At 71.5% G+C, this 112,463-nt stretch carries 106 protein-coding genes (2 of these 106 cut by a window edge); 55 read left to right on the forward strand and 51 right to left on the reverse strand.

Going from position 1 to position 112,463, the window contains the following annotated elements; all coding sequences use genetic code 11:
• Positions 1-3: the start of a glycerate kinase gene (locus tag CSIV_RS17110; RefSeq protein ID WP_077052503.1), read on the reverse strand. The gene continues 1,107 nt to the left of window position 1, outside the view; the window shows 3 of its 1,110 coding nt (coding positions 1-3); it begins with the start codon at positions 1-3; its stop codon lies beyond the left edge, outside the window.
• 491 nt (positions 4-494) lie between these two features.
• Positions 495-1,496, reverse strand: a complete 1,002-nt coding sequence (locus CSIV_RS17115; RefSeq protein WP_077052504.1) for a LacI family DNA-binding transcriptional regulator — start codon at positions 1,494-1,496, stop codon at positions 495-497.
• A 173-nt stretch (positions 1,497-1,669) separates the two neighbouring features.
• Between CSIV_RS17115 and CSIV_RS17120 the strand changes: the two genes are divergently transcribed.
• The 5 genes from CSIV_RS17120 to CSIV_RS17140 all read left to right on the forward strand — a co-directional run bounded on the left by CSIV_RS17120 (position 1,670) and on the right by CSIV_RS17140 (position 8,882).
• Positions 1,670-2,956, forward strand: coding sequence for an extracellular solute-binding protein (locus CSIV_RS17120; RefSeq protein ID WP_077052505.1), 1,287 nt, complete (start codon positions 1,670-1,672; stop codon positions 2,954-2,956).
• A gap of 10 nt (positions 2,957-2,966) precedes the next feature.
• On the forward strand, positions 2,967-3,989 hold the full coding sequence (locus tag CSIV_RS17125) for a carbohydrate ABC transporter permease (RefSeq protein ID WP_077052506.1): 1,023 nt from the start codon (positions 2,967-2,969) through the stop codon (positions 3,987-3,989).
• Entirely contained in the window at positions 3,986-4,867 is an 882-nt protein-coding gene (locus CSIV_RS17130; RefSeq protein ID WP_077052507.1) for a carbohydrate ABC transporter permease, read from the forward strand. Before CSIV_RS17125 ends, CSIV_RS17130 begins: the two co-directional genes overlap by 4 nt.
• A 5-nt stretch (positions 4,868-4,872) precedes the next feature.
• Complete coding sequence (locus CSIV_RS17135; RefSeq protein WP_077052508.1) at positions 4,873-7,206, forward strand: beta-glucosidase family protein; 2,334 nt, start codon at positions 4,873-4,875, stop codon at positions 7,204-7,206.
• Between the two features lie 203 nt (positions 7,207-7,409).
• The gene (locus CSIV_RS17140; RefSeq protein WP_077052509.1) at positions 7,410-8,882 is read left to right on the forward strand and encodes a deoxyguanosinetriphosphate triphosphohydrolase family protein; all 1,473 of its coding nucleotides are present in this window, start codon (positions 7,410-7,412) and stop codon (positions 8,880-8,882) included.
• A 525-nt stretch (positions 8,883-9,407) separates the two neighbouring features.
• Here the strand turns inward: CSIV_RS17140 and araA are convergent.
• Genes araA through CSIV_RS17155 form a run of 3 tightly spaced genes read right to left on the reverse strand, consistent with a single transcriptional unit; the run spans position 9,408 to position 13,224 of the window.
• Entirely contained in the window at positions 9,408-10,919 is a 1,512-nt protein-coding gene (araA, locus tag CSIV_RS17145; RefSeq protein WP_077052510.1) for an L-arabinose isomerase, read from the reverse strand.
• Positions 10,920-10,939: 20 nt separating this feature from the next.
• Positions 10,940-12,511, reverse strand: coding sequence for a xylulokinase (locus CSIV_RS17150; RefSeq protein ID WP_077052511.1), 1,572 nt, complete (start codon positions 12,509-12,511; stop codon positions 10,940-10,942).
• Positions 12,508-13,224 carry an L-ribulose-5-phosphate 4-epimerase gene (locus tag CSIV_RS17155; RefSeq protein ID WP_077052512.1) on the reverse strand — a complete coding sequence of 239 codons (717 nt, stop codon included), beginning with the start codon at positions 13,222-13,224 and terminating at the stop codon, positions 12,508-12,510. Before CSIV_RS17155 ends, CSIV_RS17150 begins: the two co-directional genes overlap by 4 nt.
• A 351-nt stretch (positions 13,225-13,575) precedes the next feature.
• Between CSIV_RS17155 and CSIV_RS17160 the strand changes: the two genes are divergently transcribed.
• The gene (locus CSIV_RS17160) at positions 13,576-14,142 is read left to right on the forward strand and encodes an AAA family ATPase (protein WP_175627639.1); all 567 of its coding nucleotides are present in this window, start codon (positions 13,576-13,578) and stop codon (positions 14,140-14,142) included.
• Positions 14,143-14,309: 167 nt separating this feature from the next.
• Here CSIV_RS17160 and CSIV_RS17165 read toward each other — a convergent pair whose 3' ends face one another.
• Positions 14,310-15,278: a LacI family DNA-binding transcriptional regulator gene (locus tag CSIV_RS17165; RefSeq protein ID WP_077052513.1), complete on the reverse strand. Its 969-nt coding sequence runs from the start codon at positions 15,276-15,278 to the stop codon at positions 14,310-14,312.
• A 139-nt stretch (positions 15,279-15,417) separates the two neighbouring features.
• Between CSIV_RS17165 and CSIV_RS17170 the strand changes: the two genes are divergently transcribed.
• Entirely contained in the window at positions 15,418-16,440 is a 1,023-nt protein-coding gene (locus CSIV_RS17170) for a 6-phosphofructokinase (protein WP_077052514.1), read from the forward strand.
• 59 nt (positions 16,441-16,499) lie between these two features.
• On the opposite strand, the gene CSIV_RS17175 is transcribed toward CSIV_RS17170, so the two are convergent.
• Together CSIV_RS17175 and CSIV_RS17180 are read right to left on the reverse strand one after the other, a co-directional pair.
• The gene (locus tag CSIV_RS17175) at positions 16,500-17,843 is read right to left on the reverse strand and encodes a dihydrolipoamide acetyltransferase family protein (protein WP_077052515.1); all 1,344 of its coding nucleotides are present in this window, start codon (positions 17,841-17,843) and stop codon (positions 16,500-16,502) included.
• Between the two features lie 22 nt (positions 17,844-17,865).
• Complete coding sequence (locus CSIV_RS17180; protein ID WP_077052516.1) at positions 17,866-20,040, reverse strand: alpha-ketoacid dehydrogenase subunit alpha/beta; 2,175 nt, start codon at positions 20,038-20,040, stop codon at positions 17,866-17,868.
• A gap of 225 nt (positions 20,041-20,265) precedes the next feature.
• On the opposite strand from CSIV_RS17180, the gene CSIV_RS17185 reads away from it, so the two are divergent.
• Complete coding sequence (locus CSIV_RS17185; RefSeq protein ID WP_077052744.1) at positions 20,266-21,003, forward strand: GntR family transcriptional regulator; 738 nt, start codon at positions 20,266-20,268, stop codon at positions 21,001-21,003.
• Between the two features lie 53 nt (positions 21,004-21,056).
• Here CSIV_RS17185 and CSIV_RS17190 read toward each other — a convergent pair whose 3' ends face one another.
• From CSIV_RS17190 to CSIV_RS17215, 6 genes are all read right to left on the reverse strand, one after another.
• On the reverse strand, positions 21,057-21,830 hold the full coding sequence (locus tag CSIV_RS17190) for an HAD-IA family hydrolase (protein WP_077052517.1): 774 nt from the start codon (positions 21,828-21,830) through the stop codon (positions 21,057-21,059).
• Positions 21,827-22,699, reverse strand: a complete 873-nt coding sequence (locus CSIV_RS17195; protein WP_077052518.1) for a class II fructose-bisphosphate aldolase — start codon at positions 22,697-22,699, stop codon at positions 21,827-21,829. Before CSIV_RS17195 ends, CSIV_RS17190 begins: the two co-directional genes overlap by 4 nt.
• Before the next feature lie 73 nt (positions 22,700-22,772).
• Positions 22,773-24,155: an iron-containing alcohol dehydrogenase gene (locus CSIV_RS17200; protein ID WP_077052519.1), complete on the reverse strand. Its 1,383-nt coding sequence runs from the start codon at positions 24,153-24,155 to the stop codon at positions 22,773-22,775.
• A gap of 39 nt (positions 24,156-24,194) precedes the next feature.
• Positions 24,195-25,019: an HAD-IIA family hydrolase gene (locus CSIV_RS17205; protein ID WP_077052745.1), complete on the reverse strand. Its 825-nt coding sequence runs from the start codon at positions 25,017-25,019 to the stop codon at positions 24,195-24,197.
• Positions 25,016-26,506 carry an FGGY family carbohydrate kinase gene (locus tag CSIV_RS17210; protein ID WP_077052520.1) on the reverse strand — a complete coding sequence of 497 codons (1,491 nt, stop codon included), beginning with the start codon at positions 26,504-26,506 and terminating at the stop codon, positions 25,016-25,018. The genes CSIV_RS17205 and CSIV_RS17210 overlap by 4 nt, the downstream gene beginning before the upstream one ends.
• A 99-nt stretch (positions 26,507-26,605) precedes the next feature.
• Entirely contained in the window at positions 26,606-28,105 is a 1,500-nt protein-coding gene (locus CSIV_RS17215; RefSeq protein WP_077052521.1) for an FGGY family carbohydrate kinase, read from the reverse strand.
• Positions 28,106-28,309: 204 nt separating this feature from the next.
• Between CSIV_RS17215 and CSIV_RS17220 the strand changes: the two genes are divergently transcribed.
• From CSIV_RS17220 to CSIV_RS17230, 3 genes are read left to right on the forward strand one after another with little or no spacing between them, the layout of a single operon-like run.
• Positions 28,310-29,254 carry a hypothetical protein gene (locus tag CSIV_RS17220; RefSeq protein WP_077052522.1) on the forward strand — a complete coding sequence of 315 codons (945 nt, stop codon included), beginning with the start codon at positions 28,310-28,312 and terminating at the stop codon, positions 29,252-29,254.
• Positions 29,255-29,257: 3 nt separating this feature from the next.
• On the forward strand, positions 29,258-30,088 hold the full coding sequence (locus tag CSIV_RS17225; RefSeq protein ID WP_077052523.1) for an HAD-IIB family hydrolase: 831 nt from the start codon (positions 29,258-29,260) through the stop codon (positions 30,086-30,088).
• A gap of 10 nt (positions 30,089-30,098) precedes the next feature.
• A complete protein-coding gene (locus tag CSIV_RS17230) occupies positions 30,099-31,376 on the forward strand; it encodes a RuBisCO large subunit C-terminal-like domain-containing protein (RefSeq protein WP_083735203.1) in 1,278 nt (425 codons plus the stop codon).
• A gap of 80 nt (positions 31,377-31,456) precedes the next feature.
• On the opposite strand, the gene CSIV_RS17235 is transcribed toward CSIV_RS17230, so the two are convergent.
• Positions 31,457-32,224, reverse strand: coding sequence for a triose-phosphate isomerase family protein (locus CSIV_RS17235; protein WP_077052524.1), 768 nt, complete (start codon positions 32,222-32,224; stop codon positions 31,457-31,459).
• A 117-nt stretch (positions 32,225-32,341) separates the two neighbouring features.
• Here CSIV_RS17235 and CSIV_RS17240 point away from each other — a divergent pair, with 117 nt between their 5' ends.
• Together CSIV_RS17240 and lpdA are read left to right on the forward strand one after the other, a co-directional pair.
• Entirely contained in the window at positions 32,342-34,018 is a 1,677-nt protein-coding gene (locus tag CSIV_RS17240; RefSeq protein ID WP_077052525.1) for a glycerol-3-phosphate dehydrogenase/oxidase, read from the forward strand.
• A gap of 4 nt (positions 34,019-34,022) precedes the next feature.
• Positions 34,023-35,420, forward strand: coding sequence for a dihydrolipoyl dehydrogenase (gene lpdA / locus CSIV_RS17245; RefSeq protein WP_077052526.1), 1,398 nt, complete (start codon positions 34,023-34,025; stop codon positions 35,418-35,420).
• 59 nt (positions 35,421-35,479) lie between these two features.
• On the opposite strand, the gene CSIV_RS17250 is transcribed toward lpdA, so the two are convergent.
• Both CSIV_RS17250 and CSIV_RS17255 read right to left on the reverse strand, forming a co-directional pair.
• A complete protein-coding gene (locus CSIV_RS17250) occupies positions 35,480-36,121 on the reverse strand; it encodes a CYTH domain-containing protein (protein WP_077052527.1) in 642 nt (213 codons plus the stop codon).
• Positions 36,118-36,345, reverse strand: a complete 228-nt coding sequence (locus tag CSIV_RS17255) for a response regulator (protein WP_077052528.1) — start codon at positions 36,343-36,345, stop codon at positions 36,118-36,120. Before CSIV_RS17255 ends, CSIV_RS17250 begins: the two co-directional genes overlap by 4 nt.
• Positions 36,346-36,413: 68 nt before the next feature.
• Here CSIV_RS17255 and CSIV_RS17260 point away from each other — a divergent pair, with 68 nt between their 5' ends.
• Positions 36,414-37,169, forward strand: coding sequence for a glutamine amidotransferase (locus CSIV_RS17260; RefSeq protein WP_077052529.1), 756 nt, complete (start codon positions 36,414-36,416; stop codon positions 37,167-37,169).
• 51 nt (positions 37,170-37,220) lie between these two features.
• Here the strand turns inward: CSIV_RS17260 and CSIV_RS17265 are convergent, their stop codons facing one another.
• From CSIV_RS17265 to CSIV_RS17285, 5 genes are all read right to left on the reverse strand, one after another.
• A complete protein-coding gene (locus tag CSIV_RS17265; protein ID WP_077052530.1) occupies positions 37,221-37,928 on the reverse strand; it encodes an NAD(P)H-hydrate epimerase in 708 nt (235 codons plus the stop codon).
• Between the two features lie 28 nt (positions 37,929-37,956).
• Positions 37,957-38,979, reverse strand: coding sequence for a YhjD/YihY/BrkB family envelope integrity protein (locus CSIV_RS17270; RefSeq protein ID WP_077052531.1), 1,023 nt, complete (start codon positions 38,977-38,979; stop codon positions 37,957-37,959).
• Positions 38,980-39,067: 88 nt separating this feature from the next.
• Entirely contained in the window at positions 39,068-39,520 is a 453-nt protein-coding gene (locus tag CSIV_RS17275; RefSeq protein WP_077052532.1) for a prepilin peptidase, read from the reverse strand.
• Between the two features lie 4 nt (positions 39,521-39,524).
• Positions 39,525-39,821, reverse strand: coding sequence for a DUF1905 domain-containing protein (locus tag CSIV_RS17280; protein ID WP_077052533.1), 297 nt, complete (start codon positions 39,819-39,821; stop codon positions 39,525-39,527).
• A 77-nt stretch (positions 39,822-39,898) separates the two neighbouring features.
• The gene (locus tag CSIV_RS17285; protein ID WP_077052534.1) at positions 39,899-40,468 is read right to left on the reverse strand and encodes a mismatch-specific DNA-glycosylase; all 570 of its coding nucleotides are present in this window, start codon (positions 40,466-40,468) and stop codon (positions 39,899-39,901) included.
• 57 nt (positions 40,469-40,525) lie between these two features.
• On the opposite strand from CSIV_RS17285, the gene CSIV_RS17290 reads away from it, so the two are divergent.
• The gene (locus CSIV_RS17290; RefSeq protein WP_077052535.1) at positions 40,526-41,323 is read left to right on the forward strand and encodes an alpha/beta fold hydrolase; all 798 of its coding nucleotides are present in this window, start codon (positions 40,526-40,528) and stop codon (positions 41,321-41,323) included.
• 27 nt (positions 41,324-41,350) lie between these two features.
• Here the strand turns inward: CSIV_RS17290 and CSIV_RS18735 are convergent, their stop codons facing one another.
• From CSIV_RS18735 to CSIV_RS17305, 3 genes are all read right to left on the reverse strand, one after another.
• On the reverse strand, positions 41,351-43,420 hold the full coding sequence (locus tag CSIV_RS18735) for an ArnT family glycosyltransferase (protein WP_077052536.1): 2,070 nt from the start codon (positions 43,418-43,420) through the stop codon (positions 41,351-41,353).
• An 80-nt stretch (positions 43,421-43,500) separates the two neighbouring features.
• Positions 43,501-45,213 (reverse strand): cellulase family glycosylhydrolase, encoded by a 1,713-nt coding sequence (locus CSIV_RS17300; protein ID WP_077052537.1) that lies wholly within the window; start codon positions 45,211-45,213, stop codon positions 43,501-43,503.
• Between the two features lie 51 nt (positions 45,214-45,264).
• Complete coding sequence (locus CSIV_RS17305) at positions 45,265-46,920, reverse strand: helix-turn-helix domain-containing protein (RefSeq protein WP_077052538.1); 1,656 nt, start codon at positions 46,918-46,920, stop codon at positions 45,265-45,267.
• A 98-nt stretch (positions 46,921-47,018) separates the two neighbouring features.
• Between CSIV_RS17305 and CSIV_RS17310 the strand changes: the two genes are divergently transcribed.
• Genes CSIV_RS17310 through CSIV_RS17320 form a run of 3 tightly spaced genes read left to right on the forward strand, consistent with a single transcriptional unit; the run spans position 47,019 to position 51,315 of the window.
• Positions 47,019-48,506, forward strand: a complete 1,488-nt coding sequence (locus CSIV_RS17310) for a CoA-acylating methylmalonate-semialdehyde dehydrogenase (protein ID WP_077052539.1) — start codon at positions 47,019-47,021, stop codon at positions 48,504-48,506.
• A 26-nt stretch (positions 48,507-48,532) separates the two neighbouring features.
• Entirely contained in the window at positions 48,533-49,894 is a 1,362-nt protein-coding gene (locus tag CSIV_RS17315; RefSeq protein WP_077052540.1) for an aspartate aminotransferase family protein, read from the forward strand.
• Between the two features lie 5 nt (positions 49,895-49,899).
• A complete protein-coding gene (locus tag CSIV_RS17320; RefSeq protein ID WP_202400961.1) occupies positions 49,900-51,315 on the forward strand; it encodes an aminobutyraldehyde dehydrogenase in 1,416 nt (471 codons plus the stop codon).
• A 6-nt stretch (positions 51,316-51,321) separates the two neighbouring features.
• Here CSIV_RS17320 and CSIV_RS17325 read toward each other — a convergent pair whose 3' ends face one another.
• Positions 51,322-52,044 (reverse strand): HEAT repeat domain-containing protein, encoded by a 723-nt coding sequence (locus CSIV_RS17325; RefSeq protein ID WP_077052542.1) that lies wholly within the window; start codon positions 52,042-52,044, stop codon positions 51,322-51,324.
• Between the two features lie 168 nt (positions 52,045-52,212).
• Here CSIV_RS17325 and CSIV_RS17330 point away from each other — a divergent pair, with 168 nt between their 5' ends.
• The 4 genes from CSIV_RS17330 to CSIV_RS17345 all read left to right on the forward strand — a co-directional run bounded on the left by CSIV_RS17330 (position 52,213) and on the right by CSIV_RS17345 (position 56,263).
• Positions 52,213-52,683 carry an Lrp/AsnC family transcriptional regulator gene (locus CSIV_RS17330; protein ID WP_077052543.1) on the forward strand — a complete coding sequence of 157 codons (471 nt, stop codon included), beginning with the start codon at positions 52,213-52,215 and terminating at the stop codon, positions 52,681-52,683.
• On the forward strand, positions 52,680-54,074 hold the full coding sequence (locus CSIV_RS17335) for an aspartate aminotransferase family protein (RefSeq protein WP_077052544.1): 1,395 nt from the start codon (positions 52,680-52,682) through the stop codon (positions 54,072-54,074). The genes CSIV_RS17330 and CSIV_RS17335 overlap by 4 nt, the downstream gene beginning before the upstream one ends.
• A 217-nt stretch (positions 54,075-54,291) precedes the next feature.
• Complete coding sequence (locus tag CSIV_RS17340) at positions 54,292-55,647, forward strand: APC family permease (RefSeq protein ID WP_077052545.1); 1,356 nt, start codon at positions 54,292-54,294, stop codon at positions 55,645-55,647.
• 91 nt (positions 55,648-55,738) lie between these two features.
• A complete protein-coding gene (locus CSIV_RS17345) occupies positions 55,739-56,263 on the forward strand; it encodes a hypothetical protein (protein ID WP_077052546.1) in 525 nt (174 codons plus the stop codon).
• Here CSIV_RS17345 and CSIV_RS17350 read toward each other — a convergent pair.
• From CSIV_RS17350 to CSIV_RS17370, 5 genes are all read right to left on the reverse strand, one after another.
• On the reverse strand, positions 56,244-56,837 hold the full coding sequence (locus tag CSIV_RS17350; protein ID WP_077052547.1) for a helix-turn-helix domain-containing protein: 594 nt from the start codon (positions 56,835-56,837) through the stop codon (positions 56,244-56,246). The genes CSIV_RS17345 and CSIV_RS17350 overlap by 20 nt on opposite strands.
• 142 nt (positions 56,838-56,979) lie before the next feature.
• A complete protein-coding gene (locus CSIV_RS17355; RefSeq protein WP_077052548.1) occupies positions 56,980-58,605 on the reverse strand; it encodes a dipeptide ABC transporter ATP-binding protein in 1,626 nt (541 codons plus the stop codon).
• Positions 58,602-59,573: an ABC transporter permease gene (locus CSIV_RS17360; protein WP_077052549.1), complete on the reverse strand. Its 972-nt coding sequence runs from the start codon at positions 59,571-59,573 to the stop codon at positions 58,602-58,604. The genes CSIV_RS17355 and CSIV_RS17360 overlap by 4 nt, the downstream gene beginning before the upstream one ends.
• A complete protein-coding gene (locus CSIV_RS17365; RefSeq protein ID WP_238592397.1) occupies positions 59,570-60,535 on the reverse strand; it encodes an ABC transporter permease in 966 nt (321 codons plus the stop codon). Before CSIV_RS17365 ends, CSIV_RS17360 begins: the two co-directional genes overlap by 4 nt.
• Before the next feature lie 106 nt (positions 60,536-60,641).
• Positions 60,642-62,201 carry an ABC transporter substrate-binding protein gene (locus tag CSIV_RS17370; RefSeq protein ID WP_237488634.1) on the reverse strand — a complete coding sequence of 520 codons (1,560 nt, stop codon included), beginning with the start codon at positions 62,199-62,201 and terminating at the stop codon, positions 60,642-60,644.
• Between the two features lie 130 nt (positions 62,202-62,331).
• Here CSIV_RS17370 and CSIV_RS17375 point away from each other — a divergent pair, with 130 nt between their 5' ends.
• Genes CSIV_RS17375 through CSIV_RS17390 form a run of 4 tightly spaced genes read left to right on the forward strand, consistent with a single transcriptional unit; the run spans position 62,332 to position 68,581 of the window.
• Positions 62,332-62,985: a DUF1028 domain-containing protein gene (locus CSIV_RS17375; RefSeq protein ID WP_083735204.1), complete on the forward strand. Its 654-nt coding sequence runs from the start codon at positions 62,332-62,334 to the stop codon at positions 62,983-62,985.
• Positions 62,986-63,034: 49 nt separating this feature from the next.
• On the forward strand, positions 63,035-64,510 hold the full coding sequence (locus CSIV_RS17380; RefSeq protein WP_077052551.1) for a DUF3375 domain-containing protein: 1,476 nt from the start codon (positions 63,035-63,037) through the stop codon (positions 64,508-64,510).
• Positions 64,503-65,237 (forward strand): DUF4194 domain-containing protein, encoded by a 735-nt coding sequence (locus CSIV_RS17385; RefSeq protein WP_077052552.1) that lies wholly within the window; start codon positions 64,503-64,505, stop codon positions 65,235-65,237. Before CSIV_RS17380 ends, CSIV_RS17385 begins: the two co-directional genes overlap by 8 nt.
• A complete protein-coding gene (locus tag CSIV_RS17390) occupies positions 65,234-68,581 on the forward strand; it encodes an ATP-binding protein (RefSeq protein WP_077052553.1) in 3,348 nt (1,115 codons plus the stop codon). Before CSIV_RS17385 ends, CSIV_RS17390 begins: the two co-directional genes overlap by 4 nt.
• Positions 68,582-68,711: 130 nt before the next feature.
• Here CSIV_RS17390 and CSIV_RS17395 read toward each other — a convergent pair whose 3' ends face one another.
• Together CSIV_RS17395 and CSIV_RS17400 are read right to left on the reverse strand one after the other, a co-directional pair.
• A complete protein-coding gene (locus tag CSIV_RS17395) occupies positions 68,712-69,026 on the reverse strand; it encodes a hypothetical protein (RefSeq protein WP_077052554.1) in 315 nt (104 codons plus the stop codon).
• Between the two features lie 79 nt (positions 69,027-69,105).
• Positions 69,106-69,777 carry a TetR/AcrR family transcriptional regulator gene (locus CSIV_RS17400; protein WP_077052555.1) on the reverse strand — a complete coding sequence of 224 codons (672 nt, stop codon included), beginning with the start codon at positions 69,775-69,777 and terminating at the stop codon, positions 69,106-69,108.
• A 58-nt stretch (positions 69,778-69,835) separates the two neighbouring features.
• Here CSIV_RS17400 and CSIV_RS17405 point away from each other — a divergent pair, with 58 nt between their 5' ends.
• The 3 genes from CSIV_RS17405 (at position 69,836) to CSIV_RS17415 (ending at position 72,792) form a co-directional block, all read left to right on the forward strand.
• On the forward strand, positions 69,836-70,627 hold the full coding sequence (locus tag CSIV_RS17405; protein ID WP_077052556.1) for an SDR family NAD(P)-dependent oxidoreductase: 792 nt from the start codon (positions 69,836-69,838) through the stop codon (positions 70,625-70,627).
• A 155-nt stretch (positions 70,628-70,782) separates the two neighbouring features.
• Complete coding sequence (locus CSIV_RS17410) at positions 70,783-72,525, forward strand: Na+/H+ antiporter (protein WP_077052557.1); 1,743 nt, start codon at positions 70,783-70,785, stop codon at positions 72,523-72,525.
• Positions 72,526-72,564: 39 nt separating this feature from the next.
• Positions 72,565-72,792: a hypothetical protein gene (locus CSIV_RS17415; RefSeq protein WP_077052558.1), complete on the forward strand. Its 228-nt coding sequence runs from the start codon at positions 72,565-72,567 to the stop codon at positions 72,790-72,792.
• A gap of 25 nt (positions 72,793-72,817) precedes the next feature.
• Here CSIV_RS17415 and CSIV_RS17420 read toward each other — a convergent pair whose 3' ends face one another.
• Entirely contained in the window at positions 72,818-73,264 is a 447-nt protein-coding gene (locus CSIV_RS17420) for a MarR family winged helix-turn-helix transcriptional regulator (RefSeq protein WP_077052559.1), read from the reverse strand.
• Positions 73,265-73,379: 115 nt separating this feature from the next.
• On the opposite strand from CSIV_RS17420, the gene CSIV_RS17425 reads away from it, so the two are divergent.
• The 3 genes from CSIV_RS17425 (at position 73,380) to CSIV_RS17435 (ending at position 76,717) form a co-directional block, all read left to right on the forward strand.
• The gene (locus CSIV_RS17425; protein ID WP_077052560.1) at positions 73,380-74,582 is read left to right on the forward strand and encodes an MFS transporter; all 1,203 of its coding nucleotides are present in this window, start codon (positions 73,380-73,382) and stop codon (positions 74,580-74,582) included.
• Between the two features lie 195 nt (positions 74,583-74,777).
• Positions 74,778-75,734 carry an alpha/beta hydrolase gene (locus tag CSIV_RS17430; protein ID WP_077052561.1) on the forward strand — a complete coding sequence of 319 codons (957 nt, stop codon included), beginning with the start codon at positions 74,778-74,780 and terminating at the stop codon, positions 75,732-75,734.
• A gap of 38 nt (positions 75,735-75,772) precedes the next feature.
• Positions 75,773-76,717: a hypothetical protein gene (locus CSIV_RS17435; protein WP_077052562.1), complete on the forward strand. Its 945-nt coding sequence runs from the start codon at positions 75,773-75,775 to the stop codon at positions 76,715-76,717.
• An 8-nt stretch (positions 76,718-76,725) separates the two neighbouring features.
• On the opposite strand, the gene CSIV_RS17440 is transcribed toward CSIV_RS17435, so the two are convergent.
• Positions 76,726-77,391, reverse strand: a complete 666-nt coding sequence (locus CSIV_RS17440) for a response regulator transcription factor (RefSeq protein ID WP_077052563.1) — start codon at positions 77,389-77,391, stop codon at positions 76,726-76,728.
• Complete coding sequence (locus CSIV_RS17445; protein ID WP_077052564.1) at positions 77,388-78,596, reverse strand: sensor histidine kinase; 1,209 nt, start codon at positions 78,594-78,596, stop codon at positions 77,388-77,390. The genes CSIV_RS17440 and CSIV_RS17445 overlap by 4 nt, the downstream gene beginning before the upstream one ends.
• 131 nt (positions 78,597-78,727) lie before the next feature.
• Here CSIV_RS17445 and CSIV_RS17450 point away from each other — a divergent pair, with 131 nt between their 5' ends.
• The gene (locus CSIV_RS17450) at positions 78,728-79,435 is read left to right on the forward strand and encodes an ABC transporter ATP-binding protein (RefSeq protein ID WP_077052565.1); all 708 of its coding nucleotides are present in this window, start codon (positions 78,728-78,730) and stop codon (positions 79,433-79,435) included.
• The gene (locus CSIV_RS17455) at positions 79,432-80,736 is read left to right on the forward strand and encodes an ABC transporter permease (RefSeq protein ID WP_077052566.1); all 1,305 of its coding nucleotides are present in this window, start codon (positions 79,432-79,434) and stop codon (positions 80,734-80,736) included. Before CSIV_RS17450 ends, CSIV_RS17455 begins: the two co-directional genes overlap by 4 nt.
• A 49-nt stretch (positions 80,737-80,785) precedes the next feature.
• On the opposite strand, the gene CSIV_RS17460 is transcribed toward CSIV_RS17455, so the two are convergent.
• Both CSIV_RS17460 and CSIV_RS17465 read right to left on the reverse strand, forming a co-directional pair.
• Positions 80,786-81,598 carry a shikimate 5-dehydrogenase gene (locus CSIV_RS17460; protein WP_077052567.1) on the reverse strand — a complete coding sequence of 271 codons (813 nt, stop codon included), beginning with the start codon at positions 81,596-81,598 and terminating at the stop codon, positions 80,786-80,788.
• A gap of 66 nt (positions 81,599-81,664) precedes the next feature.
• Positions 81,665-82,441 (reverse strand): helix-turn-helix transcriptional regulator, encoded by a 777-nt coding sequence (locus CSIV_RS17465; protein WP_077052568.1) that lies wholly within the window; start codon positions 82,439-82,441, stop codon positions 81,665-81,667.
• Between the two features lie 49 nt (positions 82,442-82,490).
• On the opposite strand from CSIV_RS17465, the gene CSIV_RS17470 reads away from it, so the two are divergent.
• The 7 genes from CSIV_RS17470 (at position 82,491) to CSIV_RS17500 (ending at position 87,578) form a co-directional block, all read left to right on the forward strand.
• A complete protein-coding gene (locus tag CSIV_RS17470) occupies positions 82,491-82,931 on the forward strand; it encodes a DUF2000 domain-containing protein (RefSeq protein ID WP_077052569.1) in 441 nt (146 codons plus the stop codon).
• Between the two features lie 28 nt (positions 82,932-82,959).
• The gene (locus CSIV_RS17475) at positions 82,960-83,439 is read left to right on the forward strand and encodes a hypothetical protein (protein ID WP_077052570.1); all 480 of its coding nucleotides are present in this window, start codon (positions 82,960-82,962) and stop codon (positions 83,437-83,439) included.
• A gap of 91 nt (positions 83,440-83,530) precedes the next feature.
• Complete coding sequence (locus tag CSIV_RS17480) at positions 83,531-84,520, forward strand: zinc-binding metallopeptidase family protein (RefSeq protein WP_077052571.1); 990 nt, start codon at positions 83,531-83,533, stop codon at positions 84,518-84,520.
• Positions 84,521-84,564: 44 nt separating this feature from the next.
• Positions 84,565-85,023: an acyl-CoA thioesterase gene (locus tag CSIV_RS17485; protein ID WP_077052572.1), complete on the forward strand. Its 459-nt coding sequence runs from the start codon at positions 84,565-84,567 to the stop codon at positions 85,021-85,023.
• A 47-nt stretch (positions 85,024-85,070) separates the two neighbouring features.
• Positions 85,071-85,859: a dienelactone hydrolase family protein gene (locus CSIV_RS17490; RefSeq protein WP_077052573.1), complete on the forward strand. Its 789-nt coding sequence runs from the start codon at positions 85,071-85,073 to the stop codon at positions 85,857-85,859.
• 163 nt (positions 85,860-86,022) lie between these two features.
• Entirely contained in the window at positions 86,023-86,370 is a 348-nt protein-coding gene (locus CSIV_RS17495; RefSeq protein WP_083735238.1) for an aldehyde dehydrogenase, read from the forward strand.
• 173 nt (positions 86,371-86,543) lie between these two features.
• On the forward strand, positions 86,544-87,578 hold the full coding sequence (locus CSIV_RS17500; RefSeq protein WP_083735205.1) for a helix-turn-helix domain-containing protein: 1,035 nt from the start codon (positions 86,544-86,546) through the stop codon (positions 87,576-87,578).
• Positions 87,579-87,683: 105 nt separating this feature from the next.
• On the opposite strand, the gene CSIV_RS17505 is transcribed toward CSIV_RS17500, so the two are convergent.
• From CSIV_RS17505 to CSIV_RS17515, 3 genes are all read right to left on the reverse strand, one after another.
• Complete coding sequence (locus tag CSIV_RS17505) at positions 87,684-89,246, reverse strand: GMC family oxidoreductase (protein WP_077052575.1); 1,563 nt, start codon at positions 89,244-89,246, stop codon at positions 87,684-87,686.
• Between the two features lie 129 nt (positions 89,247-89,375).
• On the reverse strand, positions 89,376-89,804 hold the full coding sequence (locus CSIV_RS17510) for a PaaI family thioesterase (protein WP_077052576.1): 429 nt from the start codon (positions 89,802-89,804) through the stop codon (positions 89,376-89,378).
• Positions 89,801-90,424, reverse strand: a complete 624-nt coding sequence (locus tag CSIV_RS17515) for a TetR/AcrR family transcriptional regulator (RefSeq protein ID WP_077052577.1) — start codon at positions 90,422-90,424, stop codon at positions 89,801-89,803. The genes CSIV_RS17510 and CSIV_RS17515 overlap by 4 nt, the downstream gene beginning before the upstream one ends.
• A 195-nt stretch (positions 90,425-90,619) precedes the next feature.
• Between CSIV_RS17515 and CSIV_RS17520 the strand changes: the two genes are divergently transcribed.
• Genes CSIV_RS17520 through paaI form a run of 5 tightly spaced genes read left to right on the forward strand, consistent with a single transcriptional unit; the run spans position 90,620 to position 95,933 of the window.
• Positions 90,620-91,822, forward strand: a complete 1,203-nt coding sequence (locus tag CSIV_RS17520) for a thiolase family protein (RefSeq protein ID WP_077052749.1) — start codon at positions 90,620-90,622, stop codon at positions 91,820-91,822.
• Positions 91,815-92,567, forward strand: a complete 753-nt coding sequence (locus CSIV_RS17525) for an enoyl-CoA hydratase/isomerase family protein (RefSeq protein WP_077052578.1) — start codon at positions 91,815-91,817, stop codon at positions 92,565-92,567. The genes CSIV_RS17520 and CSIV_RS17525 overlap by 8 nt, the downstream gene beginning before the upstream one ends.
• Positions 92,564-93,445, forward strand: coding sequence for a 3-hydroxyacyl-CoA dehydrogenase family protein (locus tag CSIV_RS17530; RefSeq protein ID WP_077052579.1), 882 nt, complete (start codon positions 92,564-92,566; stop codon positions 93,443-93,445). The genes CSIV_RS17525 and CSIV_RS17530 overlap by 4 nt, the downstream gene beginning before the upstream one ends.
• Positions 93,445-95,535, forward strand: a complete 2,091-nt coding sequence (gene paaZ, locus CSIV_RS17535) for a phenylacetic acid degradation bifunctional protein PaaZ (RefSeq protein WP_077052580.1) — start codon at positions 93,445-93,447, stop codon at positions 95,533-95,535. Before CSIV_RS17530 ends, paaZ begins: the two co-directional genes overlap by 1 nt.
• Complete coding sequence (gene paaI, locus CSIV_RS17540; RefSeq protein ID WP_238592398.1) at positions 95,532-95,933, forward strand: hydroxyphenylacetyl-CoA thioesterase PaaI; 402 nt, start codon at positions 95,532-95,534, stop codon at positions 95,931-95,933. Before paaZ ends, paaI begins: the two co-directional genes overlap by 4 nt.
• A gap of 72 nt (positions 95,934-96,005) precedes the next feature.
• Here paaI and CSIV_RS17545 read toward each other — a convergent pair whose 3' ends face one another.
• On the reverse strand, positions 96,006-97,415 hold the full coding sequence (locus CSIV_RS17545; protein ID WP_077052581.1) for an aldehyde dehydrogenase family protein: 1,410 nt from the start codon (positions 97,413-97,415) through the stop codon (positions 96,006-96,008).
• 181 nt (positions 97,416-97,596) lie between these two features.
• Between CSIV_RS17545 and paaK the strand changes: the two genes are divergently transcribed.
• Genes paaK through CSIV_RS17580 form a run of 7 tightly spaced genes read left to right on the forward strand, consistent with a single transcriptional unit; the run spans position 97,597 to position 103,439 of the window.
• On the forward strand, positions 97,597-98,889 hold the full coding sequence (gene paaK, locus CSIV_RS17550; protein ID WP_077052582.1) for a phenylacetate--CoA ligase PaaK: 1,293 nt from the start codon (positions 97,597-97,599) through the stop codon (positions 98,887-98,889).
• A gap of 53 nt (positions 98,890-98,942) precedes the next feature.
• Positions 98,943-99,899, forward strand: coding sequence for a 1,2-phenylacetyl-CoA epoxidase subunit PaaA (gene paaA / locus CSIV_RS17555; protein ID WP_077052583.1), 957 nt, complete (start codon positions 98,943-98,945; stop codon positions 99,897-99,899).
• Complete coding sequence (gene paaB, locus CSIV_RS17560; protein WP_077052584.1) at positions 99,899-100,204, forward strand: 1,2-phenylacetyl-CoA epoxidase subunit PaaB; 306 nt, start codon at positions 99,899-99,901, stop codon at positions 100,202-100,204. Before paaA ends, paaB begins: the two co-directional genes overlap by 1 nt.
• Positions 100,201-101,043: a 1,2-phenylacetyl-CoA epoxidase subunit PaaC gene (gene paaC / locus CSIV_RS17565; RefSeq protein WP_077052585.1), complete on the forward strand. Its 843-nt coding sequence runs from the start codon at positions 100,201-100,203 to the stop codon at positions 101,041-101,043. Before paaB ends, paaC begins: the two co-directional genes overlap by 4 nt.
• A complete protein-coding gene (paaD, locus tag CSIV_RS17570; protein ID WP_077052586.1) occupies positions 101,040-101,528 on the forward strand; it encodes a 1,2-phenylacetyl-CoA epoxidase subunit PaaD in 489 nt (162 codons plus the stop codon). Before paaC ends, paaD begins: the two co-directional genes overlap by 4 nt.
• 2 nt (positions 101,529-101,530) lie before the next feature.
• The gene (gene paaE, locus CSIV_RS17575) at positions 101,531-102,646 is read left to right on the forward strand and encodes a 1,2-phenylacetyl-CoA epoxidase subunit PaaE (RefSeq protein ID WP_083735206.1); all 1,116 of its coding nucleotides are present in this window, start codon (positions 101,531-101,533) and stop codon (positions 102,644-102,646) included.
• A gap of 7 nt (positions 102,647-102,653) precedes the next feature.
• The gene (locus tag CSIV_RS17580; protein ID WP_077052587.1) at positions 102,654-103,439 is read left to right on the forward strand and encodes an enoyl-CoA hydratase/isomerase family protein; all 786 of its coding nucleotides are present in this window, start codon (positions 102,654-102,656) and stop codon (positions 103,437-103,439) included.
• 13 nt (positions 103,440-103,452) lie between these two features.
• Here CSIV_RS17580 and CSIV_RS17585 read toward each other — a convergent pair whose 3' ends face one another.
• A complete protein-coding gene (locus CSIV_RS17585; protein ID WP_077052588.1) occupies positions 103,453-103,710 on the reverse strand; it encodes a nuclease in 258 nt (85 codons plus the stop codon).
• Between the two features lie 113 nt (positions 103,711-103,823).
• The gene (locus tag CSIV_RS17590; protein WP_238592399.1) at positions 103,824-104,285 is read right to left on the reverse strand and encodes a MarR family winged helix-turn-helix transcriptional regulator; all 462 of its coding nucleotides are present in this window, start codon (positions 104,283-104,285) and stop codon (positions 103,824-103,826) included.
• Positions 104,286-104,331: 46 nt separating this feature from the next.
• Between CSIV_RS17590 and CSIV_RS17595 the strand changes: the two genes are divergently transcribed.
• Positions 104,332-105,585 (forward strand): multidrug effflux MFS transporter, encoded by a 1,254-nt coding sequence (locus tag CSIV_RS17595; protein ID WP_077052589.1) that lies wholly within the window; start codon positions 104,332-104,334, stop codon positions 105,583-105,585.
• Positions 105,586-105,603: 18 nt separating this feature from the next.
• On the opposite strand, the gene CSIV_RS17600 is transcribed toward CSIV_RS17595, so the two are convergent.
• Positions 105,604-106,437, reverse strand: a complete 834-nt coding sequence (locus tag CSIV_RS17600) for a VOC family protein (protein ID WP_077052753.1) — start codon at positions 106,435-106,437, stop codon at positions 105,604-105,606.
• A 181-nt stretch (positions 106,438-106,618) separates the two neighbouring features.
• On the opposite strand from CSIV_RS17600, the gene CSIV_RS17605 reads away from it, so the two are divergent.
• Complete coding sequence (locus CSIV_RS17605) at positions 106,619-107,083, forward strand: MarR family winged helix-turn-helix transcriptional regulator (RefSeq protein ID WP_077052590.1); 465 nt, start codon at positions 106,619-106,621, stop codon at positions 107,081-107,083.
• A 233-nt stretch (positions 107,084-107,316) separates the two neighbouring features.
• On the opposite strand, the gene CSIV_RS17610 is transcribed toward CSIV_RS17605, so the two are convergent.
• The 6 genes in view from CSIV_RS17610 to CSIV_RS17635 are tightly spaced (at most 28 nt apart) and all read right to left on the reverse strand, a layout consistent with a single transcriptional unit that may run on beyond the window.
• Positions 107,317-108,777, reverse strand: coding sequence for an AMP-binding protein (locus CSIV_RS17610; RefSeq protein ID WP_077052591.1), 1,461 nt, complete (start codon positions 108,775-108,777; stop codon positions 107,317-107,319).
• Positions 108,777-109,883, reverse strand: coding sequence for an MSMEG_0565 family glycosyltransferase (locus CSIV_RS17615; protein WP_077052592.1), 1,107 nt, complete (start codon positions 109,881-109,883; stop codon positions 108,777-108,779). The genes CSIV_RS17610 and CSIV_RS17615 overlap by 1 nt, the downstream gene beginning before the upstream one ends.
• Positions 109,884-109,911: 28 nt before the next feature.
• Positions 109,912-110,769: a carbon-nitrogen hydrolase family protein gene (locus CSIV_RS17620; RefSeq protein ID WP_077052593.1), complete on the reverse strand. Its 858-nt coding sequence runs from the start codon at positions 110,767-110,769 to the stop codon at positions 109,912-109,914.
• Positions 110,770-110,793: 24 nt separating this feature from the next.
• The gene (locus CSIV_RS17625; RefSeq protein WP_083735207.1) at positions 110,794-112,050 is read right to left on the reverse strand and encodes an MSMEG_0569 family flavin-dependent oxidoreductase; all 1,257 of its coding nucleotides are present in this window, start codon (positions 112,048-112,050) and stop codon (positions 110,794-110,796) included.
• The gene (locus CSIV_RS17630) at positions 112,047-112,337 is read right to left on the reverse strand and encodes an MSMEG_0570 family nitrogen starvation response protein (protein ID WP_202400966.1); all 291 of its coding nucleotides are present in this window, start codon (positions 112,335-112,337) and stop codon (positions 112,047-112,049) included. Before CSIV_RS17630 ends, CSIV_RS17625 begins: the two co-directional genes overlap by 4 nt.
• Position 112,338: 1 nt before the next feature.
• On the reverse strand, positions 112,339-112,463 hold the end of the coding sequence (locus CSIV_RS17635) for a carbon-nitrogen hydrolase family protein (protein ID WP_077052595.1). Its footprint extends 778 nt past the window's final position; only the last 125 of its 903 coding nucleotides appear in the window; its start codon lies beyond the right edge, outside the window — the gene reads right to left on this strand; the stop codon is at positions 112,339-112,341.

Consider the following 112,463-nt stretch of genomic DNA (forward strand, 5'->3'; position numbering starts at 1 on the left):
CATCACGCGCCGACCCTACCGCGGCGCCCGCCGCGCCCCCGCGTCGATCCCGCGCCGCTCCGCCCGGCCCGTCCCGCGCCGCCCGGGCCGCCCGGGCCCGGCCCGGCCAGGGTTGAGTGTCCAAGACACGCGGACAGGGCCGCTCGGCATCCGCGTGTCTTGGACACTGAACGCAGGAACGGAATGGGGACGGGGCAGGGGCAGCGGCAGCGGCTCCGTCGCCCCCCAGTGTCCAAGACACGCCGTATGCACCCGGTGCCCAACGGCGTGTCTTGGACACTCAACGCGGAACGGGAACGGAACGCGGGACGGGGACGCGGCGCCGGCAGCGGCAGCGGCTCCGTCGCCCGCTCAGTGTCCAAGACACGCCCTATGCACCCGGTTCCCAACGGCGTGTCTTGGACACGCAGCGAGGGCGGGGCGCCGCGCGGCACAGGCGCGCGGGCACCACGGGCGCGGCAGCACCGCGGGCGCGGCAGCACCGCACGGCGGGGTCAGCGCCGCGGGGGTGGGGCCGTCGTGCCGCGGGCGACGAGGCGCGTCGCGAGTTGCAGGTGGGTCTCGGGGAGCTCTTCGCCGGCGAGGAGCGCCAGGACCATCCGCACGGCTTCGGCGCCGAGGATCTTCATCGGCTGACGCACCGTCGTCAGCGGCGGCTGCGCCCGCGCGGCCTCGGGCACGTCGTCGAACCCGACGACCGACAGGTCGTCCGGCACGCGCAACCCGCGGGCGGCCGCCACCTCCACGATCGAGAGCGCCGAGAGGTCGTTCGCGGCGAAGACCGCGGTGGGCGGGTCGGGCAGGGCGAGCATCGCGTGCGCGGCCTCGCGGGCGACGTCCTGCTCGTAGTGCCCCTGCCCCACGAGGGCGGGATCGAACGGGATGCCGGCGGCCGACAGCGCCTCGCGGTACCCCGAGGCACGGGCGACCGCCGACCGCAGGTCGGGGCGCCCGGCGATGAAACCGATGCGGCGGTGGCCGAGCTGCACGAGGTGGTGGACGGCCTGCTGCGCGCCGGTGAAGCTGTCGGACTCGACCGTCGGCAGGTCGGCGCGGCCGGTGTGGGGATCGATGGCCACGATGGGCACCTCGGCGGCGACGTTCACGACCGTCGGGGTGACCAGGATGGCCGCATCGATGAGCGTGCCGCTCAGGCGGCTGAGCGAACGGCGCTCCCACCCCTCGCCGTCGCGCCGCGCACCGGTGTACGCCAGCAGGTCGTACCCCGTGCCCGAAAGCGCTCCCCCGACGCCCTTGAGGATCTCCGCCGAGAACGGCTCGATGTCGGCCACGAGCACGCCGATCACCCCCGTCCGCCGGGAGCGCATGCTGCTGGCGACGAGGCTGGACTCGTAGCCGAGGGCGCGGACCGCGTCGAGGACACGGCTGACCGTCTCGGGCGACACGCCGTAGCGGCCGTTGACGGCCTTGGACACCGTGGCGACCGAGACGCCGGCCGCCGCGGCGACGTCGTGGATGGTGACACGCCGGGTCATGGCATCCGACCCTAGCGTGGAAATCATTTTCGAAAACGTTTGACGACGTCGTTCGTCCAGGTGACACTGCTGCCACCCGGGCCGCACACCCGGACGTGAACGACCGGCACCGATGCCGACAACCGGAGCCTCCCGCACGGGACGCACCTCGACGAAGAGAAACGGGAAATCACATGAACACGAGGAAACTCCTCGCCGCCTCGGCCCTCGCGGTCGCCGGCACCCTCGCCCTCGGCGGTTGCGCCGCCGGCGGTGGCGGGCAGAACGCCGACGGCAGCGTCACCCTCACCCTCTGGCACAACTCCACCACCGGCGACGGCAAGAAGTACTGGGAGGACACCGCCGCAGCCTTCGAGGCGGCCAACCCCGGGGTCACGATCGAGATCCAGGCGGTGCAGAACGAGGAGATGGACGGCAAGCTCCAGACCGCACTGAACTCCGGCGACGCCCCCGACCTGTTCATGGCCCGCGGCGGCGGCAAGCTCGCCGACATCGTCAAGGCCGGCCAGGTCATGGACCTCACCGACAAGGTGTCCGCGGATGCCAAGTCCGCCCTCGGCTCGTCGCTGTCGGCGTTCGAGATCGACGGGAAGAACTACGGGATGCCGGTGGCGGTGCTCCCCTCGGGCATCTTCACGTCGCAGGACCTGCTGACCACGGCCGGCGTCACGACCGCACCGACGACGATCGACGAGCTCGAGGCCGCCAACACCAAGATCAAGGCGACCGGGGTCGCCCCGATCGCCGTCGGCGCGAAGGACGCCTGGCCCGCAGCGCACTGGTACTACAACTTCGCCCTCCGCGCCTGCACGAAGGAGGTCCTCGACTCCGCCGCGGCCAGCCGCAGCTTCGACGACCCGTGCTGGCTGAAGGCCGGCGAGGACCTGGAGTCGTTCCTGAAGACCGAGCCGTTCAACGAGGGCTTCCTGACCACCGCCGCGCAGCAGGGCGCCGGGTCGTCGGCCGGACTCCTGGCCAACCACCAGGCCGCGATGGAGCTCATGGGCGCGTGGGATCCGGGCGTGATCGCCTCGCTCACCCCCGACCAGCAGCCGCTCGCCGACCTCGGCTGGTTCCCCTTCCCCGAGGTTCCCGGCGGCGACGGCGAGCCCGGCGCCATGATGGGCGGCGTCGACGGGTACTCGTGCTGGGTCAACGCCCCCGCGCAGTGCACCGACTTCCTGAACTTCCTCGTGAACAAGGAAAACCAGGAGGCCTACGCGAAGGCCTTCCAGACGCTCCCCGCCTCCTCCGAGGCGACGGATGCCGTCACCACCCCCGCCCTGCAGTCGGTCCTCGAGGCCTACTCGAAGGCGCCGTACGTCTCGGTCTGGCTCGACACCCTGTACGGCCAGAACGTCGGCAACGCGCTGAACGTCGCGGTCGTCGACCTGTTCGCTGGCAAGGGCAGCCCGCAGGGCATCGTCGACGCCGTCAACGCCGCCGCCGCACGCTCCTGAGGACACCGACATGACCACCGTGCGTCACCCCGTCGCCACCGCGTCGGACGACGCCGCCGGTCGCCGCCTGGCCGAGGACGGAGCTCCCCGCTCCTCCTCGGCCGGGCGGTCGCCCGTGCGGCGGCGCCGCGAGAACTGGCGGATCCGCGGGGAACTGGCGATCCTCCTGGGCCCCGCCCTGGTGGTGTTCGTCTCGTTCGTCATCCTGCCGGTGGCCCTGGCGGCCTTCTACGGCTTCTACAGCTGGTCGGGCTTCGGAACGCCGACGGAGTTCGTCGGCATCCGCAACTACGTCACGATCCTCACCGACCCGGCCTTCCACGAGGCCCTCGGCCACAACGCCTTCATCGTCGTCGGGTCGCTCGTCCTGCAGGGGCCGCTCGCCCTCGGTCTCGCGCTGCTGCTGAACCGCAAGATGCGGTTCCAGTCGCTCATCCGGGTGCTGATCTTCGTGCCGTACGTCATCTCCGAGGTCGTCGTCGGCCTCGGCTGGGGCCTCATGCTCCAGTCCGGTGGGGCGCTGAACGGCGCGCTCGACAAGATCGGGCTCGGCGCGCTCCGCGCGGACTGGATCTCCGACCCGGCGCTCGCGATCTGGACGCTCCTCATCATCATCACGTGGAAGTACATCGGCTTCGCCGTCATCCTCTTCCTCGCCGGACTCCAGGGCATCCCCGAGGAGCTTTCGGAGGCCGCCGCCATCGACGGCGCGTCGTACTGGCAGATCCAGCGCCACATCGTGCTCCCGCTCATGGGACCCACGATCCGCATCTGGGCGTTCCTGTCGATCATCGGGTCGCTGCAGCTGTTCGACCTCGTGTGGATCATCTGGGGCCAGTACGTCGCGTCGACCGCCGGCACCTCGACCATGGCCACGTACATGGTGGCCAACGGCCGCAACGCCGGCAGCTTCGGCTACGGCAGCGCGGTGGCCGTGGTCATGTTCCTCATCTCGCTCGCCGTCGCGCTGATGTATCAGCGCTTCGTGCTCCGCCGCGACACCGCCGGCGCCCTCACGGGAGGCACCAAATGACCGCCACCGCCACCCTCGTCGCCCCGCGCGCGGCGAAGACGCCGCGTCGTGCCGCCGGCTCGAGTCGCTTCTCGTCGGTGGTCGTCGGCTTCATCGCGCTCGTGCTCATCGCGCTCATGCTCGGGCCGGTGATCTACATCATCCTCGGCGGCTTCCGCTCGAACTCCGAGATCACCGTCGACCCGGCCGGGTTCCCCACGCGCTGGAACTGGGAGAACTACACCGAGGTGCTGGCGAGCGGCACGTTCTGGGGCCAGGTCGCCAACTCCACCGTCGCGGCGATCGCCACGACCCTGTTCGTGGTCGCGCTCGGACTCATGGCCGCGTACGCGCTCTCGCGCTACAGCTTCCGCGGACGCGGCGCCATCTACGCACTGTTCACCGCGGGGCTGATGTTCCCCATGACGGTCGCCATCACGCCGCTGTACATCCTCGTCCGCAACCTCGGGCTCATGAACTCCCTCGCGGGAGTGATCGTCCCGCAGATCGCGTTCGCGCTGCCGATCACGGTGATCATCCTGTCGCCGTTCCTCTCGGCGATCCCCCGCGAGCTGCAGGAGGCCGCGTCGATCGACGGGCTCGGCCGGCTCGGGTTCTTCTGGCGCATGGTGCTGCCGCTCGCCGTCCCCGCGGTCGTGACCGTCGGCATCCTCGCCTTCGTCAACAGCTGGAACTCGTACATGCTCCCGCTGTTCATCCTCAACAACGAAGCGGCGTACACCCTGCCCCTCGGGACGCAGGCGTTCGCGTCGCAGTACTCCGTCGACACCGCGCGCGTGCTCGCGTTCACCTCGCTGTCGATGATCCCCGCTCTGGTGTTCTTCAGCCTGTTCGAGCGACGGATCGTCGGCGGCCTCACCGGCGCTGTGAAGGGCTGATCCGCATGACCATCCACAAGACCGACGTCGGCGCACCGCAGGTCTCCGGCGTCTCGGAGCGGGTGCAGTCGCTCATCGCCGAGATGACCCTCGACGAGAAGCTCGCGCAGCTCGTCGGCTACTGGGTCGACCAGGGCGACGAGGTCGTCGCCCCCCTCTCGGGTGAGAAGGTCACCTCGACCGGCTACGCGGATGCCACGGTCCACGGCCTCGGCCACCTGACGCGCGTCTACGGCACCCGGCCCGTCGACCCGATCGAGCGCGCCGAATGGCTGTGGGGCGAGCAACGGCGCCTCCAGGCGGAGACGCGCCTGGGCATCCCGGCGCTCGTGCACGAGGAATGCCTCACCGGTTTCGCGGCGTGGAAGGCCGCGACCTTCCCCACCCCGCTCGCGTGGGGCGCGTCGTTCGATCCCGAGACCGTCGAGCTCGTGGCATCCGCGATCGGACGGTCGATGCGCGAGGTCGGCGTGCACCAGGGCCTCGCGCCCGTGCTCGATGTCGTGCGCGACCCGCGCTGGGGGCGGGTCGACGAGTGCATCGCCGAGGACCCGTACGTCGTCGGCACGATCGGCACCGCGTACGTCCGGGGCCTGCAGTCCGCCGGGGTGCACGCGACGCTGAAGCACTTCGTCGGATACTCGGGCTCGCAGGCCGGACGCAACCACGCCCCCGTGCACGCGGGCCCGCGCGAGCTGCAGGACGTGTTCCTGCCGCCGTTCGAGATGGCGGTCCGCGACGGCGGCGTGCGCTCGGTGATGAACTCGTACGCCGAGATCGACGGCGTCCCCGTCGCCGCGTCCGCCGACCTGCTCACCGACCTGCTGCGACGGCGCTGGGGCTTCGACGGCACCGTCGTGTCGGACTACTTCGCCGTGGACTTCCTCCGCTCGATGCACGGGGTCGCCGCAACCCCCGGCGAAGCCGCGCAGATCGCGCTCGAAGCCGGGATCGACGTCGAGCTCCCCGGCGCCGACGCCTTCCCGCACCTGGCCGCGCGGGTGGCATCCGGGGATCTTCCCGAGGCCGCGATCGACCGGGCCGTCGCGCGCCTGCTGGCGGAGAAGGAAGACCTGGGACTCCTGGATGCCGACTTCTCCACGCCCCCGCGGAGTGTCGACCTCGACGACGCCGAGCATCGCGCGCTGGCGTATCGGCTCGCGCTCGAGAGCGCCGTGCTGCTCCGCAACGACGGGGTGCTGCCGCTGTCCGCCGAGCCCGGACGCATCGCGGTCATCGGGCCCAACGGCGACAGCGCCGAGGCGCTCATGGGCTGCTACTCGTTCGCGAACCACGTGCTCGCCCACCACCCCGACTTCCCGATGGGCTTCGAGATCCCCACGGTCCGGGAGTCGCTCGCGGCGCGATTCCGCGACGTGGTGCAGGCCGACGGGGTCACGGTCGAGGGGACGGATGCCGACGGCATCCCCGCCGCGGTCGAGCTCGCCCGGTCGGCCGACGTCGCCGTGGTCGTCGTGGGCGACCGCGCCGGGCTCTTCGGCCGCGGCACCGTCGGCGAGGGCAACGACGCCGACTCCCTCGAGCTGCCCGGGCTCCAGCGCCGGCTCGTCGAGGAGGTGGTCGCCACCGGCACCCCCGTCGTGATGGTCCTGCTCACCGGGCGCCCGTACGCGCTCGGCTGGGCGCTCGACGGGGCAACCGGCCCCGCTGCGGTCGTGCAGGCGTTCTTCCCGGGCGAGGAGGGCGGGCCCGCGCTGGCCGCGCTCCTGGCCGGGGATGCCACGCCCTCGGGGCGTCTCCCCGTCTCGCTCCCCCGCTCCGCCGGCGCGCAGCCGTACTCGTACCTGCATCCCATCCTCGGCGGCGCCACCGAGATCACCAGCGCCGATCCGACGCCCGTGCGGCCTTTCGGGTTCGGACTGTCGTACACGACGTTCGTCCGCGAGGGACTCACGGTGGATGCCGGCGCCGCGGGGGCCGCGGCATCCGGGACCGCCGAGGTGCGCGCGGGCGATGCCTTCGCGGCGTCGGTGCGCGTGACGAACACGGGATCCGTCCGCGGAGCGGACGTCGTGCAGCTGTACGCGCACCGCGCGGTCGCGAGCGTGACCCGCCCCGTCGCGCAGCTCGTGGCCTACGCCCGCGTGGAGCTGGAGCCCGGCGAGAGCGCCGAGGTGCGGTTCACGATCCCGGCATCCCGTCTGGCGTACAGCGACCGGACGCTCCGCCGCGTCGTCGAACCCGGCGAAGTGGAGCTGCGCGTGGGCCCCTCGAGCGCCGAGGTGGACGAGGCCGCGACCGTGCGGCTCACGGGTGCGACGTACGAGCTGCGACCCGACGACGCGCGGATCGTCGGCGTCGAGCTGCGCCAGGGCTGACCGCGGGGTTCCTCCTCCCGTTGAATGTCCAAGACACGCGGACCGCGTCCGTCGGCATCCGCGTGTCTTGGACACCGAACGCCCCCGGCGTCGCCCCGTTACGCCCGAGTGTCCAGGACACGCCGTGGGCGGCCCCGCCTGAGCGGCGTGTCCTGGACACTCGACCGAAAGCGAGCGAGGCCCGCGCCGGATACCGTGGACGGATGACGCTCCCCACCGCCTCCCGCGTGTACGACGAACGCGAGACCGACGGGGCCGACCCGTGGTCGATCGACCTGGAGCGGATCCAGTTCTCGCCGTACTTCTCCCGGCTCTCGGCCGTGACGCAGGTGGTGTCGCCCTCGATCTCAGGCGCTCCGGTGCACAACCGCCTCACGCACTCGCTCAAGGTCAGCGCGATCGCCCGCGTCGTCGCGCTGCAGCTGAACACCCGCGCCGGCCGGGACGTCTGCAACCCCACGGTCGTCGAGGCCGCCGCCTACGCCCACGACCTCGGCCACCCGCCGTTCGGGCACCTCGGCGAGACGACGCTCGACCGCCTCGCCCGCACGGAGCTGGGCCTGACCGACGGCTTCGAGGGCAACGCCCAGACCTATCGCATCCTCACCGCGCTCGACGTCGTCGAGAACGCTCCGCGGGGGCTGAATCTCACCGCCGCGGTGCGTGCCGCGTCGGCGAAGTACCCCTGGTCGCCGTCGGTGTCCGCGGCCGAGATCGAGCGGATCGGCCCGCCCCGTGGCATCCGTCGCGCTCCGGACGGCGCGTACCGGGTGCACAAGTACTCCGTGTACGACATCGACGCCGACGATCTCGCCCACGCGCGGGAGGGGATGGATGCCGAGCCCCTCCGCCAGACGATCGAGGGCGCCGTCATGGACCTCGCCGACGACATCGCGTACTCGGTGCACGACGTCGACGACTTCTACCGCGCCGGGATCCTCGACCACGCCCCGATCGCGGCGGAGTTCCGCGGGTGGCTCGACGACGTTCTGGAGTGGCGCACGCGTGACGACGCCGAGGTGCGCGCCGAGCTCGTGCCCGGGGCCGCGCTCGAGCGCCTGCGTCGCAAGATGCGCCGCGACGACCCCTGGGTCGCCGACGACGAGGCGTTCCTCGCCGCGGTGAGCGACGTGGATGCCGACCTCGTCACCGACCTGCTCGCGCGACCGTTCGACGGGTCGCTGACGGCCGAGCGGCGTCTGGCGTCGTTCACCGACCGGTGGATCCGCCGGTTCCAGGAGTCCGCGCAGCTCCGCCCGCTCGACACCCCGCGGTCGGGGCCGGTCGCGCTGTCGCCGTGGGCGTGGCACCACGTCGAGGTGCTGAAGTTCGTGCACAAGCGGTTCGTCCTCAGCCGCCCCGACCTCGCGATCCAGCAGCGCGGCATGAGCCGCATCCTCGCGCGCTCGGTGCGGGCGCTCGGCGAATGGCTCGACGACGACCTCGACCGCGCGCGCACCCCGCGGCGCCTGCGCGAGCTCATCGCGCTGGCCCGCGAGCAGTACGCCGCGCTTCCCGCCGACCGTCGACCCACGGATGCCGAGGCCGAGACGCTCGCGCGCTCCCGCGGAATCGTGGACTACGTGGCATCCCTCACCGACGCCCAGGCGTTCACGCTGTCGGAGGCGATCTCCGGCCGCGCCGACCGCCTGTGGTCGCTGGGCCAGCGGCTGTAGCGCTCCGCCGCTCCCACGGCATCCATGTCCCACTTCGTGCGAAGCCGCGTCTCCAAAGCCGCACAAAGTGGGACACGCCCGGCCGACCGCCGCCCGCTCGGCATCCATGTCCCACTTCGTGCTGCTCACGGCAGCCCAGAACCGCACCTTTCGGGACATGCCCCGCCAGAAGTGGGACGAGGTCGGGGATGCCACGGCATCCATGTCCCGCTTCGTGCGAAGCCGCGCCCCCAAAGCCGCACAAAGTGGGACACGCCCCGCCCACCGCCGCCGCCTCGGCATCCATGTCCCACTTCGTGCTGCTCACGGCAGCCCAGAACCGCACCTTTCGGGACACGCCCCGCCAGAAGTGGGACGAGACGCCCGAACGCACGAATGCCCCGGGTCCGCGGGCGTCCCACCACCGACGCGGACCCGGGGCACGGTTCGTGCGCCGGAGAACCGGAGCACGGGACGCGCCCCGAAGGGGACGCGTACGTGCCGCACCGCCCCGGGGCCGGCGAAGGGCGCCCGGGACGGCGGGGATCAGAGGCCCTGGGCCAGGCGGTAGTACGCCTGGTTCCAGCGCAGTTCGCTCTGGAAGCCGCGGACCGTGGTGTCGTCGTCGATGACGACGAGCTCGGTCTTGGCGATCTCGGCGAAGTCGCGGAACACTTCGATGCCCACGGCCGTCGTCATGACGGTGTGGTGGGCGGCGCCGGCGGCGAGCCAGCAGCCGGCCGAGGTCGCGAAGTCCGGCGCCGGCTTCCAGACGGCGCGGCCGACGGGGAGCTTCGGCAGGTCGGGGGCGTCGACGTTCTCGACGACGTTGGCGACGAGCCGGAAGCGGTCGCGCATGTCGCTCATCGCGACGACGAGCGCCGGACCCGCGTCGGCGGTGAAGACCAGGCGCACCGGGTCGTCCTTGCCGCCGATGCCGAGCTCGTGGATCTCCAGGCGCGGCTTCTTCGTCGTGAGCGACGGCGACACCTCGAGCATGTGGGCGCCGAGGATGCGCTCGTTGCCGGGGACGAGGTCGTAGGTGTAGTCCTCCATGAGCGAGGCGCCACCGGGGAGGCCCGCGCCCATGACGTTCGCGACGCGCACGAGGATCGCCGTCTTCCAGTCGCCCTCGGCGCCGAAGCCGTAGCCCTCGGCCATGAGGCGCTGCACCGCGAGACCCGGGAGCTGCTTGAGCGCGCCGAGGTCTTCGAACGACGTGGTGAAGGCGCCGAAGCCGCCCTCCTCCAGGAACGAGCGGAGGCCCAGCTCGATCGCGGCGCCGTCGCGCAGCGACTGGTGGCGCGCGCCGCCGGGAAGGAGCTCGTCCACGACGTCGTAGCTGTCGATGTACTCCTGCACGAGCGCGTCGATGTCGGCATCCGCCGCCTGCTCGACGGCCTCGACGAGCTCGTTGACGCCCCACGTGTTGACCTGCACGCCGAAGCGCAGCTCGGCCTCGGTCTTGTCGCCCTCGGTGACGGCGACGAAGCGCATGTTGTCGCCGAACCGCGCGAGCTTGAGGGTACGGGCGGCAGTCCACCCGGCGGCGGCGCGTTCCCAGTCCTCGATCTGCTGCCGCACGGCGGGGTTCGACACGTGGCCGACCACGGTCTTACGGGCGACGCCGAGACGCGTCTGGATGTACCCGAACTCACGGTCGCCGTGCGCGGCCTGGTTGAGGTTCATGAAGTCGAAGTCGATGTCGTTCCACGGCAGCTCGACGTTGGCCTGCGTGTGCAGGTGCAGCAGCGGCTTCTGCAGCGCGTCGAGCCCTGCGATCCACATCTTCGCGGGGCTGAAGGTGTGCATCCACGCGATGACGCCGATGACGTCGTCGCGGCCGTTGATCTCGAGGGCCATGCGGCGGATGCTGTCGGAGTCCTTCAGCACGGGCTTCCAGACGACCTTCACCGGGAGGCCGGCGAGGCCCTCGACGACGGCCTGCGACTGCTCGGCGACCTGCTTCAGGGTCTCCTCGCCGTAGAGGTTCTGGCTGCCGGTGACGAACCAGACCTCGTAGCCGTCGAGGTCGTTCTTGAGCTTCGTGCGGGTCATGACTGTTCCTTTTCGGGTGATCAGAGGGATGCCACGGCGGCCGCCTCGACGGCGAGGCCTGCGCGGTAACGGTCGAGGTAGGCCGAGAATCCGGCGACGTCCGCCGGATCGGGGTCGGCGGTGGTGATCGGCGCGTCGGCGAAGACGGCCTCGGCGAGATACGTGTCGAGGTCGCGGCCGGCGCCGTCGGCGACGTACGCCGCGAGCACGGCCATACCCCACGCCCCGCCCTCGGAAGCGGTCTCGGCGACGGCGACGGGCGCGTCGAGCGCCGCCGCGAGGAAGCGCTGGGCGACCCCGGCGGTGCGGAACATGCCGCCGTGCGCGTACATCTTGTCGAGGCCGACGCCCTCGCGGTGGAGGACGTCCATGCCGAGCGCGAGCGTCCCGAAGACGCCGTACAGCTGCGCGCGCATGAAGTTGGGCAGCGTCAGGCGACTGTCGGGGGTGCGCACGACGAGGGGGCGCCCCTCGTCGAGCCCCGCGATGGGCTCCCCGGCGAGGTGGTTGTACGCCAGCAGTCCGCCGGCGTCGGCCTCGCCCTCCAGCGCCGCGGCGAAGAGCGCCGCGTACGTGGCATCCGGGGTCTGCGTCACGCCGGCCGCGGCCGAGAACGCGGTGAACATGTTCGCCCACGCCGCCAACTCGCTCGCGCCGTTGTTGCAGTGCACCATCGCCACGGCGTCGCCCGAGGGCGTCGTCACGAGGTCGAGCTCGTGGTGCACCTCGCTGAGCGGACGCTCGAGCACGACCATCGCGAAGATGCTCGTGCCGGCGCTGACGTTGCCCGTGCGCGGCGCGACCGCGCCGGTGGCGACCATGCCGGTTCCGGCGTCGCCCTCGGGCGGGGCGAACGGGATGCCGGGACGCAGGGTTCCGGTCGGGTCGAGGAGCCGTGCCCCGTCGTCGGTCAGGCTGCCGGCCGCGGCCCCCGCGACGAGCACCTCGGGCAGCAGATCGGCGAGCGCGGGGACGCGTCCGGCGGCGAGGCCGTCGTAGCGCGCGACGAGATCGGCGTCGTAGTCACGGGTGGCGGAGTCGATCGGGAACACACCCGACGCGTCGCCGACGCCCAGCACCTTCTCGCCGGTGAGCTTCCAGTGGACGTACCCGGCCAGCGTGGTGAGGAAGCGGATCTCGGGCACGTGGGGCTCGGCATCCACGACCGCCTGGTGCAGATGCGCGATCGACCAGCGGAGCGGGATGTTCACGCCCAGGAGCTCGGTGAGCTCGGCCGCCGCGACACCGGTGTTGGTGTTCCGCCAGGTGCGGAAGGGGGCGAGCAGCTCCCCGTCGGCGTCGAACGCGAGGTAGCCGTGCATCATCGCCGACACGCCCATCGCGGCGTACCGCTCGGGGGTGACGCCGTGCTTCTGCTGCACGTCGGCGACGAGCTCGGCGTAGGCGGCCTGCAGGCCCGACCACACGGCATCCAGCGAGTAGGTCCACATCTTGTCGGCGTAGACGTTCTCCCACTCGTGGGAGCCGGTCGCGAGCACCTCGGCGTTCGGGCCGATGAGGCACGCCTTGATGCGGGTGGAACCGAGCTCGATGCCGAGCGAGGCTCGACCTTCGGTGATGTGCGCGTTCATCGGCGGTCGTCCGTGCTCTGTCCGTAGACGTTCTGGTAGCGGTTGTAGAGCGCGTCGATCTTGTCCTGCGGAATCGGGATGAGGGGGCCTGCCTCGCGCGCGATGTGCACGGTGCGGGCGACGTCTTCGAGCATGACGGCGGCCTTCACGGCATCCTTGGCGTTCGTGCCGATCGTGAAGGGGCCGTGGTTCTGCATGATCACGCCGCGCGAGCGGTGGCCGCGCAGGGTCTCGACGATCCCGCGACCGATCGAGTCGTCGCCGATGATCGCGAACGGGCCGACGGGGATGGGGCCGCCGAACTCGTCGGCCATCGCCGTGATGACGCAGGGGATCTCCTCGCCGCGCGCCGCCCACGCGACACCGTAGGTGGAGTGCGTGTGCACGACGCCGCCGACCTCGGGCATGTGGCGGTACACGTAGGCGTGCGCCGCGGTGTCGCTGGAGGGGCTGCGCTCGGAGCCGGGGGTGCCGGGGATCGCGGTCCCGTCGAGGTCGCAGAGGATCATGTTCTCGGGGGCGAGGTCGTCGTACGAGACGCCCGAGGGCTTGATGACGAACAGGTCGGCCCCGGGGACACGACCCGAGACGTTGCCGCCGGTCCAGACGATGAGGTTGTAGCGCACGAGCTCGGCGTGCAGTTTCGCGACGTCGGCGCGGACGGCGTCGATCGCCTCCTGCACCTCGGGCGTGAACGTGACGGCATCGGACACGCGGGGTCTCCTTCGACTCTGTCGGTGGCGGGTTGCGGTTCATATGTTACCGGTAACATCGCGCGTTCGCGAGAGGCGGATCCCGCTGCCATGCGTGACCCCAGGGTTTGGGGCGCGATTCTCCGTTCAGGGCGTGAAAACAGCGCCCCAAGCGGAGGAATCCGCCCCAAACCCCGTGAACGGGATGCCGCTTCCTGGCGGCCTCGCGGGCCGAACTCCTGAGATTTCGAGCGGTCGAGGCGACCGGCGCGCGGCTTTCCGCGGGGCGTGCGGACGGACGGCTCGGGGTTTCAGGAGTTTCGCCCGCCACAGCGCGGGACCGGACCGGCGCAGCCCGCGTAACATCGGCGGGTGCTCGGCTTCGACGACTCCCTCCCGCACCGCCCGCGGCGGATCGCGGTCGCGGGGGTTTCGGGGGTCGGCAAGACGACGCTGTCGCGACGCATTTCGGCCGTCACCGGCGCTCCGCACATCGAGATCGACGCGCTGTACCACGGCCCCGACTGGACGCCGCGGCCCACGTTCCTCCGGGACGTCCACGCCTTCGTCGACAGCGAGACCTGGGTGACGGAGTGGCAGTACTCGGATGCCAGACCCCTCCTGACCGCGCACGCCGATCTGCTCGTGTGGCTGGATCTTCCGTTCGTGAAGGTCACACTCCCCCGCGTCATCGCCCGCACGCTCCGCCGCCGCCTCGGCCGCGAGCCCCTGTGGAACGGGAATATCGAGCCGCCGCTGCACACGTTCTTCACCGACCCCGAGCACATCGTCCGCTGGTCGATCTCCACGCGCGGGAACTACCGGGAACGCCTCCCCGCCGTCGCGGCCCAGCGCCCCGAGCTGCCGATCGTGCGGCTGCGCTCGACGCGCGAGGTGGAGCGATGGCTGTCCGGCCCGCTCGCGGCATCGGTGCACTGAAGACGGGCTCGACTCCGGCATAACGGACCCGAGGAGGCCGCCTCGTCCGCCTCCACCCGGGTTTGGGGCGCGATTCTCCGTTCGGGGCGTGAAAGCGACGCCCCAACCGCAGGAATCCGCCCCAAACCCCGAAGGGATGCCACGCCCTGGACGCGCGCGCCCGAGCGTCAGCGCGGTGCGGCGGTCGACGCCCGCGGGACCAGAACCGGATCCGCCGGAGGAGCGGCGTCCTCGCCGAGCACGGTCGCCACGGCCTCCGCCGCCTCGCCCTCGACGTCGAGGCGCACCGTGGTGAGCGAGGGCGCGTAGAAGGCGGCATCCGGGTTGTCGTCGAAACCGGCGACGGCGACGTCGGCCGGAACCGCGAGCCCCCGCGCGGCGAGCCCCGCCATGAGCCCGAGGGCCATCTGGTCGTTGGCGACGGCCACCGCGGTGGCGCCGGCGCGCACGTGCGCGGCGACCGCGGCGGCGGCGACCGCACCGGACGCCGCGCTCCAGTCCCCCTCGACGCGCCCCTCCCGCGAGAGGTCGCGGCGCGTTATGGCGTCGGCCACGCCGGCCGTGCGGGCGAGGGCTTCGCGCCAGTCCGCGGGACCGGCGACCTCGACGATGCGGCGATGTCCGAGGTCGGCGAGATGATCCACGACGAGGGCGGCCGCGTGGCGTTGGCGGATTCCCCGCTCGCCGTACAGCGGCACGATCGGAACGTCGTACCCCTCGAGAGGAGTGGCGCGGTGCGCCGCGACGAGCACGATCCCGTCGACACCCTGGTCGAGCAGGTGGCGGACGGCGGCGTCGATGTCGGCCGGGTCGTCGGAGTCGGTGTACGCGGTCGAGATCCACCGACCCCGCGCCCGCGCGGCCCGCTCGAGCGCCGCGATGCCCGCCGACGGACCGTGCAGGACGGCATCGGATGCCACGACCCCGACGGTCCGGGTGAGACTCGTGCCCAGGGCGCGCGCGGCGTTGTTGACGCGGTAGTCGAGGGCGGCGACCGCCGCGAGCACGCGTTCGCGGGTGGCATCCCGGATGCCGGGATACCCGTTCAGCACCCGCGAGACGGTCTGCGTCGAGACGCCGGCGGCGTCGGCGACATCGCGCATGCCCGTGCGCTTGATCCCGCCGTCGCCGCTCATGGTCCTTCACAGTAGCGGCGCGATTCGATCCCGCAGGGGGCTATACTTGTATATACATGTTGACCTCCCGGCGATGACGCCGGTGGAGAGGAGCGGCCATGAGCGCCACGAAACGCCCCGCGACGACCGAGGAGCAGCCGTGCGCATCGGCCTCCTGACCAGCGGCGGCGACTGCCCCGGCCTGAACGCCGTCATCCGCGGCGCCGTCCTGCGCGGTTTCGCCGCGGGAGGACACGACTTCGTCGGATTCCGCGACGGATGGCGCGGAGCGACGACGGGCGAGCACGTCGTCCTCGATCGCGAACGCATCCGCGGCATCGCCAAGCAGGGCGGCACGATCCTCGGCTCCAGCCGCTTCAACCCGTTCGACAACGGCGGCGTCGAGCGGGTCCGAGAGAACTTCGCCGAGCTCGGCGTCGACGCCCTCATCGCGATCGGCGGCGAGGGCACGCTCGCCGCCGCGCAGCGCCTCGGCGACGGCGGCATCCACGTCCTGGGGGTACCGAAGACGATCGACAACGACCTCAACGGCACCGACTACACGTTCGGATTCGACACGGCCGTGCAGATCGCCACGGACGCGATGGACCGCCTCCGCACCACCGGCGACTCCCACGGGCGGTGCATGGTGGCCGAGGTGATGGGGCGGCACGCGGGATGGATCGCGTTGCACTCGGGCACGGCCGCGGGAGCGCACGCCATCCTCATCCCCGAGCGACGCACGACCATGACCGAGATCACGACATGGGTCGCCGACGCGCGGGCCCGCGGCAAGGCGCCGCTGGTCGTCGTCGCAGAAGGATTCATCCCCGATCAGGCCGATGATCCGCACTCGGAACGTGGACTGGACGCCTTCGGACGCCCGCGCCTCGGCGGAATCGGGGAACGGCTGGCGCCGCAGATCGAGGCGCTCACCGGGATCGAGACTCGGGCGACGACGCTCGGCCACATCCAGCGGGGCGGCGTGCCGTCGGCCTTCGACCGCGTGCTCGCGACCCGCATGGGCATGGCCGCGACCGAGGCCGTCCTGCGCGGAGAGCGCGACCGCATGGTGTCCCTCCGCGGAACCGCGCTCACGACCGTGCCCTTCGCCGAGGCGCTGGACGAGCTCAAGACCGTCCCCGCCGAGCGCTACGCGGAGGCCGAGGTGCTCTTCGGCTGAACAGGGGTGCGCAGAGGGGGCCCGGACCGTGCTGGTCCGGGCCCCCTCGGCATCCGTCGTCAGAGCAGGATCGTGAGCGGCGACTCGATGAGGGCCGCCAGACGGTCCAACCACCGCGCGGCGATCGCACCGTCCACCGGACGATGGTCGACCGACAGCGTCACGGTGACGACCGTCGCCGCCTCGAGCGAGCCGTCCGCTCCCACGACCGGACGCGCGGTGGCGGCGCCGACGGCCAGGATCGCCGCCTGCGGCGGGTTGATGATCGCGGCGAACTCGTCCACCCCGAACATGCCGAGGTTCGAGATCGAGAGGGTTCCGCCCTCGAGCTCGGACTGCTGCAGACGCCCCTCGTTGGCGCGGGCCACGGCATCCTTGATGGCGAGCGAGAGCGCGGTCAACGGCATCGACTCGATCGAGCGGAAAGTGGGCGTGACCAGGCCTCGCTCGCTCGCGACGGCGACGGAGACATCGGCGGTGTCGAACCCGACGACGGCGTCCTCCGTCCAGATGACGTTCATCTCCGGCACGTCGACGAGAGCGCGCGCGGCCGCCTTGACGAAGAAATCGTTCACCGAGACCCGGACCGACGACTGCTCGTTGATCTGCGCCCGCAGCGACAGCAGAGCATCCACGCGCAGGTGACGCGTGAGGTAGAAGTGCGGCGCGGTGCGCTTGCTCTCCTGCAACCGATTCGCGATGAGGCGGCGCAGCTTGGTGTGCGGCGTCGCCGTCCCCCCGGCCGGCACCGCCGCGGGAGCGGCCGCGGGGGCGGGTGTCGCCACCGGCGCGGCAGCCGGAGCGGGAGCCGCGGCGGCCGCCTCGACGTCGGCGCGGACGATCCGGCCGCGCGGTCCCGACCCCGTGACGCCGGACAGGTCGACGCCCTTGTCCGCCGCCACCCGACGCGCGAGCGGGCTCGCGAGGATGCGTCCCGCGGACGCCGACGACGGGGCGGAGACCTCGTCGGTGACGAGCGCGGGTGCGGCATCGGCCGGCGGCGCGGCGGGGGCCGCCATGTCCTCCGCGGCGAGGTCCGCCGACGGTGCCGTAGCCGAGCCGCTCGACACCGCCGGGTCTGTGTCCGCCGACTCGGACGAGGGAGCGGATGCCGCTCCCCCACCGAGCTGGGCGAGAAGCGCTTCCGCCTCGGCGGGGTCCTCGCCCGGGGCGAGGAGAATAGCGATCGGGTCACCGACGGGGACCATCGACCCGGATTCCGCCACGAGGGCGTAGATCACGGCATCCTCGTCGATCTCGATGTCGACGACGGCCTTCTCGGTCTCGACCGAGGCGACGGTGTCGCCGGCGGAGACGGTGGCGCCCTTCTCGACCGTCCAGAATTCCAGTGCCGCCGCGTCCGAGTCGGCGGACACCCCGGGCATGCGCAGGTAACGAGCCATGTCAGTGGTCCTCTCTCGCGGCTCAGACGATCGCCGTCAGCGCGGCGACGATGTCATCGGTGGTGGCCAGCGCGGCCGCCTCGAGCACCTTGGAGATGCTGGGCGACGACTCCGCGCCGGTGACGCGCTCGACGGGAGCGTCGAGCCAGTCGAAGTAGCGGCGCTGGATCTCGTCGGCGAGCCAGCCGCCGTACGACGTTCCCGTCGAGCCCTGCTCGACGATGACGACGCGGTTGGTCTTGCGGATCGATTCGCCGATGGTGTCCCAGTCGACGCTGGCCTTGTCGAGCCAGCGCAGGTCGATCACCTCGCCGTCGACACCCGCCTTCTCGACGGCCTCGACCGCGCGGTGCACCATCGACAGGTAGCTGATGACCGTCACCTGCGCGCCCTCACGGCGCACTGCGGCCTTGCCGAACGGCAGGCAGTAGTCGAGGTCCTTGGGCGCGTCCCCGACGGACTTGTACAGGTCGGCGTCGTGCTCGAGCACGGCGACGGGATCCTTCAGGCGCATCGCGGTGTTGAGGAGACCGACGTAGTCCAGCGGCGACGACGGGGCGATGATGCGCCACCCGACCGAGGTGGCGAGGATGCCCGCGGGATCCATCGAGTGCTGCGATCCGTAGCCGGTGTTGGTGCCGATCTTGATGCGCAGCAGCAGCGGCATGTCGTGGTCGCCGCCGAACATGTGGCGGGCCTTGCCGATCTGGTTGAAGAGCTGGTCGGCGGCGACCCAGAGGAAGTCGGCGTACATCAGCTCGATGACCGGGTAGTAGCGACCGTCGAGGGCGAGTCCGCCGCCGAAGCCGGTGAACGCGTTCTCGCTGATCGGGGTGCCCAGGGTGCGATCGGGGAAGTCTTCGGAGAGGCCCTTCGTCGCGCCGCGGGAACCGCCGTTGAGACGGTGCACGTCCTCGCCGAGGACGACGATCGAGGAGTCCTGCTCCATCCGGCGGTGCATGACCTCGGCGATGACGTCGACGAACTTCTTCTCCTCGAGCTCGGACGCAGCGAACTCCGAATTGTCCTTGACGGCCACGTCGGTGATGGCGGGGATCTCGCCCCGGATGCCGAGGTTGATGGTGTCTGTCGACGGCCACAGCTCCGCGCGCAGCCGCAGCTGCCCGGGCTTGCCGTTGGGGTCGGCCTCGACGACGGTCGAGCCGACCTCCTGCATGATCTTCTTCGAGCGAGCACGCACGGCCTGCGCCTCGTCCGCACTCAGGATGCCGCGGCGCACGAGGTGCGATTCGACCAGGGCGATCGGGTCGCGGTCGCGCCAGCCCTTCTCCTCCTCCTTCGTCCGGTAGCCGAACGCCGAGCCCGGGAAGGGGCCGTTCTGGTGGAAGAAGCGGTAGGTGTCGGCCTCCACGATCGTGGGGCCGCCGCCGGTGCGCATGAGCTCGACGGCCTGCTGCATCGCGAGGTAGACGGCGAGGGTGTCCTGTCCGTCAACGCGCCAGCTCGGGATGCCGAAGCCGAGGCCGCGCCCCGACAGGCGCGCCTCACCGGTCGCCTCGGCGACGGTCGTCGACACGGCGTACTGGTTGTTCTCGATGAAGAAGCACGTGGGCGTCTTCCACGCCGAGGCGAGGTTGAAGCTCTCCAGCACCGAGCCGATGTTGACCGCGCCGTCGCCGAAGTACGTCACGGCGACGTTGTCGGTGCCCGCGTGCTGGTCCGCCCAGCCGAAGCCGACGGCGAACGGCACCGCGCCGCCCACGATCGCGTTGGTGCCCATGGCCCCGGCTTCGGTCCATTGCAGGTGCATCGATCCGCCGCGGCCCTTGCAGTACCCGTCGCGCAGTCCCGCGATCTCCGAGAGCGCGCGGTACAGGACCTCCCGCACCTCGGGCGAGAACTCCGCGGTCGCGTCGAATCCGCCCGGCTGGACGTGGCCGAAGGCCTTCGCCAGGAACTGGTGGTGTCCGCGGTGCGACCCGTTGACCTGGTCGGCGCTGACGAGGGGGAGGGCGGAGCCCACCGCGCCGCCCTCCTGTCCGATGGAGGAGTGGGCCGGGCCGTTGATCAGCTTCTGCCCGGCGAGCTCGAGCACGTACTCCTCGAAAGACCGGATGAGGTGGAGCTGCACCAGCATCGTCTGCAGGAGCACCGGGTCGGCGGCATCCCAGTCGGCCTTCGTCGTTCGCAGTTCGACCCACGGCGCCGCGGGCTCCAGCTTGATGGTCTCAGCCATGATCCTCATCCTCGATGAATCATCCGGCACGCGTCGGCCGGACTGACGTCGGGACGACGCTGTCGGATAGGCTTTCGCGAAGCCGAGCGGACGTCGTCGTACCCGTTGTAGAAATACAATACAAGTATATACAAGGTTATACGAGTTTGTCTCACTTGGCGACGACCATGAACGGCGATGCGCACACGGGCGATATCGCGACCGCCGCAGGGAAGGGGCATGGGGATGACCGAGAAGCTGGACCGAGACTCTGCGACACCGCTCTACATCCAACTCGCCGACGTGATCCGCGACAAGATCACCCGCGGCGAATGGGTACCGGATCAGAAGATCCCGTCCGAGAACGAGCTCAACCAGATCTACGGCATCAGCCGCATGACCGCGCGCCAGGTGCTGGCCCGTCTGGTCGACGAGGGGCTGCTCTTCCGCGTGCAGGGCAAGGGCACGTTCGTCTCGCGGCGCAAGATCAGCACCCGCTCGCCGTCGTACCAGGGCATCCGCGAGCAGCTCGAGCAGCAGGGCTACGCGACCGAGACCGAGGTGCTCGCGAGCGCACTCGTGGATGCCGACGCCCGCGCATCCACGGCGCTGTCGGTGCCGGAGGGGACCCCGGTCTACAACATCCGACGCCTCCGCCGCGTCGAGGGGCAGCCGATCAGCCTGCACGAGTCGTTCGTCCCCCGGGCGCTCGCGCCCGAGATGCTGGACCGGGATCTCGCCCACGACCAGCTGTGCACGGTGCTCGACCGCGACTTCGGCCTCCGCATGGCCGGCGTGACCGAGACCCTCGAGACGACAACCGCCTCGGCGTCGGTGGCGAAGCTGTTCGGCACGCGGGCCGGCACCCCCCTGCTCCTCCTGGAGCAGCGCATCGCCGCACCGGACGGCACCCCGTTCGAGTTCAGCCGCATCAGCTTCCGCGGCGACATGATCCGGCTCGAGTTCCACTACGACCTGACCTGAGACCGCACATGACCAAGGCCCCGCCACGGCGGGGCCTTGGTCATGTGCGGTGCTCAGGAGCGTGCGGCGAGGATCTTCTCGAGACCGTCCACCCCGATGACGCCGCGCTCGTCGCGCACGTCCAGGCCCGAGCGGACCGTGGCGGGGGTCCGCGCGTCGCCGACGACGTCGACGATCACCGCGGCGGCCGGGAACTCGTCCTCGGCGGTGAAGTGGCTCACGGTCACGACGTGCGCCATGCCCGCGGCCGCGGCGGCCGCGGCACCGGACTGCGAGTCCTCGATCACGACGATCTCGTCCGCGGTCCGACCGAGCGACTCGGCGGCCAGGAGGTAGATGTCGGGTGCGGGCTTCTTCGCCGGCACGACGTCTCCGGCGAACACCCCGGCCATACGACTGCGCGTCTCGGGGCCGACGACCGAGTCCAGCACGGCCTCCACGCTCTTCTCGGCGGACGTCGAGGCGCAGGCGACCTGCCACCCCGCGTCGAGGGCCTCGGTGACGATGCGCGCGATCCCGGGACGTCCGGGAAGAGCGCCGCCCTCGACCAGCTCGACGTAGATCTCGGACTTGCGCTTGTGCGCGCGGACGACGAGATCGTCGACCTCCTCGGGGCTGCCGAGATCGATCTCGGGATGCTGCGCCAGATACGCGCGCAGGCGCTCCTTGCCCCCACCGATGCGCAGGAGCGGACCGTATTCCTCCGCGCTCCAGCGGAACGGCATCCCCAGCTCTTCGAAGGTGCGATTGAAGGCGACGAGGTGTCCGTCGAGTTCGGTGTCGGCGAGCACGCCGTCGCAGTCGAGGATGAGGGCGCGCCCGGTCATGCGGACACCGCCTGGCGCGAGCCCGAACGGAACAGCGCGATGTGCTCGGTGACGACGTCCTCGACCGCGGCCCCGATCTGATCGAACAGGCGGACCGGCTCCCACTTTCCCGAACGCTCCGCGTCGGCGAGGTGGTCACGGGCGGAGTACATGTAGGCGAGCTTCAATGCGGTCGAGATGTTGATCTTGGAGACCCCCGCGTCGATGAATCGTGCGAACTCCTCCCCCGACAGCCCCGTGCCGCCGTGGAGAACGATCGGGATGTCGGTGAGCGCCGCCAACGCGGACACCCGATCGAACAGCAGAACCGGCGAGGCCTTGTAGAGACCGTGCGCGGTCCCGAGGGCCGGGGCGATGAGGTCGGTGCCGGTCTCCTCGGCGACGGCGACGAGCTGCTCGTCGGGGTAGAAGTGCACGTTCGGGTCGTCCGACCCCACGCCGTCCTCGACACCCACGATGTTCTCGATCTCGCTCTCGACGTCGACGCCGGCCGCGTGCGCCTCCTCGACGACCTCCGCCGTCTCCTGGCGCGCGACGTCGAACGGGCGGTCGGACGCGTCGAAGAGCACCGACGACCAGCCGTGCGCGATGGTCTCGGTGATGACGGCGCGATCGGGGCAGTGGTCCAGGTGCAGGGCGACGGGCACGTCGGCCGCGTCCGCGGCGGCGCGGGCGAGACCGGCGAGGACCTCGGCCCCGAAGTACTTCACGGTCTTGACCGACGTCTGCAGGATGATCGGCGATCCGGCGCGGTCGGCGGCGCGCACGACGGCGGCGATCGAGATGCCGTCCACGATGTTGACGGCGGGGATCGCGTAACCGTTCGCGCGCGCTTCGCGGGCGTTAAGCTTCGTGCTGGCGAAAGTCATTGGGGGTTCCCTCCTCGGGATCGGAGCGGCTCTGCTGCGATCGGTCGAACTAACAATACAAGTATAGCCAACCCTATACAACTGGCGCTGCGGCGACGCTTCCTCCGACGCGGTCGGCACGGGCGAGGACGCGGTCGAACAGCCCGTCGTCCCAGCGCCCCGCGAGGACCAGCACGTCGGCGAGCGTCAAGCGGTCCCGCATGAACGGCAGCGCGCTCAGGGCCCACCGCGCGCGCTCGGCGGATACGGCGGGGCGCAACTCCGCGAACGTGGTCGGCGCACCCCACGCGCGGAGAGCCGCGACCGGGAGCGCCGGGTCGGCCGCGAGGGCGCGCAGCGTCGTGACGTGCTCGTTGCGGCGCCCGAAAAAACCCTCGATTGCCGGTGCCGCCGCGCCCCACCGGCGCATCTTGGCATCCACCGCCCGCCAGCACTCGTCGCCGAGCGCCCCCGACGGATCGACCGGATGCCAGACAGCCCGCACCCGCTCCTCGAGGTCGGCCGGAACGGCGAGATCGTCGGGCTCGAGATCGAAGACGCGCTCCTCGGTCAGCGCCACGTCCCACAGGGCCGCGGACAGGATGCTCGCGACGCCCACCTGAGCGCCGTGCAGATCATGCGCCGCACCCTCGGCCAGCGCGGACATGTCCAGGACGTGGCTGAACAGGTGCTCCACCCCCGACAGGGGCGCGGTGGTGCCGGCGTCGCCGATGACGAGTCCGCCGACGGTGAGCACGTCGACGAGCGCGGACAGACGATCCGCCGCGGTCGATGAGGCGTCCGACAACCGCGGCGCGAGGTCGCGCACAGGGTCCACGAACCGGCCGTCGTACCGCCCGTCGTCCATGCCGAGGGCGCACGCGAGGTACCAGTCGGCGGGCGAGGACCAGATGGCCACGGCATCCCCCACCCCGGCACGCGTCAGCTCGCGCGGCGCGTCCGCCACGATGTCGTGGTCGATGAGCAGGACGTCGGGCCAGCGACTGGGCACAGTGCGCTTGGCGCCCATGCGCACGAGCACCGAGAGCGGGTCGGCGAAGCCGTTGACGCTCGCGGCGGTCTGCACGGCCACGAGGGGCACCTCGATCGCCGCCGCGACGACCTTGCCCAGATCGCTCACGGTCCCCGACCCCACGGTGACAACCACGGCCGCGCCCGTCGCGTCGGCGGTCACCGCGTCGACGGTGGCCTCGTCGAGCGTCACGCCGTGCGATCCGGACGGCACCCGCACCGTTCGACGCGGCCGGCCCGGTGAGAGGACGGCCGCGACCGCGGCATCCACGTCGCCGCCGGAGAAGGTCTTCGGCACGCCGTCGGTGACGACGACCACCTCGCCGGAGGGAGCGAGCTCGTCGACAAGGGCCCCCAGGCGACGGAGCGCGCCGGGTTCGGCGACGAGGCGCATCGCGCCACCCGAGGAGGACGAAGCCCGTTCGGCGGGACTGAGCGAGGTCATGGGGGATCCTTTCCGGCGCCGCGGGGCGGCGCGTCAGCGTCAGTGGACGGCAAGGTCGACGTCGAGGAGGTCGTCGATGCGGTCGAGGACGAAGTCCGGGCGCTGCTCGAGGGGAGCGGCATCCAGGAGGGCGAGGTCGGTCTCGCCGGTGAGGACGAGGGCCGACCGCATCCCGGTGTTCTTCGCGAAGAGCATGTCGGTGGCGAGTCGGTCCCCCACCATGACCGAGGTCGCCGGGTCCAGGCCCGTCTCGGTCGCGATGATCTCCAGCAGGTCGCGGGACGGCTTGCCGAACACCGCTTCGCACTCGATCTGCGTCCCGGCGGTGATCGCCGCGGTGATGCAGGCCGCGTCCGGCTCGCCGCGCCCGCCAGGGAAAGGGCAGAAGCGATCGGGGTTCGTCGTGACCAGGCGCGCCCGCCGGTGGAACCACAGGGCGTCGAAGGCGATCTGCAGCTTGCGATAGTCGAAGGTGCGGTCGTACGACGACACGACGAGGTCGATGCGCTCGGGATCGTCGCTCATCCGGATGCCGGCCTCGGCGAGCGCCTCCACCAGCGGGGTCTCCCCGATGGGGAAGACCGCCGCGTCGGGCATCGTGCGGCGGATCCACGACACCGTGGCCGCGAGACTCGTGTAGACGTCCGACACCTCGGTCGGGAGCCCGAGCCGGGTCAGCTTGCGGGCGTAATCGTCCGGCCGCTTCGTGGGGTTGTTGCTGCAGAAGATGACGCGCTTGCCGCGCTCGCGCAGCCCCTCGATGAGCCGCTGCGCACCGGGCAGGAGCGCCTCGCCCAGGTAGATGGTGCCGTCGAGGTCGAAGACGTACGACGCGAAGTCGGGGATCGGTCCGGTCGGGGTCATGCCACCGCCGCCCACCCGCGGGTGAGGTCGCGCGCGGCGCGCCACCCGGCATAGAGCTCGTCCGCGCGCCCGGCGTCGATCCGCGGCTCGAAGACCCGGTCGACGACGTACTTCGCCTGGACCTCCTGCAGATCGCGGTAGACACCGATCGACAGACCGGCGAGCATCATCGCGCCGAAGATCGTCGCCTCCGAGTTCTTCGGGCGCACCACGGGGATGCCGAGCACGTCGGCCTGCAGCTGACACAGGAGGTCGTTCTTCACCGCGCCGCCGTCGACCCGCAGCTCGGGGATCTCGAACGAGGAGCCGGTGACCGCGGCATCCACGAGATCGCGGGTCTGATAGACCATCGACTCCACCGCGGCGCGGATGATGTGGAGGCGGTTGGTGGCGTTGGACATCCCGACGATCACGGCCCGCGCGGACGGATCCCACGTCGGCGCGGCGAGACCGGTGAAGGCCGGGACGAGGTACACGCCCTCGGTGCCGGAGACCTGGCCCGCGTACCACTCGCTGTCGGGGGCGGCGTGGATGAGCTGGAGGTCGTCGCGCAGCCACTGCATCGTCTTGCCCATCGCGTAGACGACGCCCTCGGTCTCGTACATCAGCTCGCCGCGGATGTTCCAGGCCGCACTGGGCGTCAGTCCCTCGGGGCGGAACGGGGTCGGCCCGTTGTTGATGTTGAGGACGCCGGCCGTCCCGTAGGTCATCTTGACCTGGCCCTGCGCGTGCGCGGCCTGCCCGAAGAGTCCGGCCTGCTGGTCGCCCAGGTTCGCGGCGATCGGCACAGGCGCGCCGAACGTGGCCTCGATGGTGCCGAAGTGCGCGTCGGACGGCAGGATCTCGGCGAGCATGCGACGCGGGATGCGCATGCCGCGGAGGAGGTCGTCGTCCCAGTCGCAGGTCTCGAGGTTCATCATCATCGTCTGCGACGCGTTGGAGGGCTCCGTCACGAAGGAGTCGCGCCCCGTGAGGTTCCAGATGAGCCAGGTGTCGACGGTGCCGGCGAGCAGCTCGCCGCGCTCGGCCCGTTCCTGCGCGCCGGGCACGTGGTCGAGGATCCAGCGGATCTTCGAGGCCGCGTAGAACGCGTCGGGCACGAGCCCCGTGCGCTCCTTGATGAGCGCGCCGAAGCCGGAATCCACCCACTGCTGCACGATGCCGTCGGAGTGTCGCGAGGCCCACACGATGAGGTTGAAGATGGGGCGCCCGGTGTCCTTCTCCCAGACCAGGGCGGATTCGCGCTGATTGGTGAGGCCCACGGCGCTGAGCTGCGCCGGGGTGACCCCGGCCTGGTTCATCGCCTCGCGCATGACGTCGAGCTGGGTGTGCAGAATCTGCATCGGATCGTGCTCGAGCCAGCCGGGCCGGGGCGAGATCTGCGTGAGTTCGGACTGGCCGAAGCCGAGGACGTTGGCGTCCTCATCGATGACGAACGCCCGAGCGCTCGTGGTCCCTTCGTCGATGCCGAGGATGTACTGCGTCACAATGTCCCACTTCGTCGGGGTGCGGTGGAGCCCGCGCGGCGTTCCGCGGGCAGGGCGGAGCACCGGTACGCGCGTGCGTACCGGTGCTCCGTGCGGGGGTCAGGCGACCTGGACCTTCTTGGTCCACCCCTTGGTCAGCTCGCGCGCGGCGGTCCAGCCCTCGTAGCGGGAGTCGGCCTCGTCACGGCTCATCTGCGGCTCGAAGACCCGGTCGACGACCCACTTGGACTCGAGCTCCTCGAGGCTGGAGTACACGCCGGTGGTGAGACCGGCGAGCAGCATGGCTCCGAAGATGGTGGCCTCGGCGTTCTTCGGCCGGATCACGGGCACCCCGAGCATGTCGGCCTGCAGCTGGCACAGCAGGTTGTTCTTCACGGCGCCGCCGTCCACGCGGAGCTCGGGGATGGTGAGGTCGGAACCCGCCAGCGCCGCCTCGACCACGTCGCGGGTCTGGAAGACCATCGACTCCACGGCCGCGCGGATGATGTGCAGGCGGTTGGTGGAGTTGCTCATGCCGATGAGGGCCGCGCGCGCGTACGGGTCCCACGTGGGTGCCGCGAGTCCCGTGAAGGCGGGGATGAGGTATACGCCCTGCGTGTCCGGAACCTGCCCGGCGTACCACTCGCTGTCGGGCGCGGCGTGAATGAGCTGCATGTCGTCACGCAGCCACTGCATCGTCTTGCCCATCGCGAAGAGCACGCCCTCTACCTCGTACGCGGTCTGGCCCCGGACTCCCCACGCGAGGCTGGGGGTGAGTCCCTCGATGCGACGCGGGGTGCTGCCGCAGTTGATATTGAGGACGCCGGCGGTGCCGTAGGTCATCTTCACCTGGCCGGGCGTGAACGCGGCCTGGCCGAAGAGACCGGCCTGCTGGTCGCCGAGGTCGGAGCCGATGACGATCGGCGCGCCGAAGGTCGCCTCGATCGTGCCGAAGTTCGAGTCCGACGGGACGATCTCGGCGAGCATCCCGACGGGGATGTTGTAGTGGCCGAGGAGTTCCTCGTCCCACTGCAGGGTCTCGAGGTTCATCATCATCGTGCGCGAGGCGTTGGAGTAGTCCGTCTTGAACGACTTCCGCCCGGTGAGGTTCCAGATGAGCCACGTGTCGACGGTCCCGGCGAGCAGTTCGCCGCGTTCGGCCCGTCCCTGCGCGCCCGGAACCTGGTCGAGGATCCAACGGATCTTGGATGCCGTGTAGTACGCGTCGGGGATGAGACCGGTGCGCTCCTGGATGAGGTCGCCGATTCCGGCGTCCACCCAGCCCTGCACGATGTCGACGGAGTGCCGCGAGGCCCAGACGATGGCGTTGTAGATCGGGCGGCCGGTCTCCTTGTCCCAGACGATGCCGGTCTCTCGCTGGTTGGTGAGCCCGACCCCCGAGAGCTGGTCGGGGGTGATGCCGGCGTCGCGGAGCGCGGCGCGGATGACCTCGAGCTGCGTGTTGAGGATCTGCATCGGGTCGTGCTCGATCCAGCCGGGCCGCGGGTAGATCTGCGTCAGCTCGGCCTGACCGAACCCGACGACGTTGGTGTCCTCGTCGATGACGAAGGCACGCGCGCTCGTGGTTCCTTCGTCGATTCCCAGCAGGTATTTGACCATGGGTGCTCCCACTTCATCGTGTTGGAGGTGAATGCGTCGTCGGGCACGGGCACCGACGGCACGCTGAGGCTAATCTGGCATGCCTTGTATAGTCAAGTATTGCCCTGTAAGTCTCAGGTCTCTACTCTGTGATCCGGTCGGTAGCGCCCGACCGAAGGCTATCCCTTTCCGCGCACACAACGACGTGAAGCCAAGGACACACATATGGACATCGACCTCTTCTCGATCCTCGCCGCCGCCGCCGGCGGCTTCTTCGGCGCCGCCATCGGCGCCCTGCAGGCGTTCATCTTCACCGGGATCATGGTGCTCATCGGGCTCGTGAGCCTGATCGCCGATCCCTCCTCGCCGATCCTCGGCTCGATCGCGTTCGGCCCCGCGTTCGGCCCGCACATCTCGTTCGCCGGCGGTGTGGCCGCCGCCGCATACGCCGCCCGCAAGCACGACCTCCTCGGCAAGGACATCGTCACGCCGCTGGCGAAGTTCGCCCAGCCCGACGTCCTGCTCGTCGGCGCGCTCTTCGGCGTGTTCGGCTACTTCCTCCAGAAGGTCGTGGCGATCATCCCGTGGTTCGGCACCCACACCGACGCGGTCGCCGTCACCGTCCTGACGTCCGCACTCCTCGCCCGGATCGTCTTCGGTCGCAAGGGCGTCTTCGCCCGCAACTCGTCCGGGGCGAGCGGCTGGGCGGCCTACTCGCCGTCGGACGAGGGGCGCTGGATCGAGGGGCAGGAGAGGTTCGTCCCGAACACCGTGCTCGGCCTCTTCGTCGGCGGACTCGGCGCCTTCGTCGCCATCACCATCGCGCAGAACGTCCCGTCGATCGCCGGGAGCGCCGCGACGTTCATGTTTGGCGTCTCGGCGGTGTCGCTGATCTTCCTGACGATCGGCATCCCGGTCCCGGTGACCCACCACATCACGCTGCCGGCGGGCGTCGCCGCGGTCACGTTCCTCCCCATCGTGGGCGGGCAGGCCTGGGCTGCCATGCTGATCGGCATCGTCGCGGGCGTCCTGGGCGCATGGATCGCGGAGGTCTTCGCGCGTCTGTGGCTGGCCCACGGCGACACCCACATCGACCCGCCCGCCGCGGCGATCTGGCCGGTGACGACCCTCGTCCTGGGCGTCGCCGCCCTCTTCCCGGCGGTGAGCTGACACATGCCGCACGAGACCGGGACCCTGCACCGCATCGACGCCGTCGCCCTGGACGTCGACGGCACCATCGCGGGCGCCGACCACGTCGTCAGCGCGCGCACCGCCGCCGCGATCGCCGCGGTCCGCGACGCGGGGATCCCGGTCTTCCTCCTCACCGGCCGGTCGCGCCGCAGCGTGCTCGGACTCGCGCGAGAGCTCGGCCTGCGCAACCGCGTGGCCGCAGCGAACGGCTCGGTCGCCTTCGACCCCGTCACGGACGAGGACACGCGCGTGGCGACGATGTCCCCCGCGGACGTCGCGGCGGCCGTCGCGCTCCACCGCTCCACCGGGCTCGCCCTGACGTGGTGGGAGCGCGACACGATCTGGGTGGATGCCGCCGGCCTCGCCGCGGACGAGTTGATCGCCCTGGGCGAGGCCCCCGACGCCATCCGGGTCGGCGACCCGAGCGGGATCCGTCCGGATACCACCCTGAAGATGATGCTCCACGGCACGCCCGGCGCCCTCGACGCCGCGGCACCCGAGGTACGCGCCGCCCTCCCGGACGCGGCACGCTCCATGGACACGTTCTGGGAGTTCGTGGCCCCGGACGCCCACAAGTGGGCCGCGCTGCAGCACCTGCTCGACGGGCGGATCGACCCCGCGCACGTGCTCGGCATCGGCGACGGCGGCAACGACGTCCCGTGGCTGAGCCGCATCGGACACCCCGTCGCGATGGGCAACGCCCGCGACGAGGTCAAAGCGCTGGCCCGCCACCACACGCTCCACCACGCGGACGACGGCGCCGCGGTGGTCCTCGAAGAACTCGCCGCTCGACTCCCCCGCCCGCGACGCTGAAGGATCACTCATGCCCTCCCCCCTGGACCTGTTCGCCCTGCCCGAGACCCTCCGCGACAGCGACCACGTGATCGCGACCTACGTGCTGGATCTGCCCGCCGAGGCCGACGCCCTCGCCCGCGCCACACGCTTCGCCGTGGGGCAGACGATCGGCACGTGGCTCCCCGTTCCCGGGATCACCGACGACATGCGGGCGCGGCACGAGGCCCGGGTGGTGAGCGTCTACAGCCTGCCGCCCTCCGACACCACCCGCCTCGACGACCCCGCACGCATCGGCTACGTCCTGCGCGTCGCGGTGCCCACCATCAACTTCGGCGCCTCGCTGCCGATGCTGTTGACCACGCTCCTCGGCAACGACTCCTCCACCTCGGTCGAGGCCAAGCTCGTCGACCTCGAGCTGCCGGAATCGTTCAGCGACCGCTTCGCCGGCCCGTCCTTCGGCGTCGAGGGGCTGCGCCGCCTCACCGGCGTGCACGACCGCCCGCTGCTGCTCAACATGCTGAAGCCGTGCGCCGGAATGCCCCCGGAGGTCGCGCGCGAGGTGTTCCTCCAGACCGCGCTCGGCGGCATCGACCTCATCAAGGACGACGAACTCACCGCCGATCCCGAGTACTCCCCCGTCGTCGAGCGCGTCCGCCTGTTCACGCGCGCCGCGCGGGAGGCCGCCCAGGAGACCGGCATCGAGACGATCTACATCCCCAACGTGACCGATCGACCCGATCGCATGCTCGACACCGCCCGTCGGGCCGTGGATGCCGGAGCCCGAGCCGTCATGGCGACCTACGCCACGGTCGGCTACGGCTCGCTGGAAGCGCTCGCCGAGACGGTCGACGTGCCCGTGCTGGCCCACTTCGCCGGTGCCGCCCCGTACTTCGAGGGACCGTCGACGGGCATGAGCGCTCCGCTCGCGATGGGCCTGCTCCCGCGCCTCGCCGGGGCCGATTTGGCGCTGGTCAGCACGCCGTACGGCGGTGCGACCATCCGCTCGCTGCCCTACCTGCGGACGGTTCACCAGATGCTGCTCCCCCGGCCGGGTCTCGCGCCGACGATGCCCGTCATCGGCGGCGGCGTCCACCCGGGAACCGTGGAGCGCTACGTCTCCGAGCTCGGCACCGACATCGTGCTCGGGGCCGGCGGCGCGATCCAGGGCCATCCCGGCAGAGCGGCCGCGGGCGTGCGCGCGATGCGCCGCGCGATCGACGCCGCCGTCGCCGGCACACCCGTGGAGGAGGCCGCGGCCGAGACGCCCGAACTCCGCGCCGCGATCGACGCGTGGGGCGTGCTCTGACCCACGGCGGTGTCTCCGCGGGGCCGGGACGACGGACGCGGGGGCGGCGCGACGCGCGTGCACCGGGCCGCCCCGCCCCGTCAGGCCGACCGCACCTCGGCGATCGTGGCGAGGAAGCCCGCGGCATCCACTCCGGCCCGTCCGAGGAAGACACCGTCCGGGATGCCGTGCGGCAGCGAGGCGGCGCGACCGGCGGCCGCGATGGCCGCGAACGTCCCCGGCCCGGCGCTCCCGCCGTAGATCACGCGCACGGGACCCGACCGCTCGGCCAGCAGCTCGCGCAGGCGCGCGATCACCCCGACGACGTGCGCGGGCGGGGCCGGTTTGGTGGCCCCGATGGCCCACGTGGGTTCGTAGGCCACCACGACGGGCGCGTCCGCGGGGATGCCGGCGAACGCCGCGTCCAGCTGCGGCCGGATGACACGTTCCGGGTCCGCCCCGCGCTCGGGCTCGCCGACGATGAGGACCGGCGCGATGCCGGCCTCGGCGGCGGTGCGCGCCTTGGCCCCGAAGATCTCGGGCGTCTCCGCGAAGTACCGCACCCGCTCGGGGTGGCCGATCATCGCGACGCGGGCGCCGAGGCCCGCGAGGAGGTCGGCGTTGTCCTCGCCCGTGTAGGCACCGCTCGGGTAGGCCGAGACGTCCTGGGTGCCGACGACCACGCCCAGCGGGGCGAGCGCGTCGACGCCGCGCGTGAGGAGTGCGGCCGGCAGGCAGACGAAGACGCCCTCGCCGCGCTCCGGCGTGCGTTCGAGGCCTGCGCGCAGGGCGTCGAGCCAGGCGCCGGCCGTCTCACCGGTCAAGTAGCTCTTCGGGCTGCAGCCGACCATGGTCGCGGGCAGGGACATGAGACCTCCTCGTCGCTCCGGGCCGGCATCCACGCTCTCCCGAAGTTGTGTATCCTTGTATATACATCTTAGGTGCACCCGCGCCGCTCATGTCACCGTCAATGGAGAACGAGACATATGACCAGCTTCTCTCGCGCCGACGCCGCGCAGCTGACCGGCCGGACCTTCGACGTCCTCGTCGTGGGAGGAGGCATCAACGGTGTCGCGATCGCCCGCGACGCCGCCACCCGCGGGCTGTCCGTCGCCCTCATCGAACGCGGCGACCTCGCCGTGGGCACCTCGTCCTGGAACAGCCGCCTGATCCACGGCGGCCTCCGGTACCTCGAGCACGGCGAGATCCCCCTCGTGTACGAGTCCCTTCACGATCGCGAATGCCTCTTCCGCATCGCGCCGCACCTGGTGACCCCGCTGCCCTTCGTGGTGCCGCTGTACGGCCACAACCACCTCCCCGGGTGGATGTTCCGGATCGGCCTGGTCATGTACGACATCCTGTCGCTGCGGAAGTCCGTCCCGGCCCACCGCTACCTGAGCCGCAAGGCCATCGACACCGAGCTCCCCGGCCTCGACAAGGACCGCCTCTCCGGCGCGGTCCGCTACTACGACGGGCAGGTCACCTACCCCGAGCGCCTCGTCATCGAGACCGCCCTGTCGGCGGCCGACGCCGGCGCGGTCATCGGCACCTACATCGAGGCATCCGACATCCTGCGCGAGGGCACCCGCGTGGTCGGCGTCTCGGCGCGCGACCTCCTGACCGACGAGACCTTCGAGATCCGCGCGAGCGCCGTCGTCAACGCCGCCGGCCCCTGGGTCGACGAGCTCGGCCAGAAGCTCGGGATGCCGCGGCAGATCGGCGGCACGACGGGGACGCACTTCGTGGTCGACGCCTTCCCCGGCGCACCCGACGCCTGCATCTACTTCGAGGCGCGGTCGGACAACCGCGCGATCCTCGTGATCCCGTGGAACGGCCGGTACCTCATCGGCACCACCGACGACCGGTTCGACGGCGACCCGGGCGCCGTCCGCGGCACCGACGACGAGGTCGCCTACCTCCTCGCCGAGACCAACCTGCTCATCCCGACGGCGAACCTCACCGCCGACGACGTGCTCTTCACCTACACCGGCGTGCGCCCGCTGCCCTACCGACCCGGAGTCAAGGCCGGGAACATCCCGCGCAGCCACCTCATCCTCAGCCATGACGACGCTCCCGGTCTCGTGACGATCGTCGGGGGCAAGCTCACCCCGCACCTGAGCCTCGGGAAGCAGACGGTCGACAAGATCGCGCGCCACCTCGGGCGCACGCTGTCCCCCTCGCGGACGGCGCGGATGCCGCTCCCCGGGGCGGTGTCCGATCGCTGGTCGGGTGCGACCCAGGCGCGCCAGCGCCTGTCCGCCACTCTCCCGTGGGAGCCCGCGCTCGCCGAGCGACTCGTCGACGTGTACGGCGCCGGTGCGGCGGCCATCCGGGATCTCGCGGCGACGGATCCCCGCGCCGCCGAGGTGTTCGGCCACGGGCGCGGCGCCGTCGTCGCGGCCGAGGTGCTCCACGCGATCCGGGCCGAGGGCGCGGCCACCCTCGTCGACATCCTGCACCGGCGCACACTCGTGGGCCTGGAACCCGCCCTCGGGACCGACGTCGAGCGACCCGTGGCCGAACTGGCCGCGCGCGAACTCGGCTGGGACCGGGCGCGGATCGCGGCGGAACTCGCCGCGCAGCGGACGTACATCGAGCGGCTGCAGGGCGGAGTCGCCCGCCCGCGGACGTCGGCCCCGACCACCGCAGAGACGAAGGGCTGAGTCCATGCCTCATTACGATCTGGTCATTCTTGGTGCGGGTCCCGGCGGGTACGTCGCAGCCGTGCGCGGCGCGCAGCTGGGGCTGTCGGTCGCGGTCATCGAAGAGAAGTACTGGGGCGGTGTGTGCCTCAACGTCGGCTGCATCCCCTCCAAGGCGCTGCTGCGCAACGCCGACCTCGCCCACACGTTCCACGCGAAGGCCGACCTGTTCGGCATCTCCGGCGACGTGCACTTCGACTTCGGCAAGGCCTTCGACCGCTCGCGCTCGGTCGCGGCCGGCCACGTCAAGGGCATCCACTACCTGATGAAGAAGAACAAGGTCACCGAATACGAGGGCCGCGGACACTTCGTCGACGCCCACACGATCGACGTGACCAAGGCGGACGGCTCGAAGGAGCAGGTCACCTTCGACAACGTCATCATCGGCACCGGCTCCACGGTGCGGCTCCTCCCCGGCGTGACCCTCTCCGAGAACGTCGTGACCTACGAGGAGCAGATCCTCACCCGCGACCTCCCCGGCTCGATCGTCATCGTCGGCGCCGGCGCGATCGGCATGGAGTTCGCGTACGTCCTGACGAACTACGGCGTGAAGGTCACGATCATCGAGTTCCTCGACCGTGCCCTCCCGAACGAGGACGCCGAGGTCTCCAAGGAGATCCAGAAGCAGTACAAGGGCTACGGCGTCGACATCCTCACCTCCACCAAGGTCGAGTCGGTCACCGACCACGGCGACAAGGTCACCGTCACGTACACCGGCAAGGACGGTGCGCAGGGCTCCATCGACACCGACCGCGTGCTCATGTCGATCGGCTTCGCCCCCAAGGTCGACGGGTTCGGTCTGGAGAACACGGGCGTGAAGCTCACCGAGCGCGGCGCGATCGACATCGACGACCACATGCGCACGAACGTCCCGCACATCTACGCCATCGGCGACGTCACCGCCAAGCTGCAGCTCGCGCACGTCGCCGAGGCGCAGGGCGTGGTCGCGGCCGAGACCATCGCGGGCGCCGAGACGCAGACCCTCGGAGACTACCGCAACATGCCCCGCGCCACCTTCTGCAACCCGCAGGTCGCCTCCTTCGGCCTCACGGAGCAGCAGGCCCGCGACGCCGGCCACGACATCAAGGTCGCGAAGTTCCCCTTCTCGGCCAACGGCAAGGCGAACGGCCTGGGCGAGCCGGTCGGCTTCGTCAAGCTCGTCGCCGACGCCGAGACGCTCGAGCTCATCGGCGGCCACCTCATCGGCCCCGACGTGTCCGAGCTCCTCCCCGAGCTGACGCTGGCGCAGAAGTGGGACCTCACCGCCCTCGAGGCGGCCCGCAACGTCCACACGCACCCGACGCTCTCGGAGGGCCTGCAGGAGGCCTTCCACGGCCTCGTCGGCCACATGATCAACCTCTGATCCTCAGACGACGAAAGCCCGCCCGGTTCGCCGGGCGGGCTTTCGTCGTTCTCGAGAGGTCAGTGGCCGAGCGTGCGGGCCAGCTTCGAGCCGGATGCCGCGGGCCGGCCGCCGGCGGCGAGGACGGCGGCATCCACCGCCGTGAACAGCGCCGCGCGACCCGCCTGGTCTGCGGGACCGGCGGGGCCGAGCTCGACCTCCCACTCCCGCCAGGCGGACTCCACGCCGCGGCGTTCGTCCCGGGCGCGGACGCGGTCGTCGACGAACTCCGCGACGACCCCGCCCTCGGCGTCGAGCAGGGCGTAGGCGGTGCGGTGGTTGCGGACGCGGGCGAGCGGCAGGAACGGTCCTCGCGCCCACGCCGCCACGGCATCCTGGATCTCGTCGGGTACGACCGGATCGGCGTCGGGATCGCCGAGGTCGCCGAGCGGCCACTGCGTCTCGGAGCGGCCGCCCTCGGCGGGGGCCTTGATGTGCCACCCCTCGTCGGGGCCGCCTTGCCGACGGCGCACGGCGACGCCGTTGCGCGCCAGGTCGGCTCCGGCGGTGTCGACGTACCGCGCGTCGAGGTCGCGCGGCTCGGCCTCACCCACGCGGGCGACGCCGGGAACCCCCGACCAGTCCGGGAGGGGCGTGTCGGTGTCGACGTCGTACTTCGACTCGATCTCGACCGACGACGAACCCGGCGCGCTCTTGCTCAATCGTCGCGTCCGTCGGCGTCCGGGTTGATGTCCTCGGTCTCCTCGACGTAGGCGAAGACGGCCTGCGTGGGTCCGTCGGAATCGCCGGTGTGCTCGAGGCCGCCGTCCCGGCGGTAAACGAGCTGTCCTTCGCTGTAGGGAAGGATCAGCGAGTCGTCGGACTCGTTCTCGAGCGGGATCACCTGCCCGTCGAGCGGGCCTCCGGTCAGTCGTGCAATAGCCATGGCCCCAGCGTAGACCGGCCCCTTCGCCGCGGCCCGCGCCTTGACACCCCTCCCCTAGACTCGCTCGGGTGACGAGCGCGGACCTCCCCGGCGACGAGCCCTTCGTGCTCCTCGCGACCCGCGCGCAGGACCTCCCCGCCGACGAGGAGTACGCGCTCTTCCTCCGTTTCACCGGCCTCCCGCCCGAGCGGTTGCGGCGCGTCCGGCTCGAGCGCGAGCCCCTGCCCGAGTTCGACCTCGACGACGTCGCGGGCATCCTGGTGGGTGGAAGCCCGTTCAACGCCTCCGACCCGTGGGACGAGAAGTCCGCGGTGCAGCGGCGGGTCGAAGCCGAGATGGCGGCCCTCGTCGATCGCGTCGTCGCCCGCGACGCGCCGTTCCTGGGCGCCTGCTACGGCGTCGGTACCCTCGGCACCCACCTGGGCGCGCCGATCGACGGCGTCTACTCGGAGCCGATCAGCGTCGTGGACGTGTCGCTGACCGAAGCCGGGCGCACCGATCCGTTGCTGGCCGGCCTCCCCACGACCTTCCCCGCCTTCGTCGGACACAAGGAGGCGATCTCGTCCCTGCCGGACACGGCGACGCTCCTCGCCTCCTCCCCCACGTGTCCCGTCCAGATGTTCCGCGTCGGAGAGAACGTCTACGCCACGCAGTTCCACCCCGAGCTCGATCTGGACGGCATCGTCACGCGGATCCACGCGTACGCGTCGTACGGGTACTTCGCGGCGGACGAGCTCGACCTCACCCTCGCCGCCGTCCGGCGCTCCCCGGTGACGGCCACCGGACGGATCCTCCGCACGTTCGTGGAGCGCTACGCGCGCTGAACGGCGCCCCGGCGGGAAGCGGCCGGCCCGACCGCCCCACGTCGCGCGGCGCTAGGCCCGCTCGGGCGAGCAGCGCCGCACGACCGGCACGGCCGCCGTGATCGCGGGGTGCACGCGCCGCAGCTGCGGCTCGAGTCCGAGGTCGACCAGCACGAGACGGCCGGAGAGCCGGGGGCCGTGCCCGCGGAGCAGACCCGCCTTGACGGCGCCGAACGTCACCGTGGTCTCGGCGGGGAGGACGGCGGCATCCGCTTCGCCCGAATCGGGGTGGAGTCCGCTGGGGACGTCCACGGCCACGACCCGCACCCGCCCCGCGACCACCGCCGGCAGCAGGGCCTCCACGACCGCGCGCGCGGTGCCCCGCAGCCGCGGATCGGCGGAGGCCCCGATGCCGAGGATGCCGTCGAGCACCAGGACGTGGTCGGGATCGGACGCGCAGATCTCGGACGCGTCCCGCAGCCGAGCGCCCGCCGCCAGGGCCGTGTCGAGCGCCTCGCGATGCACGCGGTCCCGGGTGAGCACGACGTCGACGCGGGTGCCCGCGCGGGCGATATCGGCGGCGGCGAAGAGCGCGTCGCCGCCGTTGTCGCCGGACCCGGCCAGGACGAGGACCGGGCCGGGTGTGCGGGCGAGTTCGTCGGCGACGACGGCGGCCAGGGCCCGCGCCGCCTCGCGCATGAGCGGGCGTCCGGCGGCGAGGAGAGGCGCCTCCGCCGCGCGGATCGCATCGGCGGTGTACGCGACGGTGCGCTCGGTCATGTGGCCACCCTAGACGCGTCCGGCCCGATCACCCGCGAGCGGCACTCTTCGCGATCGTCTCCCGCTCCTTCGCGTCCGCCTCGCGGGCGGCATCCAGTTCGCCGACGGCCGCCTGCACGGCCCGCTCGGCGCGTTGGACGCGGAACTGCACGAGCGTCGTCGCGGCGTACTTCGCGCGCACCCGGTCCTCGTCCTCTTCGTGCCCCACGGTCACGTACGCGCCGGCCAGCAGGATCACCTGGCTGGAGAGGTTCAGCCACAGCAGCAGTGCGATGAGGGCTGCGAAGGTCACCAGGAGCGGATTGCTGCCGGCGCCTCCGACGAAGAGCCCTGACAGCTGCTGCAGCGCGACGAGCCCGATGCCGCCGAGAAGCGCGCCGCGGAGCAGCGTCGCACGCCGCACGCGAAGGCCCGACAGCACCGCGAACGCCACCGCGACGACCGCCGTGTCGAGGGCGAGCACGACCACGGTGGAGATGAGCCAGGTCAGGATGCCGGTGATCCACGAGTCCGCCGAGATGCCGAGCCAGTCGCGCACCACCGTGAGGCCCGCGGTGGCGAGGAACGTCACGGCCGCGGCCGCGGCCAGCGCCACGCCGATCCCGATCGCGAGTGCGAGGTTACGCAGCAGCACCCAGACGATCAGCGTGTCCTCGGTGGTGACGTCGGCGATCTGCCGCAGGGCGGAGCGGAGCGACCCGACGGCGCCGATGGCCGCGCCGAGCAGACCGACGGATCCGAGGATGCCGGCGACCGTGAAGCCGGCGGGGGCTTTGATCTTGTCGACGTCGATGAGACCGCCGGGGCCGACGAGGCCGGGAATGACGCTGTCGACCGACCGCACCAGGGCGGCGAGGCCGTCGGGATTGCCCGCGAGCCAGAGGGCCGCGAACGAGAACCCGATGAACACGCCGGCGAACACGCTGAAGAGGGTGCGGTAGGTCACGCTGTCGGCGAGCATCGGTCCGCGCCGCCCCGAGTAGACGAGGTAGGCGCGGACGAGACGCCGCTGCAGCGCCCACGCGGTGACGCGACGGAGGAGGTCAGCCATCTCACCAGGCTATGCGGGCTCCGCGGATTCGCGGTGCGGGGTTGACCGGGGGTAGCGGATCGCGGAACGGCATGGGCCGGAGCTGGGCTCAGGTGACCTCGCCCAGCAGCACCCACCACGTCCCGAGCAGCAGCGGCGGACCGAACGCGATCTCGACGCGCCGTGCGCCGGCGAGCAGTGCACCGGCAGCGGCGGCTCCCCCGCACGCGAACCCGAGCACGAGCCCCGCCCCGACGGCCTCCGCGCCGAACCAGCCGAGGTGCGCGCCCACGAGCGCCGCCAGTGTCGCGTCTCCGCCGCCGAAGTCGCCGGGCCGGGCGAGATGGAGCGCGAGGCCGAGGAGGAACGCGGATGCCGCACCGCCCCACACCCCCGGCACCCGGTCGGTCTCGTCGGCGACGAACGCCGCCGACGTCAGCAGCGACAGAGCGAGCGCGAGGCCGGGCAGGACGAGCGCATGGGGCAGTCGATGACGACGGACGTCGACGACCGCGAGAGCGACGGAGATCGCCGCGAAGACCGCGAGGGCGACCCCGAGCACGGGGTCACGCGTCGAGGACGGACAGCCGGACCAGGACGATCGCGTCGGGCTCGATGCCCTCGCGGTCGCGGACCGCGCGCTTGAGCGGCAGGACGTACGCGCCGTCGGACTGCGGGAACACCGAGGTCCGCCAGGTCGACGTGCCGATGGTGGCCTCGACCCGGACGCCGCCGAATCCGCGCCGGTACGTCTGGGTCTCGCGCACGGCCGCGCTGAGGTCGAGCGGCAGCGCGGCGAAGTACCAGTCGCTGTCGAGCCGCGCCGCCCACCGGAAGACTTCTCCCTCGAACTCCACGATCATGCGCGTCTCCTTCCGCCGCCGTCACCCTACCCGCGGGCCCGGACACGTCGTCGGCGTTCTCCCCTGGGGAGGAACCGTCACGCGGGGAGGATGCCCGCGGCGCGCGCGGGCGCCGCGTACGCCCGCGCCAGGGACGCGACGGTGTCGTGGGCGTTCAGCCCGCTGGGGTTGGGCAGCACCCACGTCGGCACTCCCCCGATGCTCTCGTCCTGCCGGCCTGCGACGGCCGCGGCGCGGTCGAAGCCCTGGCGGTAGGCGGTGAGACCGACGACCGCGACCGCGCGCGGCGAGAGCGCCGTGACGCGCGCCTCCAGCGCCCCTGCCCCCGCACGGAGTTCGTCACGGTCGAGCTCGTCGGCGCGCGCCGTCGCCCGGGCCACGAGATTGCTCACGCCCACGCCCGCCTCGAAGATCATCGCGCGGTCGGCGGCATCCAGCGGGCCGGTGTAGGCGGGCAGACGTGGCAGGATCCCCGCCTCGACCAGCGCGGGCCAGAACCGGTTGCCGGGGCGGGAGAACGGCGTCCCGGTCGCCGCCGTCCACAGGCCCGGGTTGATCCCGACGAACAGCAGCCGCAGCCCCGGCCCCGTGAGGTCGGGGATCGTGGCATCCCGGAACGACTCCAACTCGGCGCGCGAATACCCCATGCGACCACTATGACCACATCCGGGCGGGGGACGCCCCGCTGTGCCAGGATCGGCGGAATGGATGCCGTGCCCGCGCTCACCGAGGTCCCCCCTGCGCAGTTCGTGATCGTGGGCGACAACATCCGCCTCGCGACGTACTCGTGGGGCGACCACGACGCGCCGCCGGTGCTGTGCGTCCACGGCTTCGGGTCGTCGACGCGGGACAACTGGGTCAACACCGGCTGGGTGCGCGACCTCCTCCGGGCGGGATTCCGGGTGCTCGCGGTCGATCAGCGCGGCCACGGTCTGAGCGACAAGCCCCACGACGCCGCGTCGTACCGGATGGACGCGCTCGTCGCCGACCTCGTCGCGGTGCTGGACACCTACCTCGTCGACCAGGTGCGCTACCTCGGGTACTCCCTCGGCGGCCGTGTGGGCTGGCAGCTCGCGGTCGACGCCCCCGAGCACGTCGAGCGGGCGGTGCTCGGCGGCATCCCCGACGGTCGTCCCCTCGCGCGACTCCAGGTCGACCAGGCGCGGGCCTTCCTCGATCACGGCGAGCCGGTTCAGGATGCCACCACCCAGCGCTACATGTCGCTCGCCGAGCGCGTGCCCGGCAACGACCTGCGCGCCCTCGTCGCCATCGCGGAGGGCATGCGGCTCGGGCAGACCGATCCGGACCCCGCGTCGCCCCCGCCGCAGCCGGTGCTCATCGCCACCGGCACCGAGGATCCGATCCACGACCAGTCCGCGCGCCTGGCGGGTCTCCTCCCGCAGGGCGAATTCGTCGACATCCCCGGCCGGCACCACGTCAACGCCCCCGGCGCCCGCGCGTTCCGCGAGGCGGGCGTGGCGTTCCTCTCCCGCGACCTCTGACCGGCCGCCGCTCCACTGCGCCCGCCGCTACGCTCCGGAGCCGTCCGCGACCGTTCCGCAGACGTAGACCGTGCTCGGGGCATCGGCCGCCGTCGTGCAGTTCTGCTCCACCCACGAGCGGATCTGAGCCGACACGGTACCGGTCGACGAGTCGCCCGCACCGACCGACGCTCCCCCGGGGCCGCCCACACGATCCTGCCCGGCGATGACGTAGCGCAGCTGCCCGCTCTCGACCAGCGAGATGAACCGGTCGAGGGTCGGCGCGGCATCCGTTCCGTTGAATCCGCCGATCGGCAGCACGGCCTCGCCGTCCGAGGCGACGATGAGCTGCGCGGCGCTCTGCGCGCCGAAGGTGGCCGCGAGGTACGTCGCGCCGCCGCGATTCTGCTCGAGCCACGACAGCAGTGCGGTCTGGTCGCCGCCGAAGCCGCCCGCCCCGGCCGTGAACCCGCCGGTCCCGCCCGGCGCGCCGCCGGTCGCGCCCTGGCCGTCCGTCGTCCCGGATCCGGAGCGAGCGCCGCGACCGTCCCGCGTCCCGTCCTGTGCTCCCGCGCCGCCGTTGGGCGCGGCCATCCCGCCCGCTCCCCCGGCCCCCGGGGCGCCGCCCGGGGCGCCCGCGAACCCGCCCGCTCCGCCCGTCTGCGCGCCGCCGGCAGTACCGCCTCGACCGCCGAACCCGGATGCCATCTCCGACACCCCTCCGGCCACCGGGTTGATCGAGTTGGGGTGCGCGATCGTCACGGCCGACCACACCGCCGGGGTCAGGAGCAGCCCGACGACCATCGCGGCGGTCGTCACCATGCGCGCGCGATGGCGCGAGAGCAGCAGCACGATGGCGACGACCCCGATGAGAGCCTGCACGATCGCGACGGGGATGCTGTACCCGCCGACCGAGAACGCGATGCCGACCGCGGTGACCGCCGCGGTCGCGAGGATCGCCACCGCCGGCCAGGCTTTCGCGGCGCGGGCGCTCCACGCGAGCGCGGTCGCCACCGCGAGAGCGAGGGGGACGGCGAGGGCGGACGTGTAGAACTGGTGCATGCCCGCGACGACGGAGAACATCGCGCCGAACGTGGCGAGCCACACCGTGAGCAGGAGGGCGAGCGGACGGGGGAAGCGGAGGAGCCACAGCACCACCAGCGCCACGATCGCCGCGGGGATCAGCCACGCGATCTGGCCGGCGAGCTGCGCGTTGAACAGGCGGAACACCCCGGGCTCTCCCGAGAACGGCGGGGTGAACGACTCGTAGGCGGAACTGTCGCTCGTGGCGCCGAAACGCCCCAGCCCGTTGTATCCGAAGACCATCTCCCACGGGTCGTCGCCGAGCGTGCTGCCGATGTACGGGCGACTGCCCGCGGGGATCAGCGCGACGATCGCCACCCACCACAGCGACGCGACCACGCTGACGGCGCCCGCGACGAGAAGGTGCCCGATGCGGCGCGCCCACGACTGCGCGGTGGCGAGGTAGGCGGCGGCCAGCGCGGGCCAGACCGCCCACGCCTCCAGCATGTAGAACTGGAACGACAGGCCGATCGCCGCGCCGGCCACGACGAGCCAGCCGAAACTGCGCTGCTGGATCGCGCGGATGGCCGCCCAGGCCGTGATCGACAGTCCCAGGACGAAGAACGACTCGGGCTGGTTCGACCGCGAGACCGCCACGAAGATCGGGGTGACCGCCACGATCGCCCCCGCCAGGAGCCCCGCGCGCACCCCGGCCAGCCGTCGGGCCGCGACCGCGGTGATCAGGGCCGCACCGACGGCGGCGAGGGCGTTGGGGAGGATCACCGCCCACGTCGAGTACCCGAAGACACGGACGAAGAGCGCCGGCACCCAGAACGAGCCCGGGATCTTGTCGAGCGTGACCGTGCCGGAGGGATCCATGGCGCCGAAGAAGAAGTTCGACCACGACTGGCTCATCGACAGGGCGATCGAGGCGTAGTACGCGGACGGCGCGCCGTCCCACACCTGCCACGCGGTGAGGACCAGCGCTACGAGGCCGACCGCCGCGAGTCCCCACGGCCATGCGCGGCCGCGCGGACGCGACGTCGCGGCGGGCCGAGCGAGCGGGGTCTGCGGAATGCTCAGGGTGGCGGTCACCGCCGCATCGTAGGCACCCCACCACTAACGGCCGCTCTGGGCGACCTATGGGCGGGGTATGGATGCCGCCCGCGCCGCGATCAGTTCGCCGAGACGCTCAGCCGCGGAGCGGCCGGAGCCGCGGTCGCGGCCATCTGCAGCCCCACCCGGACCGTCTGCCCCGACGCGAGGGATCCCGCCCATCCCTCGCCCCGACACGTGACCGTCGAGGAGCGGAGGAGGCACGTCATGCCCCACGCGTTCGTCACGGCGGTGGCGCCGGGAGACTCCCACGACACCGTCCACCCGGCCACGGGCGTCGCCGCGGTCACCGTCAGTTCGCTGACGTAGCCCTCGCCCCACGCGCTCTGGGGGATCCAGGTCGCCGTGACCGTGGCCGGCGCGGCGCTCGTGGTCGGCTTCGGCGTCGCGGTCGGCTTCGGCGTCGCCGTCGCGGTCGGCTTCGGCGTCGCGGTCGCCGTGGGTTTCGGCGTCGCCGTGGCCGTCGGTTTCGGCGTCGCCGTGGCCGTGGGTTTCGGCGTCGCCGTCGCCGTCGGTTTCGGCGTCGCGGTCGCCGTCGGTTTCGGCGTCGCGGTCGCCGTGGGTTTCGGCGTCGCCGTGGCCGTGGGTTTCGGCGTCGCGGTCGGGGTCGGCTGCGGCACGGGCGTGAGGATGGGCCTCAGCGCGGCGAGCTTCGCGGTCTGCGGGGTACGCCAGTCGTCGGCGACCAGGCCGCCCGTGTCGCCGCTGTTGGGGTTGAACGACCAGTAGGCGTAGCTGATCTTCCGCTGAGCGAGGTAGTCGACGAGCGTGGTCAGCCACGCCTTGTCGCTCGCGGTCTCGAGCTTGGTGCCGAACTCGCCGAGGAGGACGGGCGCGATGTTCTCCTTCGCGAGGTACCCCCAGTTGGCATCCCACAGCGCCGGCAGGTTCGCGGGGTACCCGGGAGCCGTGAACCACTTCTGCGCGTACACCGAGGCCGGGTAGTCGTGGGGCGAGTAGACGACGCGGTTCTTCACCGACAGCGTGACCGGGGCGGAGCGGACATCCTTCAGACCGCCGCCCCACCAGGTGCTGGTGCCGTCGTTCTGCCGCTCCACACCCTCGACGATGATGAGCAGCCGGGGGTTGACCGCCAGCACGGCGTTGCCCGCGCGCGTCGCCGCGGCTCGCCAGTCGCGAGCGGGATCACCGCAGTTCCAGCAGGCAGGGCCGTGGGGCTCGTTGTGCAGATCGACGCCGATGACGGTGGAGTCGCCCTTGTATCGCGCGGCGAGCATCGTCCAGTCGTCGATCCACCGCTTCTCCGAGTACTGCGCGGTGTACCAGAGTTCGCTCTGCGCGCCCGAGTCCGGGCGGTGGCGGTCGAGGATCACCGAGAGCCCGTGGGCCTTGGCCCGGGCGATAACGGTGTCCAGGAGGCGCAGCGGCGTGAGACCGGTGAGCCCGGGGTTGGCGTTGGCGTTGATGGAGTTGGTCTGCTTCGCCGCGAGGCACTCGTTCGAGAACGGCAGGCGCAGGGTGGTGAACCCCATCGCGGCGATGCTCTTCAGCCCCTCGTCGAGCGAGATCGACCACAGGCCGTGCGGCGCGCAGTTCGAGGTCTCCATGCCGAACCAGGCGACCGCCTTGATCGTGTACGGGGCGCCGGTCGAGGTGACGATCGTCGATCCGCTGGTCGACAGCCACCCCGGCAGCGTCGCCGCCGATGCGGCCGGCGCCGTGATCGTCCCCGCGATCAGAAGTCCCGCGGCCGCGGCGAACGCGGCCACCCGCATCCGCGCACGACGCAGACGCGTCGACCACTCCCTCATGCGCACTCCCCCGCCCGTTCCGGTCATCGTAGTGGGCGACTCGGGCGGCCGTCAGCGCGTCGCGGGGCCGTCCGGCGAGCGATGTGCGCGATGCACCACGAGAGCGAGGTGCAGCGCTGCCAGCACCTCGCCGTCGTCCAGATCCACGCCCAGCACCCGCTCGGCGAGATCGAGCCGCTGGTAGAACACCGACCTCGACACGTGCGCCGCGGCGGCCGCCGCCGTGCGGTTGCCCGGGTGGGCGACGATCGCCCCCAACGCCGCGAGCAGATCCCGTCGACGGGCGGGTGGGGCGGCGAGGACGGGTGCCAGCAGGTCCTCGCTGTGCTCGAGGAGCCGGTGGTCGCCCCGCAGCGACGACACGAAGCGGAGGAGCGGATGCCGGACGACCCAGTGCACCGCCCCCTCGGGCAGGTCGCCCACGTCGGCGAGGTCGAGCGCCTGCTCGAGCGAGTCCAGCAGCCGGGGCACCGCGGCAGCGCCCGCGCCGCCGTCGACGCGCGGGCCGACGGCGAGGCGGGGATCCCGCCCCGCACCGCGCAGGCGCGCGCGGAAGCGTTCGGCCGCCCCGCCCGCGAAGGTCGTGGGAGCGGGCACGGCGAGGAGGACCGGCATCCATCCCTCCGCGCGCTCGCCCGCCCCGCGCGGGGTGCCGCACAGGGCGCGTCCGCCGAGCTCGATCGCCGCCGCCTCCACGTCGGCGGCGGTCGCGCCGTCGGCCGCGAGCCCGAAGAGCGCCGCCCCGGGCAGATCGAGGCGCGCCGCACCGAGCAGCGCCGTCACCTCGTCGGCCGAGCCGTACCGGCCGCCCAGCAGCGCATCCATGAGCCGGCGACGGCCGAGGCGCGCCCAGTCCTCTCCTTCGGGGTCGGCCAGGCGCCCGAGGGCGAGCGCCGTGGCTCCCTGTTCGAGCACCGCCCGTCGTCCGGCGGGATGCCCGGGGCCGGCGAGCGCCACCAGCGTCGCCCAGCGGATGCCGCGCGCCTCCACCGGCACGACGGACCGGCCGTCGTCGCCGTCGTCGCCGAACCGACGCGACCGCTCCTGCCAGTCGTGGAGCACCGCGGGGTCGGCATCCGCGAGCTCGGCCACGATCACCTCGTGCGCGAGCGACTCCAGCACGACGGGAGCGCGGAGCGTGTGTGCGAGGCGTTCCACGACGTAATCGGCGGGCGCGCCGCGCAGTGCGAGCGAGGTGAAGAGCGTCCGCACCTCGTCGCGCGCCCGCAGCGCCGCCGTCTGGTCGTCGATGATCCGCCGGTGCACCTCTTCGGTGACGCTGACGAATTTGATCTCGCGGTGCAGCGCGATCAGCGGGAGTCCCGCGCCGGCGGCCGCCTCGACCACCACGGCGGGGACGTAGCGGTAGTGGGCGCCCAGCTCGATCACGATCCCGACGAGCCCCGCGCGCACGAACTCGCGCACGAGGGCGCGCAGGTCGACGGGTTCCGAGGGCCACGCGGACGCGGTCGTCAGGAGCAGTTCCCCTCCCTCCAGCAGGCGGGCGACTCCGGGGCTGTCGGACACGTGCACCCACCGCACGGGCACCGACAGCGCGGCTCCGCCGACCAGCACCTCGGGGGCTCCGACGGCGAGCGCGGGCGAGTCGAGAACCTCGGCGAGCGTGGGGAGCCCCCGGTCGCCGGTCACCTCGACGGCATCCGGACGATCTGTCCGGGAGCGCTCGTCTTCGCGACGATCAGCCATGGGCGCATTCCCCTCTTCGTGGCGCAGAATCGGCAGTGAACACCCTACGGCGCTCCCGGTCGATCTGTCCGGATGGCCGATGACCCAGGAGGATCCGCATGACCGTCATCCACCACCACATCAACGGCGAAGCCCGCGGTGCCGCGGAGCGGACGGGCGACGTGTTCGACCCCGCCACCGGACGCGTGCAGGCGCAGGTCGCGTTCGCCACCACCGCCGAGGTCGACGAGGCGATCGCCGTCGCCAAGGCCGCCCTCCCCGCGTGGCGGGCGACGAGCCTCATCAAGCGCGCCGACGTGTTCTTCCGCCTGCGCCACCTCCTCGTCGAGCGCACCGACGAGCTCGCCGCCATCATCACGGCCGAGCACGGCAAGGTGCTCTCGGATGCCAAGGGCGAGATCAGCCGCGGCATCGAGAACGTCGAGTTCGCCGCCGGCCTCGTGCACCTCCTCAAGGGCGAGCACGCCGAACAGGTCAGCCGCGGCGTCGACGTGCACTCCGTCAAGCAGCCGGTCGGCGTGGTCGCGGCGATCACACCGTTCAACTTCCCCGTCATGGTGCCGCTGTGGATGACCGCCTCGGCGATCGCGTGCGGCAACACCGTCGTGCTGAAGCCGAGCGAGAAGGACCCGTCGGCGTCGCTCTTCCTCGCGAAGCTGTTCGAGGAGGCCGGGCTCCCCGCCGGTGTGCTGAACGTCGTGCACGGCGACAAGGTCGCGGTCGACGCGCTGCTCGACTCCCCCGACGTCCGCGCGGTGAGCTTCGTCGGCTCGACGCCGATCGCGAAGTCCATTTACTCGCGCGCCGCCGAGAACGGCAAGCGCGTGCAGGCCCTCGGCGGGGCGAAGAACCACATGGTCGTCATGCCCGACGCCGACCTGGATTCCGCCGCCGACGCCGCCGTCTCTGCCGCCTACGGCTCCGCCGGCGAGCGCTGCATGGCCGTGTCGGTGCTCGTGGCCGTGGGCGATGACGTCGCCGACGCGCTGGTGGAGAAGGTGGCATCCCGCATCGAGGGCCTGAAGATCGGCCCGGGCACGGATGCCGCGAGCGAGATGGGTCCGCTCATCACGCGCGAGCACCGCGACAAGGTCGCCTCCTACGTCACGGGAGCCGCGGCCGAGGGCGCCGAGGTCGTCGTCGACGGCACGACGCAGCAGTTCGAGGGCGACGGCTTCTTCGTCGGCGTCTCGCTCGTGGACCGCGTCGCCCCCGGCATGAAGGTGTACGACGACGAGATCTTCGGCCCCGTGCTCTCGGTCGTCCGTGTGAAGACGTACGACGAGGCCGTGGAGCTGATCAACTCCAGCCCCTTCGCCAACGGCACGGCGGTGTTCACGCGCGACGGCGGCACCGCCCGCCAGTTCGAGTTCGACATCGAGGTCGGCATGGTCGGCGTGAACGTCCCGATCCCGGTCCCGGTCGGCGCGTTCTCGTTCGGCGGATGGCGCAACTCGCTCTTCGGCGACTCGCACATCTACGGCCCCGAATCGATCCACTTCTACACGCGCAGCAAGGTCGTCACGACCCGCTGGCCCGACCCGAGCGAGAGCCAGATCAGCCTCGGCTTCCCCAGCAACCACTGACCCGCGGCATCCGGAAAGGAACGATCATGACCCTCACCTCCCCCGACCTCGCCGCCGACGCGCAGGTCCGCGCGGACGACCGCGCCCACGTCTTCCACTCCTGGAGCGCCCAGGCGCTCATCGACCCGCTGCCGGTCGCCGGTGGCGAGGGTGCGACGTTCTGGGACTACGCCGGCAACAGCTACCTCGACTTCTCGTCGCAGCTGGTGAACCTGAACCTCGGGCACCAGCACCCCGACCTCGTCGAGGCCATCCAGCGCCAGGCGGGCGATCTCGCCACGATCCAGCCGGCCATGGCGAACGGCACGCGCGGCGAACTCGCGCGCCTCATCGCCGAGGTCGCCCCCGAGGGCTTCTCGAAGGTGTTCTTCACCAACGGCGGAGCGGATGCCAACGAGAACGCGGTCCGCATGGCGCGACTGGTGACCGGCAAGCGCAAGGTGCTCGCGATGTACCGCAGCTACCACGGCAACACCTCCACGGCCATCACGCTGACCGGCGACCCGCGGCGCTGGGCGAACGAGCCCGCCGACGCCTCGGTCGTGCACTTCTTCGGCCCGTACGCGTACCGCTCCGCGTTCCACTCGGCATCCGAGGAGGAGGAGACCGCCCGCGCGCTCGAGCACCTCGAGCAGACGATCATCCTGGAGGGCGCCTCGACCATCGGCGCCATCATCCTCGAGACCGTCGTCGGGACGAACGGCGTGCTCGTGCCGCCGCCGGGATACCTCCCCGGCGTCCGCGCGCTGTGCGACAAGTACGGCATCGTCTACATCGCCGACGAGGTCATGGTCGGCTTCGGCCGCATCGGCGAGTGGTTCGCCGTCGACGCGTTCGACGTCACGCCCGACCTCATCACCTTCGCCAAGGGCGTGAACTCGGGCTACGTGCCGCTGGGAGGAGTGGTGATCTCGGATGCCATCGCCAGCCACTTCGACACCGTGACCTTCCCCGGCGGCCTGACGTACTCGGGGCACCCCCTCGCGTGCGCCCCCGGCATCGCGACGTTCGAGGTGTTCCGCCGCGACGGGATCCTCGAGCGGGTGCGCGACCTCGGCGAACGCGTCGTCGAACCGCGCCTGCGCGAGATGGCCGAGAAGCACCCGTCGATCGGCGAGATCCGCGGCCGCGGCCTGTTCTGGGCGATCGAGCTCGTCCGTGACCGTGAGACCCGCGAACCCCTCGTGCCGTTCAACGCCGCGGGTCCTGCCGCCGCTCCGATGGGGGCCTTCGCCGCGGCGTGCAAGAAGGCGGGCCTGTGGCCGTTCACGCACTTCAACCGCGTGCACGTCGCCCCGCCGCTGGTGATCTCGGAGGAGGACCTCGTCCGCGGCCTCGACATCATCGACGAGGCCCTCTCCGTCGCCGACGAGGCGGCCGCGGCGTGAAGACGCTGACCAACCTGGTCGACGGCGTCTCCTCGCCGTCGACCGGGCGGCTCCTCGACCTCGTGAGCCCCGTCACCGGCGAGGTGTACGCCCAGGCCCCGTGCTCGACCGAGGAGGAGGTGGATGCCGCTTTCCAGGCGGCATCCCGCGCCTTCGCGTCGTGGCGGCTGACGACCCCGGCCGCGCGCCAGCTCGCGCTCTTCCGGCTCGCCGACGCCCTCGCCGACCACGCCGAGGAGTTCGCCGACCTGGAGTCCGAGGACACCGGGAAGCCCCGCGCGACCCTCGTGGCGGACGAGATCGATCAGTCGGTCGACCAGCTGCGCTTCTTCGCCGGCGCCGCGCGCGACCTCGACGGCCGCGCGGCCGCGGAGTACGCCGAGGGCTTCACGTCGTACGTGCGCCGCGAGCCCATCGGTGTCGTGGCGCAGGTGACGCCGTGGAACTACCCGCTGAACATGGCGATCTGGAAGATCGCCCCGGCGATCGCGGCAGGGAACACCGTCGTGCTGAAGCCCAGCGAGACGACGCCGCAGACCACCGTGCGTCTGGCCGAGCTCGCCGCGGAGATCCTCCCGGCGGGTGTGCTCAACGTCGTCCTCGGCGACCGCGAGACCGGGCGGGCGCTCGTGGAGCACCCCACCCCGCAGCTCGTCGCGATCACCGGGTCGGTGCGCGCGGGCATGCAGGTCGCGGAGTCGGCGGCGCGGCAGGTCAAGCGCGTGCACCTCGAGCTCGGCGGGAAGGCGCCCGCGATCGTCTTCCCGGACGCCGACCTGGATGCCGCGACGGCGGGGATCGCGCAGGCGGCGTTCTTCAACGCCGGGCAGGACTGCACGGCCGCGACCCGCGTGCTCGTGCACGCGTCGGTGCACGACGAGCTCGTCGCGCGCCTGGTCGCCTACGTCGGGGAGAGCGTGAAGGTCGGCGCGCCCGACGACCCCGACGCGTTCTTCGGCCCCGTGAACAACCCCGATCAGCTGGCGCGCGTGCAGGGATTCGTCGACCGTCTCCCGGTGCACGCGCGCGTGGCGACCGGCGGACACCGCGTGGGCGACACCGGCTTCTTCTTCGCCCCCACGATCGTGACGGGTCTCCGGCAGGACGACGAGCTCGTCCAGCAGGAGGTCTTCGGTCCGATCCTCGCGGTGCAGGCGTTCGACGAGGACGCCGAAGCGCTGCAGATGGCCAACGACGTCCCCTACGCGCTCGCGGCGTCCGTCTGGACCCGCGAACACGGCCGCGCGCTGCGCTTCAGCCGCGATCTGGACTTCGGGTGCGTGTGGATCAACGCCCACATCCCGTTCGTCTCGGACATGCCCCACGGCGGGTTCAAGCACTCCGGTTACGGCAAGGACCTCTCGGTCTACGGCTTCGAGGACTACACGCGCCTCAAGCACGTGATGTCGAGCCTCGCCTGACGCGGCTCAGGCGTCGGGCGTCCCCGCCTCGGGGGCGTCCGTCGCCTGCTGCTCCGCGACCGGGTCGGCGTCCGGTCCCGCCGGCGCGTGGCGCTGGGCGTTGACGCGCCGCGCGTGATCGACGGCGCCCTCGAACCCGGCATCCGGGTCGTCCATCAAGGCGCGCGTCGCGAGGGCGTGGACGCGCACGGCCTCGTCGTCCGCCTCCGTCGCGGCGTCGACCGCGGGCCCGGACTCCTCGCCGATCATCACGAACGCGCGGCTCAGGCTGCGGCGCGTCTCGATGTCGCCCCGGCCGAGGTGACGCGCCAGCGCGGCGGCGAGTGCCGCCCGCTCGGTGTCCGGGACGAGTCCGGCCGCGGCCCGCCACGCCGCCCGGGCGACGCTCGATTCCTCGTCGTCCAGGAGCGCGGGGGTGATGGCGTTCCACGTGCGGGGGTCGCCGATCTTCGACAGCGTGTGCAGCCCCTGACTGCGTGCCTGGGGGAAGGGCGAGCCGAGCTCGGGCAGGATCGCGTCGACGACGAGCGACGCGTCGTGACGGGTGAGCGCCCAGGTGAGCATGTCGCGGACGAAGAAGTCGGGCTCGACGGCGCAGCGATCGACCAGCACGGCGATGAACGCGTCGTTCGGTCGGGTGCCGGCATCCATGGCCGCGCGCAGGCGCAGCGACGCGTCGTCGCGATCCAGGGCGGCTCGAAGCCCCGCCGTGATGTCGCCCTCCGCCATGCGCGGCCCTCCCGTTCGTCGCCCCGCCCAGCTTGACACGCGCCGGGACGAGGAGACCCGTTCTGCACGGGAAGTCCTCAAAACGACGGTTTCCGCGTTGTTACGGCGCAATAAGTCTCGATTTCACCATTGAGCAAGATGTGTGAGCGCTGATACCGTCGCCCCATCATGAGCATCTCCGCAGAACGGCGTCCGGTCCTCGACAGCGTGTCGAAGGCCATCGTCGAGCAGCTGCAGGAGGACGGCCGCCGCTCGTACGCGGAGATCGGCAAGGCCGTCGGCCTCAGCGAGACCGCCACACGGCAACGGGTGCAGAAACTGCAGGACTCCGGAGTCCTGCAGATCGTCGCCGTCACCGACCCGCTCCAGCTCGGTTTCGCCCGCCAGGCGATGATCGGGGTGCGCGTGTCGGGAGACACCCGGGTGATCGCGGCCGAGATGGCCGAGCTCCCGGGCGTCATCTACGTCGTCTCCACGGCGGGATCCTTCGATCTCCTCGTCGAGGTCGTCTGCGAGAGCGACGACGACCTCATCGACCTGCTCAACGACCGCATCCGGTCGCTGCCCGACGTCGTGGCGACCGAGACGTTCGTGTACTTGAAACTCCACCGACAGCTCTACAACTGGGGAACGCGATGACGCTTCACGAAATCGACCTGCAGACCGACCTCCAGGCGAAAGCCCGCGACCACCTCTGGATGCACTTCGCCCGCCAGTCCGTGATGACCGAAGGACCCGGCGTCCCGATCATCGTCAAGGGCGAGGGGCACCACATCTGGGATGCCGCGGGCAAGCGCTACATCGACGGCCTCTCGGGCCTCTTCGTCGTCAACGCCGGCCACGGCCGCCGCCGCATCGCCCAGGCCGCCGCGAAGCAGGCCGAGGAGCTCGCGTTCTTCCCGCTGTGGTCCTACGCCCACCCGGCCGCGATCGAGCTCGCCGACCGCATCGCCCACCTGGCCCCCGGCGACCTCAATCACGTCTTCTTCTCCACCGGCGGAGGCGAGGCCGTCGAGACGGCGTTCAAGCTCGCCAAGCAGTACTGGAAGACCCAGGGGAAGCCCACCAAGCACAAGGTCATCTCCCGCGCGATCGCCTACCACGGCACCACGCAGGGCGCCCTCGCCATCACCGGTCTCCCCGTGATGAAGCACATGTTCGAACCCGTCACCCCCGGCGGCTTCCGCGTGCCGAACACGAACTACTACCGCGCCGCGGAGTCCGGCTTCGGCGGCGGGACGCCCGAGGAGTTCGGCCTGTGGGCGGCGGACCGCATCGAGCAGATGATCCAGTTCGAGGGTCCCGAGACCGTCGCCGCGGTGTTCCTCGAGCCCGTGCAGAACGCCGGCGGCTGCTTCCCGGCGCCCGCCGGGTACTTCCAGCGCGTGCGCGAGATCTGCGACAAGTACGACGTGCTCCTCGTCAGCGACGAGGTCATCTGCGCGTTCGGCCGGCTCGGCTACTACTTCGGCGCCGAGGCCTACGACTACCAGCCCGACATGATCACGTTCGCCAAGGCCGTGACCAGCGGCTACTCGCCGCTGGGCGGCACGATCGTCAGCGATCGCGTGTACGAGCCGTTCGCGCACGGCGACGCGTCGTTCCCGCACGGCTACACCTTCGGCGGCCACCCCGTGTCCTCCGCCGTCGCGATGGAGAACCTCGACGTGTTCGAGGAGGAGGGGCTGCTGGAGAACGTCCGCGCCAACTCCCCCGTCTTCCGCTCGACGCTGGAGAAGCTGCTCGACCTGCCCATCGTCGGCGACGTCCGCGGCGACGGCTACTTCTTCGGCATCGAGCTCGTCAAGGACAAGACCACCAAGGAGACCTTCGACGACGACGAATCCGAGCGCCTGCTGCGCGGCTTCCTGTCGAAGGCGCTGTACGACGCAGGTCTCTACTGCCGCGCGGACGACCGGGGCGACCCCGTCATCCAGCTCGCTCCGCCGCTCACGATCGGCCCGTCCGAGTTCGACGAGATCGAGCAGATCCTGCGCTCGACGCTCACCGAGGCCTGGACGCGCCTCTGACCCGCGAAGCGGATGCCGCCCCACCCCGGCGGCATCCGCTTCTTCCTCCCCCGCCCCCACCCGGAGCGGTGCACCCGAAGCTCCACCCGACATCATCCGCTCGGTCGGATCCGCCCGATCCCGACCCGCCCCTCTAGGAGAAGCCACGAACGAGAAGATCGGCGCCACGCAGGCGCCCGCGTCCAGCTCGGGAGCCAAGCTCGCCCGCACCCTCGGCCTGTGGTCGATCGTGGGCCTCGGCCTGGGCTACATGACCCCGACCGTCGTTTTCGACACCTTCGGCCTCGTCGCCGAGGAGACCAACAACGTCGTCCCCGCGGCCTACGCCGTGGCGCTCGTCGTGCTGGTGTTCACCGCCATCAGCTACGGCAAGATGGTCCGCGTCATCCCGAGTGCAGGATCCGCCTACACCTACGCCCGCGAGTCGATCCACCCCGGCGTCGGGTTCGTCGTCGGGTGGACGGCCCTCATCGACTACATGCTGCTGCCGATGGTCAACGCCCTCATCCTGCGCAGCTACATGGAGGCGCTCTTCCCCGACATCCCGGGCTGGATCTGGGTCGTCGTCTTCACCGCCGGCGTCACGGGCGTCATCTACCTCACGATGCGCGGCACCTCGAACGTCAACATGATCCTGCTGGTGTTCTCGATCCTCGTGATGACGGTGTTCGTCGTGATGGTCGCGGTGCAGCTCGTGGGCGGCGCGGGGGCCGGTACGGTCGTGTCCCTCGCCCCCTTCGCCCACAGCGAGGTGCAGTTCGGCGCGGTGCTGGCCGGAGCCACCATCGTGTGCTTCTCCTTCATCGGGTTCGACGCGGTGTCGATGTACTCGGAAGAGGCGAAGTCGCCGAAGATCATGCCCCGCGCGATCCTGCTGACCCTCGTGGCCGGTGGCGCGATCTTCCTCGTGGCGTCGTACTTCACGCAGCTGCGCTTCCCCGACTCCGCCGCCTTCCCGCCGGAGGCGATCGAGAACAGCACGCTGCCCGAGATCGGCGTCCAGGTCGGCGGCCCGGTGCTGCAGGCCGTGCTCACCGCGGCCGGCTTCGCCGCGACGCTCGCGTCCTGGCTGGCCTCCCACGCCTCGGTCTCGCGCATGCTGATGGTGATGGGCCGCAACAACGTGCTCCCCCGTCGGATCTTCGGTTTCATCAACCCGAAGACGCACACCCCGACGCTTTCGATCATCATCGTGGGCGTGGTGAGCCTCCTGGCCATCGCGTTCACGCTCGAGCAGATCGCGGCCTACATCAACTACGGCGCGCTCATCGCGTTCACCTTCGTCAACATCTCGGTGATCGCCTGGTTCGCCATCCGCAAGGGCCTGCGCAAGACGCCGGGAGACATCTTCCGGTACATCGTGATGCCCGCGATCGGCATGCTGCTCACGGGCCTCCTGTGGGTGAACCTCGACATGCACGCACTGATCGGCGGTCTCATCTGGACCAGCATCGGCGTCGTGTACCTGATCGTCCTGACGCGCGGCTTCAAGCGGCCGATCGCCTCGTTCGACGAGAACCAGCCGGTCACCGGGGTCAACAAGACCGTCCCCGGTCCGCGCTCGGAGATCTGACCCGCATCGCCTGGGCCGCGGCATCCGTTCCTTCGGGAGGGATGCCGCGGCCTTCCCGTTGCGCGGTGCACGTGCGGCGTAGCCTGCTGCGGTGAGTGCGCGCACCTGGACCCTGGACGTCGGCGGGATCGCCCGTGAAGAGCTGGTCGGGCAGCTCGATGCCGCCGGCATCCGACGCAATCCGTATGCCGAGGTACTGCTGGCCGACCCCGTGTTCGACACCCGCTCCGCGGAGACCGTCGACATCATCGAGCGTTCGGTCGCAGACCTCGGTCTCGCGGACGGGGGCACGCTCGCGCAGGTGCATTCCGCGGCGGAGGCGAACGGCCTCGCGCTGTGCCCGCCCGACACCGCCCCGTACCTGCGCCTGGTGTGGCTCGACCAGGAGGTCGCTCCCGACAGCATCCTCAGCACCGGTCGCGCGCCCACCGCGTCGCTGCAGGTCGCCACCCCCGCGCTGCGCGCGGACCACGACTATCCGAGGGGCTTCTACCTGCGCGTCATCGACGGTGAGCCGTGGCTGCGCGGCTTCCGGTGCGACGACGAGTACGTCGCGGGGCCGGGCGAGCGACTGGCGTTCCGGGTGCCCCGGGGCCTCAGCGCTCGAACGGGGTGACCGCGCCCAGCACCACGGTTTCGCCGTCGTGTCCGTTCGCCCACCAGTGCGGGGCCGAGCAGCCGTAGGTGACGGTGTCGCCGGCGTGCAGTTCGACCCGCCGATCCGACTGGCACACGACTAGCACGCCGGACTCGACGGTCACCGTCTCGGTGCCGATGTGGCGGAACGGGCTGGCCTCGTTCGTGAAGCCGGGCGGCAGCGTCGAGCGGATCAGCTGGAGCATCGACTCCCCGCGCGGTGTCAGCAGCTCGCGCTCGGCGCGCTGGTGCGGCGGGGCGTCCGCGGCCACCGGCATGATGTGCCGCTTCGCGCGCGTCACGACCGCCAGAGGCACCGCCGGCTCGTCGAGCAACTGGGTGACCGGGATGCCGAGGGCCCCGGCGAGCCGTTGGAGCGACTGCAGCGACGGGTTGCCGAGGCCGCGCTCCAGCTGGCTGACGAGGCCGAAGCTCACCCCGGCCTTCTCCGACAGCGCCTGCACGCTCAAGCCGAGCCGCTTGCGGGCGTCGCGCACCGCGGCGCCGAGGGTCTCGACGGTGCGCTGCTCGTCGGCATCCGTGGCTCGTGTCATGACCGTGTCAGCGTAGCGCCGTGGACGTGTGGCGCGCGCTCACGCGCGTGTGGCGCCCTCCCCCGCTCCACCCCACCGTTGACTTCGGGGGAATGCACGTCAGCGGGGGCAGCCGACGTACGTTCGCCCGAAGTCAGCGGGATCACGAACGCACCCGCGGGCCGTCGGGCGGCACCGCGGCCAGCAGATCGCGCGTGTACTCCTGCCGCGGGTGCGCGAACAGCTCGGCCGCAGGAGCCGTCTCGACCACCTTCCCGTCGCGAAGCACCACGACGTCATGGCTCATCTGCTGCACGATCGCGAGATCGTGCGCGATGAAGAGGTACGTCAGCCCCTGCTCGACCTGCAGACGCCGGAGCAGGGCGAGCACGCGGGCCTGCACCGAAACGTCGAGGGAGGCCGTCGCCTCGTCGAGGATGACCAGCTCGGGCTCGAGCGCGAGCGCGCGCGCGATCGACACTCGCTGACGCTGCCCGCCCGACAACTCGTGCGGGTAACGCTCGGCGAACGCGGGGTCGAGGTCGACGAGCTCCAGGAGCTCCCGCACGCGGGCGGCGCGGGCGGCGGGGGTCGAACCGCCGAGGCGGTGCACGCGCAGCGGTTCGACGATCGCGTCGGCGACGGTGCGACGCGGGTCGATGGAGGCGAACGGGTCCTGGAACACCATGGCGATGCGCCGACGGTCGCGACGCTTCGCGCGAAGCGCGTCGCGGACGCCCTCGCCCTCGGCATCCGCCAGGGTCGCGGTCCCGGCGTGCGGGGCCACGAGCCCCGTCAAGGCGTTCGCGATCGTCGATTTCCCCGACCCCGACTCCCCCACCAGGGCGAGGGTCGTCCCGCGGCGCACCGTGAACGACACGTCGTCGACAGCGTGCACGGTACGCCGACCTGCGGGCGTCTGCACGACGAAGCGCACGTCCAGACCGGAGACGGCGAGGAGCGCAGCCGCGCCGGGCTCGGGCGTCGGACCGGATCCGGCGACCACGCGCGGACGCGCCGCGAGCAGCTCCTTCGTGTAGGCGTGCTGCGGATCGGCGTAGACGTCGAGGAGCGGTCGCTGCTCGACGGCCTCGCCGTGGCGCAGCACCAGAACATCGTCGGCGACCTGACCGATCACCCCGAGGTCGTGACTGATCCAGACCACCGCGGTCCCGCGGTCGCGCTGCAACTGCTGCACGAGGTCGATGATCTGCGCCTGGGTGGTGACGTCGAGCGCGGTGGTCGGCTCATCGGCGACGAGGAGGGCGGGGTCGCACGCGAGGGCGATCGCGATCATGACGCGCTGGCGTTGACCGCCCGAGAACTGGTGCGGGTACGCGTCGACACGGACCGCCGGGTCCGGGATGCCGACGGCCTCCAGCAGCGCGATGGCTCGGGCGTGCGCGGCCCGACGCGACAGGCCGCGGTGCGCCTCCAGCGACTCGGCGATCTGCCGCCCGACCGTCAGATAAGGGTTCAGGGAAGTCGACGGGTCCTGGAAGACGAACCCGACCGCGTCGCCGTGCACCGAGCGCAGCACGCGGTCCGACGCTCCCACGAGCTCGACGCCCCGGGCATCCGGGTCCGTGCGCAGAACGCTGGAGCCGTCGACCCGTCGCCCGGGGGCATCGATGAGGCCGGTCGCCGCGAGCACCGTCAACGACTTGCCCGAGCCCGACTCGCCCACGATGCCGAGGGTCTGACCCCGGTCCACCGAGAAGTCGAGCCCTCGGACGATCGACGTCTCGCCGATCGCGACGCGGAGATCCCGCACCTCCAGGACGCTCATGGCCGCACCTCCGTGCTGATCGTGTCCCGCCGGAGGCGCGGCGGCCCGTTACGGCGACGCTCCCCCCGCCGTGCTTCGATGATCGTGCGCTGGCGCGGATCGAGGCCGTCGCGCAGACCGTCGCCGAGCAGGTTGAAGGCCAGCGCCGTGACGAAGATCGCCGCGCCGGGGAACACGCTCATCCACCACGCCTGGGCGAGGAAACCCTGAGCGGTGAAGAGCATGCCTCCCCATGACGGGGACGGTGGCTGGATGCCGAGCCCGAGGAACGACAGGGCGGCCTCCGAGAGGATCGCGAACGCGAGCGACAGCGAGGTCTGGACGACGATCGGACCGCCGATGTTCGGCAGCACGTGCCGGAGCAGGATGGATGCCGGAGGCGTGCCCATCGTGCGCGACACCTGCACGAACGGCGAGGAGCGGAGCGCCAGCGTGCTGGCCCGGGCGACGCGGGCGAAGATCGGCGTGTAGACGACGCCGATCGCGATCGTCGTGGTGAGCGCCCCCGGCTCGAAGATCGCGATGATCGCCAGGGCCAGAAGCAGCACCGGGAAAGCGAACATGACGTCGACGACGCGCATGAGCACCGCGTCGGCCCACCCGCCCGCGTAGCCCGCGACGACGCCGAGCACGAGCCCCAGGACGAGCGCGATCGTCACGGCGGAGACGGCGATCGTGAGCGAGGTGGAACCGGCGAGCAGCACCCGCGAGAACACGTCGCGGCCGAGTTCGTCGGTCCCGAACCAGTGCGCGGGGCTCGGCGGCGTCAGCGCGTTGGCGACGTCGATCTGGTTGACCCCGTACGGCGCGATCCACGGCGCCAGCACGGCCGCGAGGACGACGATCGCCAGGACGACGGCCGCGGCCACCGTCAGCGGATTGCTCGCGAGCAGACGCCAGGACGCCACGCGCCCGGGGGCGGGGGCGGAGGCGACAGCGGGCCCGGGGGTGGGTTCGACGGAGCTCATGCGGCACGGATCCTCGGGTCGACGGCGGCGTACAGCACGTCCACGATCAGGTTGACGACGATGAACATCACGGCCACCAGCAGCACCGCGCCCTGGATGAGCGGGTAATCGCGCGCGGCGACGGCGTCGTACACGAGACGACCGAGGCCCGGCCAGGCGAAGACCACCTCGACCACGATGACGCCGCCGAGGATCGTGGCCAACTGGATGCCGGCGATCGTCAGCACCGGAACGAGGGCTCCCCGCACGATGTGGCGAGACACGACCACGCGGCGGGGCAGCCCCTTCGACACCGCGGTGCGGATGTATCCCGACGAGGCGACGTCGATGACGGCGGCACGGATGTAGCGCGTCATGATCGCCCCGGCGACGAGGCCGACGGTGAGCCCCGGCAAGGTCACCTGGCGTGCCCACCCCGCCGGATCCTCGGCGAAGGCGACGTACCCGCTGGCCGGGAACAGACCCAGCGTGACGGAGAAGAGCGAGATGAGGAGCAGGCCCAGCCAGAAGTCCGGCACGGAGACTCCGAACTGGCTCGTCAGCCGCACGATCACGTCGCTCATGCGCCCCTCGCGCAGCGCCGAGTACACCCCCGCGGGCACCGAGATCACGAGGGCGACCGCCAGTCCCACGAGCGCGAGCGAGATCGTGGCGGGCAGGCGCTGCAGCAGGGTGGTCGTCACCGGCTGACCGTTGCGGAAGCTGACGCCGAGGTCGCCGGTCACCGCGCGGGCCAGGTAGGAGAAGAACTGCTCGGGCACCGAGCGGTCGAGACCGGACGCCGAGCGGAGCGCCTCGTACGCTTCGGGCGTGTACCGGGTACCGAGCGCGAGGCGCACGGGGTCACCGGGCACGAGGTGCACGAGGGCGAACACGACGATCAGCACACCGAGCAGCACGACGGCCGACGACAGCAGCTGGAGGCCCAGGAAGCGCAGCATCTGCGCGGGGGCGATTCGCACGGAGTCTCCTTGCTCGAGGCGGACGGGAAGGGCGGGAGAGACCGGGCCGGAGGGCCCGGGGCGGGACCGCGGGGGCACCGGCACGCCGGACCCCCGCGGCCTCTAATCATTCGCTCAGTGAGACGCCGGCGAACCGGATCGCGCGGTCGGCACGCGTGTCGTACCCCGACACCTTGGGCGAATACACCTGCAGCACCGACGGGTTGTAGAGGTAGATGTAGCTGGCCTTGTCGGCGATGATCGTCGCCGCCTGGGCGTAGAGATCCTTGCGCGTCGCCGTGTCGGTTTCGACGCGACCGGCGTCGAGCAGGCGGTCGACCTCGGCATCCGAGAACTTCTGCGCGTTGCTGGCACCGTCGGTGTGGTGCTGCGAGTAGTAGAAGTCGTCGGGGTCGATGTTGCCGAGCCAGCCCATCATGAGCATGTCGAAGTTGCCGGAGTTCTGCTCGTCGAGCCACGTCGAGAAGTCGGGCTGGCGGATGGACACCTGGATGCCGAGCGGTTCGAGTTCGGCGGCGATGATCTGCGCGGCCGTGACCGTCTCGGGGTAGTCGCTGGTGGCGAGGAGGTCCAGCGTGCCACCGGTGTAGCCGGCCTCGGCCAACAGCGACTTCGCCTTGTCGAGGTCGGTGGAGTACTGGTCGTACTCGGTGTACCAGACGCTCTGCTTCGGGATGGCGAGCTGGTTGACCTCGGCCGTGCCGTAGCTGACGGCCTGAACGATGGCATCCCGGTCGATCGCGTACGCGATGGCCTGGCGGACCCGCACGTCGTTCCACGGGGCTTTCGCCTCGTTCAGGGCGAGGTACCAGTAGTCGCTCGACGGCGTCTGGCCGAGCGTGACCGAGCTGTCGCTCTTCAGCTGCTCGACCTGCTGGGGCGGGACCACGTCGGTCCAGTCGATGTCGCCGGCCTTGAGGGATGCCAGGGCGGTGGCGGGCTCGGAGATGAAGCGGTACTCCACTCCCCCGAGCTGGGGCGCGCCGCCCCAGTAGTCGGGGTTGGCCGTCAGCGTGATGTGGTCGCCGGCGACGTAGTCGCTGACGGAGAACGGTCCCGTGCCGACCGGCGCGGTGGTGATCTCGCCCGACTCGACGTTGCTCTTCTCCACGATCGCCATGCCCTTGAACCCCCCGAGGTTCGACAGCAGGTTGGGTGTGGGCTGCGAGACCGTGATGACGACGGTCGCGTCATCGGGGGCGGTGACGTCGGTGACCGTGGAGAACTTCCACGCGTTCGCGAGCTTCTCGTCAATGATGCGACGGTACGAGTAGACGACGTCTTCGCTCGTGAAGTCCGAGCCGTCCTGGAATTTCACCCCGTCGCGCAGCGTGAAGTTCCAGGTGAGCTGGTCGTCGCTGGTGGTCCAGCTCTCAGCGAGAGCGGGCTGCATCTCGAGGTTCTCGTCGGGCTGCACGAGCGTGTCGTAGACGTTCTCGAGCACCTCGAACGCGAAGTACGACGTCGTCTTCTGCGGGTCGAGCTGGTCGGGCTCGCCGCCGATGGCGGCGACGAGGGTCTGACCTGAACTGCCGTCGGAGCCGTCGATGTCGACGCTCTGACCGGCGGAGCAACCGGCGAGGGCGAGCGTCGCGGCGAGCGCGCCGGCGATGCCGAGGGTGATGCGCTGTTTCATGTGATGCCAATCGGGTGAGGTGTCCATCATTTAGATGATGTTTCGATCAGTATGTGCAAGCATGGGGGTCGGCACAAGCCCCACCTCGGCGGTGAAACACGATCTTCACAAACCCGCCCGCGGGCCCGCGCCGCGCCTCGTCGACCCCTCAGGAGCGCCCATGACCTTTACCGTGCTGGCCCGCGACCCCCGCGACGGACTGATCGGCGCGGCCACCGCGAGCCGATCCCTCGCCGTCGGCGCCGGGGTGATCGCGGTCGACCCCGGCGCCGGGGTCGTCGCCAGCCAGGCGTGGACGAATCGCGCGCTGCGCGGGCTGTTGCTCGCCGCGATGCGCGAGGGACGCTCGGCTGCCGACGCGGTGGCTGCCACTCCGGGATGGGATGACGGGCATGCGCTCCGTCAGGTCGCCGCGCTCGGGTGGTCGGGTGCGGGCGCCGCACGCTCGGGTGCGGACATCACGGCGTGGGCGGGGGACCTCGTGGCCCCCGACGCCGTCTTCATCGGCAACCTCCTCGCCGGACCCGACGTGCTCGCGGCGATGGCCGCGGCGTGGAGGGCGGACGGGCGGGATCTCGCCGATCGGCTGATCGACGTCCTGGCCGCGGGCGAACGGGCCGGAGGCGACGCCCGCGGCCGGCAGAGCGCGGCTGTCCTGGTCGCCTCGCACGACGACGTCGTGCTCGACCTCCGCGTCGACGACCACCCGGACCCCGTGGAGGAACTGTCGCGCCTACGCCGACTCGCTTCGGTCACGCCGGATGCGTCGGCACCGACTCGCGGCGCCGTGGGGGCGCGCCGGCGCTATCCCTGAAACCGCGTGCGACTCGGGCCCGGGCCGCCCCGCCGGTAGACTCGAGCCAGTGACCACCACCCGCGCCGAAGCCGCTTACCTGCGCTCGGTCACGGCGTTCAAGAACCCGATGCTCGACCTGCTGCACGGGCGGTTCGCACCGTTCGTCGTGGCCGTGCTGTCGAACGTGTTCTCGCCCGACCGGCCCGCGGTCGCGGTCGCCGACGCGCACGTCGAGGTCGCCGAGGCGATGGACGAACTGCGCGCCGCGGGGTACGACACCGACGACGACCGCCGCCTCCCCGCCGGGTCGGCGCGCGACATCTGCCGCGGGTGGGTGCGCGTGGGCTGGTTGAGCCTGCAGATCGAGGACGACGTCGAGGTGTACCGCCTCTCCGCCCACGCCGTCGGGGCGCTCGAGATCGCCGGGCGCGCGGGCGGCGGGCGCGCACGCGTGTCGCGGTCCCGGGTGCGGACGTTGCTCGACGCCGTCGAGCGGCTCGCCCGCGACGCCGAGACCGATCCCGAGCGGCGCCGCGAGGCCCTGCTCGCCGAGCGGGCGGCCCTGGATGCCGAGATCGCGGCGCTCGACGAGGGCGTCATCGAGCCCCTCGACGACGAGCATCTCCTCGAGGAGGCGGAGAACGTCATCCACCTCGCGCGCGAGCTTCCCGCGGACTTCTCCCGCGTCGCCGAGTCGATCGCGGCCATGCAGCGCGACGTCGTCGCGGAGCTCCGGCGCGACGCCCGACCGACCGGCGACGTGCTGCGCGAGTACCTCGAACGCGGGCGCCACGTCATGCAGGCCACGCCCGAGGGGCGCGCGTTCCAGGGCGCACTGCGCCTGATCGGTGACCCCGAGCACATCGACGACCTCACCGACCAGCTGCACGCCGTGCTCACGCAGCCCTTCGCGCGCCTCATGACGATCGAGCAGCGCAGAGAACTGGATGCCATCGCCCGCCGCGTCGAGGCGGGTGTGCGAGAGGTGCTCACGGCGCAGCGGCGCGCCTCGCACGTCATCACCGTGCAGGTGAAGACGCACGACCCGATCCGCGACCGCCAGGTCGACGACCTGCTCCGCTCGGTCATGGCGGGACTGCACCGGTGGAGCCAGACGAAGGCCCCGGGACGCGTCGAGCCCGTGCGCACCCTGCCCCTCGCCGACATCGGCCACCTGCGACGCTCGCTGAGCGACGTCCGCCCGCCCGGCGCCCCCGAACCGCTGTCGACCGAGGCGGCCGACGTCGAGTTCGTCGACGCGGACACGCGCGCGTGGGGCGGTCCGCACTACGCCGAGCTGGAGGCCTACGTCGAGACCCTCGGCGAGCGCTTCGACCTCGCCGAAGCCTTCGCGGGCGCCGACGAGTACACGCGCCGCCCCGTCGACCTCGTCGGTCTCCTCGAGATCGCCCACCGCCGCGGACTCACCGAGGGCGACGAGGTCTCGGTCGTCGAGGCCGTCCGCCCCGACGGCACGACCCGCCGCTTCGCTTTCACGGCGGTCACCGCCGTCCGCCCGACAGAAACGGATGCCGATGACTGACGTCGACACGTCCGCCCCCACCGTCACCGCCCCCGACGACGACACCCCCGCCTTCATCGCCCCCGTCGCGATGGAGAGCGATCCCGACGCGCTGTTCGCCGGGGATCGCGGCATCCTGGATGCCGATGTGCGACGCGTCCTCGTGCGGATCCTGCAGCGCCGGTTCCTGCTCGCCGAGAGCTCCCCCGCCGAGTGGAAGCTGCTGCTGGAGCACCAGCAGATGATCGAGTCGCGCCTCAACGACCTGTTCGTGCGGCTCGTCGTCGACCACGATCGGGGCGTGGCGTACAAGGAGCAGGTCCGCAGCGACGAGGTGGACGTGCCGATCCTGCTCAAGGACGAGGCGTACTCGCGCGCCGAGACGCTCGTGCTCGTGTACCTGCGCACGGTGTTCCAGCGCGAGACGACCGCGGGGGCTCCGTCGGCCCGCGTCGACGTCGAAGAGGTCGAGCAGACGGTCCTCACGTACTTCGCCGAGTCCGACGGCACGCGCGCGAGCCAGCAGCGGGCGGTGCGCACCGCGATCGCGCGCCTCGACCGCGAGGGCATCATCGAGGAGGAATCCGAGGGCCGGTACCGGATCGGTCCGCTCATCGAGATCGTCCTCAGCGCCGAGGTGCTGCGCGAGCTGCAGCGATGGCTCGAGGAGCAGACGACGGATGCCGAGCCCACGCCCTCCGACGAGATCGAGGCCGTGGCATCCCTTCCCGAGGAGCAGACCGCATGACGATGCTCGAGACCCTGTTCGGCCTGATCCCCGCCGCGTCGCGCGGGCAGCAGTGGGTCGCCGACGAACTCCAGCTCATCAACTGGGGCGGCTACGACGGCGAGCACCGCGTGCGCTTCGCCCCCACCGCGACGCTCCTGTGCGGCGGGTCGGGTTCCGGGAAGTCGACGCTGATGGACGCGTACGTCGCGCTGATGATGCCGCACACGACCCCGTTCAACGGCGCGTCCAACGGCGCGGTGGTCGGCCGCCCGCGCGGGCAGGAGCAGCGCAACATCCTGTCGTACGGCCGCGGCAAGCTCGACGAGTCGCGCACCGACGAGGGCACGAAGGTCCGTGTGCTGCGCGGCGACGGCACCGACACGTGGACCGCGATCGCGATGACGTGGGTCGACCACGACGGCGCCCGCTTCACCGCAGTGCGCGCCTGGTACATCCCCGCGGCCGCGCGCGTGCTCGACGACGCCGTGAAGGTGCGCGGCACGATCCACGGCGCGTTCGACCTGCGCGGGCTCGAACGGGCGGCATCCCAGCACCTCTCCGACTCCGCGGTCCGCGCGACCGGACTCGACACCCTCGCGACCGACCGCGAGTTCTCGGCGCGGCTGCACGCGGTGCTGGGGATCGGCGCCGCCGGGTCGGGCGCGAAGGCCATGAGCCTGCTCGCCCGCATCCAGGCGGGCCAGCAGATCACCACCGTCGACGACCTGTACAAGCGCATGGTCCTGGAGGAGCCCGAGACCCTCGCGACCGCCGAAGCCGTCGTCGCCCACTTCGACGGCCTCGAGTCGACCCGCACGCGCATGCTCGAAGCGCGCCAGCAGGTGCGGGCGCTGCAGCCGATCCGCACCATCAAGACCCGCATCGACGACGCCGCCGAGCGCGTGCGCATCATCGACGCGCTCGGACGCTTCGGCGATCCCTCCTCCCGCGCGTCGTTGTGGCGCGCGCAGCGCCGCATCGACCTGCTCGGCGCCGTCGAGGACGAGCTGCGCGAGCGGACGCACGCCACCGACGCGCTCGTACGCGAGCGACAGGCGCTCGCCGATGCCGCGGAAGCCGAGCGCGACGGCCTCGGCGATGTCCTCCGCGCCGCGGGCGGCGACCGGCTCGACGCCGCCCAGCGCGAGCTCCGCGGGCTCGAACGCCGCCGCGCCGGGATGCAGCGCGACCGCGACCGGTTCGACGCCGCGCTCGCAACGCTCGGCACCGAGGTCGCCGACGCGAAGGGCTTCGCGGCGCTCACCGGCGAGGCACGCCGGACCCTCGGCGACACGGATGCCAAGTCCGCCGTCCGCGACGCGTTCGTCGCCGCGAGCAGCCGGCACACGGCCCTGCGCCAGCAGCTCGCGACTCTCGAGGCGGAGCACCGCCGCACGCAGACCCGCGACGACAACATCCCGCCGCGCCTGCACGAGGCGCGCGAGGCCCTGGCGGAGGCGGCGGGCCTCACCGCGGCCGAGCTGCCGTTCGTCGCCGAGCTCGTCGACGTCCGCACCGAGTTCGAGCCGTGGCGCGGGGCGTTCACGCTCGCCCTCGGCGGTTTCGCGACGACGATCCTCGTCGACACCGCGCACCTGGCATCCTTCCGCGCCGCGATCGACGGCGTGCGCCTGTCGGAGCGTCTGCGGTTCGAGGGCGTGACGACCGCTCTCCCCGAGCGCACGGGCCTCGACCCCGCGACCCTCCCCGGCCGTCTCGATTACCGCCCCTCCCCCTTCACCGGCTGGCTGCAGGACCGGCTCGAGCAGCAGTTCGCGTTCGTCTGCGTGGATGCCGCCCGCGAGCTGTCGCAGCACCGCCTCGCGCTCACGATCGCCGGTCAGACGAGCCAGGGCTCCCGCGGCGCGCACGGCGGTTCGATCCGCCAGAGCATCCTCGGGTTCTCCAGCCGGGTGCGGCTCACCGAGCTCGGCGACGAGATCGCGAACGTCCGCCGTGACCTCGACCGGGCGAAGACCGCCGTCGATGAGGCGGCCGCCGCGCTCGACGCGTTCGACGACCGCCGCAGCGCCCTCGAGAAGATCGCCGATCTCACGTGGGAGCAGGTCGACACGGCATCCGTGGATCGTGAGATCGAGCGCTGGAACGAAACCCTCACGGAGATCACGGCCGGAAACCCGCGCATCGCCGAACTGCAGGAGCAGATCTCGGGCACCCGCGCCCGCGCCGCGCGTCTCCGCGAGGAGATCGGCAGCGCCAAGGCGGAGCAGCAGCGCCTCTCCGCCCGGTGGGCCGAAGTGACCGACGAGGTGGATGCCGCCCATGTGCGTCTCGAGGAGGCCGAGGACGCCGGGCTCACGCTCACCGACGACGAAGCTGCGTACCTCGACGCGCTGTTCGTCGCGCCCACGGACGACGCGGCGTCGCCGTCGCAGCGTCTCGCGCGCTTCGACGCCGCGCTCGAGTCGGCATCCAAGCGTCTCCTGGAAGACCAGCGGGCCGCGCAGGAGACCTGGGGCGAGCAGCGCGAGAGCCTGCGTCGCACCCTCACCGCGTTCATCGACCGGTGGCCGAGCCCGAACCTGCTCGCCGACCCCGACGAATCGCTCGGCGACTTCGAGCGGATGCTCGCCGACCTCGAGGCCAGCGGCCTGCACGAGCTGGAGGCGGAGTGGCGCGACAGCCTGCTGCGCCTCTCGGGCAACGACCTCACCAACCTCGACGCGTCCCTCACCCGGGCGCTGCGCGAGATCCGCGACCGCATCGCACCGATCAACGACATCATGCGCGACCTGCCGTTCTACGACGACGAGCACCGCCTGCAGATCGTGCCCCGCGAGAGCCAGTCCGAGGTGCGGCGGCGGTTCCGCCGCGAGCTGCGCGACGTCCGCGCCGCCATCGACGCGGCCTCCACCGACGAGGAGCGCGAGGCCGTGTACGGCCGGATGGCGCGGCTCATCGGCCGCATCCGGCCCACCGCGCCCGACTTCGCCGACCTCGTCGACGTCCGCAACCACGTGCGGGTCAGCGCCGAGCGCTTCCGCGCCGCGACCGGCGAGCACGTCGCCCTGTACGACCACATCGGCGAGAAGTCCGGCGGCGAATCGCAGGAGCTCATCGCGTTCATCGTCGGCGCGGCCCTGCGTTATCAGCTCGGGGATGCCGGCGCCGAGCGTCCGCGCTACGCCCCGGTGTTCCTCGACGAGGCGCTCATCAAGGCCGACGCGCACTTCACCAAGCGGGCGATCGGCGCCTGGCGCGGCCTCGGGTTCCAGCTGGTCATCGGGGCGCCGAACGACAAGTACAGCGCGATCGAGCCGCACGTGGACGTCGAGTACGACATCCTCAAGGACACCCGAGGGCGGTCGTGGGCGAAGGCGAAGGTGGCGCTGCCGGCCTGACCGCGGGGGTGCGCGGAGCTTCCGGGCGGGAGTTCAGCGCCCGCGCAGCCTCCGCGATCCGCACAACCTCAGCCCGGGTCGGGGTACCTCGACTGAGGTTGCTCGAATCTCGGACGGCGCGTCGGTGCCCTCACACCGCCACGAGCGCCCTCGCACTCTCGGCGGGGGCCGGTGCGGCCTGCCCGATGACATCCCCGAGCCGCCGCCGCCCGAGCGACGGGTCCGCGGCGACGCGCGGGGCCAGCGCTCGCACCAGGACGACCGCGGGCGGCGTCGGCGCCGTCGTGGGAGCGAGCGCGCGGTCGATGGCATCCAACGCCCCGAGGAGTCGCTCGTCGTGGCACCGAGCGTCGGCGGCCGCGATCCAATCCAGCAGTTCGGTAAGGGTCCAATCGAGGGAGACTGGACTCTCAAGATCGACGTCTCGTCGGGTTTCGCGGCTCATTGGACCAGAATGACCCTCGAATGCAGGCACCGAAAGAGCCAATCTCCACCCTGTGGCCTCAACCGAAGGGCGCACCGGTTCAGCCGCCCTGCGTCCCCAGGACGAGATCGAAGACCATGCGCTCCCACACGCGTCCGGCCCTAACGAGGGCGTCGTGGGCCGCGGCGGGATCGTCGGAGTGCAGCACGGCGGCCGTCGTCTTGAGTCCGTCGAACCCCCCGACCACCACCGTCGCCACCGCTTCGGCGTCGATACCCTGCCGACCCGCCGCGGCGTCCCGCACGACCTCGGCGACGACGTCGATCCACCGCCGCGTGAGCGAGGCCGCGAACGCGCGCGTCTCGTCCTGATCGGCGAGGGCCCAGGTCAGACGGGAGATGACCCAGGCATCCGGGTCGCCGTCGTGCAGCGCCAGCACGGCCGGCAACAGGGCGCGCAGCCGGGGCTCGCCGGGCTCGACCGAGTCGAGCGCGACCCGCACGTCGGTGACCCACCGCTCGTGGCGCGCGGCGAGGACCGCGACCGCGAGCGCCTCCTTGCTGTCGAAGTGGAAGTAGACCGATCCCTTCGACAGCCCGCTCGCCTCGACGATGTCGGCCATGCGGGCACGGTCGTAGCCCAGACGGGCGAAGACCGTCGCGGCGGCGTCGATGATCCCGTCCCGGGACGCCGCCCCCTGGGAGGTGCGACCACGGGGGCGGCCGACGCGACGCGGGGGCGCGTCGGGGGCTTCGTCTGGACGCGAGGTCATCCAAACAGTATAGTTCCGAGTTATATAGACCGACTGGTTTGTTTAATTAGGAGACAACATGCGCAGCATTGGCCGCGGAACCACCACCCTCGTCACGGGCGCCTCCTCGGGCATCGGACGCGCCTTCGCCGAACGGATCGCCGCGGACGGCGGAGACCTCGTCCTGGTCGCGCGCAGCGCGGACGCCCTGACGGCCCTGGCGGACGATCTCGCGCAGACGCACGGCATCCGGGCCGTCGCGATCGCCCACGATCTGGACGCGCTGGGAGCTGCCGCGGCCCTCGCCGAGCGACTGCACGCCGAGGGCCTGCGGATCGACGCCCTCATCAACAACGCCGGCCTCGGCATCCACGGGGATCTCGCCACCCAGCCGCTCGCCTCGATCACGACGCAGGTCACCGTCAATGTCACGAGCCTCACCGAGCTCACCGCCCTCCTGCTCCCGGGCATGCTCGACCGCCGGCGGGGCGCTGTCGTCAACGTCGCCAGCACGGCCGCGTTCCAGCCCCTGCCCCACATGTCGGTCTACGGCGCGACGAAGGCCTACGTCCTGTCGTTCTCGCGCGCGCTGTGGCGCGAGACGCGCGGCACCGGAGTCGACGTCGTGGCCATCTGCCCCGGTGCGACTGCGACGCCCTTCTTCGCGACCGCGGGCGACGACGCCTCGTTCGGTCCGCGGCGCACACCCGACGGTGTGGTGGACAGGGCCCTGCGCGGCCTCCGACGCGGCCGGCCCACCGTCATCGACGGCGCAGCGAACGCGTTCTCGTCGCGCCTGGCCGCCGTGCTCCCCGAACGCGTCGCGATCGCTGTCGCCGAGCGGGCCATGCGCCCGTCGCGTCGCGCCTGACCGCGGCGCTCGCTCGGCCTCGGCGTCCCGTGCCGCCACGCGGAGGGCGCCCGGACCGCACCCGCTCGCCGCACGCCGACAGCGAACGCGGCCTCGGGAATTCTGTGACCGCTCTCTACGCTGTGTGCTGAGGGCACGGTGGAAGGCGGCTGGGGATGCAAGGACTCGAAGTCACGGTTCTGCTCGGGCTCGCGATGCTCGTGGGCACGGTGCTGGCCCCGCGCCTGCGCGTCGCGACGCCGCTGGTCCTGCTGGTGATCGGGCTCGCCCTCGGCTTCGTACCGGAACTGCGGCAGATCGAGCTGCCGCCCGAGACGGTCCTGCTGCTGTTCCTCCCCGTCCTGCTGTTCCGCGAGGCGTGGACGACGTCGCTGCGGTCCGTGCGCCGTTCGCTGCGGTACATCGTGCCGATGAGCACGCTGCTGGTCGTGGCATCCGCCTTCGCCGTCGCCGGCGTCGCGACATGGATGGGCGTGCCGTGGGAGGCCGCGCTCGTGCTGGGCGCGGCGGTCGCTCCCCCGGATGCCACCGCCGTCGCGGCCCTCGGACGCCTGCTCCCCGAGCGCACATTCATGAAGCTGAAGGCCGAGAGCCTCACCAACGACGGAACCGCGCTCGTGCTGTACTCGATCGCCGTGTCGCTCCTCATCGGCGACCAGATCACGCCGTGGCAGATCACGGGCATGGTGCTGCTGTCGTACGTCGGCGGTGCCGCTGCGGGTGTCGCCGTCGCCGCGCTCGCCTATCTCGCGCTGCGCCGCATGGAGTCGACGCTCACGATCAACCTCACATTGACGCTCGTGCCGTTCGTCGCGTTCCTCGTCGCCGAGATCGTCCATGCATCGGGCGTCCTGGCCGTCGTGTTCGCGGGCCTCATCGTCGCGTGGATCGCCCCGCGCATCACCACCGCCATGTCTCGACGGGCCGCGGATGCCACGTGGCCCTTCGGCGTCTACCTGCTCAACGGCGCCCTGTTCGTGCTGATCGGGCTCGAGATCCAACTCGTGCTGCACGAGATCTCGCCCTCCGAGATCGGCATGCTGCTGCTCATCACGGTGGCGGCCTGGATCGTGCTGGCGCTCGTGCGGTATCTGTTCCAGTGGTTCTTCTCCCCGTTCTCGCGCCCGGGACCGTCGTCGTCGCGGTCGCTGCGACATCGTTCGCGGGTGGTCAGCACGGTGGCCGGATTCCGCGGGGCGGTGTCGCTCGCGATCGCGCTGTCGGTGCCGCTCACGACGGCCGACGGCTCCCCCGTCGCCGGGCGCGACGCGGTCGTCTTCGTCACCGCCGGAGTGATCGTCCTGACCCTGCTCGTGCAGGGCCCGCTGCTGCCGGCCGTCATCAAGTGGGCGAAACTCCCGACCGACGACGCGGCGGTCGAGGAGTTCGAGCTCGCGCAGCGCGCGATCTCGGGGGCTGCGCTTCTCGCGCTCGACGACCTCGCCGTCGAGCACGGCATCAGCGACGTCGTGAAGGACCGGGCCCGCCAGGAGGGGTACGAGCGTCTCGAACTCGCCAACGCCCGCGCGGTCGCCCGTCAGCGGGCCGCTGAGGAGCGCGACCGCGCGGACGGCGACGGGGATGCCGACGGCGACGACACCGCGTCCCGGATGGGCCCGATCCCGCCCGGGGCGGACGGCGAGGACGACGGACGCCGACCCGCGGGTCAGCTGGAGATGATCGCCGTCAGCGACGACATCGACGTGACGCAGCGCTCGCCCCTGCTCCGGCACCGCGAGGCCACGCGACTGCGCCTGGCGATCCTGGACCGGAAGCGCGAGGTGCTGCTGCGCCTGCGCCGCGAGGGCACCATCGACGATCTGGTCGCACGCCGGATCCTCGCCGATCTCGACATCGAGGAGATCCGTGCGCGCGGTATGGAGAAAGCCACGGACTGAGGCCGCCCCGAGGATGCCGCACGCCCCTAGGCTGGCGCCATGAGCGAGCTCACGCAGGACCAGCTGGAAGCGTCGGACAAGGTCGACAAGCGCACGATCGGCGGCGAGATCCGCTACTACCTCAAGGACATCAAGGCCCATTGGCCGGCGGTCGTCGAGCAGCATCCCGACGCCGCCGGGCACGAGGCGTGGTGGACCCCCGACGGGAAGTTCCACGCCACGCACGCGCAGCTGCGACGGGATGCCATGATCGGCGGCATCGTCTGACGGCGGCCGGCGACGGCCGGGCGACTCACGCCGGAAGCGCGACCCCGTGGAGAGCGTCGACGACCGGGGCGAGCTCCGGCTGCGTCCCGGCGTCCGCCAGCACGCGCTCCAGCGCCTCGTCGTGGACGGGTCGCGCGCGTTCGTACAGTGAGCGGCCGGCCGGGGTGAGCTCGGTGTAGATCCCGCGTCGATCGTCGGCGCACAGCACCCGGGTCAGGAGTCCGCGGTCTTCGAGGCGGTTCACCAAGCGCGTGGTCGCGCTGGGGCTGAGTGCCGCCGCCCGCGCGAGCTGCTGCATGCGCATGTGCCAGCCGTCCTGCCGGTCGAGCGCGTCCAGCACCGTGTACTCGACGACCGACAGCTCGACGACGCCGAGCGCGCGCTCGAGTTCGGCCTCGATGAGTCCGTGGAGGGCCGCCAGCGTGCGCCAGCCGCGCGCACGGATCTCGACGGCGTCATCAGCGATGCCCATGGGCGCACTCCTCCTCGATACTTGCTTGCGCGCTTTACTTGCGTGTGCAATCATTTTGCTCAGCGCTGCAAAAGAGCGCGTCTGCAACTACTTCGAGTGTATCAGGAGACCCCTCATGCCCCTAGGACTCATCGCCCTCGCCGTCGGCGCGTTCGGTATCGGACTCACGGAGTTCGTCATCATGGGCCTGCTCCCGGAGGTCGCGACGGACTTCGCCGTGTCCGAGTCGGCCGCCGGGTGGCTCATCTCCGGCTACGCCCTGAGCGTCGTGGTGGGCGCGCTCGGACTCACCGCGGCGACCACCCGCCTCCCCCGCAAGCCCGTGCTCCTGGGGATGATCGTGCTGTTCATCCTGGGCAACGCGCTCACCGCGCTGGCTCCCGACTACGGCATCGCGATGATCGGTCGCATCGTCGCGGCGCTCTGCCACGGGGCGTTCTTCGGTATCGGCGCCGTCGTGGCCGCCGGGCTCGTCGCGCCCGAGAAGAAGGCGGGCGCGATCGCCCTGATGTTCACCGGCCTCACCGCGGCCAACGTCTTCGGCGTGCCCTTCGGCACCTTCCTCGGTCAGCAGTTCGGGTGGCGTTCGACGTTCTGGGTCATCGCCGGGATCGGCATCCTGGCGTTCATCGGCATCCTGACGCTCGTCCCGAAGCTCCCCCGGCCGGATGCCGCCGTCCGCCTCCGCCACGAGCTGCGGGCGTTCCGCTCGGGGCAGGTGTGGGTGTCGCTGGTGGTGACCGTCCTGGCGTACGGCGGGATGTTCGGCGGATTCACCTACATCGCCTACACGCTGACGGAGGTCAGCGGTTTCGACAGCGGGGCGGTGCCGTGGCTGCTCGTTCTGTTCGGGATCGGTCTCGTCATCGGCAACGCCGTGGGCGGTCGCCTCGCGGACCGCTCGATCGACGGCACGCTGCTCGTCGCGGTGTCGGTGCTCTTCGTGGTCCTCGTCGCGTTCGCGGCGCTCGCGACCTCGGGCATCGCCGCGATCGTCGCCCTGTTCCTCATGGGCGGGTTCGGCTTCGCGACGGTCCCCGCGCTGCAGAGCCGCACGATGGTCTACGCCGGCTCGGCGCCGACGCTCGCGTCGGGCGCCAACATCGGCGCCTTCAACGTCGGGAACGCGCTGGGGGCCTGGGCCGGCGGAATCGGGATCGCGGCGGGTCTCGGGTATACGTCTCCGCTGTGGATCGGCGCGGGGATCACCGCGGCGGCGGTCATCGTGCTCGCCGCCACGATGGCCCGTGGGCGCCGGAACACGGCGGCACCCTCCGGTGAGGAGCAGGGCGCCGCTCTGGAACCCGTCCAGCGCTGACCGGCGGCCGCGGCGGGGGCACCTGCCCTCCGCCGCGGCGGGATCAGCCCGGTCCACAGCCCCACAAGCGCACGCCGCCCCGCCGGTCGTCGGGTCCGCCCGCGACATCCTCCGCCATCCGGCGGGGGTGGCGGTCTCGCGTGCGTCGGAGAATCGAGGGGAACGCGACGAGGCGTTCCCGAGGAAGGATTCCCGATGACGCGACCCCCTTTCGACCCCGAACTCGCCCCGATGCTCGAGGTGATCTCCGCGATGATGCCGCCGACCCTCACGGCCGAGATGATTCCCGCGATGCGACAGGGCGGAGTCCCGGGGATACCGACCCCGCAGGAGCAGATGGACGAACTCGACCTGGAATCCCGCGACATCGTCATCCCGGGATACGAGGGCGCCGAGATCGTCGTCTCCGTCGTCCAGGTCCGTGGCCGCACGGGCACCGGACCGGGGATCTTCCACACCCACGGCGGCGGCATGATCATCGGAGACCGGTTCACCGCCGCGCTCGGTTTCGCCGGGTGGCTGCGCACCTACAACGCCGTCCTGGTGACGGTCGAGTACCGCCTGGCCCCCGAGTTCCCGGACCCGTACCCCGTCGAGGACTGCTACGCGGGTCTCGTCTGGACCGCGGCCCACGCCGACGAGCTCGGGATCGAAGCCGACCGGCTGATCATCGCGGGAGGCAGTGCCGGCGGCGGTCTGGCCGCGGGCGTGGCGCTCCTCGCCCGTGACCGGAGCGGACCGCACCTCGCCGGGCAGGTGCTCCTCTACCCGATGCTCGACGATCGGGATGCCACCGGATCGACCCACGACATCGACGGCGTGGGCGTGTGGGATCGCGGGAGCAACATCCTCGGCTGGACGTCGTTGCTCGGCGACCGCGTCCGCACCGACGCCGTCTCGATCTACGCCGCGCCCGCACGCGCCACCGATCTGTCAGGACTCCCCCCGGCGTTCATCGAGTGCGGTAGCGCCGAGGTCTTCCGGGACGAGGACGTCGCCTACGCCTCCGCGATCTGGGCGGCGGGAGGCGTCGCCGAGCTGCACGTGTGGCCGGGCGGCTTCCACGCGTTCGACGGGCTGGCACCGCAGGCGGCGTTGTCCCAGGATGCCGTGGACGCTCGCGACCGCTGGATCCGACGCCTGTGGGGGTGAGCGCGGTCCTAAGCTGAGCGCGAGACGGGGGTGACCTCATGCGCGAACTGCTGGGCCGACTGACGGTGCTCGATCCCGCGGCGAGCGAGTCGCTGAAGATCATCGAGTATTTCGACGCGCTCGTCGCCGGCGGCGCCGGGGCAGAGGCGATCGTCCGGGCAGCGGCGATCCTGGGCGCGACCACCGCGGGGGCTTGCGTCCGGGGACGGGTCGTCCGCATCGACGCCGACGGCGCGCGTGTCGACGACGGGGACGGCGATCGCGCGACGCCGACCGAGAGCGTCTGGCTCGAGCGAGACGGAGAGGCGACCGTCAATGACGCGATGATCCTCGATCGTGCGCGTCTCGCCCTCGCGATCGTGGAGATGCGCAGTGCGCCGACGACGAGCGCCGTGGATCGAGTCATCGACGCGGGCGCGTCACGGGTGGATCGCCAGGCCGCGGCGCACCGGCTGAAGCTCGACGGTCCGGTCCGGATCGTCGCGGCTCCCCCGCCGGGACCGCAACCGTTCGTCGGGCCTGCGACCGTCCTCGCGACTCCGCGAGGGCCGGTCTGGGTCGGGCTGGGCGACGGCCAGGCGCCGGCCGGCCCCGCGGGCGTGAGCCTCGCGGACGATCTCGACGGCATCCCGCGCGCGTGCGCCGACGCGCTCCTGGCCCTCCGCCTGACCGACGTCCGGCATCCCGTCGTCGACGCCGCCGACCTCGGCGTCCTCATCGGCCTGGCCCGCGCCCACGAACGCTCCCCCGAGGTGCACCCCGACGTGGAGGTCCTCGCCATGCTCGACGCGCGCACGCTAGACGCGCTTGACGTGGTGGTCGACAGCGACAGCATCCGATCCGCGGCCACGACGCTCCTGCTGCACCACAGCACGCTGCAGGCGCGGCACGAGACGTGGACCCGCACCCTCGGCTACGACCCGCTCTCGCCCCGGGGACGCGCGCGCTACCTCGCCGCGCGGCTCCTGCACCGGCTCCGCTGACGCCCGGCTCACCGCCCCGGCTGCACCAGTCCGCTCTCGTAGGCCGCGATCACAAGCTGCGCCCGGTCGTGCGCGCCGAGCTTGATCATGGTGTTCTTCACGTGCGTCTTCGCGGTGTGCGGGGAGATGAACAGATCCCCCGCGATCTCGTCGTTGGAGCGCCCGCGGCCGACGAGGCGGAGCACCTCGCGCTCCCGGTCGGTGAGGACATCGAGGGCCGGCGACGGACGCGGAGGATCGGATGCCGCTCCCCGCACGTACTTCTCGATCATCGCGCGTGTGGCCGCGGCGGACAGCAGCGCGCCGCCGTCGTGCACGGTGTGGACCGCTTGCACGATGTCGTCCGGCTCGGCGCCCTTGCCGATGAAGCCGCTCGCGCCAGCGCGCAGAGCGGCCACGACGTAATCGTCCTCCTCGAACGTGGTGAGGATGAGCACGCGGGTGTCGCCCAGTGCCGGGTCGCCGCAGATGAGCCCGGTCGCCTCGATGCCGTCCATCCGTGGCATCCGGATGTCGCACACGACGACGTCGGGGCGCAGGGTGCGGGCGAGGTCGACGGCAGCCTCGCCGTCCGCGGCTTCCCCGACGACCTCGATGCCGGGCGCCGCGTCGAGGAGGTCGCGCACCGCCGACCGGATGAGGGCCTGGTCGTCGACGACGAGCACCGTGGTCACGCGACACCTCCGGAAGCGGGGCGGGCGCCGGCCGCCGGGGGCGCGAGCGGAAGCCGGGCGGCGAGCCGGAAGCCGCCCGGGGCGGGACCGGCCTCGAGGACACCGCCCACGGAATCCACCCGCTCGCGCAGGCCGACCAGACCGAAGCCCGACGGTGGCAGCTCGGGGTCGGCGGGCACATGATCGAGCGGGTTGGTGACGACCACCTCGAGCGCGTCGCCGTCGCGCCTCAGCAGCACATGGACGCGCCGGGACGTCCCGTGCTTGAGGGCGTTGGTCAGCCCCTCCTGCACCACGCGGTACGCCACGATGTCGACGCCGAGCGGCACCGGCTCCGCGTCCCTCTCGTCCCGCACGACGACGTCCCACCCGGCGACGCGGACCGACTCCACGACGTCCGTCAGACGCGCCAGCCCGGGCTGCTCGCGGATCCCTCCCTCGTCGGGCGTGCGCAGGACCGTCAGCATCGAACCGATCTCCCCCAGGACCTCGCGCGACGCGGTGCGGATCGTGGCGAGCGCCTCGCGGGCCCGGTCGGGCCGCGTCTCGAGAGCCGACGAGGCGACCCCCGCGTTGAGGCTGATGACCGAGATCTGATGCGCCACCGCGTCGTGGAGGTCGCGGGCGATACGCAGCCGCTCCTCGGTGACCCGGCGGCTCGCCTCGGCCTCCCGCGTCTGTTCCGCACGGCGGGCGCGCTCGATCACGGCGAGGACGTAGGCGCGGCGTGAGCGGGTGGCATCCCCCAGCGCCCCGGCGAGCGCGACGGAGAGTCCGATCTGAAGGAACCGGGTGTCCATGCCCGTCGTGAGTTCGACGACGATGCTCGCGCCGACGACGAACGCCACCGCGGCGATGCTCACGGGCGCCGCCGCGCGGCGATCCAGCCGGTCGGGAACGCCGTACGCGGCGATGACGACGGCGAGGGCGGCCCCGGGCGCGAGCGTGCCGAGGGCGAGGGCGGCGATATAGAGCCCGATGCACACCACGAGCGCCGAACGTGGCCAGCGCCGACGGAACGGAAGGACCACCGCGGGCAGGATCGCGAGCACGTACACGAGCGGGCTCGAGGGGCGCAGCTCGGGGAACGGCACGGGAGCGAAGACGGGCACGATCACGAGCACCGCGGCGACCACGTCGCGAACCCACCGCGGGACCGACGGCAGCAGGCGCGGCGCCGCGTCGATCGTCGGGACGGGTGGCATCGTCCCAGTCTGGCGGTCCGGGCGCCGCGGGGCCATCGCCGTTCCGGGGCAGACGCGGATCCCCCTGTGGGGGTAGGCATCCACCCCGGGAGCGGGACGTGCCCGCCGACGCCCCGGGCGAGAGTGGGGGCATGACACCCGACACCCCACCTCCGCTCCTCTCGGTCGTCGACCTGCACAAGTCGTACGGCCGCGGATCCGCCCGTTTCGACGCCCTGCGCGGCGTCTCCCTCGACATCCGGCGCGGGGAGAGCGTCGCCATCGTCGGCAAGAGCGGGTCGGGCAAGTCGACCCTCATGCACCTGCTCGCCCTGATGGACGCCCCCACGACCGGCACCGTCGCCCTCGACGGAACGGATGCCGCCACCCTCCGCGGCCGTCGCCTCAACCGCACGCGCAACAAGACGTTCGGCTTCGTCTTCCAGCAGTTCTTCCTCACCCCGAACGCCTCGGTGCTGGAGAACGTGGTCCTGCCCCTGAAGATCGCCGGGATCGGACGCGCCGAGCGCAAGCGCCGCGGGCTCGCCGCCCTCACCGAGCTCGACATGCAGGACAAGGCCAAGAACAAGGCGACGGCACTCTCGGGCGGCCAGAAGCAGCGCGCGGTGATCGCCCGCGCGCTGGTCAACGACCCCCAGGTGATCTTCGCGGACGAGCCCACCGGCAACCTCGATTCCCAGACCGGCGCGGTGGTCGAGGACATCCTGTTCCGCCTGAACCGCGAACACGGCATCACGTTGATCGTCGTGACGCACGACGACGACCTGGCGGCCCGGTGCGACCGCCGCATCCAGATCCGCGACGGCGTGATCGTCGCCGAGGAGGGGCGCGCCGCATGAAGACCACCGACCTGATCTCGACCGCGTTCTCGAACACGTTCCGCTCGAAGACGCGCACGATCCTCACCGTCCTGGCGATCTTCGTCGGTGCGTTCACGCTCACGCTGACGAACGGTCTGGGCACCGGAATCAACGGCTTCATCGACAGCACGGTGTCGTCGATCGGCGCCTCGAACGTGCTGACGGTGTCGAAGACCTCCACGAGCGACGCGACGTCCACGGACCCGCAGAAGTACGATCCGGATGCCATCGCCTCGGCGCAGACGAGCCCCGGTCGCCCCGGGGCGTCGAGCTCCGTGTCGGCACTGACCGACGACGACATCACCGCGATCGGGCAGATCGACGGGGTGGAGAGCGTGACCCCGGTCCGCTCCGCGACCATCGACTACGTGCAGTACGACGGCGGCGACCGGTACGTCGCGTCGGCGGGCGGCATCATCGGCGGCCAGACGCCGCAGCTGTCGGTCGGCGTCGCTCCCGACAACACCGCCGATGCGCTCGAGGTGGCGCTCCCCTCCGCGCTGGTCGCACCCCTGGGCTTCTCGGACGACGGCGACGCGGTGGGCAAGACCGTCACGATCGCCGTGACGGATCCGCTGCGGACGCAGCACCTCGTCGAGGCGACCGTCACGGGCGTCACCCAGGAGGCGTTCACCACGGCGACGGCCCTCACGACGAACACCGCCCTCCAGGACGCGCTGTTCACCGCGCAGAACACCGGCGTGCCGCAGGACGAGCTCGACCGCTACGCCACCGCCAGCGTGACCGTGTCGTCGTCGGCGACTGCGGCCGAGATCGACGCCGTCAAGTCGTCGCTGTCGGATGCCGGCTACACCGGCCGCACCGTCGCCGATCAGCTCGGCACGTTCCAGGCCGTCATCAACGGCATCGTGCTGGTGCTGAACGCCTTCGCGGTGATCGCGCTGCTGGCGGCGAGCTTCGGCATCGTCAACACCCTGCTGATGTCGGTGCAGGAGCGGACGCGGGAGATCGGCCTCATGAAGGCCATGGGGATGGGCAGCGGGCGCGTGTTCTCGCTGTTCAGCCTGGAGGCGGTCGTGCTCGGGCTCCTCGGCAGCGTGCTGGGCGCCGTCGTGGCCATCGCCGTGGGCGTGCCCGTGAGCGCCGCCCTCACGCGGACGTTGTTCAGCGACCTCCCGGGGCTGCAGCTGATCGCCTTCGACCCCGTGTCGATCGTCGTGACGTCCCTGGTGATCATGGGGATCGCGTTCCTCGCCGGGAGCCTCCCCGCCGCGCGCGCCGCGCGGGCCGACCCGGTGGAGTCGCTGCGGTACGAGTGACCGTCACGACGACAGGGCCCCGCGGTTCCGACCGCGGGGCCCTGTCGTGTCAAGCGCGCGAGTGCGCCGAGGCCCGAGCGACCTGATCGGGCGTCGGCGTCACACCGGTGTAGCGGGTGAACTGGCCCGCCGCTTGGAGGGCGATGACCTCGGCGCCCGTGATGACGTTCCGCCCGGCCTCGCGCGCCGCGCGGATCAGCGGAGTCTCGGCGGGGAAGGCGACCACGTCGAACACGGTGGCCGCCGCGGCGATGTGCTCCGGCGAGAACGCCAGGGAGTCGGCATCCGCCCCGTTCATGCCGAGCGGTGTGACGTTGACGACGATGTCGGCTCCGGGCGCCGGGTCGTCGGGCACCCAACGGAAGCCGTAGGCGGCCGCGAGCGCGGGGCCCGCGTCGGGATTACGGGCCACGACGGTGAGATCCCTGAACCCTGCGCCGTGGAAGGCCGCGACGACGGCCTTGGCCATCCCGCCCGATCCCCTCACGAGCACGGATGCCGCGGGGTCGAGCCGATGGCTCTCGATGAGGCTCGCGATCGCCTCGTAGTCGGTGTTGGAGGCCGTCAGCACTCCCCCGTCGTTCACGATCGTGTTGATCGATCCGATCGCGGCGGCGGAGTGCTCGATGTGGTCGACCAGCGGGATCACGGCCTCTTTGAACGGCATCGACACCGAGCAGCCGCGGATGCCGAGGGCGCGCACGCCGGCGATCGCTCCCGCGATGTCGGTGGTCGTGAACGCCTTGTAGACGAAATCGATCCCGAGCTCGGCGTACAGGAAGTTGTGGAATCGGGTTCCGATGTTCGACGGGCGACCCGCCAGGGAGATGCAGAGCGTGGTGTCCTTGCTCAGTTCGGGCATGGTGGCCTCCGGGGTGCGCGGGCGATCCTTCGATCGTACGAGGCGGCGGACGCGCGCCGTGCGGGCCTACCCGCGCGCGAACGCCCCCGGCGTCACTCCCCACACGCGGCGGAAGTGCCGCGTCAGGTGCGCCTGGTCGTGGAAGCCGGTCCGGACAGCGACCTCGGCCGGGCGGCCTCCGTCGACCAGCAGCCGCCGCGCCGCGTCCACCCGGCGTGCGACGAGGTAGCGATGGGGCGCCATGCCGTACGCGCGCGAGAACTCGCGCACGAGGTGGCTGGGGTGCGCGCCCAGGTGCGCGGCCGCCGAGGCGATCGTGAACGACTCGGTGAAGCGGTCGTCGAGCATCCCACGCAGGCGCCGGGCGAGCGGCGCATCGCGGACGGCCGCGACCTCCGTGCCGGTGTGGGCGAGGATCGCATCGCGGACCACCAGCAGCGCATGCTCGGCGGCCATCTCCTCCCCCGGGGACCGCAGGGCGGCGTGCACGCGCCGGGCGGCGGATTCCGCGGATCCTCTCCCCAGGGTGGGACGCCGGGACACGCGGTCGGCGGCGTCGTCGGGGAGCCAGTCGCGGCGCAGGTACAGCACCTGCTTGCGGTAGCCGGTGCCGGCGACGGCCGACCGCCCGTCGTGCGGGATGCCGGGCGGCAGCAGCGTCAGGGCGCCGGGCGCGGCCCGGTGCGCGACCCGATCGAGGTCGTAGGTCACGGCGCCGCGGTCGACGAGCATCACGGCCCAGTCGTCGTGGGTGTGGAGCGGGTAGGCGTGGTCGAAGCTCGCGTGATAGACCTCGCGCAGGAACGGCACGTCCGGATGCCACGCGCGCACCCGTTCGATCATGCAAGAAACGTACAAGACCGCGCGACGCCCGGGAGCGGACGCTGGAGGAATGACCGACACGACCCCCTCCACCGCCCCGACGTTCGACACGAAGATCGTCGTGATCCTCGGCGACGACCTCGCCGCCTGGCAGGAGCTCAACGTCACCGCCTTCCTCGCCGCCGGCATCGCGACGAGCGCCCCGGGCGTCGTGGGCGAGCCGTACCGCGACGCCGACGGCACCGAGTACCTCCCGATGCTGCGGCAGCCCGTCATCGTGCTCACCGGCGACGCCGCACTGCTGGCGCGCGCCCGCGCGAAGGCCGCCGCCCGCGACGACGTCGCCCTGGCGATCTACGCCCGCGAGCTCTTCGCCACGATGCACGACGACGCCAACCGCGCGACCGTCGCCGCGATCGCCGCCGACGACCTCGACCTCGTCGGCCTGGCGCTGCGCGGTCCGAGGAACGTCATCGACCGCATCGCCAAGGGTGCGGTGTTCCACGCCTGACCCGGGCGCGTCCGACAGGATGGATGCCGTGCGCACGATGACCTTCACGACCCCCGAGTTGCTGCCGACCGTGGAGACGGCGAAGCACGAGATGTGGGAGTCGGGGGGAGAGTCGTTCACGATCGACGTGCCGCTGGATGCCGACGTGTCCGACGGCGCGGGAGGCGACGATCCGTTGCTGACCGTGCGGTGGCGGGACGCCGTCGTCCGCGTCATCGCCCACCGCGAGGTGGGCGTCATGACCGCCCGCGACTACGGCGCGGAGATGTTCGGGGTGGTCCGCGCGTTCGAACCCACGGGTGGCGACTTCGTCGGGAAATACGGTGATTTCGCCGGGGAGAGCGCTCCGGTCATGCGCGGCACGACCGGCGATCGCGCGCTCGTCGCGACGTGCGCGGCCCCGGGGGTGAACCGTCTCATCGTGATCGGCTCCTCGCCTACCGGAGATGAGGCATCGGCAGCCGAGGTGGAGACCGTGATCGCGTCCATCGCGCTCGTGTCGGCATAGTCGCACGGCGCGGCCGCGCACAGCGGCCGGCGACTGCGCGCCCCGGCGCAACCCCGTCGTACCCCGGCCGGCGACCTGACAGGCTGGGCGTGTGAAGTCGTTCCGATGCCGCGTGTGCGCTGCTCCCCTCCACTTCGAGAACTCGGTGTGCGTGTCCTGCGGGACGCCGCTCGGTTTCTCCCGCGGCGAAGCCGAGATCGTCCCGGTCGACCAGAGCGGTCGGTACGTCGACTCCGCCGGGCTCGTCTGGCACGTCTGCCGCAACCTCGATCTGTCGGGGTGCACGTGGCTGGCGGCGCTCGAGGGCGGCCAGTGCTCGGCGTGCGATCTCACCCGGGTGCGCCCGAACGACGCCGATCTCGAGGGCCTCTCGCAATACCCGGTGGCCGAGCGCGCCAAGCGCTGGCTGCTGTTCGAACTCGACCGGCTCGGGTTCGAGATCGTCGGGAAGGCCGACGACCCGGAACGGGGACTGTGCTTCGACCTGCTGTCGAGCGTGGCCGAAGATGTCGTGATCGGACACGACGAGGGCGTCATCACGATCGATCTGGCCGAGAGCGACGACACCTACCGCGTGAAGATGCAGAAGCAGCTCGGCGAGCCCTACCGCACGATGCTCGGCCACTTCCGCCACGAGGTGGGTCACTACATCGAGTGGGTGCTCGTCGAGGGGACCGACCGCATCGCCCGCGCCCGCGAGCTCTTCGGCGACGAGACCGCCGACTATCAGGCCGAGATCGACCGGCATTACTCGGAGGGGCCGCCGAAGGACTGGCCCGAGCGCTACATCTCCACCTACGCCACGATGCACCCCTACGAAGACTTCGCCGAGACGTGGGCGCACTACCTCCACATCACGGACACGCTCGAGACGGCGACGGCCTACGGACTGATCACGGTCGCCGGCGTCGACGCCTTCTCCCTCTTCCGCGACGTCGTCACCGGGGTGTGGATGCCACTGGCCACCTCCCTCAACACGATCAACCGTTCGATGGGGAAGGACGACCTCTACCCCTTCGTCATCCCGGAGCCGGTGCTGGACAAGCTGGAGTTCGTCGCGTCGCTCCGCCCGGCGCGCTGACGGCGGCGACGGAGCCGGATGAGACTCGGGAGTAGCGTGGAGGGGTGACCGAACCCCAGTGGCATCCCTCGGACGACGGCATCAACTTCCACACGCGCAAGTGGGTCAAGCCCGAAGACCTCAACGCCAACGGCACGCTGTTCGGCGGCAGCCTGCTGCGCTGGATCGATGAAGAGGCCGCGATCTACGCGATCATCCAGCTGGGCAACTACCGGGTGGTCACCAAGCTCATCTCGGAGATCAACTTCGAGGCATCCGCTCTGCAGGGCGATCTGATCGAGATGGGGCTCACCGCGACGCACTTCGGTCGCACGTCGCTGACGATGCGCGCGGTCGTGCGGAACATGATCACGCGCAAGAGGATCCTCACGATCGAGCGCCTCGTGTTCGTGAGCGTCGACGAAGACGGCAAGCCCAAGCCGCATGGCTACACCGCCATCACGTACGACCGCGATCGCATGCCGCACGAGCACCCCGCGACCGGGAGCATCCGGCTCGATTAGTCGCTCGCACCGCCCCTGGCCCGGCGCGGGGGTGATCTACTGAGCCCATGACCACGGAGCTCCTGGCCGGATGGAACGTCTCGCCGTTCACGCACGACGGCATCACCCACGACGTCTACCGCCGCGGGGACGGCCCCGGCGTCATCCTGATCCCCGAGATCCCCGGCGCCACGCCCGCGGTGATCGCGCTCGGCCAGCGATTGGTCGCGGCGGGATTCCACGTCGTCCTCCCGTCGATCATCGGGACGCCGGGGCGACCGGTGAGCGGTGGCTACCTCGCCGGTTCCGCTCTGCGCATGTGCGTCTCGCGGGAGTTCGCGGCGTTCGCCCGCCGCGCCGGCCGCCCGATCGCGGGATTCCTCCGCGCCCTGGCCCGTGACGTGCACGCCCAACACGGTGGCCCCGGCGTCGGCGTCATCGGGATGTGCTTCTCCGGCGGCTTCGCGCTGGCGACGGCGGCCGATGCCAGCGTGCTCGCGCCGGTCGTCTCCCAGCCCGCGGTGCCCCCGGCGATCGGGGCCGGACGCTCGGCGACCGGTCTGAGCCCCACCGAAGAGGCGGCGGTCCGCCGCCGCGCGGGCGACGGGCTCTGCGCTCTGGGTTTGCGGTTCACCGACGACCGGAGCGTTCCGGCGGAGCGTTTCGCGGCGTTCGAGCGGCTGCTCGGCGAGGGGTGGCGGGCGTTCGAGATCGACTCCTCCCCCGGAAATGCCGACGGCATCCCCGCGAACGCGCACTCCGTCCTCACGGACGCGTCGGCCACCGTGCAGGGGCACCCCACCCATCGCGCGAACGAGCTGGTCGTCGAGTTCCTCCGCGAGCGCCTCGCCGGCTGATCACTCTCCTGAGAGTGCTGTCGCCCTCGGAGCCTCGCGCGTAACATTCCGTCACAGAAGCACCCGACGGCGAGACCTCGCCATTCACGCGACGATACGGGAGACCCGGATGGACACCATGATGATGATGAAGTCGATGCCCATGGGCGAGATGACCATGGACATGGATGCCATGCAGGAATGCCTGCAGTCGATGAACGCCTGCGCGATGGCGGCGGCCATGTGCGCCGGCAGCGACATGATGCACGGCGCCGAGATGGCGAAGTGCTGCACCATGTGCTCGAACATGGTCGAGATGGCCCAGGCGACGATGCACATGATGATGCGCCCCGCCGGCATGGACATGGACGTGATGAAGGCCATGATGATGGCCTGCATGACCATGGGCAAGGCGTGCGCCGACGAGTGCCGCATGCACGCCGACATGGACGAGATGTGCCGCTACTGCGCCATGGCGTGCGACGACTTGGTCATGAAGTGCGAGGCCATGATGGCCTCGATGGCCGCCTGACGCCCCTCGGCGGCGCGGCCCCCGCCCCGGGGTCGCGCCCCGACGACCTGAGTCGCGGCGACGCCCGAGCATTTCCTGACCGATGCTTCATTAATTCGGTCGGCCGACGTAAAATCAACGAACGCCGCACCCGAGCGGCACAGACGTGACCACGCAATGACGCGAGGAGTGCCGTGTCCGCCGACGCCGTTGAGCCCGACTCCCCTCTCTCCCCCGCATCCGGGCGCACCCTCGTCGAGTGTTCCCGCTCCAGCCTGGCACCCACCTCGCCGACGTCCGCGTTCGATCTGTGGACGGATGCCGTGAGCCGGAGCTTCGTGCCGCTGCGTGCCCACGCCGCCGGACCCGAGGAACGCGCACGCTTCGAGGGGCGACTCATCGCCCAGCCCCTCGGTCCCACGTTCACGAGCACCGTCTCGGGGCGCGCGGTGCGGGTGAGTCGGGGGCGGGGCGAGATCGCCCGCGACGACCCCGGGCACATCAAGCTCGGGCTGCAGCTCCACGGCCGCAGCACCATCAGTCAGGACGGCCGGGACGCGGTGCTCACGCCCGGCGACTTCGCACTGTACGACACCACTCGGCCGTACGCCCTCGACTTCGGATCCACGTTCCGCATGTTCGTGGTGATGTTCCCCGTCGAAGCCCTGCGATTCGATCGGGGGCACCTGGGCAGCGTCACCGCGTCGCGCTTCTCCGGTCGGGACGGCCTCGGCGGCATCGTCTCGACGTTCCTGCACTCGCTGAGCGAAGCGCTCGACCGGGACGCCCTCAGCAACCGCCTGCCTCTCGCCGACGCCGTCTTCGATCTGCTCACCGCCGCGCTCGGCGAACGCCTCGACCTCGCGCACGGCACGCCCGAGGACGTGCGCCGGCGCGCGATGTTCCTGCGCATCGAATCCTTCATCGCCGATCATCTGGGCGATCCCGATCTCACCGTCGCGAGCATCGCGACGGCGCACCACATCTCGGTGCGCGCGCTGCAGAAGCTCTTCGAGGAGCGCGACGCGACCGTCAGCGGGTGGATCCGCCGCGCGCGGCTGGACGCCATCCGCCGTGACCTGGGGAATCCCGCCCTCGCCCAGAAGCCGATCGCGAGCATCGGCGCCCGATGGGGATTCGCGGATGCCGCGGCCTTCGCCCGCTCCTTCCGCCAGGAGTTCGGCTCGACCCCCAGCGACTACCGTTCGCAGTCGACCCGGGCCTCCTGACCCGCGCGGGCGAACCGGTCTTCTCCGCGTCTCCCGGACGCGACGAGACCGCGTCCCCCGAACCCGCACACGTGCGGTCCGGGGGACGCGGTGTTCGAGGCCGGCTCAGGCCAGGACGGCCGCCTCGTGCTTCGGAGCGGGGACCCCGAGCAGCAGATCGGCGGCCTTCTCGCCGATCATGATCGACGGCGCGTTCGTGTTCGCACTCGGCACGAAGGGCATGACCGAGGCGTCCGCGACGCGCAGGCCCTGGATGCCGCGCACCCGCAGGTCCGGATCGACGACGGCCCCGGCATCCTGGCCCATCCGGCACGTGCCGACCTGGTGGTGATAGGTGCCCACCATCCGCCGGGCGTAGTCGCGCAGTTCATCCCGCGTCGTGACGTCGGCACCCGGCGCGAACTCCGCCTTGCGGAACGGAGCCAGGGCGTCCTGAGCCCCCACGGTGCGGGAGAGCTCGATCGCGTCGACCATCGCCTCGAGGTCGCGCTCGTCGGCGAAGATGTTCGGGTCCACGAGCGGGGCGACCGTGGCATCCGCGGATGCCAGCCGGATCGTGCCGCGCGAGTACGGCCGCACCGTTCCGGCGACGATCGTGTACCCCTGCTCGGGGGCGGCGCCGCCGTCGGTCGGGTACGGGAGGTGGATGAACAGGGGCTGCAGGTCGGGCGCGGGACCGTCCCACTCCGAGGAGCGCGCGTAGAACTGGCTCTCCAGGAGGTTCCACTGACCCGCGGGGACGGGGTCGGTCGATTCGTACAGCACGCTGACCAGCAGGTGGTCGTGCAGGTTCTCCCCCACGCCGGGGACGTCGGCGACGACGTCCACGCCGATCTCCTGGAGGTGCTCGCGCGGTCCGATGCCCGAGCGCAGGAGGATCGCGGGCGATCCGATCGCACCGGCCGAGACGATGATCTCGGATCGCGCGGAGGCGCGAGCGATCGCGCCGTCGACCGAGTACTCGACGCCGACGGCACGGCCGTCCTCGACGAGGACGCGGTGGACCAGTGCTCCCGCGGTGACCGCCAGGAGATCGCTGTCCGCGATCGGGGCGACGTAGGCCTGCCACGCGCTGTGGCGCTGACCGTCCTTGGTCGTGGTGTGGTTGAAGCCCGCACCGTCCAGGCGATCGCGGTTGAAGTCATCGGTGCGGTCGAGGCCCGCCTGGACCGCGGCCTCCACGAACGCGGCCGCCACGGGGTTGCGCTTGTCCTCGGGGATCCGCTCGACGTGGAGAGGTCCGCCGCTGCCGTGGTACTCGTCGGCCCCGTCCGCGTGGTCCTCGGACCGGAGGAAGTAGGGCAGGACATCGCTCCAGGACCACCCGTCGGCGCCGGCCGCGGCCCAGCCGTCGTAGTCGCTGCGATCTCCCCGCATGTAGATCATGCCGTTGAGCGAGCTGGATCCGCCGAGGGTCCTCCCCCGGGGCCAGTACACCACGCGCCCGCCGAGGTGCTCCTGCGGCGTCGTCATCACCGCCCAGTCGTTCTCGGACATGAGCAGGGCCGGCCACCCCTGCGGGGAGTGGATGTGGGGGCTGCTGTCGACGCCGCCCGCTTCGATGACGTGGACGCTGTGGCCCGCGTCGACGAGCCGGCGCACGATCGCACTTCCCGCCGAGCCGGCTCCGACGACGACGTAGTCGGCGGTGTCGGTGAGATCTGCCATTGTCGTTCCTCCTTGAACAGAGGGCGCTGTCGCCCTGTGCCTAGAAGAATGCGCGCGGCCGGTCCGCCCGGGTACGCCTCGCGCGCACGATGGTGTGCCCGACGCGCATCGGACCCGGCTGCGCGGCGATCAGTGCGGATCGAGCAGGAAGTTGGTGATGCGGGCGGTCGCGAGGTGAGCGCCGTCCTCGTGCTCGATGACGATCTGGTGACTCGTGGAGCGCGCGCCGAGATGCAGCGGCGTCGCGGTGGCGCGGATGGTCCCCGCCCGTGCGCCGCGGTGGTGCGTGATGTTCAGGTCCACCCCCACGCAGACCTTGCCGTGGGTCGAGGCGTAGACCAGCGCCGCCCAGGATCCGACCGCTTCGGCGAGCGCGGCACTCCCCCCGCCGTGCAGACGGCCGAGGGATTGGGTGTTGCCCGCGACGGGCATCGTGGCCACGACCGCCCGGACCGACTGCTCCACGACGGTGATCCCGAGCTTCTCGTCGAGGGCGCCGAGAGCGATCCGCCACGGCTCCTGCGGGCCGGCTTTCGCTTCGGCATCCACGGCGCTCACGATTCCCCTCGCGGCGCCCGGTCGAGCCCGTCCAGCGCGATACGCAGGACGTCGTCGGCGAGGCGGTCCGGCGTGACCGGTCCACCGGGTCGGTACCACTCGGTGAGGGAGTTGACCATCCCGAAGATGAGGCGCGTGGCGACGGAGGCCTCGATGTCGTCGGCGAGAGCGCCCTCCGCCTGGGCGTCGCGGACGATCGCGGTGACACGGTGGTCGAACGAGCGGCGTCGCTCGAGCGCCGCGCGCTCGATGTCGCTGTTCCCCCGGACACGCAGCAGGAGGGTGACCTGGGGAAGCTTCGCGGCGAGGACCGCGACCGCGCCGGCGACGATGTGCCGCAACCGGTCGATGGCGACGTCGTGGGCGGCGAGGGCTTCGTCGAGGGCCCCCTCCAGGGCGGAGAGCGCATCGTCGAGGGCGACGCGCAGGATCGCTTCCTTCGACTCGACGTGGTGATAGAGCGCGGACTTCGTCAGTCCGAGCTTCGTGGCGAGGTCCGCGACGCTCGTCGCGTCGTAGCCCTGGTCGTTGAACAGCTGAACGGCGATCGTGATCACCTGCTCGCGGTCGTACCCGGGACGGCCGCGGCGTACCGCGGCCTGCGTCGCATCCACCGTCATGCCTCCAGTCTGGCCCCTCGCCGGGCGGGGCCCGACGGTCGCGGCATCCCGACTGTGCCGGGGACGCCCGATCGTGTGCCCCGCACGCACCCCGTCACGTCGACCGAGCGGCCGTCCTTGCCGAGGAGCGGGACTCTTGACACTATTACTGAACGCTCGTTCTGCAAAGCGTCGAGGGCGACGGAGAGGATGACGATGTCCGAGGCTTACCTGATCGGCGGCGCACGCACACCGGTCGGCCGCTACGGCGGCGCGCTGTCGGGGGTCCGCCCCGACGATCTCGCCGCCCTCGTCGTGCGCGCGGCGGTCGATCGCGCCGGGGTCCCGGCGGCCGCGATCGACGAGGTGATCCTCGGCGCGGCGAACCAGGCGGGTGAGGACAACCGCAACGTCGCGCGCATGGCGGTGCTGCTGGCGGGTCTGCCCGACGAGATCCCCGGAATCACCGTCAACCGACTGTGCGCCTCGGGCATGTCCGCGATCACCCTCGCCGCGAACGCCGTCCGCGCCGGCGACGCCGACATCGTGGTCGCCGGCGGTGTCGAATCCATGACCCGCGCGCCCTGGGTGCAGGCCAAGCCCGCCCGCGCGTGGGCCAAGCCGGGCGAGGCGTACGACACGTCCATCGGCTGGCGCTTCACCAACCCGCGGCTCACGGCCCGCGACAAGGCCGCGTACTCCATGCCGGAGACCGCCGAAGAGGTGGCGCGCCTCGACGGCGTGACCCGCGCGGACGCCGATGCGTTCGCCCTGCGCAGCCACGCCCGCGCCGTCGCCGCGATCGACGCGGGCCGCTTCGCCGCCGAGATCGTGCCCGTGCCGACCGCGGGCGGAACCGTCGACACCGACGAGGGCCCGCGCCGCGACACGTCCGCCGAGGTCCTCGCGAAGCTCCGCCCCGTCGTCGCGGGCGGGGACGTCGTGACGGCGGGCAACTCCAGTTCGCTCAACGACGGAGCGTCCGCCCTCGTCGTGGCCAGCGCCGCGGCCGTGCAGCGCTACGGGCTCATCCCCCGGGCCCGGGTCGTCTCCCACGCCGCCGCCGCGCTGGCACCCGAGATCATGGGGCTCGGCCCCGTCCCCTCCACCGAGAAGGCGCTCGCCAAGGCGGGGCTCGGCGTGGGCGATCTCGGCGCGGTCGAGCTGAACGAGGCCTTCGCGAGCCAGTCGCTCGCCTCCATCCGGAGGCTCGGTCTCGACGCCGACATCGTCAATGCCGACGGGGGCGCGATCGCCCTCGGCCACCCCCTCGGATCGAGCGGTTCGCGACTCGTCGTCACCCTCATGGGCCGCCTCGAACGCGAAGACGCCCGCTACGGGCTCGCGACCATGTGCGTCGGCGTGGGGCAGGGGCAGGCGATCATCATCGAGCGCGTGACGGAGGTCCGGGATGCCTGACCCCTCCGTGCGACTCGAGGAGGGCGCCGATCGGGTCGTCGCGACCCTCGACCGACCCGCCACCCGCAACGCGATCGACCAGCGGATGGTGGACGAGCTGCACGACCTGTGCGCGCACCTCGAGACCACCCCGAAGACGCTCATCCTCACCGGGGCGGACGGCGTGTTCGCCTCCGGCGCCGACATCGCGCAGCTCCGCGAGCGCACCGCCGCCGACGCGCGGCGCGGCATCAACTCCACCGTCTTCCGGCGGATCCGCGCCCTGCCGATGCCGGTCATCGCCGCCGTGGACGGGTACGCGCTCGGGGGTGGCGCCGAGCTCGCCTACGCGGCCGACATCCGGATCGCGACGCCCCGCGCCCGGTTCGGCAACCCCGAGACGAGCCTCGGGATCATCGCGGCCGCCGGTGCCACCTGGCGCCTGCCCGAGATCGTCGGTCACGCCCGCGCGAGCGACCTCCTCCTCACCGGACGCACCGTCGACGCGGACACCGCCCTCGACTGGGGGCTCGTGTCGGCCCTGCACGAGCCCGCCGCGCTGCTGACCGCCGCGCACGAGCTCGCCGACCGGATCGCACGCAACAGCCCCCGCGCGACGGAACTCACCAAACGCGCCCTGCTGGCGCCGCCGGAAGCTCATCCGGCGATCGAGCTCGAGCTGCAGGCCGAACTCTTCGACAGCGACGACAAGCGCGCCCGCATGACCGCGTTCCTGGAGCGGCGCGCACGGAAGGACCAGCGATGAGCGACCAGACCACCACGGACACGCCCGCCGTCGTCCCCGCCCGCGTCGGCGTTCTCGGGGGCGGACGGATGGGAGCGGGAATCGCGCACGCCTTCCTCCTCGCCGGCAGCCGCGTCGACGTCGTCGAGCGCGACCGCGCGTCCGCCGAGGCCGCGGCCGACCGCATCCGCCAGAGCGTCGTCCGCTCCGTCGAGCGCCGCGCCACGTCGAGATCCGCGGCCGAGGTGGATGCCGCTCTCTCCGTCGGCACGGACCTCGACGTCTTCGCCGCGGCCGAGCTCGTCATCGAGGCCGTGCCCGAGGACCGCGCCCTCAAGGAGGATGCGCTCGCCCGGATCGAGCGCACCCTGCCCGCGGCATCCGCTCTGGCCAGCAACACCTCGTCGATCTCGATCGACGCGCTGGGAGCCGCACTCCGCCGCCCCGACCGGCTGCTCGGGCTGCACTTCTTCAACCCCGTGCCCACCTCGGCGCTCGTCGAGGTGGTCCTGGGCAGCGCCACCGCCCCCGCCCTCGCCGACGCGGCGCGCGGGTGGGTCGCGGCGATCGGCAAGACCGCCGTCACGGTGCGCGACTCTCCCGGTTTCGCCTCCAGCCGCCTGGGCGTGATGCTCGGCCTCGAGGCGATCCGCATGCTCGAGGAGGGCGTCGCCTCGGCCGCCGACATCGACACCGCGATGGAGCTCGGGTACCGGCATCCGATGGGCCCGCTGCGCACGACCGACATCGTCGGCCTCGACGTGCGCCTGGGCATCGCCGAAGAACTCGAGGCGGCGTTCGGCGAACGCTTCGCCCCTCCCGCACTGCTGCGACGTCTCGTCGCCGAAGGGCACCTGGGCCGCAAGAGCGGCTCGGGCTTCTACGAATGGAGTGAGTGATGACCCGGCTGTTGGAGAGCTACGTGCAGGATGCCTGGTGGTCGCCGGCCGACACCGACGACATCGACGCGACGAGCGTGCGCGACGCGTCGACGGGTGAGGAGGTCGGCCGGGTGAGCACCGCCGGCCTCGACCTGCCCGCGGTCCTGACCCACGCGCGCACGGTCGGCCAGGACAGCCTCGGCGCCCTGACCTTCCACCAGCGCGCGCTGCTGCTGAAGCAGTTCGCGATCGCGCTCACCGAGCGCAAGGCGGAGCTCTACGCGCTCTCGGCGCACACGGGAGCGACCGCGCGCGACAACCTCAGCGACGTCGACGGCGGCATCGGTGTGCTGTTCACGTACTCGTCGAAGGGCCGGCGCGAGCTGCCCAACTCCCGGATCATCGTCGACGGGCCGCCCGAGCCGCTGTCGAAGGACGGCTCGTTCCTGGGACGGCACGTGTACACGCGCCTGTCCGGGGTCGCGGTGCAGATCAACGCGTTCAACTTCCCCGTCTGGGGAGCACTGGAGAAGTTCGCCCCCGCGTTCCTGGCCGGCGTTCCCACGATCGTGAAGCCGGCGACCCCGACCGGCTACGTGGCCGAGGCGTGGGTGCGGATCCTCGTCGAGTCGGGGCTGCTGCCCGCCGGCTCTCTGCAGCTGGTCAGCGGCAGCGTGCCGGGGCTCCTCGAAGCGCTCGACCTCGGTGACAGCGTCGGCTTCACCGGCAGTGCGGCGACGGCGGAGCGTCTGCGTTCGCGCGTGCGGCACGGGGTGCGGTTCACCAGCGAGACCGACTCGATCAACGCGTCGGTCCTCGGCCCCGACGCGACCCCCGGAACCCCCGAGTTCGATGCGTACGTGCGGCAGCTGTTCGCCGAGATGGTGACCAAGGCCGGGCAGAAGTGCACCGCGATCCGCCGGGCGATCGTGCCGGAAGAGGTCCGTCCCGCGATCGTGGAGGCGCTGACGCAGACGATCTCCACGCGCGTGGTGATCGGCGATCCCCGAGCCGAGGGGGTGACGATGGGTCCCCTCGTCTCGACGGAGCAGCGCGACGAGGTGCGCCGGAGCGTCCGCGCCCTGGTGGATGCCGGCGGCCACCTCGTCGTCGGATCGCTCGAGGACCCGCCGGTGCGCCGTGCCGACGGGACCACCGGCCCCGCGGACGGGGGCGCGTTCCTGGAGCCGCTCGTGGTGTCCTTCGACGCCGCCGACGCCGAGGCGGGGAGCGCCGTGCACGAGATCGAGGCGTTCGGGCCGGTGACGAGCCTGCTCGGCTACCGGAGCATCGACGAGGCCGTCGCCCTCGTCCGCCGCGGTGGCGGATCGCTCGTCACGAGCGTCGCGACCCACGACCCGGAGGTCGCCGTCGCGCTCGTCTCGGGCATCGGCGCCTACAACGGGCGCGTGCTCGTGCTCGATCGCGATGACGCGCGCACCTCGACCGGGCACGGCTCCCCCGTGCCGCACCTCGTCCACGGCGGCCCCGGCCGCGCGGGCGGCGGCGAGGAACTGGGCGGCATCCGCGCCGTCCTCCACTACATGCAGCGCACCGCGATCCAGGGGACGCCGCGCATGCTGACCGCCCTCACGGGGGTGTGGCACACCGGAGCTGCGGCCGACGCGACCGGAACGCACCCGTTCCGCAAGCCGCTGACAGACCTCCGCATCGGCGACCGCGTCGACTCGACCGAGCGCGAGGTGACGCTCGCGGACATCGAGACGTTCGCGCGCTTCACGGGTGACACCTTCTACGCCCACATGGACGAGGACGCGGCCGCCGCGAACCCGTTCTTCCCGGGGCGGGTCGCCCACGGGTACCTGCTCGTGTCGTGGGCGGCGGGCCTGTTCGTCGACCCCGACCCGGGCCCCGTCCTGGCCAACTCGGGCCTGGAGAACCTCCGCTTCGTCACCCCCGTCGTGCCCGGCGACCGCATCCGCGTGACGCTCACCGCGAAGCAGATCACGCCGCGCGAGACCGACGAGTACGGCGAGGTCCGGTGGGATGCCGTCATCCGCAACGATCGCGACGAGCTCGTGGCCGAGTACGACGTCCTGACCCTCGTGGCGAAGGAGTGGCCGACCGCGGCGGAGGCCGTGGCGTGAGCGGTGCCGCCGACATGATGGCTCGGGATGCGGCATCCGCCCTGCTCGGGATGGTCGTCGAGCGCGCCGAGCCGGGGGACGCGCTCGTGACGATGACCGTCCGCCCCGACATGCTGAACGGGTTCGCGATCACCCACGGCGGGTTCGTCTTCGCCCTCGCCGACACCGCCTTCGCGATCGCGTGCAACGAGGACGATCGGGTGACGGTCGCCGCGGGGGCCGACATCGCGTTCCTCCGCTCCACCGCGGCGGGCCAGACCCTGACCGCGCACGCCGTCCGGCGCGCGCGGTCGGGGCGCACCGGCCTCTACGACGTGCGCGTCTCGGACGAATCCGGCGCGATCGTCGCGGAGGTGCGCGGGCGGTCGGTCACGACGAACCGCACGCCTCCGGACTGAGCGGGCCCCGCCCTCCGCACGGAGCGAGCCCCCGTCCGATGCGGACGGGGGCTCGCGACGGTGTGGCGTCCCTCAGCGCTGGATGACCTTGGGCGCTGCGACCGCCTTGAGTCCTGCGACGCCGAACTCCTGGCCGTAGCCGGATGCCTTGATGCCGCCGAACGGCACGTGCGGGTTGATCGCGCCGTGCTGGTTGATCCAGACGGTGCCGGCCTGGACGCGCGCGGCGACGGCGATCGCGTCCTCCGGGTCGTTCGCCCACACCGAGGCGCCGAGTCCCTGCGAGGAGGCGTTGGCGCGGGCGAGGGCGTCCTCGATGTCCGTGTACTTGATCACGGGCACGACGGGCCCGAACTGCTCCTCGTCGACGAGCGGGGCGCCGTCCTCGATGTCGGCGACGATGGTGGTCTCGTAGAACAGCGGGCCGAGTTCGGTGGCCGGCCGACCGCCCGCGACGATCCGCGCGCCGCGCGCACGGGCGTCGTCGACGAGGTCGCGGACGATGTCGAACTGCTTCTCGTTCTGCAGGGGCCCGAGGACGGTGTCCTCGCTCAGGCCGTTGCCCATCGGCATCGCCGCGGCCAGGCCCGCGAGCGCCTGGACGACGTCTTCGTACTGCGACTCGTGGACGTACAGCCGCTTGAGCGCGGCGCAGGTCTGGCCCGTGTTGATGAAGATGCCCCAGAACAGACCCTCCGCGATCGCGGCGACGTCCGTGCCCGGCAGGACGATCCCGGCGTCGTTACCGCCGAGCTCGAGGGTCAGACGGGCCAGGTTGTGCGCCGACGACTCCACGATCTTGCGTCCGGTCGCGGTCGATCCGGTGAACATGATCTTGGCGAACCCCGGGTGGCCCGCGATCGCGGCGCCCACCTCGCGATCGCCGGAGATGCCGGTCAGCACGCCCTCGGGCAGGTGCCGGTTGAAGACCTCGATGAGGGCGAGGACCGAGAGCGGCGTGAACTCGCTGGGCTTGGCGACGACGGTGTTCCCCATCCGCAGCGACGGGCCGATCTGCCACACGCTGATCATCATCGGCCAGTTCCAGGGACCGATCGCCCCGATGACGCCGAGCGGGTCGTAGTGCACCTCGGCGCGAGACCCCTCGTGCTCGAAGACCACCTCGGGCTCGAGCGGGGTGTCGGCGGCGGTGCGCAGCCAGAGGGCGCACGCCCCGACCTCGAATCGGGCGTTGGGGCCGTTGAGCGGCTTGCCCTGTTCCCGTGAGAGGAGCCGGGCGAGTTCTTCGGCGTGGGCTTCGATGTCGTCGGCGATCTCGTTCAGGATGCGGCCGCGCTCCGCGTGACCGAGGGCGGCCCAGGCCGGCTGCGCCGCCTCCGCCGCCGCCACGGCGCGGTCCAGGTCGGCGAGCGTGTGCACCGGCGCGTAGCCGATGATCTCTCGCGTGGCGGCGTCCGGAATCGGGCGGCCCTCGCCCTCGGGCACCGAGACGGACTCGGTGATCGTGACTGCGGTGCTCACAGTGGTCCTCCTTGTCGGGCGGACGACGGCGTCCGCTGTGTCCGACGGTAGGAAGCGTGCGCGGACGTGCACAGGCTCGGGCGCCCATCGTGCACGCCGTGCACACTCCTGTGCACCCTCCGCCCACTCGATTTCCTGACCGATCGTTTGGATAATGGCATCCGTGATGAAGGAGTCACCCATGCCGACGACCGCCGCCCCCGCCGACGCGCTCACGCTGACCTCCCCCGAGCTGCGGGCGACACAGCTCGCACGCCTGCAGTGGACCGTGCGCCACGCCTACGAGAACGTTCCGCTGTACCGCGCGAAGTTCGACGACGCCGGGGTCTCCCCCGCCGACATCCGAAGCCTCGACGACGTGCGGCTACTCCCCTTCACGACGAAGGAGGATCTTCGCGCCACGTACCCGTTCGGCATGTTCGCCGTACCGATGGCGGACGTGCGCCGCATCCACGCCTCGTCGGGGACGACGGGCCGCCCCACCGTCGTGGGCTACACCGCCGGCGACCTCGACCGCTGGGCGGACCTCATCGCCCGTTCCCTGGCCGCAGCGGGCATCCGCCCCGGCGACCGGGTGCACAACGCGTACGGCTACGGCCTGTTCACCGGCGGCCTCGGAGCGCACGCGGGCATCGAGCGCCTCGGCGCCACCGTGATCCCGATGTCCGGGGGCCAGACGGCGCGGCAGGTGCAGCTGATCACCGACTTCCAGCCGACGGCGATCCTGTGCACGCCGAGCTACCTGCTCACGATCGCGGATGCCATCGAAGAGGCGGGCCTCGACCCCCGCGAGACGTCGCTCCGCGTGGCCGTGCTCGGTGCGGAGCCGTGGACCAACCAGATGCGGCAGGAGATCGAACGCCGCCTGAACATCGACGCCGTGGACATCTACGGGCTCAGCGAAGTGATGGGGCCGGGCGTCGCGAGCGAGAGCGCGCTCACCAAGGACGGCCCGCACGTCTGGGAGGACCACTTCCTCCCGGAGACGATCGACGGCGACACGGGAACGCCCCTCCCTGACGGGGAGATCGGCGAGCTCGTGTTCACCTCGCTCACGAAGGAGGCGTTCCCGGTCATCCGCTACCGGACGCGCGACCTCACGCGCCTCCTCCCGGGCACGGCCTACCCGACCATGCGCCGCATCGAGAAGATCACGGGCCGCAACGACGACATGATCATCCTGCGCGGCGTGAACCTCTTCCCGACGCAGATCGAGGAGCTGGTCATCGGCATCGAGTCCCTCACCCCGTATTTCGTGCTCGAGCTCACGCGCGAGGGGCGGATGGATGCCATGACGGTCCGCATCGAGCGGCATCCCGACCTCGAACGGGAGGTGTGCGAGCAGGCCGCCCAGGTCCTGCGCCAGCGCATCAAGGTGCACATCGGCACGACCGTGGCCGTGCGGGTGGAGGAGCCCGGAACCCTCCCCCGCAGCGAGGGGAAATACAAGCGCGTCTACGACCTGCGCGCTTGATAACTGAACGATCGTTCTGTAAATTGTCGAACACCGCCACCGAGGAGCAGACAATGACCGCACCCACTCCGACCGAACTCCAGGACGAGTTCGACGCGCTCATCGCCGCCGAACAGCGCATCGAGCCCCGGGACTGGATGCCCGAGGCGTATCGGAAGACCCTCATCCGCCAGATCTCCCAGCACGCGCACTCCGAGATCATCGGGATGCAGCCCGAGGGGAACTGGATCACCCGCGCGCCGAGCCTCGCGCGCAAGGCGATCCTGCTGGCGAAGGTCCAGGACGAGGCGGGCCACGGCCTGTACCTCTACTCCGCCGCGCAGACCCTCGGCATCACCCGCGACGAGATGACCCGCCAGCTCATCGAGGGCCGCGCCAAGTACTCCTCGATCTTCAACTACCCGACCCCCACCTGGGCCGACATGGGCGCGATCGGCTGGCTCGTCGACGGCGCCGCGATCTGCAACCAGGTGCCGCTGTGCCGGGCGTCCTACGGGCCGTACGGACGCGCGATGGTCCGCATCTGCAAGGAGGAGTCGTTCCACCAGCGGCAGGGCTTCGAGATCCTGCTGACGCTGATGCGCGGCACCGACGCCCAGCGGGCGATGGCGCAGGAGAGCGTGAACCGCTGGTACTGGCCGTCGCTCATGATGTTCGGCCCGCCCGACGACCAGTCGCCGAACTCGGCGCAGTCCACGGCGTGGAAGATCAAGCGGTTCTCCAACGACGAACTGCGTCAGCGGTTCATCGGCATGCTCGTCCCGCAGGCCGAGGTCCTGGGCGTGACCCTCCCCGACCCCGAACTGCGCTGGGACGAGAAGGAGGAGCGCTGGCATACGAGCGAGATCGATTGGACCGAGTTCCACGAGGTCATCGCCGGTCGCGGGCCGATGAACGCGGTGCGCATCCAGAATCGTCGCGACGCGCACGAGCGGGGCGCCTGGGTGCGCGAAGCGGCCGCCGCGTACGCCGCGAAGAAGTCCGCGGTCACGACCGAGGCGGCGGCCTGATGCCCACGCCCGGCGGTGACCCCACCGAAACCTGGCCGCTGTGGGAGGTCTTCGTCCGCGCGAACCGCGGCCTGAGCCACGTGCACGTCGGCTCGCTCCACGCGCCCGATGCCGATCTCGCCGTCCGCAACGCCCGCGATCTCTACACGCGGCGCAGCGAAGGCGTCTCGATCTGGGTCGTCCCCTCGGATGCCGTCACGACCAGCGATCCCGGATCCAAGGGCGCGTTCTTCGAGTCGCCCGCGGGCAAGAACTACCGCCACGCCGTCCACTACACGGCGTCGGAGGGGGTGCCCCACCTATGACCGCTCACGACACGACCGACATCGACGATCCGCACGGCGACGTGTCCGTCGACGTGCACACGCTGTCCGACGAGCTGCAGGGCGCGGCCGAGCGGGTGAGGACCGCGGAGGTCGCGGAGTACGCCCTGCGCCTCGGCGACGACGCGCTGATCCTCTCGCAGCAGCTCTCGCGCTGGATCGCGAACGCCCCCGAACTCGAGGAGGACGTGGCGTTGGGCAACATCGCCCTCGACCTGCTCGGACACGCCCGATCGCTCCTGCGTTTCGCCGGGTCGTACGACGGACGCAGCGAGGACGATCTCGCTTACTTCCGCGACGAGCCCGAGTTCCGGTGCGCGTGGCTGTTCCAGCAGGACAACGGCGATTTCGCCCACACCATCGCACGTCAGCTGATCGCCTCGGTGTACCAGTACGAGCTGTACAGCCAGCTCGCGGCATCCGCCGATCCCGGGCTCGCCGCCATCGCCGGCAAGGCCGTGAAGGAAGTCGACTACCACCGCGATCACGCCGTGCAGTGGACCCTGCGCCTCGCCGGCGGCACCGCGTTCTCCCGCGAGCGCATGATCGCGGGCCTGACGGACATGTGGCCGTACGTCGACGAGCTGTTCCGCGACGACGCGCTCATCGACGACCTCGAGGGGGTGGCGGTGCGCCCGTCGCGTCTGCGGGGCCGGTTCGACGGCGTCATCGACGCGGTGCTGGCCGAGGAGGGGCTCGACGTCCCCCGGTCACCGATCGCCTCGGGCGGGGGGCGCGAGGGAAGGCACTTCCCGACCCTCGGCTTCCTCCTCGCCGAGATGCAGGTCCTCGCGCGGCAGCACCCGGGGGCGACGTGGTGAGCGCCGACACCGACCTCGACCGGGCCCGCCGGATCTCGGCATCCGTCTGCGATCCCGAGGTTCCCGTGCTGACCATCGACGACCTCGGGGTACTGCGCGACGTCGAGATGCGCGAGGGTGCCGTCGTCGTCACGATCACCCCGACGTATTCGGGGTGCCCCGCGATGGACACCATCCGCGCCGACCTCGTCCTCGCTCTGACCGACGCCGGCTTCGACGACGTGCGCGTGCGCACCGTGCTCTCCCCCGCGTGGACGACCGACTGGATGACCGACGCCGGCAAGCGCAAGCTCATCGAGTACGGCATCGCCCCGCCGACGGGTCGCGCCGCCGTGGGGCCCATCCGCCTGCGCATCGGCGTCCGGTGCCCGCGCTGCGGATCACTCGACACCCGCGAGATCTCCCGCTTCGCCTCGACCTCGTGCAAAGCGCTGTACGAGTGCGTCGAGTGCCGGGAACCCTTCGACCACTTCAAGGTGCACTGAGCATGACGATGACCGAGGTCCGCACGACCGGGCGCCGCCGGGCGCGATTCCACACTCTGCGCGTCGCCGACGTCCGACCCCTGACGGCGGATGCCGTGGAGGTGACGTTCACCGTGCCCGAGGCCCTCGCCGACGCCTTCGACTACGCCCCCGGGCAGTACGTCGCCCTCCGCGCGACGATCGACGGCCAGGAGGTCCGGCGGTCCTACTCCATCTGCCGCCCCCCGACCCCGGGGATGCTCGCGGTGGGCATCAAACGCGACCCCGGCGGACGCTTCTCGTCCTGGGCGCAGACGCAGCTGCGCCCCGGAGACGAGATCGACGTCATGAGCCCGCAGGGCACATTCGTCTCGATGCGGCCCGACGTGTCGACGGGGAACATCGTCGGCATCGCCGCGGGCTCGGGGATCACGCCGATCATGGCGCTCGCGGCATCCTTCCTCTCCGCGTCGGAGACGTCGACGTTCACCCTGCTGTACACGAACCGCTCGTCGACCGACGTGATGTTCGTCGACGAGCTGGCCGATCTGAAGGACCGCTACCCGACGCGGTTCGCGATCCACCACGTACTCTCCCGCGAGCAGCGAACCGCGCCCGTGCTCTCGGGGCGGATCGACGAGGACCGGCTCCGCCTGATCCTGTCGTCGCTGGTGCGTCCCGAAACCGTCGACGAGTGGTTTCTGTGCGGCCCACTCGACCTCGTCCAGCTGTGTCGCGAGGTGCTCGCGAGCGTCGGCGTCGCCGCCGCGGACGTGCGTTTCGAACTGTTCACGACCGGAGAGGCTCCGTCGCGCGGCTCGGGCGGCACCCCCGTCGTGGTGCGCGACGACGAACCCGTGCGGTCGATCGAGGTCACCCTGGACGGGACCTCGGCCACCGTGACATCGCCCGTCAGCGCGCACGAGTCGATCCTCACGGCGGCCCTGCGGGCGCGTCCCGACGTGCCGTTCGCGTGCGCGGGCGGGGTGTGCGGCACGTGCCGCGCACGGGTGGTGTCCGGGAGCGTCCACATGACCGAGAACTACGCGCTCGAACCCGACGAACTCGAGCGCGGGTACGTCTTGACCTGTCAGTCCCACCCGACGAGCGATCGCGTCGTCGTCGACTACGACGTGTGAGGCTCCCGTGATCGACTACGCCCTCGAAGAAGCCGGGACGGATGCCACGCTCGCCGTGATCACCCTGAACAGTCCCGGGAAGCTCAACGCCCTGAACGAGCAGGCCCTGCGCGATCTCGACGCGGCCTACGCGCGGGCCGAAGCCGACGGCGTGCGGGCGCTGCTCCTGCGCGGCGAGGGCCGCGCGTTCTGCGCCGGCCGCGACATCTCGGAGGTCGATCCGCGGAGCGATGACGTGCGGGGGTATCTCGACGGCCTCCTCACCCCACTCCTGCGGCGCATGGCGGAGTTCCCCGCACCGACGTTCGCCTCGGCACAGGGGGCGAGTCTCGGCGTCGGACTGGGACTGCTCATCGCGACGGATGTCGTGTACGTCTCCGCCGACGCCAAGATCGGCTCGCCGTTCGCCGCCCTCGGCGCCACGCTCGATTCGGGCGGACACGCGCTGTTCTTCGACCGGCTCGGCGCTCACCGGATGCTGGATCTCATCTACTCGGGGCAGCTCATGTCGGGCGAGGAAGCGGTGCGCTCCGGGCTGTTCTCGCGCGCACTGCCCGCGGACGACCTGCAGGCGGTCGCCCACGGTGCCGCGACGACGGCGGCATCCGGCCCCACCCGCGCGTTCCTCGAGAGCAAGCGGCTCGTCGCCCGCCTGCGCGACCCGCGGGTCGGGTTCTGGGAGGCGCTGGAGCGGGAGAATCGCGCTCAGGCCGAGCTGTGCGACACCGACGACTATCGCGAGGGGTTCGCGGCGTTCCAGGGAAAGCGGAAGCCGACGTTCCGCGGGCGCTGACGCCGCTTCGCGTTCAGGCCACGCGAGCGGTCGTGACGACCGCCGTCGCGCTGAGCAGTTCCGCGACCGGGTGGTAGGCCACGGGCTCCCCCACCGCGATGTCGGCGGACGGGCCGACGACCCGCAGGCGCACGGTCGATCCGTCGAGCAGGGCGAGGGACACGCCGGCGCCGTCGGCGGCGACGACCAGACCGTCCCACCAGGCGCTCGGGTTGGCGGATGCCATGCAGCGCTGGATCGGGTGGACTGTCGACGAGATCGTGCGGGACATGGCTTCACCTGCCTTCGAGGGATTCGGTGAGATGAAGCTACGGGATGCCGTGGGTGCGGGCGATCCGCGGCGTAGCCGGACGTAACACCCGCGCGAGGCGCCGAGGAACCGGTTCAGTCCGAGACGGGTGCCGCGGGGTGGCGGCGCAGCCCGTCCTCGACGCGGATCAGGAGCTCGGCGGCATCCGCGAACCCCTTCTGGTCGTCGTCGAGGGCGGCGCGCAGACGCTCGGCCCAGTAGGCGTGCAGCTTCTCCACGCTCCGGTCGGCGAGAGGGGTCGGGAGCAGGCGGACCGCCCGCGCGTCGTCGGGTGCCGTCTGGCGTTCGATCATGCCTTTCGCCACCAGCGAGCGGAGCGCGACGCTGCAGTTGCTGCGCTGCAGCGCGGTGGCCTCGGCCACGGCGCTCGGCGAGGTGCCCGGATTGTGGTGCACCCACCGCATCACGAGCGCTTCGGTCCCGGTGAGCGGAACGATGTCGAGTCCGTGGGGACCGTTCGGATCGATCTCACGCGCGATACGCATGACGACGTCGGCGAACGCGGCGAGGACACCATCGGAGACCGCGGGCTGCACCGGGCCACTGTACCATCGGGGAGAATTCAGTTATGCTTTCATAACTATGACGACGAACACCGCCTCCCTCCGCATCCCCGCGGCCGCCTCCTCCTCGCCGTCGAGAGACATCACGACGCCTCTCCTGCTCGTCCTCGGCCTCCTGAGCGCTGTCGCCCCGTTCGCGACCGACCTGTACCTCCCGGCCTTCCCGCAGATGACCACCGACCTGACGGCGTCCGCGACGGCCGTCCAGCTCACGCTGACCGCCTTCCTCGTCGGCGTGACCGCCGGCCAGCTCGTCTTCGGCCCGCTCTCCGACCGATTCGGTCGCGTGCCGCCCCTCGTGTTCGGAGCCGCGCTCTGCGTCGTGGCGAGCGTGGTCGCCGTCTTCGCGCCGAATGTCGGCGTCCTCATCGCCGCGCGCTTGTTCCAGGGTCTCGGCGGCGCGGCCGGCATGGTCATCGGCCGTGCCGTCATCTCCGACCTCGCCACCGGGAAGTCCGCCGCCCGCGCGTTCTCGCTCATGATGCTCGTCGGCGGCGTCGCCCCGGTCGTTGCCCCGCTCCTGGGCGGACTGCTCACCGGGCCGCTCGGCTGGCGAGGGCTCCTGGGGATCGTCCTCGGACTGTCGGTCGCGATGTTCGTCTCCGTGCTGGTGGTCGTGCGGGAGACGCACCTGCGGACGCGCCGCGACGCGCTGCGCGCCGAGCGTGCCGCCTCCGGGTCGCCCCTGCGCGCGCTGCGATCGCGGGCGTTCCTGGGCTACACGATGGTGTTCGCCTTCGGGTTCGCGGTGATGATGGCGTACATCTCGGCATCCCCGTTCGTGTACCAGAACATGCTCGGGCTCGACACCGTCGGCTACGGGCTCCTGTTCGGCCTGAACGCGCTCGCGCTCATGGCCGTGAGCGTGCTGTCGTCCAAGCTCACCGCGACCCGGTCGGTCGAAAGCGTGCTGACGCTCGGGCTCGCGCTCGTGACGGCCTCGACGATCGCGTTCGCCATCCTCGTCTTCTCGGGCGCGCCCGCGTTGTGGCTCGCGGTTCCGCTGCTCACGGCGATCGGGTCGCTCGGCCTGGTGTTCGGCAACGCGACCGCGTTGGCTCTCGGCGCGGTCCCCCAGGTCGCCGGGAGCGCCTCGGCGGTGCTCGGCGCCCTGCAGTTCGGACTCGCCGCCCTGGTCTCCCCGCTCGTGGGCGTCGGCGGCGAGGACACCGCGGCGCCCTTGGCGATCGTCATGGTCGCGGCAGCCGTCGTCGCCGTCGTCGCCCTTGCGATCACCCGGGGACGCTCGACCCGCGTCACGCGCGCGCACTAGCCGCGGCGCGGCCGGGCGTCACCCGAGTTCGGGGGCGATCGCGAGGCGCGTCCCCCACGGGTCGGTGAGGCGCAGGGTGCGACCGTCGTCGGCCGCGGCGATGCCGTGGTCGCGCACGCGTTCGGCGAACGCCTCGACGTCGTCGCGGGTGGGCACGAGGATGCGCACGTCGCCGAGCCCCAGGGTCGCGGCGCGGGGCCCGGCGCCGGCGCTGTGCCACGTGTTCATGCCGAGGTGATGGTGATACCCGCCGGCGGAGAGGAACAGCGCCGAACCCAGGTCCGCGGTCACGTCGAACCCGAGGATGCCCTGGTAGAAGCGGCGCGCCGTGGGGATGTCGCCCACCTGGAGGTGCACGTGTCCGATGGCGGCGGTGACATCCGTCCCGTCCTCTCCGGCCTCGGGGTCGTACCAGCGCTGGAGGAACTGGTTCGGGTCGAGGAACTCCGCCCCCATCTGCACCCGGCCGTCGGCGTGGACCGTCCACTCGTCGCGCGGGCGATCGCGGTAGAGCTCGAGTCCGTTGCCCTCGGGATCGTGGAAGTAGAACGCCTCACTGACGAGGTGGTCGGCGGAGCCTTCGTACAACTGCCCGGCGTGCTGGGCCATGGATGCCAGGGCGGAAGCGAGCCGCGCCTGATCCTGGAACACGATGGCGGTGTGGTAGAGCCCCGCGCCGCGACTGTCGCGGCCCGGCAGGTCCTTCTCCTGCCGCAGCACGATCGACGCGAGACCGCCGCGCCCGAGGGTCGCGGTGGCTCCGGTCTGGTCGAGGACGTCGAGCGTCACCGCGCGCCGGTAGAAGTCGGTCATCGCGTCGAGGTCGCTGACGAGCAGCTCGACGGTGTCCATGCGCGTGCCGTCCGGCGCCGCGCCGGGAGTCGGCACGGCCGGCGCGCTCCACGACGGGGCTGAGTGTGTCGATGCCTGATCCACGAGGAGCTCCCTGTGTCCGTGTCGTCGCAACCGCTCGGGAGATTGGTTGTCGCTACAACTAACTTAGGATGGACGCGTGGTATTCCAGGCACCCCGAATGACCCCCGAAGAGTCGGCGGCGTGGGTGGGGCTGGTCACCGTCAGCCAGCTCCTGCCGGCCGCGCTCGACGCACAGCTCCAGCGCGACTCGCGACTGACCCACTTCGAGTTCACCGTGCTCACGGTGCTCCGGTTCGCTCCCGAGCAGACGCTCCGCATGTCCGCGCTCGCCGCGGAGACGGCATCCACCCTCCCCCGCCTCTCGCACGTGTGCGCGCGGTTGGAGAAGCGCGGACTCGTCGAGCGGTTCGCCTCCGCGGAGGATCGGCGCGCGACCGATGTCCGCCTCACCGCGGACGGCCGCCGCGACCTCATCCGCGCGACCCCGCGGCACATCGAGACGGCGCGACGACTCGTCGTCGATGCCCTCACTCCGGCGCAGCTCGACGCGCTCGCCGAGATCACGGCGGTCATCCGGGGACGGCTCGAGGGCGGCTCCGAGTCGGCCACCGAGGCTCACTGACGCGTCGGGCACTCAGATCGCGCGCATGCGGTTGTTCCGCGCGTCGTGGGTCAGCTCCGCGAGTCCCGTGATCTCGTCGATGCCTGGACGCGACCGAGGCGTTCCTGCGCCACCTCGCCACATGACGACGCGCGTCGCGCCGGTTCTCGTGGATGCTCCCCGGAGGGTAGGAACGAGACATGGATGCCGCGATCGCCACCGGGGGACGCGCACGAGCACGCGCGTCGCGCCCCTCAGCGGTCGCTCGTCAGCGCGTCGTCCCCGCCGCCACCGATGCGCGCGGCGAGCGCCGACCGCCGCACCTTCCCCGCGGCGTTCCGTAACGGCGTCGGCCACAGGTGGAGGGCGACGGGCGCCCGCCGGCCGAGCCCGGCCCGAGCCTCCGCCAGGACGAGCGGAAGGGCTTCCGCGTCGGAGAGGCGGACCGCGGCGTGCACGACCTGCCCCAGGTCGTCGTCGGGAACGCCGAACGCCACGGCTTCCTCCACCGCGGGGTGGGCCTCCAGCGCGGCCTCGACCAGGGCGGGAGCGATCTTGTCGCCGCCGCGGTTGATGATGTCGTCCGCCCGGTCGTGCAGGAACAGATAGCCGTCGGCATCCACGTGTCCGATGTCGCCCAGCGTGTCCCACCCGTCGTCGTCACGGCGTGATGACGCGCCCACGTACGAGTACGCCGCCGCGTCGCCCCGTCGCATCCACACCAGACCGCTCTCGCCGGCGGAGACGTCGGTGCCATCCTCGGTGCGGACGCGGATCTCCGTTCCTGCGATGGGTCGCCCCACGCTCCTCGGGCGCTCCCGCCATTCCGTGCCGGTGATGCGGGTGAGGCCGTTGGACTCGCTGCCGGCGTACACCTCGTCGACGCGCTCGGGCCCGATCCAGTCGAGGAACGCGCTCTTGAGGGCCGGGGCGCACGGCGCGCCCATATGCAGCACGCTCTCGATGCTCGCGACCCGCTCGACCGCGCGCACCTCGGGTGGGAGGCGCAACAACCGTGCCATCATCGACGGTACGAGCAGTCCCCACGTGGCTCGATTCGCCTCGACCGCGTCGATCCAGCGAGCCGCGTCGAAGCGGTCGAGGATCACCAGGCGATGCTGCGTGAGCAGACCGCGGAACGCGTACGTGAAGACCGCGGAATGCCAGAGCGGCCCGGCGACGATCTGCGTCGCCCTCCGGGGCAGGAACTCGGCGACGGGTCGCGACGGGTCGAGGGTCGCGGGTGCTGCCGCGCGCACGATCTTCGGTCGCCCCGTCGATCCCGAGCTCGCCGGCGCCTTCCAACACGACGCCGCCAGGTCGGGAAGCGGGCCGGTCCGCGCGGGCAGGCGCAGATCGGGAAGCCAGACGACGCGATCCGACGAGGGCTGCGCGCCGATCGCGGTGGCCGGGCGAGCGAGCGACTCGAGCTCGGCCCGCTCCGACGGAGTGAGGTCGCTCGACAGCGGCTGCGGGGTGGCCCCCGCCCGCCAGATCCCGAAGCAGGCCGTCACCATGTCGCGGCCGTTCGGGAGCGACACCGATACGAGGTCGTCCTGCCGGACACCGCGGTCGACGAGCGTGTGCGCGAGCGTCGACGCAGCGGCATCCAACTCCCCCGCCGTCATCGTTCCTTCCGCATCGACGACGATCGGCTCGTCGGGGTCGGCCGCGGCCCGGGCGGCGAGGATCGCCGAGAAGGTGCGCGTCGGCATCAGGGGCCGCCGATCGGCAGGCGCGCGTAGAACTCCTCGTGCGCGCGCGCGGCGCGGTCCCACGTGTGCGCGCGGGCGAGGGCGACCCCCGCCGGGGTGTCCGTCGGGGCGCCACCGCCGAGGAGCGCGTCGAACCGCTCGGCGATCTCCGTCGGGGTCGAGGCGTAGAGCACGGTGTCGCCGAACACCTCGCGGATCACCGGCAGATCGCGCGCCACGACGGGGACGGATGCCGCGAGAGCCTCCATCGCGGCGAGACCGAAGCCCTCCTTCGTCGAAACGAACGCCAGGGCGCGGGCCGCGGCGACGAGGGAGGGCAGGGCGTCGTCGTCGACGGGTCCCAGGACCGCGGGCTCGATGCCGAGCTCCGCTGCCCGCGTCTCGAACCGCGCGCGGTAGTCGCGGTAGTCGAAGAGCGTCTCCCCGCCCCCGAACACCAGCCGGACGTCGGGGCGCGTGGTCCGCACCGCGGCGTAGGCCTCGAGCAGGTCGATCGAGCCCTTGCGCGGTTCGATGCCCCCGAGTGCAAGGATGTAGTCGCCGAGCTGCGACGCCCACCGCGCGCGTCCCGCATCCCCGTCGACGCCGGCAGCGGCGCCGAAGCGCTCGGCATCCACCCCGTTCGCGATGACCGCGGGACGCACGCCGTAGTCGCGCTCCACCTCCCGCGCGACCGCGTGCGAGACGCACAGGCGAGCCACCGGCTCGATCACGGCGCGGTCATGGCAGGCGACGAGTTGCGGGGTCGTGAACGCGTCGAGGTGATGGATCGTCCGGACGACCGGGATGCCACGGCGCAGCGCCGCGTTCGCCGAGATGCAGTCCTGCGCGTGGACGACGTCCGCCGCGGTGTCGAGGGCGGCGGCCAGGAGCTCGATCGACCGTTCGATGCGCTCGCCCACGCCCTCGCCGTCACGCGGAGGAAACGGCACCACGCGAACGTGCACCCGCGGGTCGACCGGACGGAAGAACGCCGCGTCGTCGCCGCGCCCGAGCGTCCACACCTCGACGTCGTGGCCACGCGCGGCGAGCGCCTCGGCGAGCGCCAGGGTGTGCACGACCCCGCCGCGGGGTTTGGTGGAGTAGGTCAGCTGCGCGATGCGCATGATCGTCCTTTCCGCGGCTGCGGGCGGTCTACGCCGGTGCGGTCAGCCGGTAGGCGTGCTCGGCACGCTGGGCGAGGTGGTTGAGCGAGCGTCGCGCGCGGGCGACGTCGGCGGAGACGTCGGCCTCGGCGACGGCGAGGCCGCCTTTCGCCCAGGTCTTGGCGACGATCTCGCCCGCGGGGTCGACGACCTTCGCCTGGCCGAGGAACCGCAGTCCGCCGAGGACGCCCGTCTGATTCGACGACACCAGGTAGACCTGGTTCTCGGCGGCGCGCGCGCAGTCGTACAGGTCGAACAGGTGCGCCTGGCGGTCGTTGCGGATGCGGTCGGAGCGATCGGTGACGCTGGCCGGCCACGCGCTCAGGCACGCGATGATCTCCGCGCCGTCCAGCGCCACCGACCTCGCCGCCTCGGGGAAGGTCTTGTCGAAGTCGATGAGCATGCCGATGCGTCCGACCGGGGTGTCGAACGCGCGGAACTCCTCGCCCGCGGCGTACACGTCGGATTCCCCCAGCGGCAGGTGCACCTTGCGATGCACGCCGAGCACGCCGTCCCCGGTGACGCACACCGCGGTGTTGTAACGCCGCTCCCGACCGTTCTCGACCGCGCGTTCGGCGATCCCGAAGCACACCGTCATATCGCCGGCCAGGGCGATGATCGCCGCCGTCTCGGGCCCGTCGATCTCGACCGAGTGCGGGATGCCGTCGCCTTCCTCCACCGGGTGGTGGAGGTCGAGCAGGTAGCCGCCGATCGTGGCATCCGGGAGCACGAGCAGGTCGACCCCGCGCCCGCGGGCGTCCTCGACGATGCCGGGGAGTTTGGCGAGCGTGCGTTCGACGTCGCGACCGAAATGGGCCGCCACCGCAGCCATCGTGACGGATGCCATTCCCCGAGAGTACGCGGTAGCCGCTCAGCGCACCGCGAGGACGTCCCGCGACGCCGCGACGATCGAGGCGGCGACATGTTCGGCATCCCGGGCGATCGCGTGGAAGCGACCCGACCCCCACGTGTGCAGCCAGGGCAGCCCGACGAACGAGAATCCCGACACCGCAGTGATCCCCCGCTCGTGCAGGGGGTGGCCGCTCACGTCGAGCACGCCGAGGTCGCCGAGCCACGACCAGTCCGCGCGGAAGCCGATCGCCCAGACGACGGCGTCGACGTCGTCGAGGTCGAGCGTCGTCGGACCCCCGTCGGGCGCCCACACCGGTCGGTAGCGCTCCTCGGTCGGGGCGTCGATCCCCTGGCGGGCGATGTAGGCGTCGATGTCGTTCTTGATCGACTCGGCCACCGAGTCGGCGTGGTCGAGGTTGGCCGCCAGCGTTTCGTCGAAGGCGAGAGTGCCGTCGGTGATGCCGATCGCCCGCCCGTGGAGGCCCATCCCCTGCGCCGCGAACAGACGCAGGTCGATGTCGCGCCCCCCGTCGCGGCCGGTGACGTAGTGATTGGTCGCGGCGCGTTTCGCCGCGGCCTGCGCACCCGCCGGTACGTCGTAGACGCCCATGTCGGCGAGCCACGTCATGCAGTCGCGTCCTCGGTAGAACCGCGCCACGCGCGGGGCGCGCCCCACGGCGAGATGCACGCGGCGCCCCTCGAGGTGGAGGTCCTCGGCGATCTGCGTCCCCGACTGCCCGGTGCCCACCACGAGCACCGTGCCCGGCAGTTGCCCGGCGTTGCGGTAGTGGTGGGAGTGCATCTGCACGATCCGATCGGGCAGAGCGCCGGCCCACGACGGGGTGATCGGCCGGTGGTATCCCCCGGTCGCCGAGGTCACGGCGTCGGCGGTGATCTCCCCCACGCTGGTCTGCACGACGAAGACCCCGTCGTCGCGGCGGTCCACCCGCCGCACCTCCACGCCCTCGGCGAGGGGCGTGTCGAAGCTGTCGGCGTAGCCGCGCACCCAGGCGTAGACCTCGTCGCGGGTCATGAACCCGTCGGGGTCGGGACCGTCGTACGCGTAGCCGGGGAGGCGGCAGTGCCAGTTGGGGGTCACGAGGGTGAAGTTGTCCCAGCGGCCGTCGCGCCATTCGTGCGCCGCCGACTCCCGTTCGATGACCACGTGCTCCACGCCCGCCTGCACGAGATGCCAGCTGACCGAGAGGCCGGCCTGCCCGCCGCCCACGATGACGGCGGGATAGTGGTCTCCTGCCCGGAGCTCGACGGGGATCACGACGCCACCTCCGGAAGCGGCGGTTCCATGCGGAGCACCGTGACCTCGCCGGCGCCGTAGGCGGCCGCCGTCCGGACGATCTCGTCGCGCGAGGCCATCGCCGATGTGCACGCGAAGCCGTACGCGGCGCGCACGCGTTCGCCCGCGGCATCCAGGGCTTCGCTCGAGCGCGCGACGAAGTCGACCACGCCGTAGCTCTCCCCCGTCGAGAGGTAGTCGTGCATCACCAGGCTCGGTGAGTAGTGCGACGACTCGGCACCGTCGGGCCAGCGGACGGCGAAGCGCATCTCAGGCACGGGCCAGCTCCTTCCATCCCTCGACGTGCGCGCCGGTGGTCTCGGCGACCGGGCCGTAGACGTCGGGGCGGCGGTCGCGCAGGTGGAACATCCCCCCGCGCATCGCCCGGAAGGTGT

Source organism: Microbacterium sp. CSI-V (assembly GCF_001984105.1).
In the GTDB taxonomy this organism is placed as follows: domain Bacteria; phylum Actinomycetota; class Actinomycetes; order Actinomycetales; family Microbacteriaceae; genus Microbacterium.

What these genes read in the sequence shown, in the direction of transcription:
- CSIV_RS17115 (WP_077052504.1), bottom strand. Translation starts at nt 1,496, where the DNA reads ATGACCCGGCGTGTCACCATCCACGACGTCGCCGCGGCGGCCGGCGTC.
- CSIV_RS17120 (WP_077052505.1), top strand. Translation starts at nt 1,670, where the DNA reads ATGAACACGAGGAAACTCCTCGCCGCCTCGGCCCTCGCGGTCGCCGGC.
- CSIV_RS17125 (WP_077052506.1), top strand. Translation starts at nt 2,967, where the DNA reads ATGACCACCGTGCGTCACCCCGTCGCCACCGCGTCGGACGACGCCGCC.
- CSIV_RS17130 (WP_077052507.1), top strand. Translation starts at nt 3,986, where the DNA reads ATGACCGCCACCGCCACCCTCGTCGCCCCGCGCGCGGCGAAGACGCCG.
- CSIV_RS17135 (WP_077052508.1), top strand. Translation starts at nt 4,873, where the DNA reads ATGACCATCCACAAGACCGACGTCGGCGCACCGCAGGTCTCCGGCGTC.
- CSIV_RS17140 (WP_077052509.1), top strand. Translation starts at nt 7,410, where the DNA reads ATGACGCTCCCCACCGCCTCCCGCGTGTACGACGAACGCGAGACCGAC.
- araA (WP_077052510.1), bottom strand. Translation starts at nt 10,919, where the DNA reads ATGACCCGCACGAAGCTCAAGAACGACCTCGACGGCTACGAGGTCTGG.
- CSIV_RS17150 (WP_077052511.1), bottom strand. Translation starts at nt 12,511, where the DNA reads ATGAACGCGCACATCACCGAAGGTCGAGCCTCGCTCGGCATCGAGCTC.
- CSIV_RS17165 (WP_077052513.1), bottom strand. Translation starts at nt 15,278, where the DNA reads ATGAGCGGCGACGGCGGGATCAAGCGCACGGGCATGCGCGATGTCGCC.
- CSIV_RS17175 (WP_077052515.1), bottom strand. Translation starts at nt 17,843, where the DNA reads ATGGCTCGTTACCTGCGCATGCCCGGGGTGTCCGCCGACTCGGACGCG.
- CSIV_RS17180 (WP_077052516.1), bottom strand. Translation starts at nt 20,040, where the DNA reads ATGGCTGAGACCATCAAGCTGGAGCCCGCGGCGCCGTGGGTCGAACTG.
- CSIV_RS17185 (WP_077052744.1), top strand. Translation starts at nt 20,266, where the DNA reads ATGACCGAGAAGCTGGACCGAGACTCTGCGACACCGCTCTACATCCAA.
- CSIV_RS17190 (WP_077052517.1), bottom strand. Translation starts at nt 21,830, where the DNA reads ATGACCGGGCGCGCCCTCATCCTCGACTGCGACGGCGTGCTCGCCGAC.
- CSIV_RS17195 (WP_077052518.1), bottom strand. Translation starts at nt 22,699, where the DNA reads ATGACTTTCGCCAGCACGAAGCTTAACGCCCGCGAAGCGCGCGCGAAC.
- CSIV_RS17200 (WP_077052519.1), bottom strand. Translation starts at nt 24,155, where the DNA reads ATGACCTCGCTCAGTCCCGCCGAACGGGCTTCGTCCTCCTCGGGTGGC.
- CSIV_RS17205 (WP_077052745.1), bottom strand. Translation starts at nt 25,019, where the DNA reads ATGACCCCGACCGGACCGATCCCCGACTTCGCGTCGTACGTCTTCGAC.
- CSIV_RS17215 (WP_077052521.1), bottom strand. Translation starts at nt 28,105, where the DNA reads ATGGTCAAATACCTGCTGGGAATCGACGAAGGAACCACGAGCGCGCGT.
- CSIV_RS17220 (WP_077052522.1), top strand. Translation starts at nt 28,310, where the DNA reads ATGGACATCGACCTCTTCTCGATCCTCGCCGCCGCCGCCGGCGGCTTC.
- CSIV_RS17225 (WP_077052523.1), top strand. Translation starts at nt 29,258, where the DNA reads ATGCCGCACGAGACCGGGACCCTGCACCGCATCGACGCCGTCGCCCTG.
- CSIV_RS17230 (WP_083735203.1), top strand. Translation starts at nt 30,099, where the DNA reads ATGCCCTCCCCCCTGGACCTGTTCGCCCTGCCCGAGACCCTCCGCGAC.
- CSIV_RS17235 (WP_077052524.1), bottom strand. Translation starts at nt 32,224, where the DNA reads ATGTCCCTGCCCGCGACCATGGTCGGCTGCAGCCCGAAGAGCTACTTG.
- CSIV_RS17240 (WP_077052525.1), top strand. Translation starts at nt 32,342, where the DNA reads ATGACCAGCTTCTCTCGCGCCGACGCCGCGCAGCTGACCGGCCGGACC.
- lpdA (WP_077052526.1), top strand. Translation starts at nt 34,023, where the DNA reads ATGCCTCATTACGATCTGGTCATTCTTGGTGCGGGTCCCGGCGGGTAC.
- CSIV_RS17255 (WP_077052528.1), bottom strand. Translation starts at nt 36,345, where the DNA reads ATGGCTATTGCACGACTGACCGGAGGCCCGCTCGACGGGCAGGTGATC.
- CSIV_RS17265 (WP_077052530.1), bottom strand. Translation starts at nt 37,928, where the DNA reads ATGACCGAGCGCACCGTCGCGTACACCGCCGATGCGATCCGCGCGGCG.
- CSIV_RS17270 (WP_077052531.1), bottom strand. Translation starts at nt 38,979, where the DNA reads ATGGCTGACCTCCTCCGTCGCGTCACCGCGTGGGCGCTGCAGCGGCGT.
- CSIV_RS17280 (WP_077052533.1), bottom strand. Translation starts at nt 39,821, where the DNA reads ATGATCGTGGAGTTCGAGGGAGAAGTCTTCCGGTGGGCGGCGCGGCTC.
- CSIV_RS17285 (WP_077052534.1), bottom strand. Translation starts at nt 40,468, where the DNA reads ATGGGGTATTCGCGCGCCGAGTTGGAGTCGTTCCGGGATGCCACGATC.
- CSIV_RS17290 (WP_077052535.1), top strand. Translation starts at nt 40,526, where the DNA reads ATGGATGCCGTGCCCGCGCTCACCGAGGTCCCCCCTGCGCAGTTCGTG.
- CSIV_RS17300 (WP_077052537.1), bottom strand. Translation starts at nt 45,213, where the DNA reads ATGAGGGAGTGGTCGACGCGTCTGCGTCGTGCGCGGATGCGGGTGGCC.
- CSIV_RS17305 (WP_077052538.1), bottom strand. Translation starts at nt 46,920, where the DNA reads ATGGCTGATCGTCGCGAAGACGAGCGCTCCCGGACAGATCGTCCGGAT.
- CSIV_RS17310 (WP_077052539.1), top strand. Translation starts at nt 47,019, where the DNA reads ATGACCGTCATCCACCACCACATCAACGGCGAAGCCCGCGGTGCCGCG.
- CSIV_RS17315 (WP_077052540.1), top strand. Translation starts at nt 48,533, where the DNA reads ATGACCCTCACCTCCCCCGACCTCGCCGCCGACGCGCAGGTCCGCGCG.
- CSIV_RS17325 (WP_077052542.1), bottom strand. Translation starts at nt 52,044, where the DNA reads ATGGCGGAGGGCGACATCACGGCGGGGCTTCGAGCCGCCCTGGATCGC.
- CSIV_RS17330 (WP_077052543.1), top strand. Translation starts at nt 52,213, where the DNA reads ATGAGCATCTCCGCAGAACGGCGTCCGGTCCTCGACAGCGTGTCGAAG.
- CSIV_RS17335 (WP_077052544.1), top strand. Translation starts at nt 52,680, where the DNA reads ATGACGCTTCACGAAATCGACCTGCAGACCGACCTCCAGGCGAAAGCC.
- CSIV_RS17350 (WP_077052547.1), bottom strand. Translation starts at nt 56,837, where the DNA reads ATGACACGAGCCACGGATGCCGACGAGCAGCGCACCGTCGAGACCCTC.
- CSIV_RS17355 (WP_077052548.1), bottom strand. Translation starts at nt 58,605, where the DNA reads ATGAGCGTCCTGGAGGTGCGGGATCTCCGCGTCGCGATCGGCGAGACG.
- CSIV_RS17360 (WP_077052549.1), bottom strand. Translation starts at nt 59,573, where the DNA reads ATGAGCTCCGTCGAACCCACCCCCGGGCCCGCTGTCGCCTCCGCCCCC.
- CSIV_RS17370 (WP_237488634.1), bottom strand. Translation starts at nt 62,201, where the DNA reads ATGATGGACACCTCACCCGATTGGCATCACATGAAACAGCGCATCACC.
- CSIV_RS17375 (WP_083735204.1), top strand. Translation starts at nt 62,332, where the DNA reads ATGACCTTTACCGTGCTGGCCCGCGACCCCCGCGACGGACTGATCGGC.
- CSIV_RS17385 (WP_077052552.1), top strand. Translation starts at nt 64,503, where the DNA reads ATGACTGACGTCGACACGTCCGCCCCCACCGTCACCGCCCCCGACGAC.
- CSIV_RS17390 (WP_077052553.1), top strand. Translation starts at nt 65,234, where the DNA reads ATGACGATGCTCGAGACCCTGTTCGGCCTGATCCCCGCCGCGTCGCGC.
- CSIV_RS17395 (WP_077052554.1), bottom strand. Translation starts at nt 69,026, where the DNA reads ATGAGCCGCGAAACCCGACGAGACGTCGATCTTGAGAGTCCAGTCTCC.
- CSIV_RS17400 (WP_077052555.1), bottom strand. Translation starts at nt 69,777, where the DNA reads ATGACCTCGCGTCCAGACGAAGCCCCCGACGCGCCCCCGCGTCGCGTC.
- CSIV_RS17405 (WP_077052556.1), top strand. Translation starts at nt 69,836, where the DNA reads ATGCGCAGCATTGGCCGCGGAACCACCACCCTCGTCACGGGCGCCTCC.
- CSIV_RS17410 (WP_077052557.1), top strand. Translation starts at nt 70,783, where the DNA reads ATGCAAGGACTCGAAGTCACGGTTCTGCTCGGGCTCGCGATGCTCGTG.
- CSIV_RS17415 (WP_077052558.1), top strand. Translation starts at nt 72,565, where the DNA reads ATGAGCGAGCTCACGCAGGACCAGCTGGAAGCGTCGGACAAGGTCGAC.
- CSIV_RS17420 (WP_077052559.1), bottom strand. Translation starts at nt 73,264, where the DNA reads ATGGGCATCGCTGATGACGCCGTCGAGATCCGTGCGCGCGGCTGGCGC.
- CSIV_RS17425 (WP_077052560.1), top strand. Translation starts at nt 73,380, where the DNA reads ATGCCCCTAGGACTCATCGCCCTCGCCGTCGGCGCGTTCGGTATCGGA.
- CSIV_RS17430 (WP_077052561.1), top strand. Translation starts at nt 74,778, where the DNA reads ATGACGCGACCCCCTTTCGACCCCGAACTCGCCCCGATGCTCGAGGTG.
- CSIV_RS17435 (WP_077052562.1), top strand. Translation starts at nt 75,773, where the DNA reads ATGCGCGAACTGCTGGGCCGACTGACGGTGCTCGATCCCGCGGCGAGC.
- CSIV_RS17445 (WP_077052564.1), bottom strand. Translation starts at nt 78,596, where the DNA reads ATGCCACCCGTCCCGACGATCGACGCGGCGCCGCGCCTGCTGCCGTCG.
- CSIV_RS17450 (WP_077052565.1), top strand. Translation starts at nt 78,728, where the DNA reads ATGACACCCGACACCCCACCTCCGCTCCTCTCGGTCGTCGACCTGCAC.
- CSIV_RS17455 (WP_077052566.1), top strand. Translation starts at nt 79,432, where the DNA reads ATGAAGACCACCGACCTGATCTCGACCGCGTTCTCGAACACGTTCCGC.
- CSIV_RS17460 (WP_077052567.1), bottom strand. Translation starts at nt 81,598, where the DNA reads ATGCCCGAACTGAGCAAGGACACCACGCTCTGCATCTCCCTGGCGGGT.
- CSIV_RS17465 (WP_077052568.1), bottom strand. Translation starts at nt 82,441, where the DNA reads ATGATCGAACGGGTGCGCGCGTGGCATCCGGACGTGCCGTTCCTGCGC.
- CSIV_RS17470 (WP_077052569.1), top strand. Translation starts at nt 82,491, where the DNA reads ATGACCGACACGACCCCCTCCACCGCCCCGACGTTCGACACGAAGATC.
- CSIV_RS17490 (WP_077052573.1), top strand. Translation starts at nt 85,071, where the DNA reads ATGACCACGGAGCTCCTGGCCGGATGGAACGTCTCGCCGTTCACGCAC.
- CSIV_RS17495 (WP_083735238.1), top strand. Translation starts at nt 86,023, where the DNA reads ATGGATGCCATGCAGGAATGCCTGCAGTCGATGAACGCCTGCGCGATG.
- CSIV_RS17505 (WP_077052575.1), bottom strand. Translation starts at nt 89,246, where the DNA reads ATGGCAGATCTCACCGACACCGCCGACTACGTCGTCGTCGGAGCCGGC.
- CSIV_RS17515 (WP_077052577.1), bottom strand. Translation starts at nt 90,424, where the DNA reads ATGACGGTGGATGCGACGCAGGCCGCGGTACGCCGCGGCCGTCCCGGG.
- CSIV_RS17520 (WP_077052749.1), top strand. Translation starts at nt 90,620, where the DNA reads ATGTCCGAGGCTTACCTGATCGGCGGCGCACGCACACCGGTCGGCCGC.
- CSIV_RS17525 (WP_077052578.1), top strand. Translation starts at nt 91,815, where the DNA reads ATGCCTGACCCCTCCGTGCGACTCGAGGAGGGCGCCGATCGGGTCGTC.
- CSIV_RS17530 (WP_077052579.1), top strand. Translation starts at nt 92,564, where the DNA reads ATGAGCGACCAGACCACCACGGACACGCCCGCCGTCGTCCCCGCCCGC.
- paaZ (WP_077052580.1), top strand. Translation starts at nt 93,445, where the DNA reads ATGACCCGGCTGTTGGAGAGCTACGTGCAGGATGCCTGGTGGTCGCCG.
- paaK (WP_077052582.1), top strand. Translation starts at nt 97,597, where the DNA reads ATGCCGACGACCGCCGCCCCCGCCGACGCGCTCACGCTGACCTCCCCC.
- paaA (WP_077052583.1), top strand. Translation starts at nt 98,943, where the DNA reads ATGACCGCACCCACTCCGACCGAACTCCAGGACGAGTTCGACGCGCTC.
- paaB (WP_077052584.1), top strand. Translation starts at nt 99,899, where the DNA reads ATGCCCACGCCCGGCGGTGACCCCACCGAAACCTGGCCGCTGTGGGAG.
- paaC (WP_077052585.1), top strand. Translation starts at nt 100,201, where the DNA reads ATGACCGCTCACGACACGACCGACATCGACGATCCGCACGGCGACGTG.
- paaE (WP_083735206.1), top strand. Translation starts at nt 101,531, where the DNA reads ATGACGATGACCGAGGTCCGCACGACCGGGCGCCGCCGGGCGCGATTC.
- CSIV_RS17585 (WP_077052588.1), bottom strand. Translation starts at nt 103,710, where the DNA reads ATGTCCCGCACGATCTCGTCGACAGTCCACCCGATCCAGCGCTGCATG.
- CSIV_RS17595 (WP_077052589.1), top strand. Translation starts at nt 104,332, where the DNA reads ATGACGACGAACACCGCCTCCCTCCGCATCCCCGCGGCCGCCTCCTCC.
- CSIV_RS17600 (WP_077052753.1), bottom strand. Translation starts at nt 106,437, where the DNA reads ATGGACACCGTCGAGCTGCTCGTCAGCGACCTCGACGCGATGACCGAC.
- CSIV_RS17605 (WP_077052590.1), top strand. Translation starts at nt 106,619, where the DNA reads ATGACCCCCGAAGAGTCGGCGGCGTGGGTGGGGCTGGTCACCGTCAGC.
- CSIV_RS17610 (WP_077052591.1), bottom strand. Translation starts at nt 108,777, where the DNA reads ATGCCGACGCGCACCTTCTCGGCGATCCTCGCCGCCCGGGCCGCGGCC.
- CSIV_RS17615 (WP_077052592.1), bottom strand. Translation starts at nt 109,883, where the DNA reads ATGCGCATCGCGCAGCTGACCTACTCCACCAAACCCCGCGGCGGGGTC.
- CSIV_RS17620 (WP_077052593.1), bottom strand. Translation starts at nt 110,769, where the DNA reads ATGGCATCCGTCACGATGGCTGCGGTGGCGGCCCATTTCGGTCGCGAC.
- CSIV_RS17630 (WP_202400966.1), bottom strand. Translation starts at nt 112,337, where the DNA reads ATGCGCTTCGCCGTCCGCTGGCCCGACGGTGCCGAGTCGTCGCACTAC.